94 protein-coding genes (2 of these 94 running past the window's edge) are annotated in these 115,343 nt (G+C 51.8%); 31 read left to right on the top strand and 63 right to left on the bottom strand.

Features of this window, described 5'->3' with window-relative positions; translation table 11 throughout:
* From Q1A54_RS08180 to Q1A54_RS08170, 3 genes are all read left to right on the top strand, one after another.
* Positions 1-2,376, top strand: partial view of an efflux RND transporter permease subunit gene (locus tag Q1A54_RS08180; protein ID WP_299986605.1) — the 3' portion only. 1,386 nt of this gene lie to the left of the window's left edge; 2,376 of the gene's 3,762 nt are visible here — the last part of the coding sequence; its start codon lies off the left edge, out of view; the stop codon is at positions 2,374-2,376.
* Positions 2,373-3,815, top strand: a complete 1,443-nt coding sequence (locus tag Q1A54_RS08175) for a TolC family protein (protein ID WP_299986604.1) — start codon at positions 2,373-2,375, stop codon at positions 3,813-3,815. Before Q1A54_RS08180 ends, Q1A54_RS08175 begins: the two co-directional genes overlap by 4 nt.
* Positions 3,816-3,889: 74 nt before the next feature.
* Positions 3,890-5,659, top strand: a complete 1,770-nt coding sequence (locus Q1A54_RS08170; RefSeq protein ID WP_299986603.1) for an efflux RND transporter periplasmic adaptor subunit — start codon at positions 3,890-3,892, stop codon at positions 5,657-5,659.
* Positions 5,660-5,753: 94 nt separating this feature from the next.
* Here the strand turns inward: Q1A54_RS08170 and Q1A54_RS08165 are convergent, their stop codons facing one another.
* The 18 genes from Q1A54_RS08165 to Q1A54_RS08080 all read right to left on the bottom strand — a co-directional run bounded on the left by Q1A54_RS08165 (position 5,754) and on the right by Q1A54_RS08080 (position 26,044).
* A complete protein-coding gene (locus Q1A54_RS08165) occupies positions 5,754-6,272 on the bottom strand; it encodes a GreA/GreB family elongation factor (RefSeq protein ID WP_299986602.1) in 519 nt (172 codons plus the stop codon).
* Positions 6,273-6,428: 156 nt separating this feature from the next.
* Entirely contained in the window at positions 6,429-7,349 is a 921-nt protein-coding gene (locus Q1A54_RS08160) for a lytic transglycosylase domain-containing protein (RefSeq protein WP_076422043.1), read from the bottom strand.
* A gap of 279 nt (positions 7,350-7,628) precedes the next feature.
* Positions 7,629-8,771: an alpha/beta hydrolase-fold protein gene (locus tag Q1A54_RS08155; protein WP_299986600.1), complete on the bottom strand. Its 1,143-nt coding sequence runs from the start codon at positions 8,769-8,771 to the stop codon at positions 7,629-7,631.
* A 43-nt stretch (positions 8,772-8,814) separates the two neighbouring features.
* Positions 8,815-9,765, bottom strand: coding sequence for a GNAT family N-acetyltransferase (locus Q1A54_RS08150; RefSeq protein ID WP_299986598.1), 951 nt, complete (start codon positions 9,763-9,765; stop codon positions 8,815-8,817).
* 565 nt (positions 9,766-10,330) lie between these two features.
* On the bottom strand, positions 10,331-11,785 hold the full coding sequence (locus Q1A54_RS08145) for an NADH-quinone oxidoreductase subunit N (RefSeq protein ID WP_299986596.1): 1,455 nt from the start codon (positions 11,783-11,785) through the stop codon (positions 10,331-10,333).
* Positions 11,786-11,791: 6 nt separating this feature from the next.
* Entirely contained in the window at positions 11,792-13,399 is a 1,608-nt protein-coding gene (nuoM, locus tag Q1A54_RS08140) for an NADH-quinone oxidoreductase subunit M (RefSeq protein WP_299986594.1), read from the bottom strand.
* The gene (gene nuoL, locus Q1A54_RS08135; RefSeq protein ID WP_299986592.1) at positions 13,396-15,282 is read right to left on the bottom strand and encodes an NADH-quinone oxidoreductase subunit L; all 1,887 of its coding nucleotides are present in this window, start codon (positions 15,280-15,282) and stop codon (positions 13,396-13,398) included. Before nuoL ends, nuoM begins: the two co-directional genes overlap by 4 nt.
* A 4-nt stretch (positions 15,283-15,286) precedes the next feature.
* A complete protein-coding gene (nuoK, locus tag Q1A54_RS08130) occupies positions 15,287-15,595 on the bottom strand; it encodes an NADH-quinone oxidoreductase subunit NuoK (protein ID WP_366915793.1) in 309 nt (102 codons plus the stop codon).
* A complete protein-coding gene (nuoJ, locus tag Q1A54_RS08125; protein WP_299986588.1) occupies positions 15,592-16,149 on the bottom strand; it encodes an NADH-quinone oxidoreductase subunit J in 558 nt (185 codons plus the stop codon). The genes nuoK and nuoJ overlap by 4 nt, the downstream gene beginning before the upstream one ends.
* A gap of 3 nt (positions 16,150-16,152) precedes the next feature.
* Entirely contained in the window at positions 16,153-16,668 is a 516-nt protein-coding gene (gene nuoI / locus Q1A54_RS08120; RefSeq protein ID WP_299986586.1) for an NADH-quinone oxidoreductase subunit NuoI, read from the bottom strand.
* A 296-nt stretch (positions 16,669-16,964) separates the two neighbouring features.
* Positions 16,965-17,942: an NADH-quinone oxidoreductase subunit NuoH gene (gene nuoH, locus Q1A54_RS08115; RefSeq protein ID WP_299986584.1), complete on the bottom strand. Its 978-nt coding sequence runs from the start codon at positions 17,940-17,942 to the stop codon at positions 16,965-16,967.
* Positions 17,912-20,647: an NADH-quinone oxidoreductase subunit NuoG gene (nuoG, locus tag Q1A54_RS08110; RefSeq protein WP_299986582.1), complete on the bottom strand. Its 2,736-nt coding sequence runs from the start codon at positions 20,645-20,647 to the stop codon at positions 17,912-17,914. Before nuoG ends, nuoH begins: the two co-directional genes overlap by 31 nt.
* The gene (nuoF, locus tag Q1A54_RS08105; RefSeq protein WP_299986580.1) at positions 20,629-21,930 is read right to left on the bottom strand and encodes an NADH-quinone oxidoreductase subunit NuoF; all 1,302 of its coding nucleotides are present in this window, start codon (positions 21,928-21,930) and stop codon (positions 20,629-20,631) included. Before nuoF ends, nuoG begins: the two co-directional genes overlap by 19 nt.
* A 19-nt stretch (positions 21,931-21,949) precedes the next feature.
* Positions 21,950-22,414 carry an NADH-quinone oxidoreductase subunit NuoE gene (gene nuoE, locus Q1A54_RS08100; RefSeq protein WP_299986578.1) on the bottom strand — a complete coding sequence of 155 codons (465 nt, stop codon included), beginning with the start codon at positions 22,412-22,414 and terminating at the stop codon, positions 21,950-21,952.
* A gap of 220 nt (positions 22,415-22,634) precedes the next feature.
* Positions 22,635-24,383, bottom strand: a complete 1,749-nt coding sequence (gene nuoC / locus Q1A54_RS08095) for an NADH-quinone oxidoreductase subunit C/D (protein WP_299986576.1) — start codon at positions 24,381-24,383, stop codon at positions 22,635-22,637.
* 20 nt (positions 24,384-24,403) lie between these two features.
* Positions 24,404-25,042, bottom strand: coding sequence for an NADH-quinone oxidoreductase subunit NuoB (gene nuoB, locus Q1A54_RS08090; protein WP_196117788.1), 639 nt, complete (start codon positions 25,040-25,042; stop codon positions 24,404-24,406).
* Positions 25,043-25,140: 98 nt separating this feature from the next.
* The gene (locus tag Q1A54_RS08085; RefSeq protein ID WP_196117790.1) at positions 25,141-25,575 is read right to left on the bottom strand and encodes an NADH-quinone oxidoreductase subunit A; all 435 of its coding nucleotides are present in this window, start codon (positions 25,573-25,575) and stop codon (positions 25,141-25,143) included.
* 31 nt (positions 25,576-25,606) lie between these two features.
* Positions 25,607-26,044 carry a CBS domain-containing protein gene (locus Q1A54_RS08080; protein WP_196117792.1) on the bottom strand — a complete coding sequence of 146 codons (438 nt, stop codon included), beginning with the start codon at positions 26,042-26,044 and terminating at the stop codon, positions 25,607-25,609.
* A gap of 313 nt (positions 26,045-26,357) precedes the next feature.
* On the opposite strand from Q1A54_RS08080, the gene ppsA reads away from it, so the two are divergent.
* A complete protein-coding gene (gene ppsA, locus Q1A54_RS08075) occupies positions 26,358-28,760 on the top strand; it encodes a phosphoenolpyruvate synthase (protein ID WP_299986572.1) in 2,403 nt (800 codons plus the stop codon).
* 65 nt (positions 28,761-28,825) lie between these two features.
* Here ppsA and Q1A54_RS08070 read toward each other — a convergent pair whose 3' ends face one another.
* The 3 genes from Q1A54_RS08070 to Q1A54_RS08060 form a co-directional block, all read right to left on the bottom strand.
* The gene (locus tag Q1A54_RS08070; protein WP_299986570.1) at positions 28,826-29,686 is read right to left on the bottom strand and encodes a restriction endonuclease; all 861 of its coding nucleotides are present in this window, start codon (positions 29,684-29,686) and stop codon (positions 28,826-28,828) included.
* A gap of 78 nt (positions 29,687-29,764) precedes the next feature.
* Entirely contained in the window at positions 29,765-30,619 is an 855-nt protein-coding gene (locus Q1A54_RS08065; RefSeq protein ID WP_299986568.1) for a membrane or secreted protein, read from the bottom strand.
* Positions 30,620-30,689: 70 nt separating this feature from the next.
* Positions 30,690-31,214 carry a DUF2911 domain-containing protein gene (locus Q1A54_RS08060; protein WP_196117800.1) on the bottom strand — a complete coding sequence of 175 codons (525 nt, stop codon included), beginning with the start codon at positions 31,212-31,214 and terminating at the stop codon, positions 30,690-30,692.
* A 188-nt stretch (positions 31,215-31,402) separates the two neighbouring features.
* On the opposite strand from Q1A54_RS08060, the gene Q1A54_RS08055 reads away from it, so the two are divergent.
* A complete protein-coding gene (locus Q1A54_RS08055) occupies positions 31,403-32,527 on the top strand; it encodes a hypothetical protein (RefSeq protein ID WP_299986565.1) in 1,125 nt (374 codons plus the stop codon).
* Between the two features lie 212 nt (positions 32,528-32,739).
* Here Q1A54_RS08055 and Q1A54_RS08050 read toward each other — a convergent pair whose 3' ends face one another.
* The 5 genes from Q1A54_RS08050 to Q1A54_RS08030 all read right to left on the bottom strand — a co-directional run bounded on the left by Q1A54_RS08050 (position 32,740) and on the right by Q1A54_RS08030 (position 39,099).
* On the bottom strand, positions 32,740-34,362 hold the full coding sequence (locus tag Q1A54_RS08050) for a M1 family metallopeptidase (RefSeq protein WP_299986925.1): 1,623 nt from the start codon (positions 34,360-34,362) through the stop codon (positions 32,740-32,742).
* Positions 34,363-34,462: 100 nt separating this feature from the next.
* The gene (locus Q1A54_RS08045) at positions 34,463-35,728 is read right to left on the bottom strand and encodes an FAD-dependent oxidoreductase (protein ID WP_299986563.1); all 1,266 of its coding nucleotides are present in this window, start codon (positions 35,726-35,728) and stop codon (positions 34,463-34,465) included.
* 1 nt (position 35,729) lies between these two features.
* Positions 35,730-36,731, bottom strand: coding sequence for a 4-hydroxyproline epimerase (locus Q1A54_RS08040; protein WP_299986562.1), 1,002 nt, complete (start codon positions 36,729-36,731; stop codon positions 35,730-35,732).
* Between the two features lie 3 nt (positions 36,732-36,734).
* The gene (locus Q1A54_RS08035; protein WP_299986560.1) at positions 36,735-38,189 is read right to left on the bottom strand and encodes an aldehyde dehydrogenase (NADP(+)); all 1,455 of its coding nucleotides are present in this window, start codon (positions 38,187-38,189) and stop codon (positions 36,735-36,737) included.
* Entirely contained in the window at positions 38,179-39,099 is a 921-nt protein-coding gene (locus Q1A54_RS08030; protein ID WP_299986558.1) for a dihydrodipicolinate synthase family protein, read from the bottom strand. Before Q1A54_RS08030 ends, Q1A54_RS08035 begins: the two co-directional genes overlap by 11 nt.
* 120 nt (positions 39,100-39,219) lie before the next feature.
* On the opposite strand from Q1A54_RS08030, the gene Q1A54_RS08025 reads away from it, so the two are divergent.
* Positions 39,220-40,104: an AraC family transcriptional regulator gene (locus Q1A54_RS08025; protein WP_299986556.1), complete on the top strand. Its 885-nt coding sequence runs from the start codon at positions 39,220-39,222 to the stop codon at positions 40,102-40,104.
* Positions 40,105-40,183: 79 nt separating this feature from the next.
* Here Q1A54_RS08025 and Q1A54_RS08020 read toward each other — a convergent pair whose 3' ends face one another.
* A complete protein-coding gene (locus tag Q1A54_RS08020) occupies positions 40,184-40,375 on the bottom strand; it encodes a cold-shock protein (RefSeq protein WP_007659836.1) in 192 nt (63 codons plus the stop codon).
* A 225-nt stretch (positions 40,376-40,600) separates the two neighbouring features.
* Complete coding sequence (locus tag Q1A54_RS08015; protein WP_299986554.1) at positions 40,601-41,368, bottom strand: S1/P1 nuclease; 768 nt, start codon at positions 41,366-41,368, stop codon at positions 40,601-40,603.
* A 160-nt stretch (positions 41,369-41,528) separates the two neighbouring features.
* On the opposite strand from Q1A54_RS08015, the gene Q1A54_RS08010 reads away from it, so the two are divergent.
* The 3 genes from Q1A54_RS08010 (at position 41,529) to Q1A54_RS08000 (ending at position 44,444) form a co-directional block, all read left to right on the top strand.
* Entirely contained in the window at positions 41,529-42,665 is a 1,137-nt protein-coding gene (locus Q1A54_RS08010) for a P1 family peptidase (protein ID WP_299986552.1), read from the top strand.
* The gene (locus Q1A54_RS08005) at positions 42,649-43,506 is read left to right on the top strand and encodes an aminotransferase class IV (protein WP_299986550.1); all 858 of its coding nucleotides are present in this window, start codon (positions 42,649-42,651) and stop codon (positions 43,504-43,506) included. Before Q1A54_RS08010 ends, Q1A54_RS08005 begins: the two co-directional genes overlap by 17 nt.
* A gap of 116 nt (positions 43,507-43,622) precedes the next feature.
* Entirely contained in the window at positions 43,623-44,444 is an 822-nt protein-coding gene (locus Q1A54_RS08000) for a phosphatase PAP2 family protein (RefSeq protein WP_299986548.1), read from the top strand.
* Between the two features lie 57 nt (positions 44,445-44,501).
* On the opposite strand, the gene Q1A54_RS07995 is transcribed toward Q1A54_RS08000, so the two are convergent.
* The 4 genes from Q1A54_RS07995 to Q1A54_RS07980 all read right to left on the bottom strand — a co-directional run bounded on the left by Q1A54_RS07995 (position 44,502) and on the right by Q1A54_RS07980 (position 50,417).
* Positions 44,502-45,773, bottom strand: a complete 1,272-nt coding sequence (locus Q1A54_RS07995; RefSeq protein ID WP_299986547.1) for an SdiA-regulated domain-containing protein — start codon at positions 45,771-45,773, stop codon at positions 44,502-44,504.
* A 76-nt stretch (positions 45,774-45,849) separates the two neighbouring features.
* The gene (locus Q1A54_RS07990) at positions 45,850-47,124 is read right to left on the bottom strand and encodes a HAMP domain-containing sensor histidine kinase (protein WP_299986545.1); all 1,275 of its coding nucleotides are present in this window, start codon (positions 47,122-47,124) and stop codon (positions 45,850-45,852) included.
* Entirely contained in the window at positions 47,124-47,798 is a 675-nt protein-coding gene (locus Q1A54_RS07985) for a response regulator transcription factor (protein WP_299986543.1), read from the bottom strand. Before Q1A54_RS07985 ends, Q1A54_RS07990 begins: the two co-directional genes overlap by 1 nt.
* A gap of 168 nt (positions 47,799-47,966) precedes the next feature.
* The gene (locus tag Q1A54_RS07980; RefSeq protein ID WP_299986541.1) at positions 47,967-50,417 is read right to left on the bottom strand and encodes a transglycosylase domain-containing protein; all 2,451 of its coding nucleotides are present in this window, start codon (positions 50,415-50,417) and stop codon (positions 47,967-47,969) included.
* A 468-nt stretch (positions 50,418-50,885) separates the two neighbouring features.
* On the opposite strand from Q1A54_RS07980, the gene Q1A54_RS07975 reads away from it, so the two are divergent.
* Both Q1A54_RS07975 and Q1A54_RS07970 read left to right on the top strand, forming a co-directional pair.
* The gene (locus tag Q1A54_RS07975; protein ID WP_299986539.1) at positions 50,886-52,040 is read left to right on the top strand and encodes an acyl-CoA dehydrogenase family protein; all 1,155 of its coding nucleotides are present in this window, start codon (positions 50,886-50,888) and stop codon (positions 52,038-52,040) included.
* 14 nt (positions 52,041-52,054) lie between these two features.
* Positions 52,055-53,587 carry a PAS domain-containing sensor histidine kinase gene (locus Q1A54_RS07970; protein ID WP_299986537.1) on the top strand — a complete coding sequence of 511 codons (1,533 nt, stop codon included), beginning with the start codon at positions 52,055-52,057 and terminating at the stop codon, positions 53,585-53,587.
* Here the strand turns inward: Q1A54_RS07970 and Q1A54_RS07965 are convergent.
* Positions 53,584-54,612 carry a hypothetical protein gene (locus Q1A54_RS07965; RefSeq protein WP_299986535.1) on the bottom strand — a complete coding sequence of 343 codons (1,029 nt, stop codon included), beginning with the start codon at positions 54,610-54,612 and terminating at the stop codon, positions 53,584-53,586. The genes Q1A54_RS07970 and Q1A54_RS07965 overlap by 4 nt on opposite strands.
* 285 nt (positions 54,613-54,897) lie before the next feature.
* Between Q1A54_RS07965 and Q1A54_RS07960 the strand changes: the two genes are divergently transcribed.
* Positions 54,898-56,421: a malate:quinone oxidoreductase gene (locus Q1A54_RS07960; RefSeq protein WP_299986533.1), complete on the top strand. Its 1,524-nt coding sequence runs from the start codon at positions 54,898-54,900 to the stop codon at positions 56,419-56,421.
* A 17-nt stretch (positions 56,422-56,438) separates the two neighbouring features.
* Here Q1A54_RS07960 and Q1A54_RS07955 read toward each other — a convergent pair whose 3' ends face one another.
* On the bottom strand, positions 56,439-58,673 hold the full coding sequence (locus Q1A54_RS07955; protein ID WP_299986531.1) for a molybdopterin cofactor-binding domain-containing protein: 2,235 nt from the start codon (positions 58,671-58,673) through the stop codon (positions 56,439-56,441).
* Between the two features lie 8 nt (positions 58,674-58,681).
* Positions 58,682-59,155, bottom strand: a complete 474-nt coding sequence (locus tag Q1A54_RS07950; RefSeq protein ID WP_299986529.1) for a (2Fe-2S)-binding protein — start codon at positions 59,153-59,155, stop codon at positions 58,682-58,684.
* A gap of 24 nt (positions 59,156-59,179) precedes the next feature.
* Between Q1A54_RS07950 and Q1A54_RS07945 the strand changes: the two genes are divergently transcribed.
* Positions 59,180-59,398 carry a hypothetical protein gene (locus tag Q1A54_RS07945; protein ID WP_299986527.1) on the top strand — a complete coding sequence of 73 codons (219 nt, stop codon included), beginning with the start codon at positions 59,180-59,182 and terminating at the stop codon, positions 59,396-59,398.
* Positions 59,399-59,415: 17 nt separating this feature from the next.
* On the opposite strand, the gene Q1A54_RS07940 is transcribed toward Q1A54_RS07945, so the two are convergent.
* The gene (locus tag Q1A54_RS07940) at positions 59,416-61,347 is read right to left on the bottom strand and encodes a M13 family metallopeptidase (protein WP_299986923.1); all 1,932 of its coding nucleotides are present in this window, start codon (positions 61,345-61,347) and stop codon (positions 59,416-59,418) included.
* 512 nt (positions 61,348-61,859) lie between these two features.
* Between Q1A54_RS07940 and Q1A54_RS07935 the strand changes: the two genes are divergently transcribed.
* Positions 61,860-62,357, top strand: coding sequence for a YceI family protein (locus Q1A54_RS07935; protein ID WP_299986525.1), 498 nt, complete (start codon positions 61,860-61,862; stop codon positions 62,355-62,357).
* Here Q1A54_RS07935 and Q1A54_RS07930 read toward each other — a convergent pair.
* Positions 62,332-62,799, bottom strand: coding sequence for an N-acetyltransferase (locus Q1A54_RS07930; RefSeq protein WP_299986523.1), 468 nt, complete (start codon positions 62,797-62,799; stop codon positions 62,332-62,334). The genes Q1A54_RS07935 and Q1A54_RS07930 overlap by 26 nt on opposite strands.
* A 10-nt stretch (positions 62,800-62,809) precedes the next feature.
* Entirely contained in the window at positions 62,810-64,423 is a 1,614-nt protein-coding gene (locus tag Q1A54_RS07925; protein ID WP_299986521.1) for a class I SAM-dependent methyltransferase, read from the bottom strand.
* Between the two features lie 102 nt (positions 64,424-64,525).
* Between Q1A54_RS07925 and Q1A54_RS07920 the strand changes: the two genes are divergently transcribed.
* From Q1A54_RS07920 to Q1A54_RS07910, 3 genes are all read left to right on the top strand, one after another.
* On the top strand, positions 64,526-65,098 hold the full coding sequence (locus Q1A54_RS07920) for a fasciclin domain-containing protein (RefSeq protein ID WP_196117854.1): 573 nt from the start codon (positions 64,526-64,528) through the stop codon (positions 65,096-65,098).
* A gap of 187 nt (positions 65,099-65,285) precedes the next feature.
* Positions 65,286-66,737: a pitrilysin family protein gene (locus Q1A54_RS07915; RefSeq protein WP_299986519.1), complete on the top strand. Its 1,452-nt coding sequence runs from the start codon at positions 65,286-65,288 to the stop codon at positions 66,735-66,737.
* A gap of 5 nt (positions 66,738-66,742) precedes the next feature.
* Entirely contained in the window at positions 66,743-68,143 is a 1,401-nt protein-coding gene (locus Q1A54_RS07910; protein ID WP_299986517.1) for a pitrilysin family protein, read from the top strand.
* A 213-nt stretch (positions 68,144-68,356) separates the two neighbouring features.
* Here the strand turns inward: Q1A54_RS07910 and Q1A54_RS07905 are convergent, their stop codons facing one another.
* The 10 genes from Q1A54_RS07905 to Q1A54_RS07860 all read right to left on the bottom strand — a co-directional run bounded on the left by Q1A54_RS07905 (position 68,357) and on the right by Q1A54_RS07860 (position 81,397).
* Positions 68,357-69,145, bottom strand: coding sequence for a PPC domain-containing protein (locus Q1A54_RS07905; protein WP_299986515.1), 789 nt, complete (start codon positions 69,143-69,145; stop codon positions 68,357-68,359).
* A gap of 414 nt (positions 69,146-69,559) precedes the next feature.
* The gene (locus Q1A54_RS07900) at positions 69,560-69,784 is read right to left on the bottom strand and encodes a hypothetical protein (RefSeq protein WP_299986513.1); all 225 of its coding nucleotides are present in this window, start codon (positions 69,782-69,784) and stop codon (positions 69,560-69,562) included.
* A 199-nt stretch (positions 69,785-69,983) separates the two neighbouring features.
* Positions 69,984-72,527, bottom strand: a complete 2,544-nt coding sequence (gene hrpB / locus Q1A54_RS07895; RefSeq protein WP_299986512.1) for an ATP-dependent helicase HrpB — start codon at positions 72,525-72,527, stop codon at positions 69,984-69,986.
* 35 nt (positions 72,528-72,562) lie between these two features.
* Positions 72,563-73,066, bottom strand: a complete 504-nt coding sequence (locus Q1A54_RS07890; protein ID WP_196117866.1) for an ankyrin repeat domain-containing protein — start codon at positions 73,064-73,066, stop codon at positions 72,563-72,565.
* Positions 73,067-73,112: 46 nt separating this feature from the next.
* A complete protein-coding gene (locus Q1A54_RS07885) occupies positions 73,113-73,397 on the bottom strand; it encodes an antibiotic biosynthesis monooxygenase family protein (RefSeq protein ID WP_230392138.1) in 285 nt (94 codons plus the stop codon).
* 46 nt (positions 73,398-73,443) lie between these two features.
* Positions 73,444-77,559 (bottom strand): chemotaxis protein CheB, encoded by a 4,116-nt coding sequence (locus Q1A54_RS07880; RefSeq protein WP_299986506.1) that lies wholly within the window; start codon positions 77,557-77,559, stop codon positions 73,444-73,446.
* 34 nt (positions 77,560-77,593) lie between these two features.
* Positions 77,594-79,156 (bottom strand): GAF domain-containing protein, encoded by a 1,563-nt coding sequence (locus Q1A54_RS07875; RefSeq protein ID WP_299986505.1) that lies wholly within the window; start codon positions 79,154-79,156, stop codon positions 77,594-77,596.
* Positions 79,157-79,391: 235 nt separating this feature from the next.
* Entirely contained in the window at positions 79,392-80,129 is a 738-nt protein-coding gene (locus Q1A54_RS07870; RefSeq protein WP_299986503.1) for a carboxypeptidase-like regulatory domain-containing protein, read from the bottom strand.
* The gene (locus tag Q1A54_RS07865; RefSeq protein ID WP_299986501.1) at positions 80,116-80,688 is read right to left on the bottom strand and encodes a sigma-70 family RNA polymerase sigma factor; all 573 of its coding nucleotides are present in this window, start codon (positions 80,686-80,688) and stop codon (positions 80,116-80,118) included. The genes Q1A54_RS07870 and Q1A54_RS07865 overlap by 14 nt, the downstream gene beginning before the upstream one ends.
* Before the next feature lie 115 nt (positions 80,689-80,803).
* A complete protein-coding gene (locus Q1A54_RS07860; RefSeq protein ID WP_299986499.1) occupies positions 80,804-81,397 on the bottom strand; it encodes a biopolymer transporter ExbD in 594 nt (197 codons plus the stop codon).
* Positions 81,398-81,475: 78 nt separating this feature from the next.
* Here Q1A54_RS07860 and Q1A54_RS07855 point away from each other — a divergent pair, with 78 nt between their 5' ends.
* Together Q1A54_RS07855 and Q1A54_RS07850 are read left to right on the top strand one after the other, a co-directional pair.
* Entirely contained in the window at positions 81,476-82,498 is a 1,023-nt protein-coding gene (locus Q1A54_RS07855; protein WP_299986497.1) for a zinc-binding dehydrogenase, read from the top strand.
* Positions 82,499-82,606: 108 nt separating this feature from the next.
* Positions 82,607-83,299, top strand: coding sequence for a hypothetical protein (locus tag Q1A54_RS07850; protein WP_299986495.1), 693 nt, complete (start codon positions 82,607-82,609; stop codon positions 83,297-83,299).
* Between the two features lie 2 nt (positions 83,300-83,301).
* Here the strand turns inward: Q1A54_RS07850 and Q1A54_RS07845 are convergent, their stop codons facing one another.
* On the bottom strand, positions 83,302-83,565 hold the full coding sequence (locus tag Q1A54_RS07845) for a hypothetical protein (RefSeq protein WP_299986494.1): 264 nt from the start codon (positions 83,563-83,565) through the stop codon (positions 83,302-83,304).
* 297 nt (positions 83,566-83,862) lie between these two features.
* Here Q1A54_RS07845 and arsB point away from each other — a divergent pair, with 297 nt between their 5' ends.
* Together arsB and Q1A54_RS07835 are read left to right on the top strand one after the other, a co-directional pair.
* On the top strand, positions 83,863-84,906 hold the full coding sequence (gene arsB / locus Q1A54_RS07840) for an ACR3 family arsenite efflux transporter (RefSeq protein ID WP_299986492.1): 1,044 nt from the start codon (positions 83,863-83,865) through the stop codon (positions 84,904-84,906).
* Positions 84,907-85,092: 186 nt separating this feature from the next.
* Positions 85,093-85,779, top strand: coding sequence for a hypothetical protein (locus tag Q1A54_RS07835; RefSeq protein ID WP_299986491.1), 687 nt, complete (start codon positions 85,093-85,095; stop codon positions 85,777-85,779).
* A 49-nt stretch (positions 85,780-85,828) separates the two neighbouring features.
* Here the strand turns inward: Q1A54_RS07835 and Q1A54_RS07830 are convergent, their stop codons facing one another.
* From Q1A54_RS07830 to Q1A54_RS07820, 3 genes are all read right to left on the bottom strand, one after another.
* A complete protein-coding gene (locus Q1A54_RS07830) occupies positions 85,829-86,278 on the bottom strand; it encodes a hypothetical protein (RefSeq protein WP_299986489.1) in 450 nt (149 codons plus the stop codon).
* Between the two features lie 183 nt (positions 86,279-86,461).
* Positions 86,462-88,132, bottom strand: a complete 1,671-nt coding sequence (locus Q1A54_RS07825) for a mechanosensitive ion channel family protein (protein WP_299986487.1) — start codon at positions 88,130-88,132, stop codon at positions 86,462-86,464.
* A 146-nt stretch (positions 88,133-88,278) separates the two neighbouring features.
* Complete coding sequence (locus Q1A54_RS07820; RefSeq protein ID WP_299986485.1) at positions 88,279-89,673, bottom strand: MATE family efflux transporter; 1,395 nt, start codon at positions 89,671-89,673, stop codon at positions 88,279-88,281.
* Positions 89,674-90,115: 442 nt separating this feature from the next.
* Here Q1A54_RS07820 and Q1A54_RS07815 point away from each other — a divergent pair, with 442 nt between their 5' ends.
* Positions 90,116-92,668, top strand: a complete 2,553-nt coding sequence (locus Q1A54_RS07815; RefSeq protein ID WP_299986483.1) for a PAS domain S-box protein — start codon at positions 90,116-90,118, stop codon at positions 92,666-92,668.
* Positions 92,669-92,686: 18 nt separating this feature from the next.
* Here the strand turns inward: Q1A54_RS07815 and Q1A54_RS07810 are convergent, their stop codons facing one another.
* Positions 92,687-93,832 (bottom strand): serine hydrolase domain-containing protein, encoded by a 1,146-nt coding sequence (locus Q1A54_RS07810; protein WP_299986481.1) that lies wholly within the window; start codon positions 93,830-93,832, stop codon positions 92,687-92,689.
* A gap of 152 nt (positions 93,833-93,984) precedes the next feature.
* Here Q1A54_RS07810 and Q1A54_RS07805 point away from each other — a divergent pair, with 152 nt between their 5' ends.
* The 4 genes from Q1A54_RS07805 to Q1A54_RS07790 all read left to right on the top strand — a co-directional run bounded on the left by Q1A54_RS07805 (position 93,985) and on the right by Q1A54_RS07790 (position 99,419).
* Entirely contained in the window at positions 93,985-94,956 is a 972-nt protein-coding gene (locus tag Q1A54_RS07805; RefSeq protein WP_299986479.1) for an aldo/keto reductase, read from the top strand.
* Between the two features lie 142 nt (positions 94,957-95,098).
* Positions 95,099-95,395, top strand: a complete 297-nt coding sequence (locus tag Q1A54_RS07800) for a GIY-YIG nuclease family protein (RefSeq protein ID WP_299986477.1) — start codon at positions 95,099-95,101, stop codon at positions 95,393-95,395.
* A gap of 372 nt (positions 95,396-95,767) precedes the next feature.
* On the top strand, positions 95,768-98,323 hold the full coding sequence (locus Q1A54_RS07795; protein ID WP_299986475.1) for a family 20 glycosylhydrolase: 2,556 nt from the start codon (positions 95,768-95,770) through the stop codon (positions 98,321-98,323).
* A gap of 196 nt (positions 98,324-98,519) precedes the next feature.
* Positions 98,520-99,419, top strand: a complete 900-nt coding sequence (locus Q1A54_RS07790) for a neutral zinc metallopeptidase (RefSeq protein ID WP_299986473.1) — start codon at positions 98,520-98,522, stop codon at positions 99,417-99,419.
* A gap of 101 nt (positions 99,420-99,520) precedes the next feature.
* Here the strand turns inward: Q1A54_RS07790 and Q1A54_RS07785 are convergent, their stop codons facing one another.
* From Q1A54_RS07785 to Q1A54_RS07745, 9 genes are all read right to left on the bottom strand, one after another.
* Positions 99,521-100,111, bottom strand: coding sequence for an urea carboxylase-associated family protein (locus tag Q1A54_RS07785; protein WP_299986471.1), 591 nt, complete (start codon positions 100,109-100,111; stop codon positions 99,521-99,523).
* A 28-nt stretch (positions 100,112-100,139) separates the two neighbouring features.
* Positions 100,140-100,850 carry a guanitoxin biosynthesis heme-dependent pre-guanitoxin N-hydroxylase GntA gene (gene gntA / locus Q1A54_RS07780; protein WP_299986469.1) on the bottom strand — a complete coding sequence of 237 codons (711 nt, stop codon included), beginning with the start codon at positions 100,848-100,850 and terminating at the stop codon, positions 100,140-100,142.
* A 265-nt stretch (positions 100,851-101,115) separates the two neighbouring features.
* Positions 101,116-101,760, bottom strand: coding sequence for a hypothetical protein (locus Q1A54_RS07775; protein ID WP_299986467.1), 645 nt, complete (start codon positions 101,758-101,760; stop codon positions 101,116-101,118).
* A 19-nt stretch (positions 101,761-101,779) separates the two neighbouring features.
* A complete protein-coding gene (locus Q1A54_RS07770) occupies positions 101,780-102,289 on the bottom strand; it encodes a hypothetical protein (protein ID WP_299986465.1) in 510 nt (169 codons plus the stop codon).
* Between the two features lie 54 nt (positions 102,290-102,343).
* Entirely contained in the window at positions 102,344-105,460 is a 3,117-nt protein-coding gene (locus Q1A54_RS07765) for a type I restriction endonuclease subunit R (RefSeq protein WP_299986463.1), read from the bottom strand.
* The gene (locus Q1A54_RS07760) at positions 105,441-106,700 is read right to left on the bottom strand and encodes a restriction endonuclease subunit S (RefSeq protein WP_299986461.1); all 1,260 of its coding nucleotides are present in this window, start codon (positions 106,698-106,700) and stop codon (positions 105,441-105,443) included. Before Q1A54_RS07760 ends, Q1A54_RS07765 begins: the two co-directional genes overlap by 20 nt.
* On the bottom strand, positions 106,700-107,752 hold the full coding sequence (locus Q1A54_RS07755) for an HNH endonuclease (RefSeq protein WP_299986459.1): 1,053 nt from the start codon (positions 107,750-107,752) through the stop codon (positions 106,700-106,702). Before Q1A54_RS07755 ends, Q1A54_RS07760 begins: the two co-directional genes overlap by 1 nt.
* A gap of 75 nt (positions 107,753-107,827) precedes the next feature.
* Complete coding sequence (locus tag Q1A54_RS07750) at positions 107,828-109,249, bottom strand: hypothetical protein (RefSeq protein WP_299986458.1); 1,422 nt, start codon at positions 109,247-109,249, stop codon at positions 107,828-107,830.
* A gap of 12 nt (positions 109,250-109,261) precedes the next feature.
* The gene (locus tag Q1A54_RS07745; RefSeq protein ID WP_299986456.1) at positions 109,262-110,881 is read right to left on the bottom strand and encodes a class I SAM-dependent DNA methyltransferase; all 1,620 of its coding nucleotides are present in this window, start codon (positions 110,879-110,881) and stop codon (positions 109,262-109,264) included.
* Positions 110,882-111,118: 237 nt separating this feature from the next.
* On the opposite strand from Q1A54_RS07745, the gene Q1A54_RS07740 reads away from it, so the two are divergent.
* The 3 genes from Q1A54_RS07740 (at position 111,119) to Q1A54_RS07730 (ending at position 112,701) form a co-directional block, all read left to right on the top strand.
* Complete coding sequence (locus Q1A54_RS07740) at positions 111,119-111,316, top strand: hypothetical protein (RefSeq protein WP_299986454.1); 198 nt, start codon at positions 111,119-111,121, stop codon at positions 111,314-111,316.
* Between the two features lie 114 nt (positions 111,317-111,430).
* Positions 111,431-111,946, top strand: coding sequence for a RidA family protein (locus tag Q1A54_RS07735; RefSeq protein ID WP_299986452.1), 516 nt, complete (start codon positions 111,431-111,433; stop codon positions 111,944-111,946).
* Positions 111,947-112,056: 110 nt separating this feature from the next.
* Positions 112,057-112,701: a transposase gene (locus Q1A54_RS07730; RefSeq protein WP_299986450.1), complete on the top strand. Its 645-nt coding sequence runs from the start codon at positions 112,057-112,059 to the stop codon at positions 112,699-112,701.
* Between the two features lie 293 nt (positions 112,702-112,994).
* Here Q1A54_RS07730 and Q1A54_RS07725 read toward each other — a convergent pair whose 3' ends face one another.
* Entirely contained in the window at positions 112,995-113,798 is an 804-nt protein-coding gene (locus Q1A54_RS07725) for a hypothetical protein (RefSeq protein ID WP_299986448.1), read from the bottom strand.
* Positions 113,799-113,931: 133 nt separating this feature from the next.
* Here Q1A54_RS07725 and Q1A54_RS07720 point away from each other — a divergent pair, with 133 nt between their 5' ends.
* Both Q1A54_RS07720 and Q1A54_RS07715 read left to right on the top strand, forming a co-directional pair.
* Positions 113,932-114,771 (top strand): SDR family NAD(P)-dependent oxidoreductase, encoded by an 840-nt coding sequence (locus Q1A54_RS07720; RefSeq protein WP_299986446.1) that lies wholly within the window; start codon positions 113,932-113,934, stop codon positions 114,769-114,771.
* A gap of 33 nt (positions 114,772-114,804) precedes the next feature.
* Positions 114,805-115,343, top strand: partial view of an NAD(P)H-binding protein gene (locus tag Q1A54_RS07715; protein ID WP_299986444.1) — the 5' portion only. The gene runs 130 nt beyond the window's last position; only the first 539 of its 669 coding nucleotides appear in the window; it begins with the start codon at positions 114,805-114,807; the stop codon falls past the right edge of the window.

Here is a 115,343-nt window from a genome sequence, read left to right as displayed (position 1 = left end):
ACGGAGGTGGCCACTGCGATTCTGACGGCTGTTTCCACGACCATTATTTCGTTTCTGCCGGTGTTTACGCTGGAGGCGGCGGAGGGCAAGCTGTTCGGTCCGCTGGCCTATACCAAGACCTTTGCGCTGGTGGCGTCGCTCATCTTTACGATCCTGATCATGCCCGCTTTTGCGCATACCATTTTCGGGTTGAAGTCGCGCAACGTGGCCTGGAGTAAGATCCTGAACTGGATATTGGTAGGCCTGGGTATAGTAGCTTTATTTATTGTGCCGCTGGCAGGTATCACATTATTATTGATCGCAGCCAACAACCTGCTCAATTACTACCAGCCGGAGCGCTTCGGGCGTCACCATACACTGATCATGGTAGGTATAGCGGTACTAGCCGTTTCGTGGCTGCTGGCTACGGAGTGGGTGCCGCTGGGGGTATCGGTGAGTTATTTTGTGAACTTCATTTTTATCCTGCTGATCATCGGCTTGGTGCTGGGACTCTTTTCTTTCTTCATCAGGGTATACCCGCGTGTGCTGGGCTGGTGTCTGGCGAATAAAGGTACTTTCCTGCTGATCCCGGCTTTCATTATGCTGCTGGGGCTTAACATCTGGATCGGTTTTAACGGCGTGTTTGGCTGGGTGGCGACGGGCTTCGATAAAGTGGGGGTGAACGTTCGCACATCTGCTCCCTGGAGCGGACTGGTGCATACCTTCCCGGGCATGGGCAAGGAGTTCATGCCATCCCTGGACGAAGGCGCTTTCCTGCTGATGCCGACATCCATGCCGCATACGGGTGTGGAGGCGAACAAGCGCTATGTGCAGCAACTCGACATGCTCATCACGGCTATACCTGAAGTGGAGATGGTCGTGGGTAAAGCCGGCCGTGCCGAAACGGCGCTGGATCCTGCTCCCATGTCGATGTACGAGAATGTGATCCAATACAAATCAGAATACATCACAGATGAAAACGGGTATAAAATCCGCTTTAAAGTAGATGATGACGGCAACTTTGTACGTGACGAGAAAGGCAATCTGGTGGAAGACAAGCGCGGCGAGTACTTCCGCCAGTGGCGCGACCACATTCGGACGCCGGATGATATCTGGAACGAGATTGTGGAGGTGGCCGAACTGCCGGGCGTGACTTCGGCCCCGAAACTGCAACCAATCGAAACGCGACTGGTAATGCTGCAGACAGGTATGCGCGCCCCGATGGGAGTGAAGGTATACGGACCGAATCTGCAGACTATCGAGGACTTCAGCATGCAAATGGAACGGCTCCTGAAAGAGGTGCCATCCGTAAAACCGGAAGCCGTGTACGCAGACCGCTCACTTGGTAAGCCCTATATGGAGATCGATCTGGACCGCCGCGCCATGGGCCGCTACGGTTTGAACGTGGCCGACGTGCAGGAATACATTGAAGTAGCAATGGGCGGTATGGCTTTGACTACGACCGTGGAAGGGCGCGAGCGCTACTCCATCCGGGCACGCTACGCCCGCGAATACAGAAACGATCCGGAGTCAGTCAGCCGCATCATGATCTCGACTACCAATGGGGCGCAGATTCCGTTGACCGCGATTGCCAACGTCGAGTTCCGTCCCGGGCCGATGATGATCCGCGGCGAAGACTCCTTCCTGACGGGTTATGTGCTACTCGACAAGCGGGAAGGTTTTGCTGAAGTTACGGTGGTGGAAGATGCGCAACGCTACCTACAGGAGAAAATTGCTAGTGGTGAATTGGTGGTGCCGGCGGGTGTGAGCTACAAGTTTTCCGGCAACTACGAAAACCAGATACGAGCCGAAGAAAGGTTATCGTTTATCGTGCCACTCAGCTTACTGATCATCTTCTTGATCCTGTATTTCCAGTTCAGGTCGGTGAGTACGTCGCTGTTCATTTTCACATCTATTGCAATGGCTTTTGCCGGCGGCTTTATGATGCTGTGGCTTTATAGCCAGGGCTGGTTCATGAACTTCTCTTTTGGAGATACCAACATTCGGGAGTTGTTCCAGATGCGCACCTTCAACCTGAGCGTAGCCGTGTGGGTTGGCTTTATCGCCCTGTTTGGCATCGCGACGGATGATGGTGTGGTAATGGGCACCTACCTGAAGCAGAGCTTCGAGCGCAACACACCGCAAACCAGAGCCGAAGTACACGAAGCGGTGATGGAGGCAGGTATACGCCGCGTGCGTCCTTGTCTGATGACCACTGCCACTACTTTGCTGGCGCTTTTGCCGGTGCTTACGTCTTCCGGCCGCGGCTCCGATATCATGATCCCAATGGCAATCCCTTCATTCGGGGGTATGTTCGTGGCCCTGATCACCCTGCTGATCGTGCCGGTGCTGTACAGCTGGCGTGAAGAACTTAAAATCAAAAAAGAAACCGTATGAAAAAGATACTGGCAATTATAGTGCTGTTGCTGGGGGTAATGCCCTTGGTACAGGCGCAAACGCTGGAAGAATATCTGGTAGAGGCAGGCGAAAACAGCCCCACGCTGAAAGCACGATACGCCGAGTACCAGGCGGCGCTGCAGCGTGCTCCACAGGTGGGTGCACTGCCAGACCCGGAGGCTTCCTTTAACTTTTTTCTGCGACCGATGGAGCGCTTCATGGGCAATCAGGTAGGCGATATCTCGGTGATGCAGATGTTCCCCTGGTTCGGTTCCCAAAAGGCGGCCCGCGACGAAGCGAATTACATGGCGCAGATGAAATTCGCCTCCTTCATCGAAGCGAAGATCAACCTGTATCATGAAGTGCGCACTATCTGGTACCAGCTATACCTGAACGATCAGGAATCGATCCTGATGGAGAAGGAGGTGGAGATTATGAAGACGCTGGAAAGACTGGCGCTGGCCAAGTATAAATCAGCCACGGCAGGTGGTTCTTCTGGAGCCGCCACGCCAGCCCGAGGTACGACGGGCGGTTCGACTGGCTCTTCTGGTGCTGCAGGGAGTGGTGGCTCTGGTATGGCAGGTATGGGGGGCTCCGGCGGCGCAGCTGCCGGCTCGGCCAGTGGGAGCAACATGGCGGCTGGCGGCAGTAGTATGTCCAGTATGGGTAGTTCTGGCGGGTCTTCTATGGTTGATGTCATGCTGATCAGGTTACAAGTGAAAGAACTGGAAAACCAGGTCCTGATTCACCATGAGGCACGCAGGCCTTTGCAGGTAGCTTTTAACCAGTTGTTGCGCCGCCGTCCAAGTATGACGGTCATTTCTGCAGACACGCTCCTGCCTGCTGCACTGCCGGCTACCTTGTCGCTGATCGAAGACTCGATTCGCAGCAACCACCCGATGCTTAAAATGTACGAGTGGGACGAGAAGGCCCGGGAGTCACAGCTGCGGATGGCGCAACTGATGGGCCGACCAATGATTGGGGTGGGGCTAAATTACATGATCTTTAAACCGCGCATGGATGATATGACCCAAATGAATATGGGCGGCGAGAACATGGTGATGCCGATGGTGACCCTGACGCTGCCGATCTATCGTAAAAAATACAATGCGGCTCAAAAGGAAGCAGAGTTCTCCCAGCAGGCGGCTGTGTACCAGAAGGAGGCAACGGAGCGGGAACTGTTCACGGAACTGGAAAATCTGCTATACCAGTACCAGAGTTCAGTCAGCCGGATCAACCTGCTCAAAGATCAGGTAACGCTTACTGAACAGACCATCCGGCTGCTCACCACAAACTACTCCGTGACGGGCACAGGTATAGAAGACATCATCCGCCAGCGGCAGAGTCTGCTCAGCTACCGGTTACAGCAACTGCAGGCCATAACGGATCAGAATATCGCCGTGTCAGCCATCAACCGCATGATGCAGGGGGATAATTAGGATTACTCTCAATAGTATCGGGGAAACGACAATCGTGCACAAGAAAAAAACATCAGTCATTAGCATAAAGAAACATGACATCAAGAAATAAAAGAATCGGAACCTACCTACTTGTGGCCTTGGGCGGACTGCTGCTGGGCTGGTTGCTGTTTGGCGGCCGGGGTTCAGAACAGGCACACGAACACGCCGGAGAGGTGGCGGGTGCCACCGAGTATACCTGCTCCATGCACCCACAGATCAGGCAGGACGGACCGGGTAAATGTCCGCTTTGTGGCATGGATTTGATTCCGGTGAGCAATGGCGGAAGCGGCGGCAAAACCAGCCGCTATGTGCTGGAAATGACGCCTGAAGCGATCGCCCTTTCTAACATCCAGACCACCAGGCTGGAAATGGTTGATCCGGAGAACGAACTCGTGCTTTCAGGCAGGGTGGCCCTGAACGAGCAGCAAGTGTCTTCGATCACGGCAAAGTTTCCGGGGCGCATTGAGCGACTCTATGTGAACTTTACGGGGCAGGAAGTACGCCGTGGGGAGCGGCTGGCTTCGCTCTATTCACCGGAGTTGATCACCGCCCAACGCGAACTACAGGAAGCTGCCCGCGCCAAGGACCTGATGCCTGAACTCTACGAAGCCGCCCGGGCCAAACTCAAGCTCTGGAAGTTGACTGATGCACAGATCAAGCGAATTGAGAATGCATCGGACATCATTACCAATTTCGATATTTATTCTGATGCCGCCGGCGTAGTGACGGAGCGTTTAGTAAGTGCCGGCGACTACGTGACAACAGGTTCTGCCCTTTTTGAGGTAGCGAACCTGTCCTCGGTGTGGGTGGTGCTGGATGCCTACGAAGCTGACCTGTCCTGGATCAAGCAGGGTGGTAACATCACCTTTACGGTACCGGGTATACCTGGCAAAGAATTTACGGCCAAGGTAGCCTTTATCACCCCTGTACTGGATGCCACGACCCGTGCGATTGAAGTGCGTGCCGAGGTGCAAAACCCCGGCAACCAACTGAAGCCGGGCATGTTCGCGGATGCTCGCATCAAGACATCTACAGGTGCCAAAGAGCAGTCGCTGTCGGTACCAAGCAGCGCGGTGTTGTGGACCGGTAAACGCTCAGTCGTGTACGTGAAAGTACCGGGGCAGGAGATGCCGGCTTTCGAGATGCGTGAGGTGACACTGGGGCCACGCATGGGCGAACGCTATGTAGTGGAATCCGGTTTGCAGCCAGGTGAGGAAGTGGTAACCAATGGTGTGTTTGCCGTGGATGGGGCTGCACAGCTGCGAGGCAACTACAGCATGATGTCGCCACCACCAGCGGGCGGGCCTAAAGCACCGGAAGCTTTCCAGCAACAGCTCACCCAGCTCATTGACCAATACTATACCCTGAAAAATGCCCTGGTAGCATCCGATGTGCCCGCTGCGCGTCAGGCGGCAGGTACCTTTGTCGTGACATTGGGGCAAGTGAATATGGGCGAGCTCGATGGCAAAATGCACGATCAGTGGATGGCGTTGCTACCAACACTGAAGTCAAATGCCGAGGCAATTCAGAAAAGCCGTGATCTGGAAAAACAGCGTGCTGCCTTTTCACCGCTCTCAGAACATGTGATTGAAGCAATGAAGGTATTTGGTATACAGCACGAGGTAGCTTATATCCAATCCTGCCCAATGGCTTTGGGTGACCAGGGTGCTTTCTGGCTGAGTGAGATCAAGGATATCCGTAACCCATATTTCGGGGAAGCGATGCTAGCCTGCGGAGAAACGGAAGAAACATATAGGCGAGGGCAGAGTGGAGCGGCTACTACAGACCAAACTAAGACAGCGCCACAGGGACATCAGCATTAATATCTATTGTCATTTTGAGCAAAACGAGAAAGCTGGGGACATTATATCTTCAGCTTTTTTGCTTTGCTCGAAATGACATTTGACCTTATATAAATCAACTATACTTAATCTCCACCACTTCAACTTCCTCTTCCACACGCCCCAATTTCAGATGTAGCTTCTGACCGACTTTGGCACCCGTTACCGCTTGCGCAATAGGGGCTACAAATCCTATCAGGCCTTGCGTGACATCCGCTTCGTCTACGCCCACGATGGTGAACTGCCGGATGGTGCCTGGTTTGCCACCACTAAGGGTGCGTAGCTTGACAGTGGCACCAAAGCGCACTTCGTCCGGGATTTGCTCCAGTGGGTCAATGACTCTGGCGCTGGCAATTCGTCCGTTCAGGGCGCTGAGTTTGCCGTTGAGGATAGTGAGTTGACGGGTGCGGTCCGCATCGTTTTCGCGGTTGGCTTCTACGATAGTGCGCTCCGATTCCAGCTCTTCTAGTTCAGTTCTTAGTTTCTCCAGTCCCTGCGGACGAACATAATTGGGCACGCCTGCAGGCAGGGCCGCCCGTGGTGGAATGATGGGTGCTTCGCCTGCGTCGTCTTCTTTTACAAATGCTCTGCTCATGCCCCATTATACAGCAAGGGAGTGCCGGATGTTTCCGACACTCCCTTGTTGGTCAATTAGCTATAAGAGCTGGTGCTATACCTTACTAAATCTTTTCTGACTATTGATGGGTGTAGAAGTATCTGTCTTTGTCAAAAATTCTATTGTCCGTTGACATTACATCGGCATTTGCAGCACATACTCTTTGCCAGCTGGTACGGTTAGTTTATAACCTCTGATCCAAGGGTTGTAGAGGCGCAGTGTTTTGTAATTCGTACCCTGTTCGTGCGCAAAGTCGATCAGGTCAGGTATGGTGTTCTCCACGGTCACGGCTTTGGCAGGCAGTGGATTGTAGCCATGTGTTTCCGGTACGTCAAATCCATACTTTTGCGGATTGCCCAGAATCTCTTTCAGGGCCAGAATGCGGAAGATGTAGCGGGAGGTCTCGTCGTTCAGGTAGAGATCATAGAATGAATTTACCTTCTGGTGCTTCATGGCTTTGTCCAGACCGGCCATGCCGCGGTTGTAGGAGGCGGCAGCATCGGTCCAGGTACCAAACTTGTTCTTGGCAGTCTTGAGGTAGCGACAGGCCGCCACAGTCGATTTCTGCACATGGAAGCGCTCGTCCACCTCCCCATTCACGACCATGCCATAGCCGCGAGCCGTGTCTGGCATGAGCTGCCAGAAGCCAGAGGCACCGGCATGGGAGGTTACCTGTCCGAAAAGACTCTCGGCAAGGGCCAGGTAAATGAAATCTTCGTGCATATCATTCTCCTTCAGGATCTGCCGGATTTCTGGCAGGTAGCGCTGCATACGTTTCAGGGCCAGCAGCGTGCTGGTGTGCAGGTAGGTGTTGGCCAACAGTTCGCGATCGAGACGCTCTGCTACGTCCGGCAGGTGCAGCGGCACGGGCTCCCCTGCAAACGTGATCGCGTCAGGCAGGGCAGGTGAAGTGAAAATTTGTCTGTTTGCCTCAAAGGCTCTGTCGTTGCGCTCGTTTGGCGTAGCACTCAGTTTGAGGCTGTTCTCACCGCTCAACTGTAAAATCAGTAGCGGTGCTACCAAAATCCAACCATACTTTAAAAATTGCTGTCCCATAGCGTGCTCCTTTCTTGTACCTGTATTTATAACCTGAAATCTGAAGATGAATTGTGTTTCAAGGTAAGGAAAAATGCAACAGGATGCCAGGTTATACCTGCGATTTTTGAGATTGGAAGAGGTATATTATCTGATTTATTAGGTGATAAATCTCCCTTTAAAGCCAGTTGAGAGACAATGTGGGCAAAAGAACTGCTTTCAGATAGACCTGATTTTAGAATATGTAATATATAGGTTTTACAATATTTAGCTGTCTACAGTATCAGCTTTGTCATTAGCTTACTTTCCCAATAAAAAGGTCAGGGCTGTCGGCATGCGTTTGGCCCAGGCCGCTTCGTTATGCTGTGCCTTCTTGTCCAGAACCCAGATATAGTCTTTGCCTTCTCGGTAGCCTTGCACCTGCAGGGCTGCTAACATTTCGTCTATACCTGGCTGCAGACGGGCTTCCAGGTCGATCCCACCATTGTCAATATAGAGTTTCAGCTTTTTCTTCTTGCCCTTATAGGCTTGCACGTCTTTCACGTAGTCGATGTGCATGATCTTGAAAGCGGGGGACATGCAGATGGCCTTGCTGAACACCTGCGGATATTCCCAGGCCAGCATGAACGCCATTATACCTCCTGCTGAAGAACCGCCTGTCAGGGTATGTTTGGCGCCCGATTTGGTGCGGTAGTTCTGATCAATAAGAGGCTTCACCCTGTTCACTACAAAATCCATATAGGCGCTGCCTTTTAGCCCCGGCACATACTCTTCCATGCGCTCGGATGTGTTGTAAATACCCACCATGATGACAGGCTCCATTTGCCGGTTGCGGATCAGGCTATCTGCCGTTTCGTCTATCCGCCAGTCCACGCCGAAGGAGCTCGTAGCCGGATCGAATACGTTTTGCCCATCGTGCATGTAAAGAACAGGGTAGCGTTTGTTATTTTCTTCGTAGCCCGGCGGCAACCACACAATCAGGTCGCGGGACTGCAGGCTGTCTGCTGTTAAGTTGCGGTGATACGCTACTGTGCCGGTGATGCCTCCTGAAATTGGCTTGTTGGCTTTCTCCAGCCAATAGTCAAGTTGATGCTGCACGGTGGTGTCACCTTTTAGTTCCAGACTGAAATTCGGCAGCGGAATGCCTTTCTCATCGGTAGCCTCGGTGTTCCAGGAGCCAAGGGTGAATTTGTATTGTACTGACTGCTCTTTCAGGTATACCGTCTTTTCCCATACCTGAGCCACAGTACGCTGCATGGTGATGCGGTTGGGCTGCCAGTTTCCGAGTTCAGGTGTGCTGCCACTCAGGTATACCTGCTGCGAATCTGATAGGGTAGGAGCGTACACACGGAAGGTGATGCGGGTACTGTCCGGTTGTTGCTGCCCTATGGCAGTGTGGTAAAAGCTAAGCAGTAAAAGCAAAGACAACAGAAGGGTTTTCATAGGGCTTGCAACATGTGATCTGCCGACAAAGATACAGGAAATGTCACAGGCAGCGGACGTCAAGCGTAAGCGACTCGTCTGCCTTCAGTTCCATGCTACTTACCACATAGTGACTAAAGGCATTGAGGGCACTTTTTTGCAGTGCATGGTATACAGCGTCATTGGGCTGACAGCAAATCTGCATGTAGTTGATGCCTCGCTGGTACAATTCAAGCGACACCTCTGGCAAGGTATGTATGTTGTCCTGGGTAAGATTGTAAATGGTAGTCGTTTTCAACAGAGATCCCACCAGCGGCACATATTTATTTGTTCGGATAAAACGGTTCCCGAGCCAGAGTCCTCCGCTCAAAACCGGGTTCACAGACTTTACTTTGAGTTGATACAATTTATGTGTGTGCCACAAACCCATACCGCTTTCGTTTACTTCGTAGTAATCACTTAGTTTACTGTCCTCAGTGAAAAGGGATGTATTAAATAAGGTCTCACCGATAGCGGCATTCTCGACCCGCAAGGTACGAGCTGTCGGGAAAGTCAGGTATAGAAACTCGTACAGGAAAGTGTTGCGGTAAGATTTGGAAAGCAGATGCAGCATGGTCAGGTTGCCGGCCCGCAGGGTGGTAAACTGGCGTTTTAATCCTTTCGGGTCGAAGTATCGTTTTCGCACGCAGGTAGCCAGGTCCCTCCCAATACCCATGTTACGGGCAGAGGGATCAACCAGCACATCGAAACCGAAGCCAGTCTGTTGCAGCTTTCCGTTGATGCACATGGGTGTCTGTGCGCCTATGCCGCCTGCCAGTACCTTCTCTTCCGACCCAAGTGCGACAAAAGCAGCATAGTCCTCGAACAGCTCTGCCCGGGACAAGAAATGATCTCGCATGACTTCCAGCTTGACCATAAAGCCCTGCGGCGACATGCGCTCAATTTCCAATAGCGCCTGTTCATGTTCCGGCCTATAAGGCACTATCCGGAATTTTGCTTTTTTCCTGGCAATCATATCATCATTTTAGCTGCCTTTTATCGCTTATCAGTTATGCATATGAGGTGGCAAATGGTACACATACTGACTTAGTCCGAACAAGTCTCCTGTAGATGAATTGCAGGGGCCATAAGTTAAATTTCTAATCAAACCGCCTGCAGCCAGTCTGAGTATATCGCCAGCAAGTGCATTGCAGCCTGAGGCGCTATTCTCCCGGATACGGAGCATATAAATTCCCCTGACCGGATAGATCAATGAACGAAAAGAACCACAGCACAAATAGTACAGCCTTAGCCAGCCATGATTCATGTCTTTATATAAAAGCAAACAAGCGTATAGGCACTTTTTAAATACGATATATTTTGGGAATAAGTAAATATTTATTTTGATTATTTTTAGTGTGAAATAAGGGGTTTATTTGTGTCAAGTTCCTGCTATTAATTAGAGTCAGGTAAGGGCTTTACTGAAGTTGGGAATACATTATAGGATACTAAGTTTACCCTGATTTTTACAGTGTAAAGGTGTATTTAAACCAAAAAAGCCCTTCTGTGAGAAGGGCTTCTAAAGGACAACACATTGTTGGTTAAGGAGCCGCTGTTGCAATCAACCCCTGAATTACCTGCAGTAGTCCTGATGGATACACGCCAATATACACCAGCAGTAAGGCCAGTAAGGTAAGTGTACCCACACTGGCCACATAGATAGAAGGGCGCAGCTTGCCACGTGGATCTGCCTCAGCCTCTGCTTCCGGTTGCTGGAACATGACGGCCACAATGCGTATGTAGTAGAACAAGCCGATCACACTGTTAAGCGCCAGCATGACCACGAGCAGCCATAACTGTGTATTTACCCCCGCAGCCAGAATATAAAACTTGCCGACAAAGCCCGCCGTGAGCGGTATACCTGCCAGCGAGAGCAGCATGGCTGTGAAAACTGCCGCGGTCCATGGTCTCCGCCAAAGCAGCGCACGGTAATCCTCGAGCTGCTCCGCGTCACGCTCCTTATCCGATAGCATGGCCACGACACCGAAGGCTCCGACAGTTGTAATGAAGTAGGCTACGAGATAAAAGGTCACTGCTTCCACGCCCATTTGGTTGCCCGCCAGAAATGCTACCAGCAGATAGCCGAGGTGCGCGATAGAAGAGTAGGCAAGGATTCTTTTGACGTTGCGCTGCAGCAGGGCCAGCAGGTTGCCCGCCAGCATAGAGGCAATGGCCACAATGGTAAAGATCAGCACAAGGGTCGGGTAGCGGAAGCCGTCTACTTCCATAAAGAAACGGATCAATACGCCCAGTACACCGCCTTTTGATACGGTGGCGATAAAAGCTGTTACAGGAGCAGGAGCGCCTTCATATACATCCGGAGCCCACATATGGAAAGGGACCACACTCAGCTTAAAGCCAATGCCGACGATCATCAATCCGAAGCCGGTCAGGAGCAGCAATGGCAATTCGGTGAAGCCTGAAATGGCAGTAGCTATACCTGCAAACTCCATGGTGCCCGTACTGGCGTAAACCAGTGCCATCCCGAAGAGTAGGAAAGCAGAGGAGAAGGCCGCCAGAATCAAATATTTTATACCCGCTTCGTCAGACCGCTCCCGTTTGCGCAGGTAGGCTATCAAAGCATAAAGCGACACACTCAGGATTTCCAAGCCCAGGAAAAGCGAAGCAAAATGCTTACTGATGACTAGCACACAGGCCCCTATGGTCGCCAGCAGAAGCAGGATGTAATACTCTTCCTTGCGCTCCTCCCGTTGCTCAAAATAGGCATAGGAGAGCATGCTGATGAGCAACGCCGTAAGCAGGATCATGCCAATGTAAAACACGCCGAAACCATCTACTACCAGCAACGGCTCGATGGTATAGCGCCCTACATTGCGCAGCTCAAAGAGAGAGGCAAAAGCAGCCAGAAAAGAGACTGCCGTAATCACATACATGATCTTATGATTGCGGCCCACGGCAATCACCAGCATGGCCACCAGCACCGCAACGGTGAGAATGAGCAGGGGCATGAGGTGTTGGAAATCTGTCAATGTCATGGCGTATCAATTTGATGTTTTGGAAATCTGGAGATCTGAAGATGGCTTCGCTTTTTCAGACTTTTCCAGCATAGTTGTCTTTTCAGGTATAGCCACTGTTTCATTTTCATCCACGCGTGCAATGGGTGTCTTTTTTGTGACCGGTTCGGTATAGGCCTGCAGTTGCTCCTGAATGCTGGGTCGGGCGGTATCGAGCACTGGCTGAGGGTATAGGCCCAACCAGAGAATCATCACGACCATAGGTATAGCGATGAGCATTTCACGGGCATTCATGTCGGGGAGCGGTTGCTCGAGCTTATACTCTTGGAAGAAGATCTTCTGCATGATGCGCAGCGAGTAAATCGTGGCCATTACCAGGCCAATAGTGGCGAAAACCGTCAGCCAGTTGTTGGCCTGCCAGGAGCCGACCAAGGTCAGGAACTCTGCGATAAAGTTGCCGAGTCCGGGCAAGCCGAGCGAGGCCATGACGAAGATGAGCCCAATCACGCCCATCTTGGGAGCCGTAGACCAAAATCCGCCCATTTGCCGGATGTCGCGGGTATGGAGACGCTCGTAGAGGAAGCCGGCAATGATGAAGAGTGCCCCGGTACTGAGTCCGTGCGTGATCATCTGCATGACCACGCCCTGCAGGGCCCACTCGTTAAAGGCAAACACGCCCAGTATAACAAAGCCCATGTGGCTCACGCTTGTATAGGCCACCAGTCGCTTGAGGTCGGTTTGGGAGAAAGCCAGAATCGCCCCGTAGATAATCCCAATTACACCAAGAAGCATGGCCCAGGGCGCGAACTCCACGGTAGCTGTCGGAAAGAGAGGCAGTACGAAGCGCAGCAGTCCGTAAGCACCTGTCTTGAGCAGCAGACCCGCCAGAATCACACTGCCTGCCGTAGGGGCTTCAGAGTGTGCGTCGGGGAGCCAGGAGTGGAAGGGTACGACTGGTAGCTTGACCAGGAATGCAGCCAGGAAACCGAACATCAGCAGGCGTGCCGCTTCGGGGGCCAGTGTGGTGTTCAGCAATTCAAAATAGCTGAAGGTATAGATACCTGTCTGGCTACCGTGAATGAAATAAAGTCCGAGAATGGCCAGCAGCATGAGCAAGCCCGATGCCTGCGTGAAGATAAAGAATTTGTAGGCGGCGTAGCGACGGTTTTCATGTCCCCAGATGCCGATTAGGAAGTACATCGGAATGAGCATTACTTCCCAGAAAAAGTAGAACAGGAAGAGGTCCATGGTGAGAAACACGCCCGTTATACCTGCCAGCACCCACAGCAAATTGAAATGGAAGAAAGCTACTTTAGTTTGAATCTCCCGCCACGAAATAAGAACGGCCAGCAAGCCAATAAAAAAGGTGAGCAGCAGCATGAGCAAACTTAACCCATCCAACGCCAGACTAAAGCTGATGCCCCACTGCGGAATCCATGGTTGTGCGAATTGTATCAACCAAGCCGAACCCAGCACAGGTACGGGGTTACTCAGCCACAAGTATAGCGTCATCCCGAAGACAGTAGCCACCGAGCCAAGTGCCACCCAGCGGGGCAGTGTGCGGTTTACTTTCCCGGAAATCCAGGCCAGCACCCCGCCAACCATGAGTATCACAATTAACCAGACCAGTATCATAGCAGTAGACTTATGGTTAGAATCATAATCGCCCCAACTACTATTCCCGCCACGTAATTACGCATAATGCCGGTTTGCGTAGTGGAAAAGAGCTGATGCATCCCTTGGGTTGCATTGGCGACGAAAGTGTAGAAGGAATCGATAAAGTCACTCTTATTGACCTTCGACAGGTATACATAAGGCCGCACAAACAGCGTGTCGTACAGTTTGTCGAAGCCCCAACCCGAATGCCAGAAGCGGTGTATCGCCATGGCCGTTTCAGAGCGATGTATGTTCTCGATCAGCTCCGGCTTTTTGTAGTAGAAGAGGTAGGCGATGAAAATACCCCCCAACGAAATCACTGCTGCCAGCAACTGCAACATCCATTCAAACTGGGTGAAATCCGGCACCACGTTTACTGCCGGCAGGATAGGAGCGAGGAAGTCAGAGAAGAGCACCACATGACCGAAGTTGTGCGGGAGCTCGATGAAGCCGCCGGCAAAAGACAGCACAGCCAGTATAATGAGCGGTACCGTGATGGCCATGGTTGGTTTGTGACCGACGTGCGTTCGTTCTTCGCCAAAGAAGGTGAGGAAGACCATCCGGAAGGTATAGATGGAGGTGATGAAAGCACCCAGCAGACCGGCCAGGTATAGCCAGATGTTGCCGTTTTCTCCGGCCAGCTGCAGCCACAGAATCTGGTCTTTGCTATAGAAGCCCGCTGACACCAATGGGAAGGCCGCCAGTGAGGCAGCGCCAATTAGGAAGGTATAGAACACGACGGGAAGTTTCTTGCTCAGGCCGCCCATTTTGCGCATGTCCTGTTCGTGATGCAACGCCAGAATAATAGCTCCCGCACAAAGGAAAAGCAACGCCTTGAAGAAACCGTGAATCATGAAGTGGAACACACCCGCTGACCAGGCACCAACACCCAGGGCTAAAAACATGTAGCCGACCTGACTGATGGTTGAGTAGGCCAGTACCCGTTTGATATCATACTGCGTGAGCGCCGCAAAGCCAGCTATTAGCAGCGTGACGGCGCCGATCACGGCTACGGCCATCATGGCTACCGGAGAAAGTGCGAAGATGACGTGCATGCGTGCCACCAGGTATACACCGGCGGTTACCATTGTAGCGGCGTGTATGAGCGCACTCACCGGCGTCGGACCCGCCATCGCGTCGGGTAACCACGTCTGCAGCGGCAACTGACCAGATTTGCCGACCGCACCGCCCAGCAGGAGCAGTGCGATGATCAGCGCCGTCTCGTTTCCGACACTCCATACCTGTGCCGCTTCCGTGGAAATGCTTTGGATGTGTAGTGTCCCGAAGTGTTGGAAGAGCATGAAGAGACCAATGGCCATGGCCGTGTCACCTACTCGTGTAATGATAAAGGCTTTCCGGGCGGCATAGCCGTTGGCGGGTTCCTTGTACCAAAAGCCGATGAGCAGGTAGGAGCAGAGGCCCACGCCTTCCCAGCCCAGGTATAGCAGGAGCAGATTATCTGCCATCACGAGCATGAGCATGGAGCCCACGAAGAGGTTCATGCAGGCGAAGAAGCGGGAATAATCCTTGTCTTCGGCCATGTATTCGGTGGAGTAGATGTGAATCAGAAACCCGACGAAGGTGATAACGAAAATGAAGACCATCGAGAGGGCGTCGAGGTGGAAAGCGATGGAGGGGCTGAAGCCCGCCACATCAAACCATTGCCACACTTCCTGTCGGATAAAAGCCGGTCGCGAAGTCAGGTACTCAAAGCCCAGCACCAGCGTGATGGCGGCCGAAATACCGACGCTCCCGACTCCGATGGCCGAGACCAGTGCACGGGAAATGCGGTTGCCGAACAGCACCAGCAACAGGGCGCCGGCGAAGGGCAGGGCGGGGATTAACCAAAGTAATTCTCCCATAGTTTTATCCTTTCATAAAATTAGCCGCGTCGCTGTTGAGCGTTTTCAGCTGGTGATAAATCTGCAGTATCAGGGCCAGTCCAACCGATACTTCGGCGGCGGCCATCGTGAGAATGAAGATGAACATGATTTGTCCGTCCGGCTGCGCCCAGTGACTGCCCGCCACAATAAAAGCGAGCCCGGCAGCATTCAGCATTATCTCCACCGAAATTAGCATGAAAATGATGTTGCGGCGAATCATCACGCTGATAAGGCCGAGCATGAACAGCATACCCGCCAGCAACAAACCGGTTTCCATAGGTATAGACGTCATAACGCTGCGCTCCTTTCTTTTTGCGGTTCCTTTTCCTGCAGGAAGCGATGAATGACTTTCTTCTTCTGACGGCCCAGGTGGTAGGCCCCGACTATACCTGCCATCAGCAGAATACCGGAGAGCTGCACACCCAGCACATACGGCCCATACAAAGCCAGCCCGACGGCTTTGGCGTCGACGAAACTACCGGCAACAGGAGCAGCAGGCATTTCGGCGATTACTAGCAGGTATACCAGCTCGGCGAGCAAGACGAAAGAGAGCAGGGCAGGGCCCATCCAGAGCTTGGGCTGGAGCCATGCCTTTTCCTGTTCCACATCTTCGCGGGTGAGGCTGAGCATCATAATCACGAAGATGATGAGCACCACAATGGCCCCGGCGTACACGATGACTTCGAGCGCCGCCATAAAGGGGGCGCCCATGGTTAGGAACACCACCGCGACGGCCAGAAAAGACACCACGAGGTAGAGCAGGGCATGAATCATGTTGTAGCGCGTGATGACCATGATGGTGGCCAGCACGGCGACGGTTGCGGCTATATAAAATGCGGTTTCCATAGGCTAGGGGATTAAGCTTTTGATGTCTACCGGTGGCGCTTCGTTCTCGGCTTCGCCCTTGCCTTTTCCGCCAATGGCAAGGCCCGCTACCTTGTAGTAGTTGTAGCCGTGGTACTTGCCCTGCCCGTTGATAAGCAGGTCTTTTTTCTCATACACGAGGTTCTGACGGTTGTACTCGCCCATTTCGAAATCAGGTATAAGCTGGATGGCGTAGGTCGGGCAGGCGTCTTCGCAGAAGCCGCAGAAAATGCAACGCGAAAAGTTAATGCGGAAGAACTCGGGATAGCGACGGCCTGTCTCGTCTTCGGTGGCTTGCAGCGCGATACAGTCCACGGGGCAGGCGGCGGCACAGAGGTTGCAGGCGACGCAGCGCTCCCCACCGTCCGGGTCGCGGGACAACACAATGCGGCCCCGCCAGCGTGTCGGCAGTATGGCTTTTTGCTCTGGATACTGAATGGTTTCCCGCTTGTGAAACGCATGCAGCAACGTGAGCCACATACTGCGCAATAAACTAAACATAAGTACTCCTTTCGTTTATTTTTTTTCTTAATAGCAGCGAAACTATATCCTTGAAGGTATAGTCGTTTCATTCTGTATAGCTATCCCCTTGAGGGGATTATAGGGGTGTTAATCATGCACAATTGTCATCCCACTGCCCCTCAGAAGACTTTTTTGAGCCCATACTTCCGGGAGGCTAAGCATTTAGAAACGTTCTTTCCCACTGGCTTTACACCCCTATAGTCCCCTCAAGGGGACAGTCTCGTGTTACTAGTTTCTCAACTCTCTAATTCCTAAACTCTCAAACTCCCCAACTCTTAAACTCCCTCAAACCCATCATTCATCCAAAGCAACACCCCCGCCGTCACTACCAGATTTAGCAAGGTCAGCGGCAGCAAATACTTCCAGCCATACTCCATCAATTGATCATAGCGTGGTCTCGGCATGGAAGCTCTTAACAGGATGAAGACCATCAGGAAGAAAGCCGTTTTCAGGATGAACCACACGATGGGTGGCAGGAAGTCCGGACCGAGCCAGCCACCGAAAAACAGGACCACCATCATGCAGGAGATAAGCGTGATGCCCATGTACTCGCCGATGAAGAACATGCCGAATTTCATACCCGAATACTCGGAGTGGAAACCGGCTACGAGTTCACTTTCCGCTTCCGGCACATCGAAGGGGAGGCGGTGCGTTTCGGCTATACCCGCAATGAAGAAGATGACGAATCCGACGATCTGCGGCACCACGAACCACAAGCCCCGCTGCGCTTCCACAATGGTACTCAGGTTGAAAGAGCCTGCCATCAGCACCACACCCATCAGCGAAAGGCCCATGAATACTTCGTAAGAAATCATTTGCGCCGCGCCACGCATCGCGCCCAGCAAACTGTACTTGTTGTTCGAGGCCCAGCCACCCAGGATGATACTGTAGGCACCCATCGAGGACATTGCCAGAAAGAACAGCAAACCGATGTTCAGGTCGGCCACGACTATGCCCGGCGCAAAGGGAATGACTACAAAGGACATCAGCACCGTGACCACCACAATGGCCGGGGCCAGAATGAACACAGGCTTGTCGGCAAAAGGCGGAATCCAGTCCTGTTTGAAGAACAGCTTGATGGAGTCGGCCGCCACAATCAGCAAGCCGAAGGGGCCGGCGCGGTTTGGGCCATAGCGGTCCTGCAACAGAGCCAGACCGCGTCGCTCTACCCAGATAAGCAGCGCCGCCACGTTGAGCATGACGAACAACACGCCGCCGATGATTAGTAAGTAGTTTGGGGTTGCTGTTTCCATTTGAGTTCTCGGTTAAGTATGGCCCACGCAGGCAATTCAGCATAAGGTATACCCGGCAGTCCCGCCGGCAGGCCCGCTGTGCCGCTGCGTATGTGCGGACTGATTTTCACAGGCACTTGATAGACTTGTCCTTCGATGGTAAAGCTCAGATTCTCGCTCACCTGCAGTTTCATCAAAATGGCGTCTTCTTCGTTGAGCAAGACATAAGGCTCCGGTGCCCGCTCCACAATAGGTGGGGAGTGCATGCTGAGTTCTTCGGAGCCGAAAATGTGGTGGAGCGGCAACATGTACAGGTGGCCTTCCAGCGGCTGGAATCTCTGCGGAACCGTCTGGGTATAAGGCTCCGTTTTGGCCGTATCCGGTTTGATTAAGCGCAGACCCGGGTCGCCGCCTTTCAGGTTTCCGCCTACTTCCTGTTGGTACTTATTCGTAGCCTGTGACGAGTTCCAACCCGGTGCCCAGAAGAATGGGATGATGGACGATGGCGGCTGTCCGCGATAGCCTTCCATGGTATAGGAAAGCGGCGCGTCGGGGTCTACGGGTGGTTTGGGCTCGTTCACGTTGATGTTGGCCAGCATAGCGGTGCGGCCGCTGAAGCGGTGCGGTGCCCGCGGTATTTTCTGTCCGGCAATGCGGAAGTCGGTGCCCGGCGCGACGGCTTCCAAGCCTTTCAGTTCCGGCTGTTCCTTCACCATGGCCTGCAGGATGTCGTCGTAGCCGTGCCAGTGACTGATGCGGTCATGGGCCAACAAAGTGCCCAGTTCACCGAGCCAGCGCCAGCTTTCCTGCAGATCTTCGCCAGTCGGGTATACCTGAAAGAAGCGCTGCGCACGTCCTTCGTTGTTAATGAGCGTGCCGTCCGCTTCGGCAAAAGTGCCGGCTGCCAGTAAGATGTTCGCTTCTTCGCTGGTGGCGTTGTGCAGGTGATCGAGCACGATGACGTGCTTGGCGGTCTTCAGGAAATTGGTCACCATACCTGCGTTGGCCCTTCGGTAGAGGTCGTTTTCTAGGATGATTACCGTATCGGCATAGCCGTTCAGAATCGCTTCAAACGCCGACTCCAGTCTGTGACCGCCCAGCATGGCGAGGCCCATGCTGTTGCATTCCGGCAGGGTGAGCACAATGCCCGCATCTTTTTCTTTTGCCACCAGCGCATTAGCGATGTTGGCGGTAGCCATCAATACCCGTTCGCTGCCGCAGTGCGTGCCGGAAATTACCAGTGGCTTTTTCGCGGCCATTAAGGAATCTGCAATCTGGCGCGCCAGTTGCAGTTCATCTTCGTTCAACCCTTGTACTTCCGGGAAATCAGCATGAATAAAGTTAGCTACCGCGAATCCCAGTCGCGCGATGGCATCCGGGGAGTCGTGGTTAGTATGGGAGGCGATTTCGTCGAGCTTGGTGTCGTGGATGGTGGCAATGAAAAGCGGCCCCATTTCGTCCTGCATTAATTCGCGCACCGCAGCGTCCTGCCATACCGGAATATTGGCTTTGGAGATGTGTTCGAGGGCTGGTTGCTTACGTACCGACTGCCGCACGGCCAAGGCCAACATAGGGGCGGTGTTGAGTAGGTCTTCACCAAGTATAAACACGGCGTCGGCCTGTTCCACTTCCCGCAAGGAGGGGGTGGGGGCAGCGCCTTCCTTTAGGATTTTTAATGCCAAGTCCACCAAATCGTGCTCTGTATCGGATACACCGTGGTGGAAGTTGTCGTCACCGACCAATGTCTTGAGCATGAAGTTCGATTCCAGCGAGGCCCGAGGCGAGCCGATGCCTATCACGCTGCCGGTTCGGAAAGCCGCAGCGGCAGCCTGCAGGGCGGTCAATTTATCGGTGGCTTCAGGCAGTTGCGCACGTACCAGCGGCTTACGGATTCGGCCGACATGGTTCACATGCTCGTAGCCGAAGCGGCCGCGGTCGCAGAGGAAATAGCCATTCACTTCGCCGTTATACCGGTTGGTGATGTTGCGCAAAGTACCGTAGCGCTCGCCTGCCGAAATGTTGCAACCGAGGCTGCAGTGGTGGCAAACCGAAGGGGCCATCGTAAGGTCCCATTTGCGGGTATAGTGTTGTTCCAGGGTCTTATCGGTGAACACACCCGTCGGGCAGACCTCCACTAAGTTGCCGCTGAACTCACTCTCCAGTACGCCATCTTCGTGGCGACCAAAGTAGAGGTGATTGTGGGCCGCGAACACATCGAGGTCCTTTCCGCCGGCATAGTCTTTATAGTAGCGCACACAGCGGTAGCACTGGATGCAGCGGTTCATTTCGTGGTTAATGAACGGGCCGAGATACTGGTTGATGTAGGTGCGTTTGTCGAAACGGTAAGCCCGGTAATTGTGGCCCGTCATCACGGTCATATCCTGCAGGTGGCAGGAGCCGCCTTCGTCGCACACGGCGCAGTCGTGCGGATGGTTGGTCATCAGCCAACCGATGACGTGCGCGCGAAATTCTTTGGCTTCCATATCGGCAATGGAAAGGCGCATGCCGTCGCGCACCTGTTCCATACACGACATAAAGAGCTTGCCCTTAGTGTCGTTTTCATCCTTGTATACTTTTACAGCGCACTGGCGACAAGCGCCGATGGAGCCCATGGCCGGGTGCCAGCAAAAGTAGGGGAGGTCCTTGCCGAGGGTGAGGACGGCCTCCAGCAAATTCTTGCCGGTGGGTACTTCGTAGGGTTTGTCGTCTATATAGATGGTTGCCATACTTTCGCTTTGCTCCAGGGACAGTGGTGTTCGTGAATGTGCCGTTCAAAATCCTCTCTGAAGTATTTCAGGGCGCTCTGCAGAGGTTCCATGGCGCCGGGTGCGAGTGCGCAAAACGTGTTGCCGGGGCCGAGGTATTTGGTATGGAAGTCGAGTGTGAGGAGGTGTTCGGGTTTGCCCTCGCCTTTGTCGATGGCGAGCAATATCTTCTCAACCCAAGGCAGTCCCTCGCGACAAGGCGTACAGAATCCGCAGGACTCCTGCGCAAAGAAATGTTGCAGGTTGTGCACGAAACCAACAGGGCAGGTCTGGTCGTCGAGAATGATCATGGTGCCCGTACCCATGCGGCTGCCGGCTGCCTGGATGGCGGTATAATCCATGGGCAGATCGAGGTGCTCTTCCACCAGAAAATCCGTAGAAGCACCGCCCGGCAAAAGTCCTTTAAAGAGATACCCATCCTGCATACCGCCGCCGTGCTCTTCAATCAGTTCGCGGATGGTAGTACCCAACGGCAGCTCCCAGCAACCGGGCGTTTTCACACGGCCGCTAATGCCGTAGAGCTTGGTACCTGCGTCCTGCGTCTTGCTCAAGCCCTTGAACCACTCCGCGCCGTTATTGATGATGTGCGGCAGACAGCAAAGCGTCTCCACGTTGTTCACGATGGTCGGCTTGCCAAACAAACCGCTCACCTGCGGGAAAGGCGGCTTGGCACGTGGGTTGGCCCGTTTGCCTTCCAATGCATTGAGCAAAGCCGTTTCCTCACCGCACATATACCTGCCCACGCCGGTGTGTAGGTGCATATCCAGACTAAAGCCCGAGCCCAGAATATTCTCTCCCAGATAACCCGCTTCGTAGGCTTCAGCAAGGGCCTTGATGATTTCCCGGGCCGCCACTTTGTAAGCCCAGCGCATGAAGATGTAGGAAATGCTGGCGTCGATGGCGTAGGCCGCCACAATCATTCCTTCTATCAGCTGGTGCGGATTTCCTTCCAAAAGCACGCGGTCCTTGAAGGTGCCGGGCTCCATCTCATCGGCGTTGGCCACGAGGTATTTTGGCTTGGCCGCTTCGGGGCCCATCGGTACGAAACTCCATTTCAGGCCGGTGTTAAAGCCTGCACCGCCACGTCCGCGCAGGTCAGAGTCTTTCACCAAAGTCTGCACGTCGGCAGGGGCCATCTCTTTGAGAATCTTGCGCACAGACTGGTAGCCGCCCACTTGCTCGTACTCTTTGAGCGAGAGTGGTGCGCGTCCGGGGACAATGTGTTGGGTCAGGGGCTTCTCCATAGGTATGCCCGCTTGGGTTTTAGGTATACTTTTCCAGAATCTCGTCCAGTTGTTCCACCGTTAAATCACGGTACAGGTCGTTGTCAATCATAAGGGCAGGGGCACGGTCGCAGGTGCCGAGGCAACAATTTGGCAGTATAGTAAAGCGGCCGTCTTCGGTGGTCTGGCCGTATTTGATGTTGAGTTTTTGGTAGAGTTGGTCACGTATACTTTCATAGCCCATTACCCAGCAACTGATGCTATCGCACACCAAAATCACGTGCCGTCCCACCGGTCTGCGGAAAATCAGATTGTAGAAAGTGGCCACACTATCGAGTTCCGCAGGCGACATCCCTACATAGTCCGCCACATCCTGCAGGCTCTCGTCCGACACCCAGCCATGGCTTTGTTGCACGATTTTCAGCGCTTCGATACACGCATTCTTCGGCGAAGGTACCAGACTGATTTCGTGGTCGATTTTGTGTTTTTCTTCGGCTGTGAGCATTTTGGTTGAATGGTTAAAAGGTTACATTGTCTGAATCAGGATTTACAGGAAAGATTTTCAGGATTAATCTTCTGAATAATTAATGTTGAGAATCCTGTCAATCCTTTAATCCTGTAAATCCTGATTCTGACAAATAAATTCGTGCACGATTCGGACAGGTCGCGACCTGTCCCTACAGATATATTTCAATCACTCCATCACTCCATCACTCAATCAAAAATCACCTGTCAATATCTGCCAGTACATAGTCCATCGCTCCGAGTATCGAGAGCAAGTCTGCTACAGTATATCCTCTGGTAATGTAGGGGAGCATCTGCATGTGTGGGAACGAGGGAGTGCGGATTCGAACCCGGTAAGGGGAAGTATTCCCGTCACTGGTCAAATAGTAGCCGTTGGCTCCCTTGGTCGCCTCTATGCAGCTCATCGCTTCTCCGGGTGGAATAACGGGTCCCCAGGTCACGCCTAAAAAGTGGGTAATCAGCGTCTCGATATCGTGCATGGTGTTTTGCTTGATAGGGGGCGTTGTTATGGCGTGGTCGGACTTGTACGGACCCGCCGGCATGTTCTTCACGCACTGCTCGATGATGCGCAGACTCTGACGCATTTCGGCTACCCGCACCACGGCTCTGTCGTAACAGTCGCCGTTGCTGGCAGTGGGTACTTCGAAGTCGAACAGTTCGTAGCCGGAGTAAGGGCGCATTTTGCGGAAATCCCACTCAAAGCCGCAGGCACGCAGGTTTGGTCCGGTCACGCCCCATTCTATCGCTTCTTCTTTGGTGAAGATGCCTATACCTACCGTACGGGCTTTGAAGAGGCTGTTCTTCATGACCATGTTATCGTATTCCTTGATGCGCTTTGGGAAGTAATCGAGGAATCGCTGCACCAGCTGTTCCCAGCCTTTGGGCAGATCCTGTGCTACACCGCCAATGCGGAACCAATTCGGGTGCATGCGGCCGCCACAAATGCCTTCGATGATGTCAAATATCTTTTCGCGGTCGGTGAACATGTAGAACACGGGCGAGAGCTGCCCCACGTCCTGCGCAAAGGTGCCATACCATACGAGGTGACTCGCAATCCGGAAGAGTTCGCAGAGCATCACCCGGATATACTTCACGCGCTCCGGCACTTCTATACCTGCCAATTGCTCCACTGCCTGCAGATAGGCCAGGTTGTTCATTACGCCGCCGAGGTAATCGACCCGGTCGGTATAGGGGATGTAGGTATGCCAGGACTGGCGCTCGCCCATTTTCTCTGCCCCACGGTGATGGAAGCCGATATCCGGTATAGCATCCACGATGTCCTCACCGTCAAGTTGCAGGATGATGCGCAGCACACCATGCGTGCCTGGGTGTTGCGGACCGATATTGAGGAACATGAAATCGCTGTCGTCGCTCTGGCGTTGCAGTCCCCACTCTTCAGGCTTGAACTGCAGGGCTGATTGCTCGAGGTCTATCTTGTCGTCATACAGCTGGAAAGGACCCATCTCGGTAGCTCGTGCCGGGTGCTCTTTACGGAGCGGGTGTCCGACCCAGGTGCGCGGCATCAGGATGCGGGAGAGGTGCGGGTGACCTTCGAAGCGGATGCCGAACATGTCGTATACCTCGCGCTCGTACCAATTGGCGTTTTGCCAGAGTCCGCTTATGCTGGGTGCTTTCGGAAAGTCTTCCCGGAGGCCGGCTTTTAGTCTGATAAAGGTGTTGCGCTCAAAAGAGAAGAGGTGGTAGATGAGCGTAAAGCTGTAGGGTATATGGCCGTTTTCAGGTTTGCGGGTGCGTTCGTCAATGGCCGTCAGGTCGAAGAGGAGGAGGAAGGGCTGAGGCAGGTCGTGCTTCAGGAATTTGAGCACTTCCGGCACGTGGTCCACAGGAAGCCAGAGGGTGAGGATTTCATCCCGGGTGGTCTGGACTTTGAACGTATCTTCGCCGTACCGCGACTTGAGTTGCTCCAGTATGCCGCTGTTGTTGTTCATGGGAGGAGGCTGTTTAGAGGTTATATTTCATCCGGAGACCTAAACTCATTCATTTGACTCCAGCGTTCTTTTTTCCTTTCTTTCACCTCTATTTTCTCCGGCCGGATCACGCCTTGTTCGCCAATGGTCCAGCTGAGTGGCCGGCGTTCCTGGCCTACCCGTTCTGCCAAAAGCATCAGGCCTTCCATAAAGGCGTCCGGTCGGGGAGGGCAGCCGGGGACGTATACATCCACGGGCAGGAATTTGTCAACGCCCTGGACCACGCTGTAGATATCGTACATGCCGCCGGAGTTGGCACAGGAGCCCATGGAGATGACCCATTTCGGTTCCATCATCTGCTCGTGCAGTCGCTTGATGATGGGGGCCATTTTGATGAAGACGGTGCCTGCGATGATCATCACATCAGCTTCTCTTGGGGTGCCTCGGATTACCTCGGCACCAAAACGGGCCACATCGTATTTAGGCGTCATGCTGGTGGCCATCTCCACGAAGCAGCAGCTCAACCCGAAGTGGAAAGGCCACATCGAGTTCTTGCGGCCCCAGGCGATCAGGTCCTGAAGCGTGGTGAGCATGATGCTCTGCTGCACGGTCTCTTCGTAGGAGCTTGTGCCTGTCACAGCATTGGCAGGTTCATCCGGTTTGCTTAGCCACCATTTCATATTGTAGGGTGTTAGTTACAACATTGGTCAAAAGCTCAAGATAAAGTATCAATTTAGGTATAGGTACCCCATACAAAGCTTCCGGCAAGATTACTCTATCAATTCAAACTCGGCTCCCGTAGCATACGCTTATAGGCAGCCAGTATCTTCTTGCCATCCGGACCGAAATCCAGGGCGCCGTTTCGCCACTCGTATACCAGCACCACTACCAGCATCCCAATAAAGACGAGTACGCCGAAATAGCCATACCAGCCCAGCTCAGGGAAAGCAATGGCCCAGGAAAAAATAAAGATGGTTTCCACATCGAAAATCACGAACATCATGGCCACCATGTAAAACTGAGAGGAGAATCGGATGCGGGCACCTCCGGCACTGACGATACCGCCCTCATAGGGCTCACCAACGGCACGACCATGTCCGCGCTGCCCGAGCACATACGACAAGCCCAGTATCAGCAATACCAGACTTAGCACGATGGCACCATAGACCACCAGTGGCCACAGTAATGTGGTTGTTTCGGCTGTTTCCTGCATGGTTTCTCCTAATAAATGATATCCGGGCTACCTACTCGTGGTGCCCGGTTATATAGTGTTCGAGGTCCTCGATAATGCACTTTTGTTCATCCATCATACATTTTACAATGTCACCGATCGACACCAATCCGACCAGTTCCTGATTTTCAAACACGGGCAGGTGACGTATGTATTTCTGGGTCATGAGTACCATACACTGCTCCAGTGTTGTGTCTGGAGTGACAGTGACGGGATGCTCGCTCATAATTTCCTGAACAAGCGTATCGCGGGAGGCTTTTCCTTTGAGGATGACTTTTCGGGCATAGTCGCGCTCAGTAAACATGCCGGCAAACTTACCATTGTCCATCACGATGAGTGCACCCACGTTTTGCTCCACCATGGTTTCAAGGGCACTGTAGACGGTGCTGGTAGGGGCAACAGAAATCACCTTGTTGCCTTTTTTTTGGAGAATATGTCTGACTGTTCCCATAAAACCTCCTGTATTATTGTAATATATGCTTGAATGTTAGGATGTTATACGAGTGGTTTAGAATTAAGGCAATGAATTATTTAAAAATTACTTAAAAATATTATAAATATATCTTTTTTTGTTACTAGTAGGGGTTTCCTTGAACTGATGTTATGACTTAAAGCGGCTTACCCAACACATTGTTATCTCTGGTACTTAGGATAGATTGGTTTGTATATAAGTTAAAACCAACTATTTAGCCTTCCGTTATCACTAATGTATATCGTGGCATTACCGCCTTTTGCCATCAAATCTATTCCCAAATCAGCGAGCCATGGAACCATTTATCAAGCACTTCAAAGACATTAGCTACAAAGACCTGAGCAGTGTGGGTGGCAAAAACGCCTCACTCGGAGAAATGTATAACCAACTCAATCCGGAAGGTATACGGGTGCCTGATGGCTATGCGACTACCTCAGCGGCTTATTGGCATTTTCTGGAGCAGAATGAACTGAAGCAGCGACTGACCGATATACTGGCGAAACTGGACACGAATGATTTTCATAATCTGTCGGCAGTAGGGGAGCAGGCGCGGGAGCTTATTTTAAACGCTCAATTTCCGGAGGACATTCGGGAAGCGATCGAAGAAGGCTATACCTATCTGAAGTCGGAATACGGAGAGGATATATCGTTGGCCGTGCGCAGCAGCGCTACCGCCGAAGACCTGCCTACTGCCAGTTTTGCCGGTCAATTAGAAACCTATCTCAATGTGAGGGGGATCCAGAACCTTTTCAAAGCATGCCACCACAGCTACGCTTCCCTGTTCACTGATCGAGCCATTAAATACAGGATTGACAATGGTTTTGAGCACATGCAGGTGGCACTGTCGGTAGGTATACAAACTATGGTACGGTCCGACAAAGCCTGCTCCGGCGTTATGTTCACGCTCGATCCGGATACCGGGTTTGAAAATGCCGTGGTCATTTCCGGTTCCTGGGGGCTGGGGGAGAACGTAGTGCAGGGTGCTGTGAACACCGATGAGTTTGTGGTCTTTAAACCAACGCTCGGCAAAGCCAAACAGCCGATCATTTCGCGCAAACTGGGCAGTAAAGCTAAAACCATGGTATACGCCGAAAAATCCGAAAATGAATTGCTGAGTCCAACTGATGCCATCGTAAACAAGGATACGCCAGCGGACCGACAGGAGCAGTTTGTACTTAAGGACGAAGAGGTGGTGCAGCTGGCGAAATGGGGCAAGCGCATTGAGGAACATTATGGTCAGCCCATGGACATTGAGTGGGCAAAAGATGGTCTGAACGGTGAGCTTTACATTGTACAGGCCAGACCTGAAACAGTGCAGAGTCAGCACAAGGATGAAGCCTTTTTCACGGAGTATACCTTAAAAGAGGAGGGCAAGGTGCTCTGCTCGGGTATAGGCCTGAGCAACCGCATTGTGTCAGGTACAGCCCGCGTGCTGCACACACCTGCTGAGAGTGGCAAATTGCAGGAAGGTGAAGTGCTCGTCACCCGAAAAACAGACCCGGACTGGGATCCTATCCTGAAAAAAGCGAGTGCCATTATCACAGAACAAGGAGGCCGAACCAGCCATGCTGCCATTGTAGCAAGAGAGGTAGGTGCTGTTGCTGTGCTTGGCACTGATGATGCTACCAAAACAATTCGGGATGGGCAGGAGGTAACGGTATCGACAGCGGGAGGAGAAACTGGGTATGTATATGAAGGCAAGTTGGACTGGGACGAGAAGAAGACGGACATGAGCAAACTCGGCAAGCCCGAGACCAAGGCTATGCTGATACTCGGTGATCCGGAGCAAGCCTTTAAGTATTCTTTTCTTCCAAATGATGGGGTAGGGCTAATGCGCATGGAGTTCATTATCAATAATTCCATCCAGATTCACCCAATGGCACTGAAGCATTTTGATAAAGTGGAGAGCGAAGAAGCTCGTGAGAAAATAGAGCAACTCACGCACCACTACCCAAACAAAGCGGACTATTTTGTAGACAAGCTGGCTGAAGCCACCGGCATTATCGCTGCGGCGTTTTACCCGAAAGATGTGATCGTGCGAATGAGTGATTTTAAGTCCAATGAGTATGCCAACCTGATTGGTGGACGGCAGTTTGAGCCCGACGAAGCCAACCCGATGATCGGGCTGCGGGGAGCATCCCGCTATTATCATAAGCTATACCAGGAAGGATTCGAACTGGAATGCCGCGCCATGAAAAAGGTGCGTGAAGAGATGGGGCTGACCAATGTAAAACTGATGATCCCTTTTTGCCGCACCGTTGAAGAGGGAAAGAAAGTGATCGACTTGTTGGCTGACAATGGTCTGAAAAGAGGAGAAAACGAACTGGAGGTATACGTGATGGTTGAGATACCGAGCAACGCTTTGCTGGCTGAGGAATTTGCCGAACATTTCGACGGCTTTTCCATAGGCTCCAACGACCTGACGCAACTGACACTCGGTGCCGACCGAGATTCCGGTCTGCTCAGCGATATCTTCTCTCCATTTGACCAGGCAGTGCAGCAGCTGATTGTCATGACCCTGCAGAAAGCTAAAAAGACGGGCACGAAAGTCGGTTTATGCGGGCAGGCTCCGAGTGATTATCCTAAATTTGCGGCCTTTTTAGTGGAGCACGGCATCGACAGCATTTCCTTTAACCCGGACGCATTTTTCAAGGGACTGGAGAATATGCTGGAGGCAGAGAAGCAGAAGCGTTAGAAGCTTACTCTTTGTCGTTCTATACCTGTGGACACTACAGATAAAGTGTTGCTAAGTGCCAGGTTTTACTTTCTATACATGCCGTTGCAGAGATTCTCTACTTCCTTGAGCACACGTTTGGCTCGATCGTCTCGCAGTCCTATACTTTGCAGCAGTTCTTCCTCGTGCAGCAGTTCACTGCAGAGCACGATCTTCTGGTCGAGCAGGCGCTGTTTTTCAGAATTGGTAAGGGTCGTGAGGCAGGTGAGGGGGTAGAGATGAAATGAATCCACCAAATCTTTCAGGCTACCTTTGGCAGGATAGTCCCAACCAATCAGGCGCATTTGCATGCAGCTGGCGAAGCGGATAGCGTCTTCTGTGAAACGGGTGTTCGTCATCACCCAGACCTCATGAAAGCGGATCTCGTACTCGTGTTCCGATGGCCATACCTTCTCCACGTCCTTGAAGCGGGACTGGATATACATCGGAACCTTCACGTCCGATTTGTTGCGGTGCATGTTGTGGTACTTGCACTCGATCATGGCTCGTTTTCCGTCCTTTAACGCAATCACATCTATTTCGTGTCGCACGCAGTGGCCGTCTACAAATACCCCAATCTCGGTAGTATAGCCCTGTGCCCGCAGTATCTCCGCTACGAACTTCTCGAAAGGAAAACCTGAGGGACCCAATTGCATAATACCCTGTTTCAGGCTGTAGCGTGCGGCTGCAGTGTTGGAAAGACGCCTGAGGATCCCGAAGGCTTTGCGGTAGATCTTACGGGTTGAAATACCGGAGGTAAGTTCTGGGGCCAATTGGCGAAGAACTTCATCTGCCTGACGCTCGTCGGCACCGGATTTGCGAAGCGAGTGCCGGAGTTTGCCGACCGAGAAAAGTACTTTTTCGCCTGACGCTTTTGTCACGACCAGTTGCTCCAGGGTATCTTCCATAGTATGCTTAGATATCTGGCAGTCAAGTTCAGGAAAGCATGGCAGATATACAATACATACTTGCCATACCTGACCGGATTAATCTTTGGAGATGCGGGACCAGACCTCGTTGATTGGGTTGCCGGTACTGCTTTGGCCGGAGTGGTGCCAGTTACCGTCTTTCACCTCAAAGTTAAAGGAGAGTGACATGCCTACACGGCTGCTGTCGCGTGAAAAGAACTCGATGTTTTCGGTATACTTCCCATTTTCGGCAGTGTATGTGCCGCCACCTGTACCGGAGAACTGGCCTGTTTCGGAGTTGAAGGCGATCCACTGGAAGCGGGTGCCGGAGAGTACTTTCAGTGTTTTGCGCGGACCGGGGCGCATGGTTTGCATTTCTCCATCCCGTTCCCGGCCTGTGATGCGCCAGGTACCTGCCAGTGGAGAATTACTATTGCTTTCATTGATGCGGTTCCAGGTGTCGGTTAACCCATCTTTGCTCATCGTCCACTGGTCGTTCTCGAGTTTGTAGTCCGCTGAAGCTGTGGTGCCTACTTGGGTGGAGTCGAGGGTATTAAACTCTTGCCGGATGCTAAACTTACCGTTTGAAACAGTGTAAGTGCCGCCGGTCGTGCCCAGGAATTGTTTGTTCTGTTGGTTGAATCGCGCGATTGTAAAGAAGCCATCCTGCACGAGCATCACTACCTCATTGCCCTGTCCGTCGGTTGTTCGCCAGGCACCTTCCAGCTGTGTGGCTTGCTGCGCATCATTTTGAGAAGCACTAGTGGTTTGCGTTGTTCCACCTTCACTAGCCGTAGCAGTGGCTGTTGAACTGGATGTAGCGGTAGCGGTGGCTGACTGATCAGATGGCGCAGTAGTGGAAGTGCCGGCGCAGCCGAGTAGGAGCATAATAGCCCATCCGGCTATTGACGTGTTTTTCAGTAGTTTTATCATGGTCGTATCGGTATGTGTTTGACATAAAAAAAGCCGCAGATACAAGGTATAGGCGGCTTTTCTATTTTAGTTACTTTATCTTGACTGGCAGCTCCAGCTTCTCCCAACGCATCAAAATGCCGTTGCGGACAACATGGTAGGAGAGGCGCTCGTGCATGGCCATTGTGTTGCGTGGCTTCACATTCACCCGCAGCGCATCCTGCCTTTCATCGTACTCCGTACCCCACTGACCTGTGGCTTTGTTGAAGATCACGGTCCACTGGTTTTCGCCAGGTATGGTATAGAGACTGTATTTGCCCTTCGCCAGGTGACGACCCTCCACCAGTACATCCCTGCTAAACTCGATCGTGGTAGCCTCGTTGGCACCGGCACGCCATACCTTGCCGTAAGGTACCAGCTCACCCCATACCTTGCGGTTCTTCACGGCAGGGCTGCTGTAATCGATGGTCACCAGGGCGTCGCCTATTTTACCGGAAGCTGTCGCGGGTGGACTAGGCCGGTTATTTCTGTTGCCGTTTTGCGCCATTACCAGCATCGGACCTAACAAAAGGACCCAAACCAGCATGTGTTTTACAAAATGGAAGCTAATCTTCATAGATACTGAAACGAAATTATGATACTTAAATGCTTGGCTAAGATAGTTAAAAATATAGACTGCATTGCAAAAAAATGGTTTAATGCTTGTGGTTGAAATATTATGATAAGCAGCATGGTGCCTACTGAACGAAACCGGGTTAAGCTGCTGTTTTAGCTATACCTTAACAAATTCAGTACTAACGATTCATGAAATACTTTCTTAACACCAGGGGCAGCGTTTTCTTAACGGCCTGTTTGCTGCTCGCCTGTTTTTACCTGGGTGTAGCAAGTATAGCTGCGTCACCTGCGGCTGTCAATACAGAGCCAATCGTGCTGCGCACTGAAAAGCTGCCTTTTACGCCGCGTGAGTTTTACATCGCCAATGTGATCGACGAGCGCACTGACAAAAAAGCCGTTGCCTACCTGCTACCATTGACCGGCGCGGGCAAGGCGCAACCTGTCGATCTGCAGGGTGGGGGCTACATTGCTTTGCGTGAGTTCATCAACAAAGGTATACCCGCCAATAAATCGCTGCGACCCGTAGTGATCCGTTTGAAAGAAATGCAGGTTAAAGAAGCGCAATCGTCAGCTGGTCGTGTGGCCGGTACCATATCGGTGGTCATGGCTTTCGAAATGGAGCAGGAAGGAGAGACCGTGCAACTGCTGCAGTACAAAGGCGGTGGACGCTACGAGCGCCCAGTGGGCCGAAACGAAGTAACGGAACCTGCGCTGCGGCAGTCTATTAAGGAGGCTTTGCGTTACCTCAACACCTGGATGGACCTGGAGGCAAACACCAACCCGAAACTTGCCAAAGGTATAAAAGTGACATTTACAGACTATACCGCTCCTGCTGATCAGGACACGGTGTTTTATAACCCAAGCAGACCGCTGAACTGGAATGACTTTAAAGCAGATGTGAACCGCACCAGCCGTTACGCTGCCACAGTGTTTCCGAGCTTTGCCTATGAAGGTGAGACTGAAGTAAAAGACGGCATCATCCATCTCAACCTCAACATGAAGGTATACGTACTGAAGAGCTCATCCTGGGTAAAGGATAACGCCCGAAACTCTTACGGCCTAAACCACGAGCAAAGGCATTTTGATATTGTGAAGCTGGTGTCGGAGCGCTTCAAGCAAAAGATAAAACCGGAAAACTTATCGCTGGCCGACTACAACAGCAACATTCAGTACCTCTTCATAGAGTTCTACCGCGAGATGAACCAGCTGCAAGATCAGTATGATTCTGAAACCCGCCACGGCCTCGACACAGCAGCCCAGGAACGCTGGAACCAACGCTTGGAGCAGGAGCTCAAAGCAATGGGAGTGAAGTGAGTTTAGTAGTTTGAAAGTTTAAGAGTGAGGATTAGTAGGGGACCGGATTTAACAAATATTTATACTTTTTAGATTTCGCGCCAGATAAGTCAGAGCAATATATAGCTATAGCCGTTAAGTAGAAATTACTGTCCTAAAAGAGAAGGGCTGCCAGAATTTTCTGGCAGCCCTTCTCTTTTAAATTTGACAATCTTCTTAAACTTCCAAACTTCTTAAACTCCCTTCCCTTCCTGCACATAGAAGTTTGGGTCGATGGTCAGTTTGGTGCCGGTTTTCACTTTCTTGATTTCTTTCCAGTCTGTGGTTGGCTCTAGCCAGGTTTCTTCTCCGTTCAGGTATACCTTTACCGGCATGTCGAAACCTTCTACTGCATTGGCCCAGCGGTAAGTTAGTTTTTTCTTTTCCAATCGATACTCCAGCGTCGGTATACGGGTGTCGCGCAGGTACTGGTCGAAGAAGCGGCTCAGGTCACGTCCTGCGTGTTTGCTCATGTAATTCTCAATCTGCTCAGTGGTTACGGTCTGGTGATAGAAATCCTTGTTAAGACCGCGCAGGATGTCGCGCCATTTCTCGTCGTCGTTTACCACCTGGCGCAAGGTATGCAGCATGTTGGCCCCTTTCGGATACATGTCGCCGGAGCCGCTCTTGTTCACGTTGTAGTGGCCAATAATTGGGCGGTCGTTGCGGATGTTCTGGCGAATACCTATCACGTATTCGCTGCCGGCCTGCTTGCCATAGTGGTATTCTACGAACAGCGGTTCAGAATAAGTCGTGAAGCTCTCGTGTATCCACATGTCCGCTACATCTTTGTAAGTGATGTTGTTGGCGAACCACTCGTGGCCTGTTTCATGGATGATGATGTAGTCGAATTTCAGCCCCCAACCTGATCCACTGAGGTCGCGACCGCGGTAGCCATTTGCATAGCCATTGCCGTAGGTCACAGAACTCTGATGCTCCATGCCCAGGTAGGGCGCCTCCACGAGTTTGTAGCTATCCTCGTAAAAAGGGTAGGGGCCGAACCAGTGCTCAAAGGCGTCCAGCGTACGGCGCACATCCTTAAACTGCACTTTGGCCTTCTCCAGGTTGTCCCGAAGTACCCAGTAATCGCAGTCCAGCACGCCTTTCTCGCCCTGGTACTTCTCCCCGAAATGCACATAGTCGCCTATATTGATGTTCACGCCGTAGTTATTGATCGGGTTGGTCACCGCCCAATGGAAAGTGCGGGTGCCATCCGGATTTTCATCCACGCCACGCAAGCGACCGTTTGAGACGTCCGTCAGGTTTTTGGGAACTGTCACACTCATCAGCATACTGTCCGGCTCGTCGTACATGTGGTCTTTGCAGGGCCACCACAGACTGGCGCCGGCCCCTTGGTTCGAGCTTGCCACAAAGGGATTGCCCCGATCATCGCGTTTCCAGGTGATGCCACCGCTCCAGGGTGGATTTTTGCTCACCTGCGGCTTGCCACCATAGTATACCTCTACCTCTTGCTGTGCTCCTTCCTTTTGCGCCTCCACCAACTGCACAAAGTAAGCGTTACCTTCCTGCCGCACATTCAGCTGCTGCCCATTTTGCAGTACCTTTTCCATACGCATCGGTGGCTGCAGGTCGATCTGCATGATCTGGTATGGCTCCAGCACCTTATAGCGGATGGTGTTTTTACCGTGGATGCTGCTGTCAGCCGGATTCACGCTGATGTCGAGGTGGTAGTGGGTAAGATCCCACCAGACACGCTCGGGTGTGATGGTGCCGCGCAGCGTATCTTGCCGGGTGAAGGTAAGCGTCTGCTGGGTCTGTGCCTGTGCTGGTTCTATACCCAGTGTTAGCAGAGCCATCGCAGCCGGCAGCGTGACTTTAAGGGGCAGGGTGAGATTTTTCATAGTGTTCACTTTTTAACTGATCATTAAAGATAGCTAATTTTTGCAATTCTGGGCACTATTTCAACAGCTGGTAACTGGCCTGATGGTAACGGTCCGGTGAAAAAGCATCGCTCAGCACGCTCTCCTTCCGGTGCATCAACTGCTCAGCCAGTACCTTGCCAGTTGCCGGCGCCAAACTGACGCCCATCATGCTGTGTCCGGTGCCAAAGAGCACATTATTCCAGCGCTGGGTATAGCCAATGTAAGGCAAACCATCTGGCGAACAGGGGCGAAGTCCGCTCCAAATGTCCTCTTTCTTGGGCAGTGGGCATTTGAAATTGGTATAGTAACGTGCTATGGAAGCGTGTATTCCCTGTACCCGTTTCATGTTGATGTGCCTGTTGGCCGGTGTGATTTCCATCGTGCCGCCGAACCGGACTTTATCTCCGTAAGGCGTCACCGCGACACGCTCTTCGGTCAGGATGGTTGGCCGCAGAATGGCTGGATTGTTATTTACTACAAAGCTATACCCTTTGCCACCCAGCATTGGCAGGTTAAGCTGCAACTTGCGGGCCACTTCACCCGACCATGATCCGGCACATACGATGAGGTGATCTGTAGCAACATCGCCTTTGTCAGTTACCACTGCTGTGACGCGTCTTCCGGCAGTGGCGAAATCGAGCACCTCCAGGTTAGACACCATGGATACTCCTTTGTCAAGGAGGAGTCTGTGCAAACAAGCCGAGAGCGCTGCAGGATTCAGGTGAGCATCGCCTGGAAAGAACACGGCCCCCAGCACATCCAGCTCAAGATTTGGCTCCAGCACCTTCACTTCCTGCGGCGTCAACACCTCTGCCTCCAGGCCATGCTGACGGGCCAATAAGGCAAATTCCTTTTCTTCATGTGCACCTTCTGCTGTTTTGTAGAGCATCAGCAGACCGTCCTGTTTTAGTTCGATCTCCGGATGTGCTGCAGCAAACTCCAGGTATAGCTGTTTACTCAGCAGACTCAGGTTTTTGAGATAGGGGATGCTGTTGGCTACATGCTGCGGCGTAGCGGCTCTGTAAAAGTGCATACACCACTGCAGCAGCCTGCGGTCCAGGCGCGGGTGGATGTAGAATGGGCTAGTGGAGGAGAGCATCCAGCGGAGTCCTTTGCTGATGATGCCCGGTGAGGCCAGTGGAATAATGTGACTCGGCACCAGCATTCCGGCATTGCCGATGCTGCAGTTGTCGCGCAGGTCTCCTTTGTCGATGATGGTGACACTGAAACCCTCCTCGGTCAGATACCAGGCGGTGAACATTCCGATGATGCCGCCGCCAACGATGACTACTTTGCTCATATCAGATTACCTGAAAACCGTGTACATAAGGATCGTCGTCATCCAGGAAGATCGTGTTCAGGCCGGTGACCATGGCCCAGCCCTCTATACCTGGTAGAATGGCCGGCTTGCCGGCTACGGTCGTTTCCCCCTCTATGGTGCCTTTAAAGATGGAGCCGATGTAACTTTCATGAATGAAATTCTGTCCAGGCTTCAGTAGGCCTTTTGCGTACCACTGGGCCATGCGTGCTGAAGTACCCGTGCCGCAGGGAGAGCGGTCAATGGCCTTGTCACCGTAAAACACCGCATTGCGGGCCGTGGAAGTAGCAGCAAGGGGCTTACCTGCCCAAAGGATATGGGATAGGCCGCGGATGGTGTCGTTTTCAGGGTGCACAAAGGTATAGCGCTCGTTCATGCGCCTGCGTATTTCTCTGCTCCAGGAGATCAGTTTGTCGGCTGTATAGTGCTGTATACCTGCGAAGTTTTCCTGCGGGTCGATGATGCCGTAGAAATTGCCTCCGTAGGCCACGTCCAGGGTGAGCTCGCCCAGCTCCGGACATTCCACCGTCAGGTTCTCTGCTTCCAGGTATGAGGCCACGTTTGTGAGCTTTACCGTCTTCACCTTTTTGCCTTCCTGGGTATAACTGACCTTTACCAGTCCGGCAGGTGTCTCAAGCCGCAGTTGTCCGGGTGTTTTGGGTGTAATCAGACCTTCCTCCAGGGCAATGGTGACGATGCCTATGGTGCCGTGTCCGCACATGGGCAAACAGCCGCTGGTTTCAATGTAAAGTACGCCAATGTCATTTTCCGGGTCGTGCGGAGGGTAGAGGATGCTCCCCGACATCATGTCGTGGCCGCGGGGCTCGAACATCAGCCCCTTGCGAATCCAATCGTAGTCACGCAGAAAGTGCTGGCGCTTTTCACTCATATTGCTGCCCTGCAGGATGGGACCACCGCCTGCCACCAGCCGAACCGGATTACCGCAGGTATGAGCGTCGATGCAAAAGAAGGTTTTACGTGCCATGACCTAGATGCTGTCCTGTGTGAGCTGCCCGTTTACTGTGCGCCATAGCTTGTGCGGATTTTCATCCTTCAGCTCTTCTGGAAGCAGTTCTTGCGGTGCCGATTGAAAGGTAACCGGTCGTGCGAAACGTTTGATAGCGTAGGTGCCAACAGAGGTGGAGCGGCTGTCTGTAGTAGCCGGAAAAGGTCCGCCGTGCGTCATGGCATGCGAAACTTCCACACCTGTCGGAACACCTGCGAAAAGCAGACGGCCGCATTTCTCACGCAATGTATCTACTAGGTTTTCCGCTTTCGTCAGTTCCTCTTCTGTTCCCCAGAGCGTGCACGTGAGCTGCCCTTGTAATTTGCCGGCCACCTGCATCAGTTCTTTTTCATCCTGGTAGGTTACCACCATGGCATACGGACCAAAGATCTCTTCCTGCAGAGAGGGGTTCTGCAGCCACTGCTGTGCCGTTGTTTTGGCCAGGGCAGCACCGCCTGTTTGTAGGTCTTCGGCAGGTGCTAGGATCATCTCTACGCCTTCGTGCGTGTGCAGGCCCTTTAGGTGCTGGTAGTAATTGCTGCAGATGGTCTCGTGTAGCATTTTTTCGGCCGGAGCGTCCCGCAGTTTTTCTGCGAAGGTCTCCAGGAAGGTATGGGTTGTTTCCGAAGCAGGGTAGAAGATAAGACCCGGACAGGTGCAGAACTGCCCCACGCCGAGCAGTACAGACTGCGCTGCCTGTGCTGCCAGCTGCTCACCATTTCCAGCGGCTTTTTCCGGAAGCACGAAGATCGGGTTCACGCTACCCATTTCGGCAAAAACAGGTATAGGTACCTCACGCTGACAGGCCAGGTCAAAGATGGCTTTGCCTCCTTTAAAAGAGCCCGTGAAAGCAACGGCCTTCGCCTGTGGGTGCTGTACCAACTGCTGCCCCACATCTGTTCCGCCACTCACATGCTGGAAGATACCTTCAGGCAGTTCACAACGCTGCAAGGCTTTTTGAATAGCGCCATATACCAGTTGCGATGTTTTAGGATGCGCGGGATGCTCTTTATAAATGACCGGACAACCGGCTGCGAGGGCAGAGGCTGTGTCGCCGCCAGCCGTGGAGAAAGCCAGCGGAAAATTGCTCGCCCCGAACACTACCACCGGCCCCAGCGGAATAAGCATGCGCCGCAGGTCCGGACGAGGTAAAGGCATGCGGTCAGGTATAGCCGTGTCGATGGTGGCTTCCAGCCAGGAGCCTTCTTCTAGCAGTGAGGCGAATAGCCGCAGCTGGCCTACTGTGCGGCCACGTTCTCCGGTTAGCCTTGCCAGCGGCAGGTTTGATTCCTGGTGCGCCGTCTCCAGCAGCTCATCACCTAGTTGTTCGATTTCTTCGGCAATGGTGCGCAGCAGCTCTGCTTTAGCGGCGGCAGGCAGCTTTTTATACCTGCCGAAAGCCATGTCGGCTTTCGTGAAAATAGCATCAAAGGACATGGTTGATCACTTTAAAGTTAGGCAATGTCGGACGGGTGCGTATACCTGCCTCAATGATAGCCGATACGCGCTGTCGCTCCTCGCCGATCAGCGGGAGTCGCGGGGCACGTACGTGTTCGGTACCCAGGCCAACCTGCTGCTCGGCTAGTTTGATATACTGTACCAGTTTCGGATGAATGTCCAGCTCCAGCAGTGGCAGAAACCAGCGGTAGATGTCGCGGGCCTCCTGTATTCGTCCAGCCTGCACCAGTCGGTAAATGGCTACCGTCTCGCTAGGAAAAGCGCAGACCAAACCGGCTACCCAGCCGTGGGCGCCCATCAGCAGACTCTCCAAAGCGAGCGTATCCACGCCGCAGAGGATTTTGATCCGGTCGCCGTAGCGGCTAGTCATGCGGGTGACGTTCGAGATATCTCGGGTCGATTCTTTCACCGCCTGTATATTTTCATGCTGCAGCAGTTCGTCAAACATCTCCAACGTGACCAGTGTCTTGTAGTCAGTTGGGTTGTTGTAGATCATAATTGGGAGCGAAGTGCTGTCGGCCACGGCCCTGAAGTAGGCGATTACTTCCCGGGCATCGGCTGCATAGCGCATGGGTGGGAGCAGCATCAGGCCTTTCGCGCCGATTTCTTCTGCCTCACGTGCACGTTGTATGGCTTCTTTTGTAGCGCCTTCTGCTATGTTGAGGATGACCGGCACGTTACCTGCCACATGCGCAATGGTGCGTGCCGTTAGTTCCTGTTTTTCAGGTATAGTGAGCACGCTCGCCTCACCCAGAGTGCCACCCAGGATGATGCCGTCTACACCTGCCTCCAACTGTGCATCCACGTTGTGCAGGAATGTATCATAGTCAATTGTCCCGTCCGCGTCAAACTTGGTGGTGAGGGCCGGATATACGCCATTCCAGTTCATAAGCTTTTTTTATCAAAAGTAGCTCAAGCAAAGGGGCTTATCTTCCACAGGATTAGTAAATACTGGTACTATATTGATGAAATACTAGTGAATATTCACTGAAATGATTAATATGGTATTATGAAGAAGGTGATCCCTTTTAAGATTCCAAAGTCAAGCAAAGAATTTGTGCGCTTTCAGGAGGACAGGCTACCTTACTTTTACGACAAATTGCACCAGCATCCTGAAATTCAGTTGAGCTGCATCCTGCAAGGGGAGGGAAAACTCATCGTGGGAGATTATCTGGGGCGCTTTAAGCCGGGCGATATCTTTCTGCTGGGTCGTGACGTGCCGCATGTTTTCCGCAGCGACAAGGTATACTACGAAGCAGACAGTAAGCTGGAATGCCACGACCTGATCGTGTTCTTCGACACCGAGGCTTTGGGACGGGCTTTCTGGGAGGCAGAGGAGTTGCAGGAAGTCAGAAACTTTCTCGACAAATTGAAAGGCTGCTATCAGGTGCAGGGTATAAACGAGCCGACATTCAGGCGGCAGGTAGAAGTGCTGAAAGAGAAATCGGGTCTTGACAAGATGCTGGCTGGTTTAGCTTTGCTGCGGGTGCTCCTGCAGGATGCCCGACTGGAGCGACTGAACCTGGATGACCGGGTGCAGGACCTCTCGGAGCGGGAGGGGAGACGTATGGACCAGGTGCTGCATTTTCTGATGGAGCAAAGCCACCGGGCGATAGCGTTGGAAGAAGCGGCTGCCGTAGCCAATCTGAGCAGGGAGGCCTTCTGCCGGTTTTTCAAAGAGAGGACCCGCAAAACGTTCACAGCTTTCCTGAACGAGATCCGGATCGGTAATGCCTGTCAAATGCTCAAGAAGGAAGATGCTACCATTGCGAGCGTAGCTTTTGGCGCGGGCTTCTCCAATCTCTCGCACTTCAACCGGGTATTCAAGAACGTGATGGGCTGCTCGCCTAAGGTATACCGTCAGTCAGGCCGGGAAAAATTGAAACACGATTAAAAGCAAACTATAATTAACGACAAAGGGCCCCGCATGCTGCGGAGCCCTTTGTTTGATTTACGCTTTATATATAACCAGACTATGCCAGTTTCACATTTACCGCGTTTAGTCCTTTTTTACCTTCTTTTACTTCGAATGTTACTTCGTCGTTTTCTCTGATCTCGTCGATCAAACCTGTTACGTGTACGAAGTACTCTTCGTTTGTTTCACTGTCTTTGATAAAACCGAAACCTTTGGTTTCATTAAAGAATTTTACTTTTCCGTTACTCATGATGTTTTGTTGTTAATACATGTTAGACACTGCAGAACGGTAAATCGTTCACACTAGGTTACAACTTTTTGCAAAAATTTTAAAATTATGCCTCCCTGTAGTCCCAGGGCCTATTATTTTTTTCAAGCGTGCTTTCCTCAAACTTAGTCTTTCCGAAGCAGACATAAAAAAAATGCGGCAGCCAGTAGGGCTGCCGCATTTCGTCAGGTATACGCTATCTGTTGCTTAACCGTAGATCTGGTTGAGCAAACCTGCCAGACGAACACCGGCCTGCAGAATGCGCTGCTCTACTGTGCTGAAGTTATCGTAGCTGTAGCGGTAGCTCAAGCGGCCATCTTCCGGTATGTTGTATACCTGCTCTCTGAGCTGAACAGATTCATAAGCCCAGTCGCGTATGCCAGTAGACTGCCAGCTTTTCACCTGATCTTTTGAAGGAGTACCCACAAAGCGGGCCAGCTCGGTAAAGCTCAGGTTTTTGCCGTCGATCATGTCGCTGTCCCAAACGCGGTGCAGGTTAGATGGCTGACCGAACCACTGCAGTTTTACCGCATTGCCGCCCATATCGCCTTCTTTGCCTACGTGTAGCGGCTGGTGCAGGTCACCTACCAGGTGCACTAGGTACTTGAGGTACTCCTCTTCCTGCTGCGCTGTCAGGTTTCCGGCTTTCAGCACGGTTACCAGCTCCTCGATCTTCATGATGATGTCACCATTCGGGTTCTTCTCGGTCTGCTCGTACTTCATGCCACCCGGTACGGTTACCCAGTGCCAATCGTGGGTATGGTTGTAAGCTGCGTCAGACTTAATATCGTCCATCCACACCGACACTTCCGCCAGTGAGTTATCGGCCAGAACTTTGGTAATCTTCTTCTTCGCTTTTTTGCTCAGGTGCTGCTCTGCTATCAGACCCACGGCACGGTGTCCGTTCTGCCCCCAGGCCATAGCCTGTGACACAAAGAGGGGGATAAATAGCAGAATACAAACTATTTTTTTCATCGATAAAATTATTGGATTTTAGATGCTGCAAAACAAAGGCTTTTTTGCGTAATTGTGTAGATCAAAGCCTATTTCTTTTAAAGAATAGCTTTTCAGGCATTAAAGTTCAGTGGCATGCGGCGGCTGTTACAGCGCTCTTTTCCAGATACAGATCTCCGGTATGAAAATACTCTTTACAGGCTTACTCATGATGGCAGTGATACTAAATGCAGGCGCACAGGATCGCAAGCGTGCCCGCGACTTGGGCATCCGGATCGGGGTGCTCCAAAACGGTATGCACAACGCCATTACGGATGTGGCTGGTCTACGGGTAGGGCACACCACCCTGGTGCAGGGGGAAGAAGTTCGAACTGGTGTAACGGCTATTGTACCGCATGGCGGCAACCTGTTTCAACGCAAAGTACCGGCGGCGGTCTATGTGGGCAATGGCTTTGGCAAACTGGCCGGCAGCACGCAGGTACAGGAACTCGGCAATCTGGAGTCGCCGATCATCCTGACCAATACCCTGGGAGTTGGCACAGCCATGAACGCAGTGGTAGGCTATACCTTGCAACTGCCCGGAAACGAAACCGTGCAGTCGGTGAATGCGCTGGTTGGTGAAACGAACGACGGCTACCTGAATGACATTCGCGGACGCCATGTGCAAGAGGAGCATGTGTTACAGGCGATCAAAGAGGCGGCTGACGGACCTGTGGCCGAAGGCAATGTAGGGGCGGGAACCGGTACGGTTTGCTTCGGGTATAAAGGTGGCATAGGCACGGCATCCCGCAAATTGCCTGCTAGCCTCGGTGGCTATACCGTGGGTGTATTGGTGCAGAGTAATTTTGGCGGTGTGCTGCAGATAAACGGTGCGCCTGTGGGAGAGGAGCTGGGAAGGTTTTCGTTTAGCAAACAGGTGCTGGAAAGTGCCGACGGCTCCTGTATGATCGTGGTGGCAACAGATGCGCCCGTGGATGCCCGCAATCTGGAGCGAATCGCAAAGCGGGCCATGATGGGTCTTGCTAAAACAGGGGGTATTGCCTCCAATGGCAGCGGCGATTATGTAATCGCGTTCTCCACCAACGAAGGTTTGCGTATACCTTACCAGTCAGATGAAAAAACACAGACCTTTACGCTGCTCCGTAATGATGAAATGTCCCCGCTGTTCATGGCTACTATCGAGGCGACCGAAGAGGCGATTATCAACTCCCTTTTCAAAGCAGAAACCATGAAAGGCCGTCAAGGCCATACCATAGAAGCACTTCCAGTTCAACCAGTCATTCAAATACTCAAGAAACACAATGCCATCAAACGATAAGCTTTTCGCCTATAACCTGGGTCAGATCGTGCCGCTGAAAGAGGCTACGTTACACATCAGTGACCTCTCCGTGCAGCGCGGTTACGGCGTGTTCGACTTTGTGAAAGTGCAGCAGGGCTGTCCGCTGTTCCTCGACGCTTACCTGGACCGTTTTTACCAGTCAGCAGAACTGATGCACCTGGCCGTACCACTTTCCCGGGAAGAGATAAAAGTGGTGATTGCCAAGCTGACAGAGCTGAACAAGCTGCCAGTGGCAGGTATGAAAATGATTCTGACCGGCGGCTACTCCGAGGATGGCTTTACACCAATGAGTCCCAATTTGCTTATCACGCAGCTTCCGCTCACACTGCCATCGGCCGATAAAGTGGCGAAAGGTATACCGATCATGACGCACGACTACGTGCGCGAAGTGCCGGAGGTGAAAACAATCAATTACTCCATGGGCATACGCCTGCTACACGAGCAGAAGGCCAGTGGGGCAGAAGAGGTGCTGTATGCTAAAAACGGAATCGTGTCGGAGTTCCCGCGCTGTAACTTCTTTATCGTCACACATGATGGCACCGTCGTAACACCTGCCAGCAACATCTTAAAAGGAATCACCCGCAAAAATGTGCTCTCACTAGCCGGACGCAGGTATAAGACCGAAGTACGTGACATCCGCTTAGAGGAAGTGCTGCAGGCCAGGGAAGCTTTCCTGACGAGCACCACAAAGCGTATCCTGCCCATTGTACGGATTGATGACGTCATGATCGGGTCAGGCAAACCGGGAGAATTCAGTATGCAGCTGTTGCAAGACTTGATTAGCTTGGAGGAAGAACAGGTGGCAGCCGCAAAAGGCTAGGTAACTGCTATTACGCTATTTTTAGAACCGTTTTCTGGCAAACAGGAAGCGGTTTTTTTATAAATACAGAATTTCTTCAAAATCAGCTCGTACATAGTAACAAAAAGGGTTGTGCTATGAAGAAATACATTTACTGCTTACTCCTGCACTGGCTTGTACTCCCAGCATGGGCAAATCAGCCAGCAGATTTATACCTTCACATTCCAGACACTGCTGTAGTCAGCGAGCTGGCCGATACAACAGAAACAGCTCAGGTAACAGAAAGAAGTAAACTAAGCGTGCTGGCCAGAAAAATGGCCGTTCCCACTTTGCTAATCACGCTGGGAATCACCCACATGGACGATGAAGGCCTGTTTGAAGGCAGCCATGGTTTGCGCAGGGTTGTGCGCAGCAATTACCAGGATTTTAGTACTCAGATCGACAATTACACCTATCATGTTCCGGTCGCCATGGCTGTTGGGCTCAACCTTGCCGGTGTGCGGGGAGAGCACCATTTTACAGAACAGGCTATTTTGCTGGGAATGACGCACCTGCTTACCCGCACCCTGACCAACAACCTGAAAACCTTGACAGCTATCGATCGCCCTGACAATTCTTCTGACGATGCTTTTCCCTCTGCCCATACCAGCAGGGCTTTTGCCTACGCCACTTTTTTCCATAAAGAGTACGGCAGCCGAAGTGTGTGGTACAGCGTAGCCGGCTATTCCTTCGCTACCGCCACGGGAGCGCTACGCATTCTTAATGACAAACACTGGCTCTCGGACGTGCTGGTGGGAGCAGGTATAGGTATATTGTCTGCGGAAGTGGTGTATATGGTATACCCTTATATTCAGCGGAAAATTGCCCAGAGCCACCACAAAAAAAATCAGCAGCTGGGCATTATGCCGTTTCACAGCGGCGGAGCGACCGGCATTGCACTGATTTACCGGATTCCCTGATTCTGAACAAAAGCAAAAGCCCGGAGCAGGAGCACCAGGCTTTCACTTTTAGGGAAATCAAAGACTGTTGTTATATCGGTGGATCACCCCTTTCCCTTTTTTACTGCCTTCGCTGGCTATGTACAGCGCGCCGTCCTGACCAAAGGTCAGGCCCTCTGCCTGTCTGAGCATCTTTTTATCCAGGTCAACTGTTTTGGAAATCTGACCTTCTCTGTTAAGCACATACAGCCTGTCGTTCACGGCATCCAGCATGTAAAATTCGCCGCTTGTCGGGTGCAGTTCCAGTGAGGAGGGTTGCAACACGTCATAGCCTGATTTCTGTTTTTTGCCTTTTTTAGGTGTCTGCACCTGATCCAGGGAAATGCTGGTGACAGGCTCAGGCAGGAATTTCTTAGAGTCCAGTGAAAAAGCATAGATACCTTTCTGCGCTTTCAGCTTCGGATCGTAACCCTTGGGAGCCAGCAGCAGCTGGTTGTGCTTCTGGTCATAGGCGAGCCCTTCGATGTTGATAGTAGCCGGGAAGGAGGCTTTGTATACCTGCACGGCCGGCTTAGTGTTTCTGAACCTGACCACTTCAAACAGGGTGCCGTCACTCCGCACGATGTAGGCGTTCTCACCGGCCACTGCTATACCTTCATAGTCGCCGGGACCAGCAAATGGAATCTCCTGACTGATCGCTTTCTGCTCCAGGTTATAAATAAAGATTGTCCCTACTTCATCCTGCACACAGGCCATACTACCATCCGGGAGCATGCCGATGCCAGACACTTCGCGCAGCACCGGCGGTAAGTCCCAGCGCAGCTCCGGCATACCCAGGTCATCTGTCGTCATTCCGCTGCTGCTTATAGGTAGGAGTGATGCCGACTGCTTCCTGATCGGAGTAGCGGCATTAGTAGACCTATCCAGCAGTTCGCCCTTATCATTGAAGCGCAGCCAAATGTCCCGGGTTCCTTTTTCCAGTTCGATCACAAAGCTTGTCAGACTGCCTTCCTGCACCCGGTGTACCTCGTCTATTTTATAGCTCTTAAACTCCTGCTGCAACTGGGCTGCTATTCTTTTCGGGAGGTATTGTTCTTCAATCTCTTCGGTGTAACTGAGCAAAGTGCCGTCTTCCCCAAATAGTGCCTTCCGCTCCCGGCCGCTGATCTTGAACTCAGCCTCGTACAGACTATCCACTCTGTCCCAGTCCACTCGTTTGATGGTAGGGTAGCTTTCCACAAATTTGACCTTAACGGCATCCGGTACGTTTCGGTCAGACCAGGTCTGATCGCAGCTACTCAAGGTGGTGCCTGTTATGAGCGCCATCGCCCATAAATGTATATGTTTCATAGTATGGTTCTTAATTCTTCTTGTATCTGTTAGAGTATACTGCGGGAATTTGAAGCAATTCTGAAGAATGGGGACATCAGGCGATTTTTTTCTGAAAATTTAGCTTGAGCACGTGCAGGCCCTCTTCATAGGTATAGGAAGGTTGTAATTGATAGAGTTCGCTGATCTTGCTGACAAGGGCCAGTCCAATACCTAGTGATCCGGAAAACTTGCCGCCGCTTCTGAAGCGCTCAAACAAGCTCACCGGCTCCTCTTGCAGGGCTTCGCCTGAGTTTTTTATACAAAGCTCGTCTGCCTGCAGGTTTATCCGGATGATGCCGCCCGTACTGTTATGCCGGATGGCATTGAGCAGCAGGTTGGATATCAGTATCTCGCAAAGGCCAGTGTTCATCTCCACAAAAACAGGTTGCATTGCTTCGATCTCCACCTGGATGCCGTGCATCTGCATCATTTCCTGCAACTGATCGAGTTGCTCTTGCAGCAACTCATGCAAAGGGATGACTTCGTTTTCTGAAAACTCCCTGTTCTCAATGCGGGTCAGCAGAATAAGCGAACGGTTGAGCCGTGACAGGCGGTTGATGGAGGCGTGCATCTCGTCCAGCATGGCTGCCTGCTGCATGGTCAGGTTATCGGACTGCATGAAAAGCTCCAGTTTGTTGCTCACAATCGCCAGGGGCGTCTGTATTTCGTGAGAGGCGTTTTCAGTGAACTCTTTCAGGTTGAGGTAGTCATTGTGGATCTTGCCGGTCATGGCCTGCAGTACTTCATTCAGCTCCTGAAACTCCTGGGTGTTGGATGGCTTCAGTACAAGCGGTTTTCGCCGTGTCAGGCTGTAGCGCTTGGCTCGTTCCAGTGTATCATAGAAGTTGCGCCAGTTGTATTTGTTAATGAAGTAGTTTACCCCGGCCAGCCCGACGAGCAACAGCACAAATATCCAGGCCATAGCCAGCATGGTGCTCTCAAACAGGTCCTCGAAGTCCATAAGCGACTTGAGGATGGTGTACTCAAAGGGTTTGCCGTCCTGGTAAGTCGTGAATGTGAGTTTGCGGAAGGGCACATATTCTTCATCGTACGTGCTGAAGATCAGCGTATCCGACAGCGCTTCGAGGGCTCCGGCGTTTGCACTGGTTTCCCTGACAATGATGGCCTCTGATATACCTGAGGTCACGCTGGGCAGTTCGTTGTGCCGCCTAATGTATTCGATGATGTTCTCTTTGTCTGTAAAGAGCTGATCATCCACTTCGTCGTAAATCTCTGTCTGCAGGATCTTGTAAAAGCTCGTGCCCCCCAGCAGGAACACGATGACCGAAACCAGGAGGTAGTAGAGACTCGTCTTGGTGAGAATTCGCATCAGAAGCTGAATTTATAGCCCATGCCATACACGGTTGTGATGGGGTCCTCGCCACCTGCCTCCACCAGCTTGCGTCGCAGATTTTTGATGTGCGTGTACACAAAGTCAAGCGAGTCGAGCGTTTCGATGTGGTCGCCCCACAGGTGCTCGGCGATGGAGTCTTTGGTGAGCACCCTGTTTTTGTTTGTGACAAAGTAAAGTAGCAGGTCATACTCTTTTTTTGTCAGGGTGAGTTTGCGTCCCTGCACCAGTGCCTCAGCCGAATCCGGGTGTACCTCCAGATTTCCGATCTGGATCACTTTCTGCCCGTTGAAATTCCGGCGTCTGATCACGGAACGCAGCCTGGCGTTGAGTTCTGACAGATGGAATGGTTTAGTGAGGTAGTCGTCAGCCCCGAGCTCAAGCCCTGTGATTTTATCGTCGAGCGCATTCTTTGCCGATATGATGATGATGCCCGTGTCGGGGCTGTTTTTCTTGAGCAGCCTCACCAGGTCAAGCCCACTGCCACCCGGCAGGGTCAGGTCAACCAGCACACAGGTATAGTGCTGATCTGCCAGCATGCGGGCCCCGTCGCGGTAGTTGAGTGCAGCGTCGCAGGTATAGCCGCCCTGCTGCAGGTAGGACACCATGGAAGCATTCAGGGCTTGCTCGTCTTCAATTATCAGCAGTTTCATCCAATCGTCTTATTTCCCGAAGTATACGGAAAGAACCCGAAGTATAGGAAATGAATCTGTAGACAATCTGTATTTGATCAGCCTAAGCAGACATTATCCAAATACTGTTGGCTTAAGGTATAATGAAACGATACAAAATACAGCTCGGGTCATAGTGCTATACCTGACTTAAAACCAGCGGATGCGCTTTTCTTTTTTCTCTTGCTGCTTTCGCTTTCTTTCTTCTCTTTTTCGTTCGCGATTGCTCTTCGCCTGGTTTTTCCAGTCTTCGTAGGTTTTCACAACCCGGTCAGCTATCCGGTCAAATATATTCTCTGGTTCAGGTGGTGCGTCGCGGTAAGAAGCGCAGCTCAGCATACCCTGCAGGTGAGAGGGCAGCGGTGCAAAACGACCTGTGCGCAGACTGGCGAACTCTTTGTCCTGGGCTACCCGTCGCATGTATTCGCCCCACACTGGCATGGCCGTGCGTGATCCCTGGCCTTCGCTGATCGTTCTGAACCTGACCTTCGGACTTTCTGCCCCAACCCAAACACCGGTTACCAACTCTGGTGTGATACCGATAAACCAGCCATCTGCGTGCTCCTGTGAGGTACCGGTTTTGCCGGCAATATCCATGCGCAGGCCATACTCAGTACGCAGGCGGGCAGCGCTGCCTTCTTCCACCACACCCTGCAGCAGGTGCAGCATGATGGCCGCATTGTCACGCGACAACACCCGCTGAGTTCCGCTCCCGCTGCGATGCTGGTGGATCACCCGGCCCTGCGGATCTTCAATGCGCTCTATATAAACAGGCGCTGTTTTATACCCGCCGTTCGCAAAAGCCGAATAAGCGCTCACCATTTCCAGCAGCGAAAGATCCGCCGTGCCCAGTGCCAGTGAAGGCACCCGTGGCAGGTCCTGCTGTATACCCATGCGCTTGGCCAATGCGACGGTACGGTCAACGCCCGTCTCCAGGATCAGATGCGCAGAGATTGTGTTCACAGACTGTGCCAGTGCACCCCGCATGGTATACTCGCCGCCGTACTGCCCGTTGGAGTTTCGTGGCGACCAGTCATCATATTCGGGGTAAGTCGTCAGTTCATTCGGAAAATAATTGCAGGGATCTATGCCTTTCTCAAGTGCGGCTGCATACACAAATGGCTTGAAAGTGGAGCCGACCTGGCGGCGGGAGCGCACGTGGTCATATTTAAAAGCGTGGTGGTTGATGCCGCCCACCCAGGCACGCACATAGCCGGTAGCGGGCTCCATCGACAGCAGTCCTGTGTTCAGAAAGCGCTGGTAGTAAGCGAGGGAGTCCATCGGGGTCATGGACTTGTTGCTGTTGCCTTTCCAGCTGAAGACCTGCATGTTTACCGGCTGCCGGAAATTCTCCAGCACTTCTTCATCGGAGGCTCCGTTTGCCTTTAGTTTCTTAAAGCGATCAGAGCGCTGCATGGCCAGCTGCATCACCGAGGCATCCGAACCCCAGGGGGTTCGGCCTTTCCAGTGTGTATCAAATTGCTGCTGCAGTTGTGCCATTTTCTTGCGTACAGCCTGTTCGGCATGCCGCTGCATACGGGAGTCGATCGTGGTGTAGATTTTCAGCCCGTCTGTATACAGGTTGTAGGGTTGTCCGTTCTGCTTGCGCTGTGCTGCAGCCCATTGCACGAGTTCCTGTCGCAACTGTTCACGGAAGTAAGGGGCCATGCCGTCGTTGTGCGTGACATAGCGGTAGTTCAGTTTGAGTGGCAGTTGTTTCAGCGAGTCAGCCTGCTGGGGTGTGAGGTAGTCATACCGGGCCATTTGGTTGAGTACCACATTCCGGCGCTTCAGCGAGCGTTCCGGGTACAGCCGCGGGTTGTAGCTGGTCGTGGCTTTCAGCATACCAATGAGCACGGCTGCCTGCTCGGTCCTGAGAGAGTCGGCAGTTGTGTTGAAGAACCGGCGGGAAGCCCGCTCAATGCCGTAGAGGTTTCCGCCCATCGGCACGGTGTTCAGGTATAGCTCGAGCAGTTCCTGTTTCGAGTAAATGCTCTCCAGCTTGCGGGCAATGATGATCTCGCGCATCTTGTTGACGGGCATATCCCAAAGGCGGTAACCTTTTCGCGGAAAGAGATTCTTGGCCAGTTGCTGGCTGAGGGTACTACCTCCACCAGAGCTTTCCTGGCCCATCATCAGCGTTTTCACAAACACACGCGCCAGGCTTCGGGTGTCTACGCCACCGTGCTCATAAAAGCGCACGTCCTCTGTCGCTATCAGGGCATTGATGGCTACAGGTGCAATATCGTCGTAGCGGATGTTGGTGCGGTCCTGGATGTAGTAGCGCCCGAGCAACACCCTGTCAGCTGAGTATACCTCAGAGGCGGTGTTGTTCTGGATTGCCTTCAACTGGGCGCGTGAAGGAACGGCACCACCTACTATACCTGTAAATACCGCCAGGTAAAAGATGGTAAATGCAAGCAGCAGAAAGAGCGCTCCTTTCAGGGCAAAGCGCAAAATAGAACGCAGCTCTGACAGGCGGGGCTTCAAAGGGTTAAACTGACGTATCGCCTGCCATTTCTGCTGCCAGTAAGCAGCTGTTAACTTTGGCTTCTGACTTTGGAAGAACAGTCGGAACTGCGTGCCCAGAAATGTGAGCACGGGCACTAAAATGCCGTATGTGATTAATTTTATTAACTTTACGAGCAAACGCTTCATATAAGGTAAGTTTTGCGCAACTGTTGTGGCAGTTGCCGCCAGGAAGCAGGCAATAACCACGCCATACCTTCCCTGGTTTTTTCAGAGGCCTTACGGGTAAAAACACTTTCAGGACACCTGAATTTGTTACTGGGCCACGGCTGACAACGCAATTAACCTGCATTTTATTCAATTTGTCCCTAACGTGCAACGACTCCTGTGTTCAGTACCATATATCCTTAAACCTGTACCTGTAAAAGGCAGTATGTGATTTCGGAAGCACGATTCTGCCCGTCATTTTTTTTATCTGAGGCAGCAAACACCTGGATGTGTAAATTAGTTATAGCCTGATATTATAGGTAGTTTTGTACAAGCGGCTTTATGCAATAGAAGCAATTTATACCTACAGCCGTTCACCCAATGCCCTATCACATGAACTTAGATCAGATCTTGCAGCTGGTAAACCAGACGACACAAACCGTCATTCAAGATGAGGCTCCCCGTGTAGACCAGGAGGCACAGTGGCCCGAAGAAAGCATCAGGGCCCTGCAGCGCAATGGTTTGGCCGGATTGGTTGTGCCCCGCGAAGAAGGCGGTATGGGGCAGGGGCTCTACGCACTGGCACGTGCCTGCGAATCCATTGGCACTGTGTCGGCCTCTACGGCGCTTTGCTATGGGATGCACTGCGTTGGGACGGCGGTGATTGCGGCGAAGGCAACTAACCAGCAGCGGAAAGAGTTTTTGCAGCCGATCGCGGCCGGTGAGCACCTGACCACACTGGCCTTGAGTGAGCCCGGCACCGGGTCTCACTTTTATTTCCCGCAGACGCAGCTCCTGCTACAAGCTGATGATGAGTACCTGATTCGCGGCAGCAAAACCTTCGTGACAAACGGAGGCAAAGCGGACTCCTATGTGGTGTCTACAATGGGTATAGAACCTGATGCCACTTTGCATGAGTTTTCCTGCGTGGTGGTTGAAAAGGACCGGAGTGGCCTGGAGTGGGGCGCTGAATGGAAAGGGCTGGGCATGCGTGGCAATTCTTCCCGCAGTCTGACGCTGAATGATGTGCGGGTGCCGTTACAAAACCTGCTGGGGGAGCGGGGTGATCAGCTCTGGTACGTATTTCAGGTGGTGGCTCCTTTTTTCCTGACAGCCATGTCGGGCACTTACCTGGGTATAGCACAGGCAGCCTTTGACAATGTGCGTCAGCACCTGATGGACCGGACGCATCGCCACAGTGGCATGTCCCTGTCACAGCTGGCCCTGCTGCAGCACCGTGTAGGTATGCTGTGGGCCAAGATCGAACGCACCCGCCGCCTGATCTATCATGCCACCGAACTGGCCGACCAGGGTGACCCTGCGGCTGTACTGCCTATATTATCAGCCAAAGCAGAGGTAGCACACTGCGCCGTAGATGTGGTGAACGAAGCCATGACACTAGCCGGTGGCATAGCCTACCGCGACAACTCCCGCCTCGATGTGCTGCTGCGCGATGCACGGGCCGCCCACGTAATGGCACCGACCACCGACCTACTTTATACCTGGCTCGGAAGGGCGCTGCTCGATCAACCTATTCTGGATGGCTAAACCTGGCGGCTAAGATGAAATGTGTCTATTACATAGGACTGCACGAAGATACCCTGCACCTCTTTCAGGAAGAGCTGGAGGAAATCACCTTGCAGGCAGTCAGGGAAGAAGATATACTGCGAGACAGTGCCAGCCTGGCGTCCTGTGACACGCTGCTGGTAGGTGAGCAGGTCCTGAACCCGGTCCGTATCGCACAGGAGTCATACTCCAGAGACAAGGCCATTTCTATCCTGCTGATCAATGATAAAGCAAACCACCAGAAAGTAAAGAACGCCCTTCAGTTTGCGCCCTTTGTGGGACCGACCATACAAGCCGTTACAAATGAACTCGGTACCGGCTTAGTTCCGATCGTGGAGGATGCTGTGCAACGTACCGAACAGCGTCGCAGTTATGTGCGCATTCGATCCGCCAGCTCTTCCATTACGGCCTTTACGCCTAACTACATGGAGAAAGTCCGGGTTAACTACATGGCCCGTGTACTGGATGAGGCACCGATCGGAGCAGCGCTACTGGCAAAGGATGGCACGGTGCTCAACGTGAATAATTACATTGTGCGCCTGCTGGGCCGCACCGACCGGGAAATACTAGGCATTGCCTTTGCCGACCATTTTCCTATAAATGAACGGACCGCTCTGCAGGATTTTATTTCCGACGGTTACCATAGCAAGCAGAAGCGCATTTTTGAGCTGGTAAAAGGTGATACCCACAAGTTCTTGGAGATATCGATTGGTGATATTGATGCCGAAAGCTCCTCTCCTTACAAGATCGTGATCGTTAATGATGTGACAGAGGCCACACAGGCCCGGCAACGCACCTTGGCGCATGTGGATGAACTGCAGAAGCTCAACGAAGAACTCCGGGTAGTGAACGAAGACCTGGACACCTTTGTATACACAGCCTCGCATGATCTCAAATCACCTATCCTGAACATAGAAGGCCTGGTTAACCTTTTGGAGGAAAGCCTTAGTCAGCAACTGGGAGAGGTGCCCGAACTGGAACACATCCGGCGCTCGGTAGAGCGCTTCAAGGCCACGATCGAGGACCTCACAGAAGTAGCCCGCATTCAGCGCAGCTTTGGACAGGAGGCGAGCGAGCTTAGGGTAGCCGACATGGTAGCCGATGTACAACAGCTGCTAAAGCCCGAAATAGACAAAACCGGTGCCGTGATTGAAGTAGACATCCAGCAGGCTCCCCACATTTTATTTTCCCGCAAAAACTTTAAAAGCATACTGCTCAACCTGATGAGCAATGCAATCAAGTACTACGCTCCGCAACGTCAACTTCACATTAAGGTCCGGACTGCTATAGAGCAGGACCGCTTTCTGCTGAGCGTGCAGGACAATGGCCTGGGCATCCCTGCTGGCAGACAGGACAGAGTTTTCCAGTTATTCAAACGGATGCATATGCACGTGCAGGGTAGCGGCATTGGCCTCTACATAGTGAAGCGTATTGTAAGCAACAGCGGTGGCACGGTAACTGTAACAAGTAAGGAAGGGGAGGGCACCACGTTTACAGTTTCATTGCCTGTGCAAATCAAGCGCCTTTAGTCCACCCTCAGCCATTCCAGGGCATCCTCCTCCGCCAGGAAGTAGTGAGCCTGATGGTTCAGGGCAGCCTGCTTTAGCTTCTTGCCTATATTTTCGCTGCTCATTTGCTGCAGGGCATCCGCAGAGGTTATCACCGCCAGTTTTCGCAGGTTCAGTTTAGGGAGCATTTGCTGTGCCGTTGAAATCAGCCAGCCCTGATCTTCGAGCGTGAGCACCCCCAGCCGCTGGTTATTGAGCAGCAGTCGCTCTAAGCGGTGCTCCATCAAGGCGCGGGCTGCCTTGAGCATGCCATACCGGTACTGTCTGCTCTGCGGCGTTTTTTTCCAGCGGATGTTCATGATGCTTTTCGCCTTGTCCAGCATGATCGATACAAAGTCTGTTTCAATGCTGATCAAATCCGGAAGCGGCTCGGGCACGCTGGTCGGGTTACCGCTCTGAGCAGGAGCAACCGCTACAGTGGCCTGGCCTCTGGCCTTCAGTCCCGAGCGTATCATTTTCAAATTGAAGTGAAGTGGAATCCGGATGAAGTCTTCACCCGAAACTGCCTGGTAGTCATCGCCCATCAACCAGCGCAAAGCCACTTCCCGGTCTTCAAACATCCTGGCTTCATAGGGCATTTCTCCCAGTTTCAGTATCGCTTCGCGCACCAGATTACTTTGCTCCTGTGTCGGCACTAAACGGGCTACCTGCCTGATTGAGGTATACTGTAGCGCATCGGTCATGAATTTTTGAGCCCACTGCCGGTCTTCGTTAGACACGTGGTATTGCACCGGTATCTCGACTAATATAAGTTCTGCCTTCAGGATGGCAACTGCACGGGCTAACAGGCGAACAGATTGCCTTAGTTCAGCTGAGGTCGTGATACGTTCCCATTTGCAGCACAGCAGTTTGAACTTCGGACAAAAGCGTACAGAGAGAATATCGGCTTGCTGCTGGTCAGCAGTTGGGTAGAGTGATCTGGAACCAGCATACTGAGGTATTGGGAAATTCAAGAAGGAGATACTCATATTTAACATTTGTTTCATAAGACAGCTGTGCTGTCAGTAGGTTTTGGTAGCGTAATGGTTGTGTGGGATGATTTACCAACCGCAATATAAGTATTTGAGTTCAAGGTGCTTATAAAATATTGTAAACTGCTCGTCCGAAGAAAGAAGCACCAGCCATTCACCATCAGATTCTTGCCGTTCACCCGCTGGAATTCTACTTTGGCCAGTAGTCCGGAACTTGAAAAAATTAGAATGATTTTCGGATAGCATACCAAAAACAGGTAACTACGTAGTATAGCTACTGAACAACAAGCTTGAATTTTTATGAAAACTGGACAAGGACTGCCTGATGTTTCGGAGGCGGATGTAGTACTGATAGGAGCGGGGATTATGAGCGCCACGCTGGGTATGATGCTAAAAGAGCTGCAGCCTGATCTGCGGATCACGGTGCTCGAAAGGCTGGATGAAGCGGCCGCTGAAAGCTCGGACGCCTGGAACAATGCCGGTACCGGCCATGCCGCCTTCTGTGAACTGAATTATACCCCTGAAAAAGCGGATGGTACAACCGATACTTCCAAAGCTGTCAGTATCGCCGAGTCCTTTGAAATATCACGGCAGTTCTGGGCATACCTGATTCAGGAAGACCACATAAAGATACCCGAAAACTTTATCCGGAGTATTCCCCACATGAGTTTTGTGTGGGGCGATGCCAATGTGGAGTTCCTTCGTAAGCGTCATGCTGCCCTTACCAAATGCCACCTGTTTGAGGGGATGGAGTATACAGAGGACTGCGAACAGCTGAAGTCCTGGATTCCGCTGGTAATGGAGGGACGTGACCTGCTGGAGAAAGTAGCGGCTACGCGTATGGACCTCGGCACTGACGTTAATTTCGGCGCGCTCACCCGCTGCATGTTTGAGCAGTTGTGCAAAATGGAGGGTGTGCAACTACACTTCGGCTATGACGTGCGCAGGCTGAAGCAGCGGCCAGACAACCGCTGGAGCGTGCGTGTGAGGCATCGTGAGACACGGGTGAAGCATAAGGTAAGAGCAAACTTTGTCTTTATCGGGGCTGGTGGTGGAGCCCTGCCACTGCTGCTTAAGTCAGGTATACCAGAGGGCAAGGGTTTTGGCGGTTTTCCGGTGAGCGGCCAGTGGCTCAAGTGCACCAATCCGGACGTGGTCGAGCAGCACCATGCCAAAGTGTACGGAAAGGCCTCCGTCGGCTCTCCGCCTATGTCGGTACCCCACCTCGATACCCGTTTTATCAATGGTAAGCGGGAACTGCTTTTTGGCCCTTATGCCGGCTTTACAACCAAGTTCCTGAAGAATGGCTCTTTCTTTGATCTGCCACTCTCACTCAAAGTAAACAACCTGCACCCGATGCTGTCAGCAGGCGTGAAGAACATGCCGCTGACGCAGTACCTGATCAACCAGGTGCGGCAGTCACCCGACGAGCGGGTAGAAGCCTTACGACAGTATTACCCCGAGGCCCGCGGTGAAGACTGGAAACTGGAAGTAGCCGGACAGCGGGTACAGGTCATCAAGAAAGGTCCGAAAGGGGGCGGTGTGCTGGAGTTTGGCACCGAAATAGTCGCTGGTGCGGATGGTTCGCTGGCAGCCCTGTTGGGGGCATCTCCGGGTGCCTCTACGGCTGTTTCCATTATGATCAGCCTGCTCGACCGCTGCTTTCCGGAGAAAATGCAGAGCGAAGCATGGCAGAAGAAGTTGAAAGAGATGATCCCCTCTTATGGCGAGTCCTTGGCCCAGGATGCTGAACTGCTGCGTAAAGTACGCAGTTGGACCAGTGAGGTGCTAGGTCTGCAGAATACAGTTAAAAACGAAGTATAGATAGAAGTCAGATATCGTTATGACTTATTGTTTAGGATCTTATCCGGGGTGATGGGCAGGTCGCGCATGCGTTTGCCTGTCGCGCGGTAGATGGCGTTGGCGATGGCAGCAGCGGTCGGTCCCTGTGCTGTTTCTCCGGCTCCTAGCGGAGGAAGCTCCGGCCGGTCCAGCACCAGTACTTCCACTTCTGGCACCTGCCTGAACCGCAGGATGGGGTAGGTGTCCCAGTTACGGCTCGTTACGCGGCTGTTGTCGTAGGTGACCTGCTCCAGCAGTGTCCAGCTGGCAGATTGTATCATGCCACCCTCTGTCTGGTTTTTAAGTCCGTCGGGGTTGATGGTCTGCCCGGCATCAATAGCACCTACCAGTCGGATCAGCTGTAGTTCCTGCGCCTTCCTGTCATAGGCTACTTCTGCCGCTACCGCAAAGTAGGCCGCCTCGTTCTTGTATTGCGCAAAGGCTATACCTAATCCATGATCGGTTTTAGAGCGCATATCCCAGCCAATTCCTTTTGCAGCAGCTTCGAGTACCGCTTGTCCACGTTCGTCACGGAGGTGCTTCATTCTAAATGTAAGCGGGTCCTGCTTGGCCAGCACAGCCATTTCGTCCATGAATGACTCCAGCGCAAAGATGTTGGCGTAGGCACCCAGTGCACGAAGTGCCGAGGTACGTAGCGGACCAGTAAAAGGGTGGGATACAATCCGCACATCCGGGAAATCATACAGCGGGCTCGCATTGCGGTGGTTGCCGCCTGAGTAGCCTCCGCTTGGCTTCTCAAAAGGGTCTTCCAGGTATTGGGCTGCCAGTAGGTGGCCGGCTTCACCGCCCGGACGGGTGCTGTGGGAGTCTGACCAGATCTGGGTATCCCAACCGACAATTTTCCCCTGCTTGTCCAGGCCGGCCCGTAACTGCAGGACCATGGCAGAACCATAAGGCTCCCAACTGTGCTCATCCTCGCGCATCCACTGTACCCTTACTGGGTAGCCGGACAGACTGCGAGCCAGCAAGGCGGCATCGGCTGCCACGTCGTCAGCGCCGTTATGCCCATAGCAACCTGCACCGGGCACCCCGATCACGTCTATTTGCTCTTTGTCAAGCTGCAGCATGTCTGCGATGGAGTTTCGGAGCGGGTACACGCCCTGGCTGTGTGTCCAGATAGTGAGTCGATTTTCTTCCCACAGGGCCAGGGCGCAGGAAGGACCCATGGAGGCATGCATGTGATAGGGTCGGGTATAAGTGGCTTCGTGCTGGAGGGCGGCTGTTTGGAGGGTGTCTTGTATGCTGTCACTTTCTTCCACGGCCTGCCCTTCGCGCACCTTTTGCATGGCCTGGAACAGCTCTTCCTGTGGAGGCAATGCAGGTCCAGACTCCCACGTGGCTTCAGCCTTCAATGCCTCCAAAGCCTGTATTGCCTGATACTCTTTTGAGGCAATAACGGCAGCAAAACTGCCATTCCGCACCACTCTCAGCACGCCCGGCATTTTTGAGACCCGCTGTTCAGGTATAGCCTGCAGGGTAGCGCCATAGCCAGGCGGGCGAAGAACGCGGGCGTGCACCATCCCCGGTAAGCGCATATTGTGTACAAACACTTCCCCGCCGGTGGCCATTTGAATGATTTCCTGCCTGGGTAAAGGCTGACCGACCAGTTGATAATCGGCAGGGTTTTTTAGGGGGGCGTTGCCACTAATCTTGCCGCTGATCTTTTTGCCGCTGAGCAGTTCCCAGTAGCTGATGCTTTGCTGGCTGTTGCCTTTTGCCTGTACTACTCCATCCCTTACTACCAGTTGGTCAGCCTTCACATTAAGCTTTTCTTCCGCTAATTGTAGCAGGCGCATACGGGCTTCTGCTGCTGCCTGTCTGATGGCCCGGCCACTGCTTTCAATCGAGCGACTGCCCGCTGTGTAGCGTTCGTCAGGCGTCTGCCTGGTATCCGCTGTGATGATGCTCACCCTATCCATGCGCACGTCCAGCTCTTCTGCCGCCATTTGCATCAGGGCGGTGCGTATACCTTGCCCGAGCTCCTGTTTGCCGGTGATGACGGTCACGGTGCCGTTTTCCCGCAGCCTGATCCAGGAGTCAATGTCGTCCGCACCTGCCCGTCCGGGCTGTTCCTCAACTTTAGTCTGGTCGCCATCCTTGTTGTCGGGGCTGCACATGACCATCGGGAAAAGGCTGAATCCGATCAGCAACTGACCGGATTGTTTCAGGAAGGAGCGTCGGTTAACAGGGGGGAGTTGGAAGGAGTCTTTCATGGGGAGGCTTATCCTTTGTTGCTGGTTCCGGCTGCGCGTTGCACTGTCTTCAGTATGCGGGAGTAGGTGCCACACCGGCAAAGCACCTTATTCATTCCTTCTTTTATATCATCCGGCCCTGGCGATGTCTGCCGGTCGAGCAGGGCTTTGGCGGTGACCACCATACCGTTCAGGCAGTAGCCACACTGGGCAGCCTGCTCTTCCTGAAAAGCCAGCTGCAGTGGATGGGGTTTTTCGGCAGTGCCTATGCCTTCGATTGTTGTGATCTTCGCATTTCCGACAGCAGATACAGGCATTACACAAGAAGTTCGCGCCTCCCCGTTTACGAGCACCATACAGGAGCCGCATTGGGCAATGCCGCAGCCGTATTTAGGCCCGTTAAGCTGCAGGTCATCCCGAAGGATATACAGGAGAGGGGTGTCCTTGTCAGCCGTGACAGAAACCTGACGACCATTAATGTTCAATCTGAATTGCTGCGACATGGCGGTGTACTTGCGGTTGGAAGCTTGCTGCTTGCTATAAGCTTATCCTTTTGGGTTACGCTCGGGTATCACTTTGGTTACCAGCTCTGTCCGCCTCTGATAGGTATAGGTATAGGTATAGGTATAGGTATAGGTATAGGTATAGGTATAGGTATAGGTATAGGTATAGGTAGGCGACTCAGAGTAATAAACTACTTAAAACAGCAAAGCCCTCCCGACAGCATTGTCGGGAGGGCTTTGTAAAATAAGCTTAGCGCTGATTACCAGATTCTGATTCTGTTCTCTGGCGCAATGTATAGCTTATCACCTGGCTTCACATTGAAGGCCTTGTACCAGGCATCCATGTTCACTGGTGCACCGATAGTACGGTATTTGCCCGGTGAGTGCGTGTCTGTAAGGATAAGCTGTGCTTCTGTTTCAGGAAGGATGTTGGTTCTCCATACCTGTGCCCACGAAAGGAAGAAGCGCTGATCCGGTGTAAAGCCATCGATCTTCTTGTTCGACTTGCCCTGCTTGGTCATTTTGAAGGCTTCGTAAGCAGCGCTCAGGCCGCCCAGGTCACCAATGTTCTCACCAAGAGTTAGCTTGCCATTCACATGGATCGTGTCCTGTACGGTGTAGTCGTTGAACTGCTTCACCAACTGGTCAGCCTTCTCCTGGAAACGGGCACGGTCAGTGTCCGTCCACCAGTTGCGCAGGTTACCGTCTTTGTCGTATTGGCTACCGGAATCATCGAAACCGTGGGAGATCTCGTGACCGATCACAGCACCGATACCACCGTAGTTTACAGCATCATCCGCGTTTGGATCGAAGAACGGGAACTGCAGAATACCTGCCGGGAACACGATCTCGTTCATCACCGGGCTGTAGTAAGCGTTTACAGTCGGAGGTGTCATACCCCACTTGGTTCTGTCTACTGGCTTGCCCAACTGGCTGATCATGTCATTGTAACCCCACTGGCCGGCGTTACGCACGTTCTGGAAGAAGGCGTTGCGGTTCACTTCCAGACCTTCGTACGTTTTCCATTTCTCTGGGTAACCAACTTTCGGACGGAAGGTATAGAGTTTGGCCAGGGCTTTTTCTTTTGTCTCAGGTGACATCCAGTCCAGACCTTTGATGCGGATCTCGTAGGCTTTGATCAGGTTAGCGATCATTTCATCCATACGAGCCTTTGCTTCAGGCTTAAAGTGTTTCTGTACGTACAGCTGTCCAAGTAGCTCACCTATAGTGCCATCTGTCAGTTGAGACATGCGCTGCCAGCGTGGCGTCTGTACCTTCTGCCCAGACAATGTCTGGGTGAATGCGAAGTTGGCATCTACAAAGTCAGAGCTCAGGTATGGCGCTGCAGACTTCAATACGTTGAACTGCAGGTAAGTCTGCCAGTCAGCAACCGGAGTAGACGTAAGCATGGTGTTCAGCTCTGTGAAGAACTTCGGATTGTTCACCAGGATCGTGTCTTCACCCGTCACTTTCAGCTTAGTCATTAGCTGCTTCCAGTCCATGTTTGGCGTGGTCTTGCTGAAGTCGGCTACGGCAAATTTGTTATAAGTCTTGTGCGGGTCGCGCATCTCAACACGGGCCATCTGCGCCTCAGCCATTTTCTTCTCGATGTTGAAGATGGTCTCAGCATTTTTCTGCGCAGTCGCCTGGTCTGTGCCGGTCAGCGTGAAGAGTTTTGTGATGTAGGTTTTGTAGGCATCCTGAATACGGGTGCTGCGGGCATCATTCTTCAGGTAGTAATCGCGGTCAGGCAGGGTCGTGCCGCCCTGGCTAAGCTGTGGAATCATTACCTCTACGTTCTTGCGGTCCTGGCCCACGTAGAAGCCAAACATAGGAGCTGCGGCACCTGTGCTACGCAGGTAAGCTACCTCGTTCAGTACAGCGTTGATGTCCTGCAAACCTTTGATGCGGTCCAGGTCAGCTTTGATCGGAGTATAGCCCAGCTTGTCGATGGCAGCGCTGTCCATGGCGGCGGCATAGAAGTCACCTACGCGCTTCTCTACTGAACCGGCAGGGGCATTGGTTTTGGCAGCAGATTCGTTCAGAATCGTGCGAACGGCAATGATGTTGAAATCGCGGAGCTGGTTAAAGCTTCCCCAGCGGGTTTCCTTGGCCGGAACCGGGTTGTTACGCAGCCATACGCCATTGGCGTAGGTATAGAAGTCGTCACCAGGCTTCACTTTCGTGTCCATGTTCGACTTGTCGATGAACTTGGCCTGACCGGCAGGGTTACCACCATTCTGTGCGGAAACCTCTACTGCGCAAAAAGTTGCTGCTCCGAAAAGCAACAGTCTCAGGCGGTTTTTCCAGACAGACGACTCTTTCACAGTCTGTGACAGATTAGCAGTATCTTTTGTGTTTTTCATGTTAGATTGATTGTTTTAAAATGCTCAAACAGATGCCCTTTGGACAGGCCTCGTTTGAATGCCCTAAAATAAGGCTAATTAGCGAAATAATGCTGTTTATTTTTTCTTGCCGCTGTGAGCTTACTACCCTTTGGGCGATTCAGGTACCATAACATAGAAATACTGTTTATAGTTTGCTGGCCGGCCATTGCACCTTTAAAATGCTTTGCATGGTAGCATGTCTTTGAAGTGCTCGATCAACTTTGGTCGGGGCCTGATAGTATATTAAAGGTATGTAGCTAACTGCCTTGCATACCCTGTTATTTAGCCTTGCTATACTCATAATGGCTTTCCAGCCTGTGTCTGAAGCCTTACAGCAAAAATCACGCTTAGCTTTGCCGGAAAGCAGGATTACCTATACCTTAAAGCATGCTTTGCATACGGTGAACGGGGAAAGTGCACAGGTTAACAGCCAATTGTTAATGGTTGATGGCAAAGGCATTCAGCAGGTTGAAGTATCGGTGCCAGTGCGCTCTTTTGATAGCGGCAACCGTGCCCGGGACCGTGATATGCTGGAGGTTACTGAAGCAGACAAATACCCAACAGTTTCCTTCGTCAGTTCAAACATCAGTGAGCACAACGGCAACCTGACCGTAACAGGGGAGCTTACTTTTCATGGTATAACCCGGGAGATTCAGTTCGTGGCACAACAGCAAAGGCAGCAGCAACGGCTGCTTGTGACCGGTGGATTTGAGATCAGCTTGGAAGAGTTCAGGATTAAACGACCCTCCATATTAATGATGAAGGTAAAGGACAACCTGCAGGTGGATTTTAACATGCTATATCCGGTTGAGTAGAAATTCGCCTGCTCATCAAGAGTCGCGGACTGTTGTCCAGGTAATAGTCTGCCTCTTCCTGCTCCTCGGCAAAGCCTAGCCGGGTATAGATGCTGATGCCGGCTGCATTGTCAGGATGTACGGTCAGGTATAGGATGGAAGCACCCTGTTTTTCCATCGAGGCCATAGTAGCCGCCATCAGCTTCTCACCAATGCGCTTGCCCCGGTGCGCAGGAAGCACGCCGAGAGAGAGCAGCCAGCCTTTCCTGTTTCCTTTGTCAAGATGTGCCAGCATGTAGCCCACCACTTCTCCTCCGGTTTCAGCCACCAGCAGGTATTCTCCCGTGATATCATAGAACTGTCGCAGCACAAAAAGCGGGTAGCTGTCAGCTCCGAACAACAACTGGTCGATGGCTTTCACTGCCTTTAGATCAGCGAGTTCTGCTTTGCGGATAGTGAGCATTGGAGTAAGCTTAGTCTTGAATGCCCTTCAGCAAATTGATGCTGATCGTAGCCAGGTCAGAGTCCGGGAAGCGACGGAAGGCACCTTTGTCTGGATGCAAACCAGCTTCTCCTGCCACTTTATGAAATACTTCCACCTCTACGATGTATTGATCTGAGAATCCATGGGTTGCATCATAGGCAGTGGCGGCCGTTTTGCCCAGGTTGGCAGCTGCCAGGGCAGGGGGTATGGTGTGCAGTTCCATAGTCAATAGGCCGAACTTATCCACATAAGGCGTCCACTTTTTGAGGTGCTCCAGCAGGTTGTCCTCCACCTCATTGTTGCTTATCCGCTTGCCTCTGAAAGCAAAGGCTCCGGTAGACTGACTCAGGCGGTTCGGATCGCGTTGCGCCGGACGCTCCCAGATCCTGTTATGATCCAGGAAGGTGCGCACGTTAAGGAGCTCGCGCAGGTCAATGTTGTAGTTCTCGCGCAGGTCATCTGCCAGCAGGTCCGGACGACCGATGTCACCCCAGATCACTTTAGCCCAGATATCCGCCTTGATCAGGTTGGCCCGCGTTACTTTGAGAGCAGCCTGGTTATAGTCAGCTCCCACCAGAAAGAGGGGGTGTTGGTCCAGTACTTTACCGCGTTCGGTCTGTCGTTCGATCACATCAAACATGTGCTGCAGAAAGGCGCCGTTACCGCAACCCATGTCCAGTATGCCTTTCGGCTGCTCATGGATAGGCCGGTTGAAAAGCTCGATGATGATCTCGTCGATCACGTTGAAGTAGGTAGCATGCGCGCCGCCGCTGCCCCATACATTCATTTCGCGGTCCACATGCAGTTCAGGTGCTCCCTCCGGTTTGTCCCAGAGCACGTTGGGGTTGCCGAAGATCAGGTCGTCGAGATGGCGGAAGGTAGGAATGTACGATACAGTCACACCATACGCGCTGCCCCGTTTGGCAAAAAACACGCCCTCTTCCGTGTATTCGTACTGGTCGCGCACTTTGCGGAACCAGCCCAGGTGAGCGAACAGATCCAGTATCTTGCGGAAGTCTTCATGATTTTCATGAAATTCCTCCGGGCTGAAGCGGCTTTCCATAAAGTATTTGTGAAACATCCCATTCATACCCAATAACACAATGGTAGGCCCCATCAACAGTCCTTCAATGTGCTTCAGTACCTGTACCTGCACACTTCGCTCTTCTTCGTTGGCAGGTTCTGTCAGTCCGTAGCCCGCCTTATACCTATCTGCTACTTTTGCCCAGAATTGGTAAGGCTCTTTCTCAAACTTGCGGGCGTGATACTGGCCAGAGAGCTGCATCAGCTCCACCACATCTTTATACAGGTGTACCAATGGGAAAGCCATTCGGCCTCTTTCGGTCACACGGTAAGAGATCCGGTCAGCGGCATTGTCGAGGTCCTGTGACAGCCAGCCCTGTGAGCATAGCACTCGCAGCGCCACATTCAGGTAGCCGTCGTTCGCTTTAAACTTAGTCACCAGCTCCTCCAGAGTTGCTTCCTGCTCTTGCAGCAGATAATCTAACACACTGTGTTTGTGTAAGGTATAGGCCGTAGGGGCTGTTACAATACCATCCAGGTGACGGAAGATGGTTTCCCGAAGTTCGCTTTTACTTCTCATATCAAATAGTAACGAATATCATCTTTTTAACTAATCGCAGTCATCCTTCAAGGATAGAAATTTACGGAATATTACACCATCAAACTAAACCACTCAAATAAAATGAAAAGTTTACATGTAACCTTGATAGCAATTGCTTTTGGTCTGGTGACCTCTTGCAACTCTGCCAACGAGCAAGACACGGCGGTGGCGGCCACTGAAACTAATACAGATCATGCAGCGATGGATCATGGAGCTGGCCAATCCGCTGTAGCCGATGACCAGTCGCAGCAGAACGTAGTGCAGGTAGCGGCCGGGTCAAAAGACCACACCACCCTGGTAGCTGCCGTAAAAGCCGCCGGGCTCGTGGATGCCCTGACCAATGCCGGTCCTTTCACTGTGTTTGCCCCGACAAACGCTGCTTTCGATAAACTACCTGCCGGCACAGTAGACGGCCTTATGAAACCAGAGAGCCGCAAGGACCTGCGCAACATTCTGCAATACCATGTATACGTAGGCGTGATCCCTGCTGAGCGTTTTGACAACGACATGAGCCTGGGTCAGGTGAACGGAGGTCGTGTAAACCTTGGCCTGGAAGGTGATCAGCCTACCGTAAACGGTGTGAAGATTCTAGCCTCTATACCTACATCCAACGGCATTATTCACGTAATAGACCAGGTATTGTTGCCGCAGTAAAGAGGCCCTAGCCATAACTTATTGGTTAGCAGGCCTGAGTACCTTGTCTAGGTACTCAGGCCTTTTTTTATATAGACAAACCTGTATTTTAAAATTTAACATATTTTTTAGCATATATTTTAGTTTGTTTTCGTAATAAGTTCTGGATTAAGGATTAACATATCTTCAACCTTAAAAGCAGTGCATTATGAACCACACACCTTTGCAAAACTATGTTAAATGGGGTGCTCTGGCACTGGTACTCAGCCTGAGTGCCTGCGGTCAGCGGACAACCACCCAAACCCCCGAAGCAGCTACAACCACAGCTGAGAACGTCAACACAGTTACGGAGAATACCTCTCCAGCTTCAGCCTACCAGATTCCGGTTGACTACTATACCCTGGACAATGGCCTGAAAGTGGTGCTGTCACAGGACAAGACGGCACCCCTAGCCACTATTGCGGTCTACTATAATATTGGTTTCCGGATCGAGCCTAAGGACCGCACAGGTTTTGCCCACCTGTTCGAGCACATGATGTTCCAGGGCTCCGAAAACCTGGGCAAGATGGAGTTTATTCAGCTGGTGCAGAAAAACGGCGGCATCCTGAACGGCTCTACCCGTTTTGACTTCACCAACTATTTTGAGATCGTGCCGGCCCATAAGTTGGAAACCATGCTTTGGGCGGAAGCTGACCGTATGAAAGGGCTCAACATCACCCAGGAAAACCTGACCAACCAGCAGGGTGTGGTGAAGAACGAAGTGAAGGTGAACGTGTTGAACCAGCCCTATGGTGGTTTTCCGTGGCTTGACATGCCACAGTACGCCAATAAGAACTGGTACAATGCACACAACTTCTACGGCGACCTCGAGGATCTGGACGCTGCCAGTCTGGAGGACGTGCAGTCTTTTTTTGATACGTATTACTCGCCAAACAATGCGGTACTGGTTGTTGTAGGCGACTTCGAAACGAGCGAAGCCAAGCGCTGGATACAGCAGTACTTCGCCGGTATACCTTCCGGGGATGTTCCTTCGCTGCCTGACCTGAGTGAGCCGCGCCAGGAAAAAGAGCAGCGCTTCACCAAAGACGATAAGCTGGCTAACCGTCCGGCTTTGGCCTTCGCCTACCACATGCCTGAGCGCAACTCTCCTGAGTATTATGCGATGGGCCTGCTTGACCAGATCCTGCTGCAGGGCAATGACAGCCGCCTGTACCAGGCACTGGTGCAGGAGCGGGGCTATGCCAGTTCTGTGGATGGCGGCATCAACGCTTTCCTGGGCAACATGTTCAACTACAATGGCCCGATGCTCTGGATGGGCAGCCTGATCCATGACCAGAACGTAAATGCTGACGAAATCGTGAAAGTGGTCGATGCAGAGATACAGAAGTTGCAGCAGGAAGGTATAGACCAGGAGCTGATTGACCTGGCGATCGTGAAAATGCGTTCCTCCCTCTATGATCAGGTAAGTGCTTCCTCCGGTTTTGGAAAAGCAGACCTGCTGGCCACTTTCGCCCTTTTCGACGATGACCCGTCCCGCATCAACCGCTTGGAATCTGAGTTCAAAAAGGTGACACCTGAGCTCCTTCGCAAAACGATAGAGGAGTACCTGCGCCCAACCAATCGTACTGTTTTAGTTGTTAACCCACTTGCAAAAAGCTAAGCGCCATGTATAGAAAGATATTCACCATAACACTGAGCGCCATCCTGACCCTGTCGGCAGGTATGGCCATGGCTCAGAAACAAACGCCGCCGGAAGGGGGCCAGCCGCGTGATTTTAAACTGCCCGCCAAACAGGAATTCGAACTGGATAATGGGCTGTCTGCCGTGATGGTCCCTTACGGCGACGTGCCTAAGGTAGTCGTGAGCATGGTGGTCCAGGTCGGGAACGTGCATGAAACGGAGAAGCAGAACGGCTTGGCCGACATCGTGGGAAACCTGATGCAGGAAGGCACCGCGACACGAAACGCACGGCAGCTGGCTGAAGAAGTAGCCCGCCTGGGCGGCTCAGTATACGTAAGCGTCGGGCCGAATGAAACCTGGATTTCCGGTTCTGCTCTGTCAGAATTTGGCCCGCAACTAGTCGATATCATGGCTGACCTGCTCAAAAATCCGGCATTTCCGGAAGCTGAAATGGCCCGTATAAAAAATGACTTCAAGCGCCAGAATAACCTGTTGCGTCAGCAGCCGGGTGCTACTGCCCAATCCAAATTCAGAGGGGCGCTCTACCCGAACCATCCTTATGGACGTGATTTCCCGACGGATGAAATGATTGATGGGTTCACGAGAGAGCAGGTACAGCAGTTTTACGAGCAGCAGTTTGGAGCCGACCGCACTACCGTATACGTTGCCGGCAAGTTTGACCAGGGGGCCATGAAAGAGGCTGTTACCAATCAGCTGAGCGATTGGCGAAAAGGAGCTGCACCACAAATCACGGTTGCCAAGCCAGTTACGAAGAGCGATATGATCGTCATAGACAGACCGGGGGCTCCACAGTCCACCATTGTGTTTGGTTTGCCGGTTGTGGATCCTTCGCACCCTGATTACATGGCCTTGCGTGTTACCAATTCGCTGTTAGGTGGCTCGTTTGGCTCGCGTATTACCCGTAACATCCGCGAAGACAAAGGCTATACCTACTCACCCTCCAGCTCACTGTCTGCCCGCTACCGGGTAGGAGACTGGGCCCAGGTGGCGGATGTAACCACGGAGCACACAGGCAATTCGCTGCGTGAAATTCTATACGAAATCAACCGACTTGCTACAGAGGCGCCTGCGCCGGAAGAGTTGGAGGGCATCAAAAACTATGAAGCTGGTTTGTTTGTGTTGCGCAATTCCTCTCCATGGGGCATTGTGTCGCAGCTTAATTTCCTGAAGCTCCACGACTTGCCGGATTCATTCCTGGAGAACCAGGTGCAGAACATCCATGCCATTACCCCACAGCAGGTACAGCAGACGGCCCAAAAGTACATGCGGCCTAAAAACATGACCCTGGTGGTAGTCGGCGATAAAAAAGCAATTGATCCGCAGTTGAAGAAATTCCAGGCGGAGCTGAAGAAGAACCCGCTTTAGGCAGCTAGTGCTTATAACTGAAAAAGGGAGCCCTGAACAGTCAGGGCTCCCTTTTTATTTCTTGGGGTAGGTATAAAACAAGAACAGACCCCTTTATCAGGAGTCTGTTCTCTATTGAAAAGATTAGTCTGTAACAATTAACTTTTCAACTTTTAGCCATTCTTTTATACGGCAGCAGTTGCAGGGAGGTTACAGAGTATTTGAAAATATTTTTTATTTGGTGATGACTGCCTTCAGGTTAGCTCCCCAATAAGCATGGTAACCATACACGGTGAGGTACCATTCTCCGGATGAAGGATTGTTAAAAATACATACTTCATCGTCATAATTCGGGTTTACACTGGCACAGTCTGCTGTCCAGCTGTAGCCATTAGAGCGGTTGATAACAGGGGCCTGTCCGCGGCGTACAAATAGGTCCGACAAAGGGCGGCCTCCAGTTTCAAGTCCACTTAGTACTACTTCCAGCTTTTTGGTGCCAGAAGGCACAGTGATCTTATAAGTTTTTGTGCTGTTAAGGGCACCTTCAATATTTTTAACATCTAGCAAGGTGATATTGCCGCCTGTCGGTGTACCCGTACTCGGTGTGCCTGTACTTGGGGTGCTACCTCCTGTGGATGGCCTGGTATTGGTTCTGGCCCAGTTTCTAAGTGCCAATGGGCCATGGTAAACATAAATGCTGTTGCCGTCATAGCTAAAACCATGCTCTTCTGCCTCGCCTTGGCTGGTATACGTGATAGCACTCCAGTCTTCGCTGGACTTTCGGTACTTTACACCGACCATAAAAGGATTGCCAACCCGTAAAGTCGTTTTACCAAGTTGTGTTGTTTTGCCAACTTTCAGGATGTAGGCATTATCACCGATCGCTTCAATCACCATGCCGTCAGGTGATTCAAAAATGCCTTCAAAATCAAGTGCTTCTTCAAAGGCGTCATTAATTAGTTCGCAACTATTCAGGCCAAAGCCGATCAGCAATAGCAACAGCAATTGTACATGTTTCTTCATGGGTATAAGGTGTGTAGAGGTTATTGGTTTGGCAAAGGCAGGAAACGCCCCAAAGTGTTATTTGAGATAAAAGTGATGTTTAATGATGTATAAGAAAATGCAAATATAGCACTGTAAAGTACCTGTGTCAGTACCCAAAGTTGGGTATTTTAAGTTCAATGGAAGAGTAAATTACTGCAGGTTGTGCTTAGAGGGGCACACTGATTTGTCATTTAGATAATTGGGAAGCGCTCAACCGGCAGGATGAAGGGATACTAATCAGAATGGGCAAAAAAAAGAACAGCACCTTCGTAAAGGTGCTGTTCTCTATTTGAAAAGATTAGTCTGTAACAATTAACTTTTCAACTTTTAGCCGTTCTTTTATACGGCGTCAATTGTAGCCGGGTTACGTTTAACCAAAAAATAATTTATTTTTTATCTGTTATCCGGATTATTCTCACGGTCTATATCCACCGTTCTGGTATTAGTTGTGGTATCGCGTTCAACTACAGTTTCAGTTACTTCATATTCGGTAGCGACAGAATCTTTATGTACAACAGTACCATCACTTTCTGTAGCCCCGGTTCCACTGTTATCACAGGCCACTAAGCCCATCATACCAAACATTAAACCGAAACCTGCATATAATATCTTTTTCATGGTCTTATTTTTTTAAATCTGATTATGATACAATATCTGCTTTTAAGTAAGGCAGAATTGATTTTCATAAATTTGTACGTTGTCTGTGTTCTAAAAGGTTGTGAATCAGTTTGTTTTAATTTTTATATTCTTGATAATGTTATATTTTAAACATGCTGGTGTATGTTCAGCCTGTAATTAGGCTGCCATTAAGTGCTGCTCAACTACCTCTCCGTTTGGTGCTTCGGGTAGGTATAGCCGTCAGTGGATCCTCAGGCCAATGGTGCTTGGGATAGCGTCCACGGAGGTCTTTTCGCACCTCAAAGTAGCCTGCGTTCCAGAAGCTGCGCAGGTCCCGGGTTACCTGCACCGGTCTTGATGCAGGAGAGAGCAAGTGCATGAGCAGCGGGACCTTGCCAGCGGCAATGCGTGGGGTGTCGAGCAGGCCAAATACCTCCTGCAGGCGGACTGCCAGCACCGGTGTAGTGGGATCTGTATAGTCAAGTGCTATACGGGAACCGCTGGGTACCGGGAGATGCGTAGGTGCCAGTTGATCGAGCTCCTGCTGCTGCTCCCAGCTAAGCATAGCTAGCAGGATTCCATTAAAGTCCAGCCGGTTGACCTGCTCCATGCTGCGCAAGCCGGCCAGGTGCGGTAGCAGCCAATCTTCCATCGTCGCTTCCAGGGCAGTGTCTGATACATCAGGCCATTTGTCAGGTGCCAGCTGCTGCAGAAAAGTGATGCGCTGGCGGGTGCGAAGCGCTTCCTCTGACCAGGGCAACCGTGCTACGCCTTTATCCTGCAGTGCCTGTAGCAGTGCCTGGGCAATCTGCTCCGGGTCAGGTTGCGTGAGTTGTTTTTCTTCCAGCACCAAAGCGCCGAGCTTTACAATCCGTCGTGCTACTACACGGTTAGTCGCATTGTCCCAGCGCACTTCTTCGGTTTGCATAAGCTGCGTTTCAAAATGCTGAAGGACTTCTTCTTTGCTGAGCGGTGCTGCCAACAGGATGCGCGGATGCTGCCCGGCATCGAGGTGGGCGATGCCATAGTAATCTGCTTCAGAGAATAACTCAGTGGGAAGCGAAGCGCGCTGGCCTGTGATAAGCCGTACCTTGCCAGTGCTTTCACGTTGTGCCAGCCTGTCTGGATAGGCCAGTGCTGTGAGTATGCCTGAGGCGTGGGCTTCGATCGTTCCTTTGGAAGCACGGAGACGCTGTCTCAAATGCTGCGCCTGTTCCTGCACGCGCCTGATGGCATTTTCATCACGCTGGTAGCCAGGCATAGGCGGGCGCTTACCGGTTAGTAGTTCGAGCCGCAAGGGCAGATCAGGCTGGGGTGTGCTATGGGGATGTTGTGACCGGATGATGTCACGCTCCGCGAGCAAGGCAGCCAGGGTGCAGGCCGTTTCGGTCAGACCCATTTCATGTCCCCTGATCACCAGGTGTCCCAGACGGGGTGTCAGACCCATGGAAGCAATGGCCTTGCCATGTGCTGTGGCATGACCTGCTGCATCCAGTGCTTCCAGGCGCAGGAGTAAGTCACGTGCCAGGGACAGGGCTGCTGCAGGCGGCGCGTCCAGCCACTGCAGCGCAGCAGCATCCTTTATACCCCACAGGGCTAATTCCAGTGCCAGACCCGCCAGGTCAGCTTCGCATATTTCCGGATCCTGCCGTTCGGGCAGTTGCAGCTGATCAGCCGTAGACCAGAGCCGGTAGCAGACTCCCGGTCCCAATCGTCCGGCACGGCCGCGGCGCTGGTCAGCAGCTGCTTTTGATACCGGCGTGGTAACCAGCGTGGTCAGACCGGTTCGGGGCATAAAACGTGGCACACGGGCATATCCGCCGTCCACCACGATCTTCACACCCTCGATGGTCAAACTGGTTTCGGCAATGCTGGTAGCGAGTACTATTTTTCGATTGCCGGAAGGGGAGGGCTGGATGGCTGCCATCTGCCGGCTTAGCGCCAGGTCGCCGTGCAAAAGGTGCAGCTCTGTATCTGCTGGTATTCTGTTTTCGAGCTGCTCGGCCACCCGACGCATTTCGCCCATACCTGGCAGGAACACCAGGATATCGCCGGAAGGCTCTTCCCGTAACGCTTTCATGATCGCCCTTGGAACCAGCTGTTGCAAACGCTCCGCGGGACGGGTGCCGGCAGTGGCCACTTCGGCAGGCGTGAGGTAGTGCGTTTCGATAGGGTAGAGGCGGCCATCACTCCGAATAACCGGCGCCTGCAGCCACTTGCCTATACCTGTCGCATCGAGGGTGGCGCTCATGATCACGATGCGCAGATCGGGTCGGAGGACTGCCTGTGCATCCAGCGCCAGGGCCAGACCCAGGTCGGCCTGCAGGCTGCGTTCATGAAATTCATCAAACAGGATAGCGGCTACACCTTCCAGGGCGGGATCTTCCTGCAGCATGCGCGTCAGGATGCCTTCTGTCACTACTTCTACACGCGTACGTGCTGACACAACATGCTCCATGCGTACCCAGTAGCCTACCGTCTGGCCCAGCGGCTCCTGCATCAGGTCGGCCATGCGTTGCGCTGCCGCACGGGTAGCCAGGCGCCGTGGTTCCAGTACCAGTATTTTGCCTCCCTGTAGCCAGTCAGCCTGCAGTAAGGCAAGCGGCACCAGGGTCGTTTTGCCTGCTCCCGGGGGAGCTTCCAATACAGCTCGGTTAGTTTGAGAGAGCGCTTGTAGCAGGCTGGGGAGCGCTTCTTTTACAGGCAGCTCCGGCAATTCAGGTATGGAAAGGGCGTACGACATGTCGCCGCAATTTCAGAAAAATAAGCCAGAAATAATCAGGTGGTGCTTTCTGTGGAGGTTTCGAATAGCTTGAGGGCTTCTTCATTGCCCACCTGTGCAGCCATCTGTTGTGCTGTCAGGCCACGTGCATCACGAAGTTCGCGGTTCGCACCCTGATCAAGCATGAACTTGACCATGTTGTTGCGGCCGTACATGGTGGCAAACATCAGGGCAGTGCCGCCGCTACCGTTCTGCACATCAAGGTCGGCGCCATACTCCAGCAGCAGCTCAGCTATACCTTCGTAGCCATTGAAGCACTGCCCCATCAGGGCAGTATTTCCAGCCTGGTCCTGGGCGTTTACATCTGCTCCCGCTTCCAGGAGCATACGGGCTGCTTCCGGTTGGTTGTTATAGGTGGCTATGATCAACGGTGTGAATCCGCGAGGGCCCGGTTCGTTCACGTCAACCCCTTCATCAATGAGTTGTTTCAGGAGGGTGAGGTCGCCGCGGCGTGCAGCATCAAACAGCACATCAACAGGTCTTGTAGAGTGGAAGGTCATAGGTATAAGGGTTTGGTTCTGGCCTTACCTACGATAAAAATTTTTTTTAGTCACTCACCAGGTCAAAAAAACGCACTTTCAGGCTACCCGGTACCAGCTTCAAGCCCTTCGGTATACCCTGGTGCGACTCCTTCATGTGCTCTTTGTACCATTCCTTGTAGCTGATCTCGTCGGTCCAGGTGGTCATCACCCAGAACTCATTTTCGTTCTCCTGTGGTGTAAACACCTTCATGCCCAGAAAACCCTTCTCGTGATCCACCATGTGCGGTCGGTTCACGAATGCTTCCTTCACATCGGCTGCCATATCGTTGGCGACCTCAAACTGGCTCATGGCTATATACATAATCTGTTTTTAATTTTTAGGGCGTATTCTTCTGTTACTGCGGAAATGTCAGTGTGAACGTTGTCCCTTTGTCTGTTTCACTTTTCACCTGCACCTGTCCGCCAAAATTATCCATGATCCGCTTTACAATGTAAAGGCCCATGCCAGTGCCGTCTACGTGGGAGTGGAATCGCTTGAAGAGCGTAAACATTTTGTTCTGGCTGTCCTTGCTGATACCAAGTCCGTTGTCCTCGATGCTCAACACAAGCTTTTTGCCTTTGCGGCTGCTTTTGATCCTGACATGCGGCCTGCGCTCAGGAGAGCTATACTTGAGTGCGTTGCTAAGTAGGTTGTATAGGATGCTGTGCAGGTTCTTTTTGGAGAAACTGATATCGGGTGCCTCAGAGAAGTCAGTTTCAATGATAGCCTGCTTTCGCTCTGCCTCTTCTCTCAGCCCGTCAAAGATCGTATTATACACGGTTTCAATCTCCAGGGCTTCTGACTCACCGTCCACATCCCGCTGCACTTTGGCGATATCGGTCAGGTCGCGGATCACATTCTTGAAGCGCCTGATGGAGTCTTTGATCATGGCAAACAGAGGGTCTGTGGGCTCGCCGGGGAGTGGCTCCGCTTCCTTTATCTGCTCTTCCAGGACGAGCATCAGGCCCTCTATATTCGCAATCGGTGACTTCAGGTCATGAGAGGCCGTGTACACAAAGGTGTCCAGATCGTCGATCACACGCATCAGGTGGTCGTTCGTGTGCTGCAACTTCTCCTGTGCCTGTTTCAGGTCCGAAAGGTCAATGAATGAGCCGATCATCCGGTAAGGCATGTTGTACTCGTTGTACAGAATGTAGGCCCTGTTCGAAACGTAGGTATAATTTCCTTCCTTGTGCTGGATACGGTACTCCGCATTCCACTGCCTCTTGCCATTGTTGATGGCATCGTTGACACTGCGCTCCACTTCCAGGCGGTCGTCAGGATGCAGTTTGGAGAACCAACCTTCCATGCCGTCAGACATTTCCTGTTCGTCGAAGCCCAGCATTTTATACAAACCGTCACTCCACCAGATCTCGTTAGAGGCCAGGTTCCAGTCCCATACCACGTCGTTGGTGGCCATGGATACCAGGCGGAAGCGCTCTTCGCTGTTGGCCAGCTCATGGGTGCGTTCCTCTACCAGGCGCTCGAGTTTGTTGTTGAGCACTGTCAGGTTTTCTTCTGCTCTTTTAAGCTCTTCGTATGCTGCCAGCGTCTGCTCTTCACTGTTCTTTTTGTCTGTGATATCAGCCATGGTCAGTGCAATGCCATTCCCCATTTTCACGGCGGCTATCTCGAACCAGGCTTTTTGCTCGTTCAGGCTCAGCAGCTGCTCTATGTGCAGCGGCTTGGCCGTTTCCACCACATGGCAGAGTTTTCTGAACAGGCCGGTATCGCGCAGGCCGGATATGGTGGCTGTCACACTTGTGTGCAGCAGGTCTGCGCTCGATTCGCCCAGCATTTCTTCTGCTTTTTTGTTGAGCAGGGTCCAGGTGAAGTCTGTGATCTGGTTCTTGTTGTCGCGGATGGTCTCCATGGCCATGATGCTGTTGATCGAGCTGTCGAGCACCCCCTGCACCACACTGCTCAGGGTCTTGAGGGTAGTCACATCCACAAAGCTGACCACAACGCCGTCTTTGTTCCCATCACGCTTCAGGTAGGGGAGTATTCGCATCAGGAAATAACGGCCATTCTCCGTCTCCACTTCCTGTTCAATCTCCCGTGAGGTATTGTTCACATCCCGGATATCGTCGAAGAGTCGGGCATACTTCAGGTTGTGTGACAGGTGATAAACCGGCCTTCCAATGTCGCCCCCGATGATGTTGACGATCTGTTCCACCGATGGGGTATACTTGCGGATTTCCAGGTTATGGTCCACGAAGATCTGCCCCACATTGGAGCTTCGGAAATAATTGTCCAGGTCCTCATTCAGTTCCTGCAGCTCTTTAATCTTCAGCTGATGTTCTGAATTGACGGTGTGCAACTCTTCGTTGAGTGACTGCATTTCCTCGTTGGAGCTCTGCAGCTCCTCATTGCTCGACATCAGCTCCTCGTTGCTCGACTGCAGCTCCTCATTGGTGGTACTCAGATCCTGCACGGTCATCTGCAAGCTTTCGCGGGTTTCGCGCAGTTCCGTTTCCAGGGTAGTGAGTTGCTGGTAGTAGTCTGCGTCCGATATATGCGGAGAATCCGTTAACTTAGGTTGCGGACTTACTTCGCCCATTTCCTGCAACAGCACGAGTATGAGTGGCGGCTGGCCTTTCTCGAGCGTCACGGGGCGCACGGAAGTATGGATCAGACGCTCTTTCTTGCCGAACTTCACAGCCACCTGCCGGCCTACCACACTCTTTTTAGTTTTGATCGCTTTGCGTATGCTGACGCTGAGCACAACTGCCAGCTCTTCCGGCACCATCTTGATCAGGTTGAAATGCAGGCGCTTATCCGGAAACTTAAGAAAGCGGTTGATGTCACCAATGCCGTGCAGCAGCTGGTAGTTTGCGTCAACATAAAGGGCGGTAACTTTAAAGTCTTCTGCCAGGGCATCCATAAATGCCTCATTATAGCGGTTAAGCTGTGTCGTCTTAAACTGGCTGGCCTGGCTTTGCTGCATGCTGGAAGTATGGTATTCGGTGACGCCGTAGCTGCGCTGCAGGCTGCTGCGGTCTTTTACTTTTCGGAAAATTTTCCATTTGCGGTCTTCTTCCTCAAAGTACTCCTGCATGTCTCCGATGTGCTCGCTCGGCCCCAATAGCAGGTAGCCGCCCATGTTGAGGGCGTATGGAAACAGGGAAAGTACTTTATGCTGCAGGCTGGGGTTGAGGTAGATGAGCATGTTGCGGCAGGTGATCAGGTCGATCTTGCTGAAGGGAGGGTCCTTCTGCAGGTCGTGCTGTGCAAAGATCACCATCTTGCGGATCTCATCACTTACAGTGTATTTATTGCCCTTCAACTGAAAGAAACGCTGCAGACGCTCTTCTGACACGTGCTTCTGGATGGCGCTGGCAGGGTATGTGCCTTTGGACGCTTTTTGCAGGGCCTGCTGGTCTATATCGGTGGCAAAGAGCTTTACATCGGGTTGGCGGCCCAGTTTATGAAAGGCCTCGTGAAAGAGGATGGCCAGCGAATAGGCCTCTTCGCCTGTGCTGCAGGCCGCAATCCATACTTTGGTGAGTTCGCCTTCCTCTTTCGACGCCAGTATTTTCGGGATCACCTTTTCCTCCAGGAGCTGAAAGGCATCCGGATCGCGGAAAAAGCTGGTGACATTGATGAAAAAATCCTGGCAAAGGACTTTGATTTCGGCCGGGTTGGCGTGCAGGTAATTGAGGTACTCCTGCAGTGTTTTAAGCTTCAGGGTCTGTATCCGCTTTTGAATGCGCCGGTTTAGCGTGGGTTTCTTATAGTGGCTGAAGTTGACCTGCGTATGGGTGCATACCAGGTCCAGTATTTCGTTGAGTATTTCTTCCTCTCTGCCCGGATCATCCTGCTGCTTTCCGCTCTGGATAATATTCCGGACCAGGGGGGTGCGGCGGGTATATTCCATGATCTCGTGCGGAATCTGATCGGGTGGTAATACGAAGTCCACACTTCCTGTATCAATGGCGCTGCGGGGCATGCCATCGAACTTGGCGCTCTCGGGATCCTGCACTACCACCAGACCGCCGGCCTGCTTGATGGCCCGAACCCCCTTGCTGCCGTCCGTCCCGGTACCGGACAGCACAACGCCAATCGCGTACGGACCCCGGTCGATGGCCAGTGATTCAAAAAATGCATCCACGGCAAAGTTGGGCTCCCGGTTGCGGGGCTTTTCAGTCAGGCGCAGGCGCCCGTTCTGCAGACTCAGCTGCTTGCCACTGGGCAGTACGTAAACGCAGTTCGGGCGTGTAAACGCATGATCTTCCGCTTCCTGCACCTGCATGCTGGTATGCTTGGACAGCAGCTCCGCCATCAGACTTTTATGGTCTGGCGACAGGTGCTGTATGATGACGAATGAGAAGCTGGAATTGCCAGGGAAATGGTCGAAGACCTTGTGAATAGCCTCAAGTCCTCCCGCTGATGCACCGATTCCTACCAGGTAATGATCGGCAGGCTTTGGGCTTATTTTCTGCTCCTGCTTATTGTTTGCTTGCTGCAACATGCTGTCTTAGCCGAAATAATGGTAATAGATTCTCTTAGTACTTCTCTCGGATGATCTTGCTAAGTACAGCACTACGCAGTGCCTCTGCAGCCTCCAGTTCTTCCTGTTGCCAGGGGAGGGAAGTGAGCTGCACCGTCTGCTGGTAAAGCGCAAACGAGTTACGGGGGTGGTAGCTTTTGCCGTCCGGTTCCATCCGGATGGCCTGATCAGGATTACCGCTCCAGTTGACAGTTTGCAGTACCTCTCCCCGAAAGCAGAGAATATACTCGCCCTGGTTAGGATTAATGGCCAAAGCCAGCAATCCGCTTGCCGTGTCCTTATAATCTTTGCTATTGGGATAGACCTGGGGGAGCGAATTGGTTACGTATGTTTTATCGGAGCTGTTGCGTCGCAACCAGGAAGCCAGCTCTTTTATTTTCTGCACAGGAGGGGTTTGCCCCATGGTGTGTACATTGCCTTCATACAGTATAGCTGCGCCATCAAGTGATAACAGCTCCAGCAGGTTTGGCTGACCCTGTAGCAGGGCATCTGTAAAAAAGTCACTCTTAAAGAGCTGCTCCAGCATACCGGCATACTGTCCGCGCATGTGTGACTGTACGGACGCGCGCTGCTCTTTCTCATAGGCACCCAGGCGTACTGCCGCTATGGTCGACAACAGCTCCATGGCCGTGCGCTCCTGGTAGCTTGGGTATTTCGGGGTTTTGTGATGGCAGGAGATCAGGCCCCACAGTTTGCCCTCCATAATAAGCGGTACTGACATGGAGGCCGAAATGCCCATATTGCCCATATACTCCAGGTGCACGCCCGCCACACTGCGCAGGTTGCAGCTTGTCAGATCCGTAAAGCGTCTGGTAATATGGTTAAGGATAGGATGGAGGCGAACAGGTGTATAGGCGCGGGCAGGTATAAGCCGGTAGGGGTTACGGAAGTAGAGGTCACGTGCCTGCTTGGGCACATCGGAAGCCGGAAACCGGAGCCCCAGCAAATCACTCATGTCTTCTGTTTTGGCCTGCCCGATCACGGTGCCATTCCACATGTGGTCGAAGCGGTAGACCAGTACCCGGTCAAAGCCCGTAAAGTGCTTAAACTCGTCTGCCACAGCCTGCGCGATCGCTTCGGTCGTATCAGCCTGCTTGATACGCGATGTGATGTATTTGATTTGCTGGAAAAAGGCCAGAAAAGATTTGTCTTCTTCACTTTGCGCCGGCTCCATCTCCAGCAGAATCTGTTCTGCTTCCGGATGGGCGGTGACGGTGAAAACTTTGCTTTGTCCTGCTGTATTGAAAGTGAGGGACGAAGGTATGTCGACCTGCTCATGTTGAGAGGCCTGCTCACGTGTCAGTTTCAGTTGCAGGTCTTCGAGCTCTTTTTCCTGTACAAAGTCTGCCAGCGGCTTTTCAAGGATCGCATCGGGTGCAATTCCAAGCAGTTCTGTGCAGTTTTCGCTTACTTGCCTGATCCGGAGGGTCTTGTCCAGAACAAGCAGCAGTCCGTGTGGTTGTATCAGGTTGATCTGGTGAAGCGGAATGCTGCCGCAGAAGTCAGAATCATAATTTTTTTCACTGCCGGGTTGCAGCACAGGTGCTTTATTTTCCATAGTATGCGAGGACTCTGCCAGGGGTAAAAAAGGGATACAGTACAATAAAAAAAGGTGAGCTGTATGTTTTTGGCAAAGTATATCAGGCTGTAATTTAAGTGTTTTTACCCTAAAAGCATGAAATGAAATACTTTATTGGTGTGCAACAGGTGACCTTTCAGATTGTTTTGATGAGAATCGGTGCTCGTAAATCATCCTAACCGTTTCAGTATAAATACTGGTGCGGCCATAAAGGCTATTTTTTCTTTTCCAGAAGCAGGCGCACTGCTTTGTCCGGGCTTTTGACGCTGAAGGTCTGGGTAGCATAGCCTGCACTACTCACGAGCAAGGTATAGCTGCCGGCATCCAGCGGAAGCCTGAAAAACCCTTGTTCGTCGCTGCTGGTCTGCCAGGGGCTGCCCTGCACCTGCACGGTTGCCTGCCCTATACCCTGGCCTCCTGTATCCAGTACCTGCCCTTGGAGACTGTACTCCGCCTGCGCTCTGCTACTCTCCAGGTGGCTGCTGGCAGGAGGTGCCGGAATGTCCAGCACAAGCGCAGCGTCTATTGTGCGGGCCAGCAATTCCTCCGGACTAGGCGGCAGGATTTCGGCTGCCTGCATGGCTGCTTTCTCCTGAGCGGCTGTGCGGGTGTAATGGTAGAATAGGATAAGGCCAAGTGAACAGAACATCATCAGCAGACCCAGGGCTACACGCCAGTCCGCGAGGCCGTGCAGGGCACGCGGGCGGTGCTTGCGTCGCAAGCGGGTGCGGACCCGCTGCCAGATGCGGTAGCGGGACTGGCGGGTACGGTCCCGGTCTGAAAGCGACATGCCTGTCAGTATGTCTTCGCACATCTCACAATCGAGCAGGTGCTTCTCCAGTTCATAGTTGGTAGCCGGCGGCAGCGTGCCTTCCTGGTATTGCCGCAGCAGCTCAGTGGAGGGGTGTTCCTCCAGTCCCCTTTCGCTTGTTTGTATTTTATCGTTGCGCATGGTTTTTCTCAATGTAAATTCTAAGGTTACGGCGGCCGTTCTGTATGTAACTTTTTACCTGCTTGAGGTCACAGCCCGTGATTTCCTCTATCTCGCGATAGCTCTTCTGTTGCAGGTAAAACAACTCGATGCAGGTGCGCTGCTCAGCAGGCAAGTGTACCAGCCCGTGTTCGAGCGCCTGCCAGTCCAGCTCTGCCTGTGTGGCTTCGTCTTGAGGCAGGGTGTGTTGCTCGCGTGGCAGGGCCTGGCTTACTCTATCTTTCAGTCGGCCTGTTCGCAGCAGTTGAAGGCAGTGGTTTTTGGTGAGCGAGTGCAGCCACGATTTGAAGTTACTTACCTCATGCCGTTTCAGTGCCACAATCAGTTGCTCGAACACCTGCATCGTGGCGTCTTTGCTTTCTTCTTCATCCTCCAGGTAACGCAGGCAGATCAGGTATACCATCTCGGTGTGCCGCTCAAAAAGTTTCCCGATCACGTCCAGGTCACCGGAACGGCGATACTGCCGCACCAGCTCCAGGTCATCAGTGGAACGCGATATTGAGAAGAACTTTAAAAACATAAGCGATGCTGTGTTAAAGTATATTCAATAAAATAAATATAGTTGAATGTACCATGCTTCCATTGAAATGAATTTATAAAATCCCTGCTGCCCAATGGAGCAGCAGGGATTTTGCTTATCGGGAGGCCAGCAATGCCTTGTCTTCTTCCTGAAGCTCTACCAAGGCATATTTGCGGGTGTCGGTTATTTTGAGCTCGTCCAGCACATCCACCATATTTTTAAAGCGGGAGCTTTCCGTTGCTTTCACCAGCACCACCATGTTGGGGTTACTTTTTACCTGCTCGGCCAGCAGCACCTGCCGGATTCCGGTAGCTGAAAAGTCTGTCTGCTTTACCTCTGGCTCATCACCCGGGAAGCCAAAGAAATAGTATACCTTGTCTGCTTCATCGAGCACAATGTTCAGTGCGTTTTTGCCAGGTATAGGTGTGTTGGGGCCAGTTGCGACAGGCATGTTGATCTCCATGGTCTGGAGCCTGGCAAATGAGGTCGTGAGCATAAAGAATGTCAGCAGCAGAAAGGCCAGGTCCACCATGGGAGTCATATCCAGGTGAAAGCCATTGTTGCGTGCACGTTTTCTGTTGCCTTTTGCCGGGTTTTGTTTTTCCTGTACCTGTGCCATGATCTTGTCCTTTCCGTTTGTGGTTGTGGATGCGGGCAGGCCTTCTGCCGCATTTGTATAGTAGATGAACCGAGGCCCCGGATTCCACACGGAGACTCAATTTATTTCACAAAAAAATTCACAGCAGCTGCCTTCTGACGTAAGCAGTGGTAAACATAAATCAGCGCTATGATCGATCGACAGGTATACCGCATGTCGCGGGCTGGCTCCATCCGCAACCTCGAGCTACGCCATGAGTCGCTTGAGTCGCCTGCCCACGATGAGGTATGCGTGCAGGTGCGTGCTATTGGACTCAATTTTGCCGATGTCTTTGCCATGCAGGGCCTTTACAGTGCCACCCCCAGCGGTTCGTTTATACCTGGGCTGGAGTTTGCGGGCGAAATTGTAGCTGTGGGCGAGGAGGCGGGCGACTGGCAGATCGGGGACAGGGTCATGGGCGCCACAAAATTTGGTGGCTACGTCTCGCACATCAACAGCCACCACCGCTATGTGCTGCCCTTGCCCGAAAGCTGGAGTTTTGAGGAGGGAGCCGGTTTTCTGGTACAGGGACTTACGGCCTATTATGCCCTTACCGAACTTGGCAACCTGAAGCCGGGTATGAACGTGCTGATTCATAGTGCAGCGGGCGGGGTAGGTATACTGGCTAACCGCATCTGTCAGAAAATTGGCGCCTATACCATTGGTACGGTGGGGCAGCCAGGCAAAGTGGAGTTTTTGCGCAAGCACGAGCACTACGGGGATGTGATCCTGCGCGACAGGGAATTCTATGACAAGCTGATGCACAGTCTCAATGGTCGCCCCCTGCACCTGATCATGGAATGCATCGGCGGACATATACTGGAGTTAGGCTGGAAGGCGCTGGCACCGATGGGGCGCATGGTGGTGTATGGCAACGCCTCGTTCAGCAGTCATGGCAGCAAGCCTAACTATCCGCGCCTGATCTGGAAGTACCTGCGCCGTCCTAAAATAGATCCCCTCAAGCTGCCAACCGAAAATAAATCCCTTATGGGTTTTAACCTGATCTACCTCTACGAGCAGACGGATATGATGCATGAATTACTGCAGGGGCTGCAGCAACTCCGGCTTGCGCCCCAGCACGTGGGTCATGTGTATGCCTTCGACGAAATGCACGAGGCCATCCGGCTGTTTCAGCAGGGCAGGTCAGTAGGCAAAGTAGTCGTGGCGGTGTGAGGGTGAAAATACCCACTTTTGGGTATTGGGTGACTGGAAATTAATGTGTTACCTTTGAAGCATACCTGTCAGAAAGAGTGAATCTTTAACCATCAAAGGGCCTCCTGTATGAATATCCCTGAAGCCATCAAAATGACACTTCGCTTTCAGCAGGTGCCCATGACCGCGCATCAAATCGCCTATTTTATTTGCTTCAACCATTTACTGCAGTCTGCTTCCAGCCTGGAGGCCATGGTGCATGCCGTAGAGGAGGCCGTGTTTCAGAACCCTGCTTATTTTTACGTAACGGATGACCTGGTGCACATGAGCAAGTGGCAGGAGCCGGAACAGCAGGTAGTGGAGCATGTCTTTGGTACCGTGCAGCAGGCGATTCACCTTTTGAACGAGCTAAGTCATACCTCTGAAAGCGGCAGTAACATTGTACTGGCGCTCCTGCTGTATAAGCGCCTGTCAGACATCAGACGCAGCCAGCAATTGGGTGCACCCATCGTACCGGATCTCTGGAAATTTGACCGCGTAGCCGCTGATACCATCCTGCCGGAGCTTTCAGCTAGGGTATACGAGGTAATGGACTACATCGAGCGCACCGACGACCGGCTGGACAACGCCTTCCTTTTTGGAAAAGAAGAGCTCAATCACATGAACGAGCCAGGGCAGCTGAAGAAACTGCAGGAAGTCATGCGACTGCTGGCGACATTACAGCTCGACGAAGAGCATGTTCCCACACCTCTTTTCCAGGCCATTTTCAGCCACTTGTTCTGGCGCAATATCAAACACACCTCCAAAGAACTGCTCGGATAAGCCTATTGTTCTATGTTGCTGCGTGATCTGTACAGTTTGCGGGCTGCGACCTTTCTGCGCTTGTAATAGCTGCTGATCTGGCTCAGTCTGCCTGTATGCAATTGTTCCGCTCGCTTCGGTGGGTGCGGGATATGGCAAACAGGGCAGACAGGCTCCTCGAGTTGTCCCTGCAATTCTTCTATGGCGTCTTCTACCTGGCGCAAATAGGCTACAATGGCCAGTGTGCCCAAGAGGCCAACCAGCGTAAGGATGGTACTGATGATCATGGTAATCGAAACTTTGGCTAAAAGTTGAAATTAGAAGCAATCAAAGTGCTGGATAACGCAGTCAGATTTGATTATGAATGCGCTATATCCGAAAATTTGATTTCTTTAATTAAGGCGATTCATTCAAGAAATTAAAGCCTCCTGCTATATAATCTTAAACTTCCATAAAGAATCATCGATAGATGCCATAAGCATACCGCTTTTGGTGAAGGCAACTACAAGCTATTCTGGTTTTGGTTCTAAATGAATTTATCGTAATATTGCGATGTGAATAACAGATACTAAATCGGCTGTACCATGGCGCAAGCAACAAAACAACCCAAAAAGCAGATTGCCTTTTTTGAGAAATACCTTACCATCTGGGTGATACTCTGTATCGTAGGAGGGACGTTGATCGGCTACCTGGCCGGTGACCAGATGGAGGTGCTTAGTCGCATTGAGGTATACCAGGTGAACATTCCGATTGCCATCCTGATCTGGCTGATGATCTACCCGATGATGCTGCAGATCGATTTTACGAGCCTCAAGCGCATCGGGCGCAAACCAACAGGCATTGTGCTCACTGTAGTCATGAACTGGCTGATCAAACCTTTTACCATGGCCTTCTTTGCCTGGCTTTTCTTTTCCAACCTATACTCCGCCTTCATTACTCCTGAGTTGGCCGGGGAGTACATTGCAGGGGCCATCATTCTGGGTGCTGCACCCTGCACGGCCATGGTGTTTGTGTGGTCCTACCTGAGCGATGGCGACCCGAACTATACCCTGATGCAGGTATCGGTCAACGACCTGATCATCCTGGTAGCTTTCGTGCCGATCGTGGGGCTGCTGCTGGGCATCACCAACGTTACAGTGCCTTACGACACATTGTTTCTGAGTATCATCATTTATGTAGTTGTGCCGTTGGTCGCAGGTTTTCTAACGAGCCGCGCCCTGATCAAATCGAAAGGGGAAGCCTGGTTTACGCGGGAGTTTCTGCCCCGCCTCAAGCCCATGAGTGTGCTCGCACTGTTGCTCACGCTGATCCTGCTTTTTGCTTTTCAGGGAGTCAACCTCCTTAGCAATCCGCTCATCATTGTTTTCATCGCCATCCCGCTGATCCTGCAGACCTATTTCGTGTTTTTCCTGACCTGGTACAGCGGCCGCAAACTAAAGCTGGGCCATGCCGTGTGCGCACCGGCAGCCATGATCGGAGCCAGCAATTTTTTTGAATTAGCCGTAGCGGTAGCCATCGCCCTCTTCGGACTGGATAGTCCGGCTGCGCTTGTGTGCGTGGTAGGGGTGCTGGTAGAGGTGCCGGTGATGCTCTCGTTGGTTGCTTTTGCGAACAAGAACAAGTACTAGCAGTCCTGTCTACCAAGTTTCGTGCACCGATTGAGAAGCTTTGTGGGGAGGGGTGTTATAAGGTTTGGTTCACAGGCAGAATTGAAAGCGCGAATCCCCAAAAAAATTGTATTGGAAATCTTCCATTCAGCGTGCAATAAGTTGTGTTAGATGCTATATATTAGCACCTTCACTCAAGCACTATTTATGAAACAACTTTACACCCTGCTTCTTGCCGGGCTATCATTGACGAGCTGTGTCAGCACAAGCAAATATGCCCAGTTTGTAGAACAAAAGCCAAAAACTGAGAACCCGGAACAAGTGCAGCAAAGCGACTGGCTGATCGTACAGGCTCCTCCCGCTGCCCAGAAAAGCAATTATTTAAAACTGGAAAATTCATTTATACCTGCCATAGTCTACTGGGGCTGGAATTCCACTATATCCTGCGAGCTGGACCCAGGCAGCACAGCTGTTCATGTACAAAGGGGTATGCACCAGGCAGCCCAAAAACTTAACCTGCAGCAAGTCCTTGGAAATCGTCAGCTGGTGGTGGAGCTACAACAGCTACCTGGACAGTTCCTGTACGAGAACAAGGGCAGTACGGTGTTTCTGCTTTTCATGCACATGACCAGCGCACAGGAAGTGATCACACCTCGTCCGACTAATCTGATCGTGCGTTATTATCTGAAGGAGCATGGAGAAGTGATTGCCTCTGGTGAGAGCATAGTGCCAAACGAGGAGCAGCCCATACGCAATCTATGGAAATCAACTAAAAAGTTTACCTGGATGCACCTGGACCTGCTGGAGTCTGAATCAGAGCGGATGGGCATAGCAGCACTCACCTCCATTGCAAAAGAGCTGGAAGCCTTCCCGTATCAGACTGCAGCGGAATAGGCACACAAGCGGTGTCTGAATAGGGAGCAGTAGTTTGCCTGCCCGGGGCTTAAACCCGGCTATTGGAGTCGTGATGCTGGAGCAGCCATTCTGTTGCACTTTCTGCATCCAGAAATATCTCCACCCGAGTATTGGCTTCTACTATCTTTTGCTCATCTTCGATCTTGTCCTTGATACGTTGCATGTCCAGCATCGACAAGCCCTCTTCTGTCATGACGCGGGCAAAGCGGGCGACGTAGGGATTTATTTTTGGAATCATGGTGCTCACCAGCCAGTTCTGGTCTGCGAGTTCCATGTAATAAAGCTTTCGCGCATCACTGAGCCAGTATCGGCACTCCAGATCACAGATATAGTCAGAAGCCAGTGTAAGCGAGCGCCTGAACTCTTCGCTGGAGGGATGCCGTAGCCAGCGGGTGAAGAGGAGGTTCAGCTTGCGATCGACCTCAATGCTTAGGGACTCGTCCTGGTGTAATTTCTCTGTTTGTAAACTGTTGATCATAGGCAGAGCTGTTAGTTATGCTACGCGTTCAGGAGCCTGTGGTTCCTATTGATTACTAAGTATATGCTGCATGGTAAGAGGATGCAATATTTGCTATAAGGTAAGTTAGTGCAATATTTAGAATTAATGCCAGAGCTCACAGCTAAATCTGGTTTATCTGTATTATTTGTTCCGCTGACAGTGTTATAATGGCTTCTCCTTCGCATCTCCCATACCTGTGCCATCCTGACTTACCAGCAGTTGCTGCACAGGCAGAGCGAAGCCTTTGCCTTTGGTATTCACGGCATCCATCATACTCAGAAGCAAGCCTTCCTTGATCTCAAGCTGCTCATTGAAATCGCTGGTCAGGACGTAGGAGAAGACCTCGACCTTGAGTGCATCTGAGGTGATCTCGGTGAGACGGACGCGGGCGCTGGCCTTGTCTATTTTGGGATGGGCCGTGAGTGTTTCCCGGAGGGCTCGTAACACGGCCTGTATCTGGGCCGGCGTGGTATCGTAACGCAGGCGCAGCACCGGGGCAAAGAGGAAGCGGTCGCGGTGGGCGAAGTTCTCAATCTTCTGTGAAGAAAAGTCTCCGTTCGGAATAGTCACGACGGTGCGTTCCGTCGTGCGCAGGCGGGTGGAGCGCATGCCGATCTGCTCTACCGTGCCTGTCGTGTCACCTACTTTGCAGAAGTCGCCTACACGGATGGGCTGGTCAGCGATCAGGGTCACGCTCCCGACAAAGTTCTCTACCGTTTTCTGAGCACCCAATGCCAGGGCGATACCACCTATACCGAGTGCTGCCAGACCAGTGGTCACGTCAAATCCCAGCGTGTCGAGGATGAAGATAATGCCGAACACCAGCAGCGCGATCTTGGCACCGCGGCGCAGGAACAGCACGATCGAAATCCCGGACATGTTGTTCTTCTGCACAAGCCGCCGTTGGCTGAAATTGGTGATCGCGTCGACCAGTCGCCAGAGCAGCAGGATCACAGCCACCAGCCCCACGATGATGGTAAACTCACTGAAGCGCTGCCGCACCACAAACGAAATACCCAGCCGCTGGCTCAACACCACCAGGATCAGGGCAGCCAGGTATAGCCTGACCGGTAAAGAGAAGGCCCGGATGAAACCGTAGGTGGGCTCATCCTTCGTTTTGCGCCAGACATAGTTGATGACAAAAGTGAGCGAGGCCGTAATGCCCCAGGCAATCAGGTAGGCTATGACCGCAATCAGGAGCATGGCCAGCCAGTGTCCGGCAGGTACCCCGCCCCATCTGGTTTCAGTGAGGTATTCGGGCAACACACTTTCCACAACAGCAGTTTTAGGCGCTTCGATCTGCAGGGGTACTTTGCTGATGGTCTCGGAGGCGACCAGCCAGATGGGGCCGCCAGCCGGTCCCTGTGTTTTTTCGAGGAGCAGGTCGAAGGTTTCATTAGCTACCTCGGCAGTGCCGACTCTTTCCTTGTCGGGTGGCAGGTTGTCTTCCAGATCGCCTTCGGGTGTGTCACTGATCCAGGAGCGGGGGAGGGTTTTGCTGCGCTGGTCCAGCAGGCGTTGCAGGGCCTGTGCTGTGGCAGCGCCATCCTTGATCGTGCCTTCAGGTGTGTTGAGGTTCAGGTAGAGTGCAGCTTTGGAATAGTCCTCATCTGCCACCGCCCGGATAAAGCCCACCACAGTACCCCGCGGCGTGCGTCTTCCCAGCGAATCTTCCGGCCACTCAGGTACTACCGCCTCCACCGTATCCTGTGCAGTTTCCTGTGCATGCGAGGTGGCAGGTATGGCAAGTGTCAGGCTCAGGACAAGCCATAGCGCGAAAGGGTGCCGCAAGAGTAGGTGAGATAGCGCGTAACTGTAAATTGCAGAAAACATGGTTGTTAACGTATGTGGCTCCTGAAGGTAGTCTTATGGGACACGTCTTTGCGACTAACTTCTGTTACTCCCTGCAATAACGGCTAAGCTTTTCAGGAGTTGTATGAAGTGCAATTTGTGTCTGGCTTGATGGTGCCAGGTATGCGCTATACCTGCACTTTCTTCCAGGTGCCACGGCGGAAGAGCCACCAGCTCACCAGGGCATGGAACGAATGGCAAAAAGCAATGGCGAAGAAAACACCGGTTGCACCAAATCCCAAGGTGATGGCCAGGAGGTAGGCGAGCGGAATCTCCAGCAGCCAGAGCACCACCACGTTGATGATGGAGGGGGTGCGGGTATCGCCGGCACCGTTGAAGGCCTGTACCATCACCATACCCAAGCCAAAAAAGACATAGCCTAGCGTGATGATGCGGAGTGCTTCTGAGGCCACACTAACCACTTCTTCGTCATGCGCAAAGATGCCCGCGATGGACTCCCCGAAGAGCAGAAAGAATACGGTGACAGCTGCCATGAAAATGACATTGTACCGGGCTGTGAGCCAGACAGACAGCTCAGCCCGCATAGCTTTCTGCGCCCCCAGGTTCTGGCCGACCAGGGTGGCTGCCGCCGAGGACAGGCCCCAGGCAGGCAGCAGTGCAAACATGATGATGCGGAAGGCAACGGTATAGCCGGCCAGGGTATTGCTCCCGAACTCAGCAATGATGCGGGTCAGGAAGATCCAGCTGGCGGAGTCGATCAGGTACTGGCCCATACCGCCCGAGGACACTTTGAGGATGCGCCAGATCATGGCCAGGCTGATGACCAGGTTCCGGCGACCGAGCCTGAGCAGGTGCCGCCCATTGAGCAGGTGGTAGAACTGGTAGACCACCCCCACACTACGTCCGATGGTCGTGGCCCAGGCAGCCCCCTCCAGCCCCCAGCCCTCAAAGCTGCCGATGCCGAAGATCAGGAGCGGGTCCAGCACGATGTTAATGCCGTTCGCGATCCAGAGGGAGCGCATAGCCAGGTGTGGCAGACCGGCTCCGCGAAAGACACCATTAATCAGAAAAAGCAGGATGATCGCCAGGTTACCGGCAAAAACGATCTGGGCATAGCGCAGGCCGTACTCGATAACGTCAGCCTCGGCACCCAGCAGGGCCAGCAGGTCGGCTGCATACCAGGTAGCCAGAAATCCCATGGCCAGCGCCAGCACCGTGCCTGTCACGAGCAGCTGAAAGGTTACGTTGGCGGCTTCCTGGTAGTTCTTCTCACCGATGCGCCGGGACACCATTGCTGTGGCAGCAATGCTCACCCCCATACCAATCGAGTAGATGATCATCAGCACCGTTTCGCTTAGCCCTACCGTAGCCAGGGCTTTGGATCCCAGTCTGCCCACAAAGAAGATGTCGACCACCGCAAAAAGCGACTCCATCACCATTTCCAGGATCATGGGCACGGCCAGCAGCACGATACTCGTCCGGATACCCAGCGTGGTATAGTCATGCTCCGTGCCTTTTATGGCAGACCAGACAAGTCGCAAAAAGTCTTTGGTGTTTTGCATGGAGGTAGGAGCAGGTATGGGACGCTCCGCAAGTTACGTAGGAAGGTACCATGCAAGTTTAGCCCTACGTCATTTTTCTACCCGCTTTTGCTTTCAGTCTGCTTATGTACTTCAATGAGTTTAATGCTGTGCTGCTGATGGGAAAGGCAGCGCAGCATAAGACAAGCCATGGTCACAAGTCTGCTAAGCTTTGGGAAGCATGTTGCCAACAATGAATGCAAGTTCTTTTTTTATTGGAAATTTAGTGCAATTAATGGCGTAAAACCGAACTAATCCACCAGGCTAAGTTGCTAAATTAGTTGTATTTATATATATTGTTTTAACTTTAATCCAATAAAAATTGGTGCAATTGCATATGGCTGAATTTTAGAAAGATAAGGCTCCATGCTATTGTTTACTTCCCACTGGCAGCTGCTAGCTGTTGCTTTATCTATAGAATGTTATGAACGAAGCCGACTTTAATGAAAAACTTGTCAGGTACTCGCATGATTTACTTTGTGTCATTGATTCAAGTGGTGTTTTTATCAAAGTAAGTGAAGCCTGCAAACGAATTCTGGGCTACGATCAGCATGAGATAGAGGGAAAGTCTTTTACCTCCTTAGTACACTCCGAGGATCTGGAAGTCACCGTTCAGGCATCCAGTCAACTCAAACTCAATTCCAACATTCTCCATTTTGAAAACCGATACCTGCATCAGGATGGCCACGCAGTTCCTCTGCTCTGGACAGCTACGCTTTCTGAGGAAGATGGTCTCATTTACTGCACTGCCACCGATATCTCAGTGGAGTACAATCTTCGCCGGAAAGTGGAGGAAAAGGAAACCTTCTACAGAACGCTCATAGAACACGGTTCTGACATGCTGGCCCTCCTCGATGAGGAAGGAAATTTCCTGTTTGCCAATAATGCCTTCAAACGCATACTGGGCTACGAAGTGGGGGACCTCCTGTGCGGCAATTCCTGTAGCTACATTCACCCCGATGATCTGCCTGCTGTACGAAGATCCTGGAAGCTGGCGGCTAACCTCGAGTTGCTGCGCATGCAGGACTTCCGGGTACGTGACGGCACGGGTAACTGGCGCTGGGTGGAGGCCATCGTCAGTAACCAGGTCAGCAACAGTGCCATGGGGGGCTTTGTAGTCAGCTCCCGCGATATTACCGAGCGTAAACACGGCAGACTGCGACTGGAAGAAAGTGAGCAGCGTTACAAAGCCCTGTTTGAAAATAATCCGGACATCGTGCTATTCGAGAACAGACACGGTGTCGTGACTGAGGTGAATCGGGCATTTCGTGAAGCATTTGGCGCAGCGGCCGACTCGGTGGTCGGCAGGTCGCTCACGGAGCTGCTCCCTCCGGATATGGCCGCCGTCAATGCGCGGTCGCTGCAGGAGGCACTGCTGGGCAGCACCCTGCGCTACGACCTGGAGCTGAAGGCCAGGGGAGCGCAGACCATCGTCCTGGATACGGTGAAGTTTCCGGTGCCGGCAGGTGACCAGGTGATCGGAGCCCAGACCATCGCCAAAGACATCACCCCGATAGTCCGCTCTTTTGAAACCATCGAGCGGCAAGCCAAAAAACTGAATACCATTTTCGAAAGCATCACGGATGCCTTTTTCACCCTGGACAAGGAGTGGCACTTAACATCTGTGAACAGCGAGTTTGAGCGGATTATCGGCATCACAGAGCAGGAAATTTTGAGAACGAAACTACAGGAGTATTCTGAGTTTGACACCGAAGGACACTTTTACAGGCAGTACCGGCATGCCATGGAAACCGGTGAGAGTGTGCATTTCGAAGCTTACTCAGAGCGACCAGGGAAGTGGCTGGAGGTAAAGGCATTCCCTTCAGATGAAGGCCTGGCCATTTACTTCTCTGACGTTACTGACAAAGTACTGGCCTTAAAGGAAGTAGAAAAGCTGTCGCTGGTAGCCAGCCATACGGACAACGGCGTCGTGATCACAGATGCCACCGGACGGACTGAGTGGGTGAATGAAGGCTTTACCCGCATCACAGGCTATACCCTGGATGAAATGCAGGGTAAGAAGCCGGGAGAGATACTGCAAGGTCCCGACACCGATCCGGATGCCGTGCAGGAAATCAGGAAGGGACTCCAGGAAGCGTCACACTTCAGCGCCAGACTCATCAACTACCGGAAGTCGGGAGACAGGTTCTGGGTTTCGATGGATATCACTCCAATCCAGGATGATGCCGGTACCGTCACGCGGTTTATCGCCGTACAGCGGGACATCACACTACAAAAAGAAGCGGAGGCGAACCTGCTGCAACTTTCACAGCACCTTTACCAGCAGAACAAGGACCTGCAGGAGTTTACCTACATTGTATCTCACAATCTGAGGGCACCGGTCGCAAATGCGCTCGGGCTGGTGCACTTGCTTCATGCAACTGACACATCTTCTGGCAATTTTGCTGCGATCAGGACGCACCTGCAAACCAGCATAGAACAGATCGACACAGTGCTGCGTGATGTCAACACCGTGCTTTCGGTAAGAGAGCGGGACGATGTACTGGAGTTGGACCAGGTCAACCTGGTCTGGCTATTTAGGCAGGTACAGGAAAAATATGAAGAGATTCTGCAGCAAATAGGCGCTGAAGTCGTGCTGGAGGTGGACCCGGCTATCAAGGTGCGGGCAGTCAGGACTTATTTGTTCAGCATATACTACGGATTGCTTTCCAATGCCATCAAGTTCCGCTCATTAGACCGGAACTTACAAATCACGCTGTCAGCTGATAAAACCCCTACCGGCGAGCTGGAGCTTACATTTGCTGATAACGGCCAGGGCTTTGACACCCGCAAAGCAGCAGACAAAGTGTTTAAGCTTTATGAACGTTTCCACAAGAATATCAAGGGTCGCGGAGTTGGTCTGTTCCTGCTCAAAGCGCATACAGAGGCTATGGGCTGGAAGGTAACTGTGGAAAGCCAAGTGCAGGTGGGCACTACTTTCCGGTTCATCATTCCGGCTGAAGCACTGCTTTCATAAGGCTGCTTTAAAAGCCCGTTACTTAATGAAATTATTGTACAGGCTATTGAGTACTTCAGCCAGCGCCAGGTTATACTCATTCACTTCAGGGGCGCTGGTTCCGTTGGTGATCACCACAAAGCCAAATTGCTCTTTTGGCTGAAAGAACATGGCGCTGTAGAGTCCGTAGGCATTGCCGGTGTGGCCCACCATGGCCTGGCCTGGTATCAGCTTGCTTTCTGTTTTCAGCGCCAGCCCGTAGCCATTGTCGGCAATCTTCGCCTGCATTTGTCTGGCACTCTTCTTAGAGATGATGCGGGTACCCTTGTAACTGCCCTGGTTCATGTGCATAGTCATATACCTGGCCAGGTCGGGAGCCGACATTTTCATGCCACCGGTAGGTGAGAAGATGGGGGTGGTATAGCCCATTCTGTATTTGTTTATTTCCTCCCGACGTGGGGCATAGGCCGACGGAGACGGAGAAAAGCTATTGGAGTCAGGCTTGTATTCATAAAGCGTCACGAAGCGGCTGGCGTCAAGGGAGTCTACCTGATAGCCGCCGTACAGCCCAAGTGGGTTCAGAATGTGCCGTTTCACGTACTGGTCAAATCGCTCGCCGGACAGTTTTTCCAGTATGGTACCGGCCATGTTGAAACCCAGGTTGCAGTACTCATAGCGCGTACCAGGCTCATAGTCGTTGTAGCAGGCAGCCCAGTTCGGGTTTTTGGCAGGGTCTATGGTGTCGAGGGTAAAGTAACCCTCGCTATCGTTTATGCTGGAGGTATGCGATAACATCATCCGCATGGTAATGACCTTCTCCGGGTACTTCGGATTTCGCACCTTAAAACCGACCAGCTTACTCACATCATCATCCAGCGAGAGCTTTCCCGCTTCTACCAATTGCATCAGAGCCGTGACGGTAAAGGACTTGGAGATGGAAGCGATCCTGAAAATGTCATTGTTCGTGAGTGGTGTCTGGCTTTCAATATCCTTCAGGCCGAAGGATTTGGTGTAGATGATCTCCCCCTTTTTTACGACGGCAACCGACAACCCTACCATGTCATGCTGCTGCATGATAGCCTGTATGTCCGATTCGGTTTTTCCTTCCTGTGCCTGGCCGGACAGGGTGAAGGCAACAACAGCAAGGGTTGTGAGCGTGGCTTTCTTCCAAAGGTTTTTCAGCATAGTCTTCATGGTATGTGTCTTTTAAGAAGTCTAAGATAAGCATCTATCCCGGAATATAGTATTTGTCTGTTAGATTCAGGAAGAAAGGGGGACAACTCTTGTATATTTACAGCAGTATGAAGGCAGAATTGAGAACTTAGAAATAGCAAGGTATGGAGTACAGAAGATTTGGCCGCACAGGCTGGCAAGTGAGTGAAATAGGATACGGCATGTGGGGTATGGCCGGCTGGACCGGTTCGGATGATCAGCAGTCAGACCGCTCGCTGGACCTGGCCGTGGAAGGCGGCTGCAACTTTTTTGATACAGCCTGGGGCTACGGCAAAGGCAAAAGCGAAGAGATCCTGGGTCGTCTGCTCAAACGCAATTCCGATAAGCGGCTGTACGTGGCGACCAAGATTCCGCCTAAGAACATGAAGTGGCCGTCGAAAGCATCCTATAAACTGGAAGACTGTTTCCCTGCCGACCACATCATTTCCTATACCGAAAAAAGCCTGCAGAACCTGGGGGTGGAGACGATCGACCTGCAGCAGTTTCATGTATGGGAAGACAGCTGGGCGGACAACGAAGAATGGCAGCGGGCCGTGGAGAAGCTGAAGGCAGACGGCAAAATTCAGCACATGGGCGTGAGCGTAAACCGCTGGGAGCCGGACAATGTGCTTCAGACCCTGCGCACCGGCCATATCAGCAGCGTGCAGGTCATCTACAACATTTTCGATCAGGCGCCCGAAGACGAACTCTTCCCGCTTTGCCGCGAACTGGATATCGCCACTATCGCCCGCGTGCCCTTCGACGAAGGTACCCTCACCGGCACTTTCACAACGGAGACCACTTTTCCCGCAGACGACTGGCGCAGCAGCTACTTTGTGCCCGAAAACCTGAAAGCCAGTGTAGACCATGCCGACCGTCTGAAGCCGCTTATACCTGCCGGTATGACCATGGCGGAGATGGCGCTGCGCTTTATCCTGAGCAACCCGGACGTGAGCACCACTATACCCGGTATGCGCAAAGCCCACCACGTGCAGGCCAACCTGCAGGCCAGCGACGGCAAAGGCTTGCCGGACAATTTGCTGGAGCAGCTCCAATCACACCGCTGGGACCGCAAGCCTACGGAGTGGTCGCAGTAGGGGTGAAGGGACAAATTTGACTTGTGTTTTTTGTCATCCTGTAAGGATCTTGGTTAGAGGGGCGATAGGCCTATGCTACGATCTACCAAGATCCTTACAGGATGACAAAAAAAGCAGAATGCAACCGACACCGTAGTATACAATGAAAAACCATAACTACTTTGTCTATATCACTACTAACCCTGGTAAGACTGTGTTATATGTGGGGGTGACAAATGACTTGGTGTATCGGCTTGAGCAGCATAAGGAAAATAGAGGTAAACCTGAATCGTTTGCAGGTCGCTACTTCTGTTACAAGCTTCTCTACTATGAACGCTATACCTATGTACAGCATGCCATAGACAGAGAAAAGGAGCTAAAAAGCTGGAGTCGTGAAAAGAAAATGGAGTTAATCAAAAGTGAGAATCCATACCTGCGATTTCTAAAAGCAGATCCTTGAATAGCAGCCTTATGCCTTAATTACCAAGATCCTTACAGGATGACAAAAAGAAGGTATAAAACAGCCTTAACAGCATATTAGCGTCGTTGCATTCTAGTAATATTTGCCTTTAACACGCTGTCATTCTGTTAAGAAACTTGGTTAGAGGGGCGATAAGCCTATGCTATCCGCTACTAGGATCCTTACAGGATGACAAAGAAGTGTAGAAGAAAGCTACACTGTATTAAAGTAGCCCGACGGCATAGATAGGCAACAGCGCACGATCAGTGTCTTCACATTAATCTTAACCTCTTACACCTGCCATAGGCTGATGTTCTACTCATTTTGTACTATATTTCAGCTTAGATCGACACGCCTGATTTTTTAGTGAATATGAAAAAGTACCTGGCAGCAGTTATATGCGCCTTCTTTGCCCTTTTGTATGTGCCTTCCTTTGCGCAGGAAATTAAAAGCCAATTTGACCCGAAGAAGCTTCAGCTAAGCTATGAAGTAACAGACGGAAAGTACCAGGACAAGCCACAGACGCTGGCCGTCCTCACCCTCACCAATACCGGAAATCTCCCTTTGCCGGCAAGCGGCTGGACCATGTATTTCCACTCTTTTCCTGCCCTCAAACCTAAAGAAGAAAACGCGCCTGTCAAGGTAGAGCATGTGAATGGCGACCTGTGCTACCTGATACCGACGGCAGCTTTTAAAGAGCTGGCGCCGGGGGCTTCGCAGCGTATCGAACTGGTTTCTGGCGGACAGGTCGTGAACGACTCCAGGACACCACATGGCTTTTACCTGGTTTGGGATCAGGACAAGTCGAAGGGCTTTGCTACGGCTCCAATCAGCGTCAAAAAGCCCGACCAGTCTTGGGTAAACTGGCTGCAGGCGAAAGATGTCTATGCGCAGAACAAGGTGATCACCGACATTCCGGAAGAAAAGCTGACCAAGGTATTTTCGACACCGGCTGTCTACCACGAAACTGGTCAGCCTTTTATTATGACTACTACAGTGCCTATCGTAACAGATGCTGCTTTCTTGCAGGAGGCTGACTTGCTGGCAGACCACTTCGGGACTGTCTTCGGCAAGAAGCCGGTGATCAGTATGCTGGGTACAGGCAAAGCAATCCGGTTGCAGCAGAAGAAAGGGCTGGGACCGGAAGCCTACGAACTGCGGGTAAGTCCGCAGGAAGTGGTGATCTCCGCGACTACACCGGCTGGTGCTTTCTACGGAATCCAATCGCTGAAGACGCTGATCCCGGCGGCGGCACTGGCTAAAAATCAGCATGCTGTTTCACTGCCTGGCGTGCGTGTGTCGGATGCACCGCGATTCGGGCACCGGGCCTTTATGATGGATGTGTCCCGCAACTTTCAGTCAAAAGAACAGGTGCTGAAAGTGCTCGACCTGATGGCGCTCTACAAGCTGAATGTGCTGCACTTTCACCTGAACGACGACGAAGGCTGGCGCCTGGAAATTCCCGGTTTGCCGGAACTGACCGAAGTGGGCGGCAGACGCGGCCATACCCTGGACGAAAAGAATCATCTGCAGCCATCGCTGGGCTCGGGTCCGGATGCAAATAAAACCAGCGGCAGCGGGCACTATACCAAAGCCGACTTTATCCAGATTCTGAAGTATGCCACTGCCCGCCACATCAAAGTAATCCCTGAAATAGAAACACCGGGCCATGCCCGCGCCGCGATTAAGTCGATGGACTCCCGCTATGCCCGCCTGATGCAGGACGGGAAACCGGAGGAAGCAAAACGCTACCTGCTCCGCGACCTGGAAGACCAGTCGGTGTACCGCTCGGTGCAGAACTGGAACGACAACGTGATCAATGTGGCGCTACCTTCTACCTATGCCTTCCTTGAAAAAGTGGTGGACGAGATCCTGGCCATGTACCAGGAAGCCGGCGCTCCGATCCAGACCATCCACATGGGTGGCGACGAAGTGCCTAACGGCGTGTGGGAAAAGTCTCCTGCCGTTAAGGCTTTCATGGCGGCCAATCCAGGTGTGAAAGGCAAATATGATCTGTGGGACTACTACTTCGGCAAAGTAAACGACATGCTGAATGCCCGTAAGCTATACCTGTCGGGTTGGGAAGAAATCGGTTTGACAAGGGTGCAGCAGAACGGAAAGAATGTGTATGTGCCCAACCAGGATTTCAAGAGTAAGAACTTTCATGTGGATGTCTGGAACAACCTGTGGGGCGCTGAGGACCTGGCCTATCGCATGGCGAATGCTGGCTACAAAGTCGTGCTCACCAATGCCTCCAACCTATACCTGGACCTGACTTACCAGAAAGCCTACGAAGAGCCCGGCTTGTATTGGGCCGGCTACCTCGATCTGGACAAGCCCTTCTATTTCATCCCCTTTGACTACATGAAGAACCAGAAGGTGGATACCAATAATGATCCGATCAACCCTGCGGTAGTCTTTAAAGGAAAAGAACGACTGACTGCCTTTGGCCGAACGAATATTGTGGGTCTGCAGGCACCGCTTTGGTCGGAGATGATCAAAACCCCGGAACGACTGGAGTATATGCTGCTGCCGAAACTACTGGGTCTGGCCGAGAGAGCCTGGGCACCTGATCCCGCCTGGGCCACCGAGCCGAATGCTGCCAAAGCCGAAGCCGCCTACAACCAGGCATGGTCAGCTTTTGTGAATGTGCTGGGCAAGCGGGAGCTTCCGCGTTTGAGCCATTACGCCGGCGGCTTCCAGTACCGTATACCTACAGCCGGTGCGGTGGTCGAAAACGGCAAAGTACTGGCTAATGTGCAGCTGCCTGGCTTCACCATCCGCTATACCACCGACGGCTCAGAGCCAAGCGAAAAGAGCCCGGTATACAACGGCCCGATCAGCGAAAAAGGGGAAATCAAACTCAAAGTATTTTCACCTTCCGGACGATCCGGCCGCGTAGTGACAGTGGTGAACAAGGCAAGCTGATCGTATAGTCGGTTTCGCTAAGAGAGAAGATCACGTACAAGGTCTGTCAGGTATACCTGGCAGACCTTTTTTTGTGGGCCTACATCCAAGAGCAGCTGCCCTCCGTTTAACTGTTTTCATATAGGTATACATTTTCAGTGTAAAGGCTGAAAATGAGCTTCACCTGGAATTATTCACTTTATGAAAAACAGATACTATGAAATGGCAAGGCAGAAGAAAAAGCACCAATGTAGAAGACCGTAGAGGTCAGTCAGGAGGTGGCTTTGGGGGTGGCCGGGGCATCAGTCCGATGCTGCTGATCCCTTTGTTCCGGCTCCTGTTTTCGAAAGCGGGACTGGTGATTGTAGCAGTCGTAGCGCTGATCCTTTTTCTGACAGGCACTAACCCGCTCACGCTCCTGCAGCAGTTTGTGGGAGGCGAACCACAGTATGCCCAGACAAGCGACTACCAGCCAGGCCCGGAAGAGCAGGAGCTGGCCGAACAAACAAAAGTTGTGTTGGCAGATACCGAAGATGTCTGGAACAACATTGTGCAAGGGTATAGAGAGCCTACGCTGGTGCTGTTTTCGGGGCAGGTAAACTCAGCCTGTGGTACAGCTTCCTCTGCTTCAGGGCCGTTTTACTGCCCCGGCGATGAAAAACTGTACATCGACTTAAGTTTTTTCAGTGAAATGGAGCGCAAACTGGGTGCTGGCGGTGACTTTGCGCAGGCCTATGTAGTGGGCCATGAAGTAGGGCACCATGTCCAGAAACTCACGGGTGTGATGGACAAAGTGAATGCCATGCGGGGTCAACTTTCCCATACCGAATTTAACCAACTTATGGTCCGGGTAGAGCTGCAGGCCGATTTCTATGCCGGGGTGTGGGCGCACCATACCCAACGCTCCACAGGCTTTCTGGAGCCCGGTGACCTGGAAGAAGCCCTGAACGCAGCCAGCGCCATCGGCGATGACCGCCTTCAGAAGCAGGCCACCGGCCGGGTGGTACCCGACTCCTTCACGCACGGCACTTCCGCTCAAAGAGTCCGCTGGTTCAGGAAAGGCTTCGAGACAGGGGATGTGCGGCAAGGCGATACTTTCAATGCGGCAGAGTTGTAGCAGGATACTAAGAATCCAGTAGCAAAACAGAAAAGCCTCTCCGGCAAGGGAGAGGCTTTTCTGTTGATCGTTTAAGCAGGTGCTATACCTGTTCTGACGCATTAGTTCTGCGCCTTGATGATCTCGTACTGGATGGGTTTGAAACTGTAGTTGTTGGACTGCTCAGCGGAACAGGCCGTCAGAGCGACGATCAAATCCATTTTGGCTTCCAGCAATACATAGTCACCCGCCTTGCTCGTAGGAGGGGCGACTGTCAACTTACCGTCTGCTGCAAACTGCACATTCATAAAAATATTGAATGCCGTTGGCACATCATCGGGCTCCAAGCCAAACTGAGCCAGGTTGGTGTAGAGGTTCTCGAAACAACTGGGGTGGTACTCCGGGTTTTGGTACATGATCTGAAACGTTTCAGGACTGCAAGGGGCCAGCAGGAAATCATTGCGGCCGTTCGTGTCTTCGAGTATTTCCATCATCTTGCGGCTTCGGTTGCTCCACAGGTGGTGTCCCTTTGTGATCAGAATGGTTTCCTCAAAGTCCAGTGTTTTCCCGGATGACAGTTTCTCGCGCTTGTCTTCAGCGTTGAAGAGCACCATGTCGCTCACCTGCTCCCCCTGCGGGTCGATCACTTTCAGTTTGTCTCCTTTGTTCAGTTTAAAGGCAGCGCCAGTTTGTTTGGCAATCGTTTCTATCATGTTGTTCGTCTTTTGTTAGGTCACGTCCTTATAATTTACCCGCCAGGAAAGGGCACTTCCAGCTGTCATCCACCTGGCGGCCACTGTACTGCGGTGCTTCCAGTCCTTCGCCAAAGTCATTCAGCATCGGGTTGATACTTCCGTCGTAGGCAGCATCCCGGTCGCGGATCACCTTTTTCATGTTTTCATACACGCCTTTGTCGCGTAATTGCTCAAACTGCCGGTGCAGGTTAAAAGCCAGGGCGGTGTAGCCCAGTGTCCTGGCTTTGCGACTGGCGTTGGGGTGCAGGCCCACCACAAAGAAAGCGGTGCCGTTGTAGCTGAAGCTGAAATTCGTATCCGTTGGGTTGCTGCTCACCTCAGGGTCCCAGGGAGCGGGACTGTCGTCGCTGTCGTGCAGGCGCTGCAGCTGTGCCCATAAGTTGTTTTCAAATGCAAGCTCGTCAGCAGGTTCCTCTTCCCTGAAAAAGGCGACCATGGTCATGTACTCGCTTTCGGTTGCCAGGGTCTCGGTTATGTACTGTTTCAGGTCATGGCCTAACTGCCTGGTGGTTTCGTCTGTGGCCATCCGATCATACACCCCGATGCGGAGCTGTTTTGAGTTCAGGGCGGCCTTGGCACCTACGCAAGGATATTCCGTTTCGCCTACTTTATCAGAAATGCTACTGTATATGTCTTGGAGTGGTGCGCTATCTGTGGTTTCCAGGTCTTCTGGTGTATAATATGTTTTGGTAAGCATGTGTATCAAATAAAAGTGATAAAAAGAGACAACTCCATTTGCAGGAGTATAAGCCTCTAATCCAAACAGCTGTAGTGGCTGGAGGTTTGGGAAAAGCCTGATTATAAGGTAATAAAGCCGTTTCCAGCCCGTATGAGCACCCGCAGCTTCCATTCTGAGCGTAAGCTACGTTGGCATCATCCCGACAGGTATGATAGGTGTTTATACTCCGATGGGCTTAAAAGGGTGCTATTTTGGAGGCTTAAATTTGGGGGAGGGGATGAGTTTAGTGCTTCAGATAACAGATGCTATACCTGCTGCAGATCGTAAAGTCGCCTGTCTCAAAGCCAGCGGCCAGGGCAGCTGCCTGCACCTGTTGGCTATACCTGTCCGGGCAACTGACATGCAGATTTCCGTCGTCACATAGATTTACAGCAACAGGGATTTCACCAGCGGCAGCGACCAGAAAAATAACGGGCACATCCCACTTCCTCGCATGAAAGAAGAGGGGCAGATCACTTGTGTCGAGCAGGAAATTGTAGTCTTCGCTTTGCCTGCCAACCATTCGCCTGAACAGGTTCTTTTTCCTGAAATTTTCGAAGGGAAACTCATTCAGATCCGAGCGCAGGAAGTCCATCAGGTATAGCTGCGCCACACCGAGTGAGTTGAAGAACTGTAGCGGCCGTAACGGCATTTGCGTCACGTAGTCCGGCCGATCAGCAGCATCGTAAGCCATCACCAGATCCGACATGATGGGCGTGTCATCCGGCTGCAAAGCTTCCCGGTGATCATAGTACTGGCGGAGCACCTTCGCTTCTTCCGGTATAGTCGCATCAAACATAGCGGCATAGCTGCGCTGATAAGAGGCGATCAGGTTGTCGGCAAAAGGAGAGAAGCGGAAGATGGTGGTGCGGCGGATGGCTTGGATCATGGGGCAGGTATACCTGAACTCAGGGCTTAAGCTGAATGGAGTTAAAGAATGTGTCTTTATCCTCTTCACTGGCGGCATTGCCTTCTTCAAGGTACCAGCAGTCGAACAGGTAAAGAGTACGGTCCAGCACGAACATGCGCTTGAAGCAGGTCATGGGTTTGCCGGTTTCGGGATGTGGGGCGGTATAGGTGATTTCCTTGGCGGGGGAGTCGCCAAATGTATAATTCCTCTCGTTCAGCAGTGTGCCCTTTGCCGTATTCAAAGTTCCCTGCACGGCTCCCATCAACACTCCTTGTATGTCGCCTTTGGTTAGCTTCTCCTGGTGTGGCATCTGGCTGGCCATGGCCATGAAATAAGTTCTAGTGTTGCTGGTCGCCCATATCTGCTGCCGGGCATCTTCATGTGTCTGTGGTTCGAGCGGGAAAGAAACGGACAAAACCGGGCTTACTTTCTTTTCTACCCAGTCGGTTTTGAGGAATGTGAAGGAAGAAGCAAGGTATAGGGTGAGGAGGAGTATGGTTGTTTTCATTTATGAAAGGCTTTAGTGTATAGCAGGTAAGATAGTAGCAATTTCTATAATTCCCTACGCCACACTCATCCCAAACTCCTTATACCTGGCTTCGGCCTGCTCCATGATCTCGTCAAGTATTTCCTGCAGTTCAGTTTTTACCTTAAAGCGCAGCACCTTTTTCACGGCTAGTTGTAACTGGGCTTTGGTGTCGTCTTTCTTGTACCAGTCGGGTTGCTGGGAGCTTTTCTTTACTTCGGCCAGGATCTTTTGCACCAGTTCTTTGATCACATCGAAGTCTTGCACCGCATTGGGGTGATTGGCCAGGATCTCATAAAAGGCTTCCTCTTCGTCGGTGAGGCCGAGCTGGTTGCGGCGCTGGTCTTCTTCCTGCATCTGGCGGGCTACTTCGCGAAGTTTTTCCATGGCTACCAGGCTGTCGAAAAAGTGATTGTGGTAGTCGGCGATGATGCGCTCTACTTCGTCTTTCAGTTTGCGGTATTTCACCAGGTTTCTGGACGAGCGCACTTTTATCTCGTCGTTCATGATCTGACGTAGCAGCTCCAGTTTCAATTCGTTGCCGGTCTTTTGTTCTTTGGCCGTGGCCAGGAAATCGTCGTTGATGATGGAGATGTCGAAGCGTTCTATACCTGCCATCTGAAACACGTCTACCACGTCTTCGCTTTCGATGGAGCGGTGAATAAGGTCTTTAACCTGCGTTGCTGCTTTGCGGATGTTGCGGTCGGGGTTCTTCGCCTTGCGTAAGGCTGCGCCTACATGCTGCAGGTATACGATGTCGGCTGCCAGTTCATTTATACCTGTGTGGCTCTTGATGATAGGGGCGAGGTGGCTGAGTTTCTTTTCGTTCAGCAAGAAAACTTTGCTTAGCTCATCTTCGGTTACGAGGTGGTTCACGGCATGCTGTACCAGCTTGAACTTTTCGGTCTTAGGTATAGCCGAGAAGTAAGGTATAGCCGCGTGCACCGAAGCAAAACCCAAACTGTCCCCTTGAGGGGACCATAGGGGTGTCGAAGGCTGCTGATCTACCGCAAGCTTTCCTGCAACGGCAACAGGTCCACCTGGTAACATCTCCCGCAATTGCGAAATCGTTTCCTTCGCCAGCTCAAAAGCCTCCTCTATATCCAGCGCTACCTGTCCTTCACCACCAGCTGAGGTATACTTCTTCGTCGCATCACGCAGTCGGTCGCCAATGCCGATGTAGTCCACGATCAGGCCGCTGGGCTTGTCGCGGAATACGGTGGCGACGCGGTTGACGGCTTGTATCAGGTTGTGGCCACTCATCACTTTGTCGACATATAAGGTATGCATGGCGGGGTTGTCGAAGCCGGTGAGCCACATATCACGCACGATCACGAGTTTAAGCGGATCGTCCGGGTCTTTGAAGCGGGCTTTTACACCTTCCATCTCTTCTTTGGAGCGCACGTGCGGATGCCAGGCCGGCGGGTCTTTGGCAATGTTGGTGGTCATGATCACGGCTACTTCGGGACAGCCTTCCAGAGCAGTTAAGGCATCGTAGAGCTTCACGCAGTTGCGGCGGCTCATGCACACGATCATGGCTTTGCCTTTTAAGTTGGAAGAGCGGGAGGTATAGTGCTGCAGGATATCTTTGGCGATGGCTTCCACTCGTCCGGCAGATCCGGCAGCGTCTTCCATTGCCGCCCACAATATGCGGTTCTTTTCGTTCTCTTCCAGACCGCCGGTTATCTCTTCGGCTTCTTCTTCGAGTTGCTCGTTGCCGAGGTGCAGTTTGGCCAGGCGCGGCTCGTAGTAGATCGGCACTACGGCTTTGTCTTCGGTGGCCTGGCGGATGTCGTAGGTATGGATGATGTCGCCGAAAACGGCTACGGTGTCGGCGTCTTTGCTGTCGACGGGCGTGCCGGTGAAGCCGATGAAGGAGGCCTGCGGCAGGGCACGGCGCAGGTTGTTGGCAAAGCCCTGCACCAGGCCGTACTGCGTGCGGTGGCATTCGTCGGCGATCACGATGATGTTGTCGCGGGTGCTCAGTACGGGGTGCTCCAGCTCGCGGCCGTTGGCATTGTCTTTTAGGTTGAACTTCTGCACGGTGCTGAACACCACGCCGCCGCTATCGCCGCTGAGCAGGCTACGCAGCTCGTCGGTGGTGTTGGCTATACTTACATCGCCTACCAGGTCCTTGGCGGCCACGAAATCGTCGAAGAGCTGGCGATTAAGGTCGAAGCGGTCTACCTGCACCACAATGGTCGGGTTCTTCAGTTCCTTTAACTGACGCAGGATGCCGGTGTAAATGGCCATGGTAATGCTTTTGCCGGAGCGGGTAGTGTGCCATACCACGCCAATGCGGCCGTCGCCATAGGGCTTCACCGACTTGAGCGTTTCCTGCAGGGCGTACTGTATGCCGAAGAACTGGTGGTACTTGGCGCCTTTCTTGATCAGCTGGCCCTTGTCGGGCTCGTGGAAGATGTAGTGGCGCACGTATTGCAACAGGCGCTCGGGTACGAGCAGACCTTTGATAAGTGTTTCCAGCGCGAAGCCGTTGCCGACTACCTCGCGGCCGTCTATACTTTTCCAGGCAGCGAACCACTCCAGGCCGCTGCTGTACATGCCGTGCAGGGTGGTCTGGCCGTCGCTAACTATCGTGAGAGCATTATACTCAAAGAGCTGCGGAATCTGGTAGGTATAGTGCTGCACCTGGTTGTAGGCGGCTTCTACGGTGGCGTCCTGGTTGAATAGGTTTTTGAATTCGAAGAGCACCAGCGGCAGGCCGTTCACGAAAATGATCAGATCGGGGATGCGCTTGCTTTTGCCGATGATGGTGAACTGGTTGACCACCCGGAATTCGTTCTGCGAAATGTCGTCGTAGTCGATAGGGTAGAAGTGGCCGAAGAGCTGTTTGCCGCTGTCGTCTTTCCAGGTTTTGCTGATGCCTTTGCTGAGCTTGAGGTGGAAGGCGTGGTTGCGCTGGTGAAGGTCTGCGCCAGAGTTGTAGAGAAACTCCTGCTTCAGCTCGGCCAGCACCTTGGGCGGAACCTGCGGGTAGCGGCGCAGTAGAAATTGCTCGAACACGTCTTCGAGTACGGCTTTGCTCAGGTCGCGCTTTATCTCGGAGCCGTGTTGGTAGGTATAGGGCTCCTGCTCGCGCAGCCATTCAATGGCCGCTTGCTCAATGGCTTCTTCAGCTAAGTACTGGCTCATGCTGTTCTGAAAGTTTGCTTTGCATTACATCAATTTCTCCAGACATGAGTTTGGGAAGGAGGGTGTCGCGGAGTTGGGTAAGCGTGATAATTTCTAACTGATTTGCATGTTCCTTTTCGTAAAGCTCTTTTACTTGCTCTTCAAACTTTAACAAAGCTTCCGAGTCAGGTATAATGCATTTATATTCAAGTATTCTAGAAGGTGAAGTATGTTTTACTGTACTTCCACTTGCGCTTCCTAAAACAGTAGCTCTGTATGAATCAGAGCGCATAAGCCAATACAAGTAGAACTTCAAAGGCAAGTCTGATTTATAGATTACCTTTCCAATTCTTTGATTATGTAGAAGAAGCTTATTAGGAATAGTTGGTACAAGTGCAGAGTAACCTAGCGTGTCACCATCCTTACTTAAATCAGTCATTGTGACTACTAAATCATCCTTGGCTAAAATGTAGTCTTCAGGTATAGAACCTTTATAGAATTTATACTTTTTGGTATTGAAGCCTCCACCAATTCTGAAGTTACCGGGTGTAACAAGTATATTTTCTGTAGGATCATCGCTAAAGAACTCTCCTTTGAAAGCATAGCCATGCTTGATATCGATTACATCTTCAAGTGTACCTTGTTGCCATCCCTCGGGCAGATTCTTTTCATCAATACCATCCACGAAATACTGCCGGAAGAGCGTTTGCGCCATTTGCTCCAGCGTTTGGTTCATGCGGCGGTTCAGCTCTATTTTGTCATCACAACATCTAGCAATATCAGCTACTTTTCTTTGGATACTTAAAGGAGGTAAATTGATTTCTAATTCTCTAAGTATATTGATGTCAAACTTTCCAGCGCCTATACCAGTTGCCTCTAGTTTGGTGTTTAATAAGGCTTTGTTGCCTTTGATCCAATATAGCAAATACCATGGATCAAGTTTAGCCTTATCAACTTCAATAGCTTTAACATCCTGATTAAAAGCAACAGGCTTAGATACAATTCCAACAGGAATATCATTAAACAATCCACTACCTCTGACCAAAAGTAAAATTGAATTTTCGTTTGCTAGTCTGGAGCCCTTCTCTAACCCTGCTTGAGTTATGAATACATCGGAAGTTGAGATAGCATAGGAGGTTAAGTTCTTAGCGCTAATCCAAGGTATAGTACCGCCCCAATACTTTTTATCAAGCTTAGGAGGCGTACCACCAGATTTCCAAGTTGTTAATTCGCCAAGTTTATATGTTTTCAATTTAGCCATTAGGAGAAATTCATTTTTGAACCAATAGGCGCAATATAAATAGATACTATCTCATCATCTTCTAAAGATGTGTCTGAATAAGTACCAGTTTTAGAGTCAAAAGCTCTAAGGTTTTTTAAGGTATTAGGATCGCAATAAAATGATATTATGGCTTCTTCTGTCGTTTTTTTTGACGATGAAAAGTTCTTTAGGTAGCGGCTAAAAGTAGCACCACTTTCAGGTCTAACCAAAAGAAGTGGCGGGCAAGTAGGAATTTCATAAGTATTACCATCATACATGCCAATATTAATATCTTCTTCGAAAAGAGGGATCGGAAACTGAAAAATAGAACTCTGGAAGTATAGCGCGAAAATGTGCGAGATTATTTTCTCAGTTTTATCTTTCTTTTTAAACAAGAAGCACACAGGAGTGTCAACTTTATGTTCTAGTGGTAATTCATAAACGATTACGTTTGCGAAAGCTGCGAGCCTATCGTCATTATCTGCTAATGCTTGATAAGCTCTTTTGTAATCATCTACATATTTGGCAGGTATAATGGATAGAGCAGTTTTGAGTAGTGCCTTATAGACATTGAATGGAACATAAGGCTGCTTTGAAAACTGGATTTCTGACTTACCTGTTTCAGTATTGATTTTAATGCCAAGTATACTCGGATCATTGAAATCAATTTTCACTCCATCATTTATACCATGTAGCTCTGTACTTCGTGCAACCAGTAAATCGCCGGGAGACTTAAAGGTCGGAATCTTCTTGTTTTTGCTGTTAACTCCATGTATTGTTCTTATTATACCAAGAAAGTAGGCTAGATCATTTTCATATTTTCCAAAAGCTGAATTACAAGGATCGCATTCGAAGTCTGAAACCATGTACTTATTACCTAATAAATGAGGTATAATATGTGGCTCATTCTTAAAAGTTGTTTCTGGGAGACCTCGACCGCAAAACCTACAAATTCTCTCGTGTTTTGGTTTTAAACCCTTAACCTTTTCTGTTGGACATACAATCAAACTTTCAGGCTCATATTTATCTAAGAACGCTGTAAGTTCATCCATAAGCTCAGCAAAAGTTGTAACTGGTATGTTCACATTCTGAATTGTTTGTTGTTAGTAAAGGCTTTTCAGAAGTGTTTAATCTTCTGGATACTCTGAATCGCTACCCGAAAACATTTGGGTATCTTTAAAAAATGGTAGCTTCTGATGTAACTCTATAATATGTTCTCTTTCTCCTTCTTCCCAATTATTTGTATCATATGTTAGCACATCGAATGAGTTTATTTTATCTATTCCTCCACTTTCTGAAGCGATTCCTACAATCATTTTGCGATTGCCCAAATACTTTAATTTAACAATTTTGCTTATTGACTCAAGAAAGCTTTTGCGCATATTTCGATAAGTAGCATAGTCAGGAGACACAGATAAGTCAAGGAGAAAGAACACATAGCAGATGTTGCGATTTGTATCTGATAGAAGAACTCTTGTGAAATATGGAGCAGATATTTGTTTTGACTTGACAGCTAAACCAAATAGTGAGTCTGCCAAAATTCTTCTACCTAACCTAGACTCTTGAGCTAACAATCTAAGTTGTAACTCATTTGTTTTAAATGAAGGATCTGTTGAGAAATACATAGTATTTCTAGTGAAATGACCTGTCACAAATTCTATTAATCTATCCCAGGCATAGCTCTTCTCGTCTTCTTCTTGTTGTCTTATATATTGTCTACTGTTGGAAAATTCATTCCACAGTCCTTCTCGTACTTGAAAAGTATCAATACCTTTAGGTAAAACAAATTCATGTTTTTCTTCTTCATCGATATCTTTTAAATAATAAGCTAGAAGATCCTCCTCTCCAGCTGCTACTACTCTAATACCACGATGAAGAACTAACTTTTCCTTTCTTTCAAGGTACTGTATGAAATCTGTAATGGTGTCTAGGTTCTTTAGTAAAACTTCAAGAGTAACATCATCCAATACATGAACATATCCTCTAGTTTGATCAATCATACCTATGACACAGGATTGAACTTCAAGCCCATTTTGCTCCTCAGTATGTGCTTTGCCAATAATTGAAGTATCAATTCTTAGACTGCCAGAGCCTTTGTGAACTCGCTTACATTCATCTGAAATATTATGAGCTACAACTATTCTATGAACCTTAATTCTGTCTGCTGGTGGCACTTCGAAAGGCAATCTATGCTGACATTTATTATCTACAAAAAGTCTATCAGGATGCGTTTTTATCCAACGTTCCGCTCCCCATACTTGCTCAGCACTTTTCAAAATGGCCTTTTTATACCACCTTTTCCAATTTAATAAAGGGTCACCGTAGTCAATAAATTGACAGTCCTTATCAGAGAAGATAATCACGTGATCACCAAATATCACAATGGAGTCCGTTACTTCTTTTCCGTCACTAGAACTATCATTCCCGCTCTTACCTTGATCTCTGAAAATAGAGGGATAACTCCATAATGAAAGAAAAGACTTTTCGCATAAATTAGCCAAATACCTTTCCGATGTAGTAAAACCCTTTCCTTTATTAAGTTTGCTCATTATTAAGAAATATCATCTAATACCAAACCCAATCCCTTCCAGATTCTCCCGAATCCGCTTCTTCAGCAGGGCACTTTCTTCAAACTGAGCGGCCAGTTCGGTGGTCAGCAGTTTCATTTTCTCTTCAAACGGAACCCCGTCATCTTCCTCGGCTTCGGAGCCCACGTAGCGGCCAGGCGAGAGCACATAGTTGTTGGCGGCCACTTCGGCTAAGGTAGCGGCCTTGCAGAAGCCTTCGGTGTCGGAGTAGCTGCCACCGATGTTGCGCCAGGTATGGTAGGTGTCGGCAATGCGGGCCACGTCGGCGTCTTCGAAAACGCGCAGGCGGCGGCTGGCCATGGTGCCTAGTTTGCGGGCATCGATAAACAAGATCTCGTTTTTGCGCTCGCGGTGCTCGCCGTCGCGTCCGTCGCGGTTCTTGCTCAAAATAAAGATACAAGCCGGTATACCGGTTGTCAGGAACAGTTTGTCGGGCATCTGCACAATGCAGTCTACCATGCCTTGCTGTATCATGTGCTCGCGCACGTTCTTTTCGCCGGCGCTTCCGGTGGTCATGGCGCCGTTGGCCATCACCACGCCTGCTGTGCCACGCTCCGAGAGGTGGTGCCACAGCGTTTGGAACCACATGTAGTTGGCGTTGCCGGGCGTGGTAAAAGTATCTTTAGAACCGAAGAGGCGCGGGTCGTTATCGGGCAGCAGTTCGGGGTGCCAGTTGCTGATGTTGAACGGCGGGTTCATGAGGGCGTAGTCGGCCTTCAGGTCGGGGAAGCGGTCCTGCAGCAGCGAGTCGCCCAGCTTCACGTCGAAGGAGAGGTTGCGCAGCAGCAGGTTCATTTTGCAGAGGCGCAGCGTGCCTTCGTAGCGCTCCTGCCCGTAAATGGAAATGTCGTTTTTGTCGCCGCCGTGCGCCTGCAAAAACTTGAGGCTCTGCACGAACATACCACCCGATCCGCAGGCCAGGTCCATGATGCGACCCTTAAGCGGCTCCAGCATTTCCACGAGCAAACGCACTACCGAGCCTGGGGTAAAAAATTGCCCCGCACCGGAGCCTTCGGCCATGGCAAACTTGCCGATGTAGTATTCATATACGCGGCCATAGATGTCGGACTCGGGGTTGTTGATCTCGGAGAATTTCTCTTTGGAGAACAGGTTGATGAGCCCGGCCACCTGCGTAGGGGAGAGCTGGCTCTTCACGAAGATCGGCTCCAGCACGCCTTTGTAGTCGGGGTTGCGCTTGCTCAGGATCTCGTCGATCAGCACAAAGGCCTGGTCCACCTTCACCTTGATGTCGTCCTGTTCCGCGTTCTCCCGCAGGTAGGTCCAGGTAGCTTCAAGGGGCAGGCGGTATACGTTCTTAACCTGATACTCCAGTTCGTCTTCCAGCACTTCGGTCTGCTCGTGCTGTTCTATATTATAATAGTCGCTTTGCGGGTCGAAGAATGAAAGCTGCAGCTCCTGCTTGCGTATCTCAAAGCGCTCGGAAAGGTGCTTCAGAAACAGTAGCGAGAGCACGTAGTCTTTGTACTGGTTCTCAGCTACCGCGCCACGCAGTTCGTTGGCGGCATTCCAGAGTTCGTTTTCAAAATCTATATCCGCTTTTGCTTTAGCGGCAGGGGTATTATTCTTGGCCATGTAAGGGTGTACTCGGTGTTAAAACAAAGGCTCAAGATAGGGAAAAGCGTAGAATGTTAGGAGGAAAAATATAGATTATTTAAAATATTTAAGCCGCTTATTCCTATCTTTTCCGACAGGATAGCTATAATGCGCTTTTAATCTTCTGTTTGACTTAAGGAAGGTACTTAGCTAGTTGAATTGTATAGGGATTATACTTAGTCTTCACTTTCATTTTATAACCTTAAACCACACGATATGCGCAAGCAAACACACAGCTTCCCAGCCTTAATCTCTTTCTTCATTCCGGGCTTGGGCCAGCTCATCAAAGGCCATGTGCTGAAGGGCATCTTCATCTGGATCTTCGGCGGGATACTGACTTTCTTTTTCTGGTGGACCTTCATTATCCCGTTCATTCTGTGGGCCTGGAACGTATACGATGCCTATAATTCGTGATTTATAATGATTGCAGAACACCTTCAGATTTCTCCTTTCGTCGAAATGACAGAATAAAGGTGACAATGCTGATGATCCAATATTGATTCTGAGATGATAACCTATCCTACAGGTATGAAAACACTCCTGCTGATGCTGATGTGCTTCACCTCGTTCGTGGCTTTTGCGCAGTCACCCGAAGAAAAGTTAGCGCAACTGAATATCCAGTTGCCGGAAGTGCCGCCCGCCGGAGGCAGTTTTGTAGACGCCGTAAAAGTTGGAAATCTGATTTACCTGTCGGGCAAAGGTCCCCGTAACAGCAATGGGGAGTACATCAAGGGCAAGCTGGGCCAGGACCTGACCGTGGAGCAGGGCTATGAAGCGGCAAGGTTGGTTGCCCTGCTGCAACTGGCGGTACTGAAAAGAGAATTGGGTGACTTGAAGCGGGTAAAGCGTATCGTGAAAGTGAACGGGTATGTGAATTCGGCTGCAACCTTTTACGACCAACCGAAAGTGATCAACGGCTATTCCGATGTGATGATCGCAGTTTTTGGAGACATGGGCAAACATGCGCGGACTGCGATTGGTACCAATGCGCTTCCGTTTAATATGGCAGTAGAAGTAGAGATGATCGTGGAAGTAGAAGAATAGCTGTCCGTATCATACCCGCGTATAACTTGTAAATCACAGTTACCGATCACGTTGCGTGCGGACAGGTCGCGACCTGTCCCTACGAGTGGGAATGACCGTATACCTGTTCTATGGCTTTACCGGATCGGAAACGGAACAGGATGATGGGGTATAATTACAGCAAAGAAGGGCTGTATTTTGTTACTTCCTGTGTGCATGAGCAGGCCTGTGTTTTTGGGGTTGTTATGGATGGGGAAATGCAACTGAATGCATATGGCCGTATTGCTGAAAAACAATGGCATTGGCTGTCAGAACAGTATCCGTATACCTATGTACACGCCTTCGTGGTAATGCCGAATCATGTGCATGCCATTATCGAAATAGAACAGGCGTTCGTAGGGACAGGTCGCGACCTGTCCGCACATACCGCGAAACTGTCCCCACATTCCACAAGTCCTTCCGCACATTTCCCCGGCGACTCATATACCACGAACCAATCTGCACAAGAACGTTTATCCATGCACGATCTGGACAGGTCTGGGAACGATTCGAACAGGTCGCGACCTGTCCCTACGAGGGTAAAATCAATATCGGAATTGATGGGTGCTTACAAGACGACGACATCCAAAATGATACGGCTGGCTGGTCTTCAGGACTTTGCCTGGCAGCGTTCTTTTCATGATCATATTATCCGGCACGAAAAGGCTTATCAGCAGATTGAACAATACATTCACAACAATCCCGCCCTCTGGGACAACGATGTGTTTTACCAGTAACCTAACCCATCAACCTCGTAGGGACAGGTCGCGACCTGTCCGCACGCATTGTGACCGGCTAATCGCTCAACCTAAGTAGTTTTATAGTCCCCTCAGTTGCAATGGCTTACATATTGTACTGAGAAACCTTCTGTAAACTAGTTGGTTATCCTTATAAATCCAAGGGGTTTCGACTCCATATTTTCCACCTAAAGACCATCATTATGACTCCTAAAACTGCTCTCGCTTTGTTATTGGCAGGCTCGCTCGCCTACTTGCTTGTCGAGTTGGTCGCTGATTAAGGTAGCCCTTCGCTATACCTGCTGCCGCACCGCTTTTCCATACCTGAAAAACACGAGCACAACCACCAGGGCCACTACTGCCAGGCTGATCCAGGCGGTTGTGATGATCTGCGGGCTCTCCGCTGCACTTAGTTCGCGGTGTTTGAGGATGATGCCGTAGAGCGCCCATATACCGACCAGGCCCACAAAGGGATTGGTTCGGCTGAAGACCACAAACACGACGATCAGGGTCGCTGCTACGATCATGATCATCGCCCAAATTCCTTCGCTCACCCCAAAGCCATCCCACCCTAAACCCACCAAAGCGGAGCTGATGTTGGCGACCGTCGCGATGATGATCCAGCCAAAGTATAGGCTCAGCGGTACCTGCGTAAACCAGCGGGAAGCTGCCGAACGGCTTGTGTCAAATATGTTCAGTCGTATGTGAATGGCCAACAGCGTGACCAGTTGGATCAGAATCAGTCCCACCGAGAGCAACAGCCGCTCGTTTACCCAGGCAATGGTCCAGGCACCGGTGGCCAGGTTGTTGAGCATGAAGTAGTAGCTGAGCCGCTTCAGGTCCACGTTGGCCTCGTGCAGGGCAGGCTCCTTAAAAGCTTTGACGATGTGGTAAATGCAAAAGGCGGAGAGGGCCAGGTAGATGACGCCCCAGATCGAAAAGGTGATCCCCGCCGGGGTGAAAAGCGCAGGATATTTCGCCGACACCTCGCCAATGGTCTGGCTATTGAAAAGCTCCAACTGCGTGAGTTGCGAGGGCACCAGGTGCAGCAGAAAAAACACGGTGTTTAGGATGGCAAGTGTCTTGACGTTTTTCATGGGGTGAAATGCCTTTTTATTCTTTTTCTCTCTCTACGCATGTAGTCCTCTTTCAGCCAAAAAGCCTCTTTTTTCGTTATGCTTAGCTGATAGCTATTTCTATACCTGGATAGGTATATTGCAAAACGAAACTATGACACAAGACCTCAACGGCAAGACCATCATCATCACAGGCGGAAGCTCCGGCATTGGCGCAGCTGCAGCCCGGATCCTGCGCCAAAGGGGAGCGCAGGTGGTGATCACAGGGCGCTCCGACGAAACCAAAAGATTGGCAGAAGAGATCGGGTGCGACTATTACCTGGTGGACTTTACCCGCTTTGCAGAAGTGCGTGCGTTTGCGCAAAAGCTGCTGGAGCAGTATCCCCGCATCGATGTGCTGGTCAATAACGTGGGCGGGATCATAGCCGACAGACGGGTGACGACCGATGGCCATGAAATGACGCTGCAGGTAAATCACCTGTCCGGCTTCCTGCTGACGCATCTTCTACAAGAGCGACTTGAAGCATCCAAGGCGATCGTGATCAATACCTCCAGTGCGGCCAATCTGATGGGTCGTATCAACTTCGATGACCTCGAAAGCGAAAAGAACTACAAAAGCTTCCGGGCCTACGGCGCAGCCAAGCTGATGAACATACTGCATGCTGCCGAGATCAGCAGACGTTTCAAAGGCGTGTGGGCCGCTTCTTTTCACCCGGGTGTAGTGGAGACTGGTTTTGCACGGGAAGGAGGGAGCACGGTCAAGTGGCTGTATGAGTCTACTGTCAAGCGCTTTTTCATGATCACTCCCGAACAGGGAGCCGATACACTGATCTGGTTCATCAGCACGACGCCGGGCAAAGACTGGCAAGATGGACAGTACTATTGCAAACGCCGACCCGGCCGCAAGAATCCGCAGGTAGCCGCAGGTATAGCCAGTAAATTATGGGAGGTATCGGAGCAACTGACCGGCGCAAATAAGCCCGAACAGGTATAGCATTTTACACGAACAGAAAAAACGAACCAAGATATGAAAACAGCACTCGTAATAGGCGCCACCGGTCTGGTGGGAAAACAACTGGTACAGCAGTTATTGGCAGATGAGCGATTTAACAATGTGATCGTATTCGGTCGCCGCTCCTTAGGTATAGCCAACAATAAACTGCAAGAGCACCTGATCGATTTTGACAAGCCCGAAGAATGGCAGCAACTGGTGAAGGGCGATGTTTTTTTCTCGACGCTGGGCACCACGCTTAAGCAGGCTGGCGGACAGAACGAGCAGTACAAAGTGGACTACCACTACCAGTACAAATTCGCCGAAGCCGCTGCTCAAAACGGAGTGCTCGCCTATGTGCTGGTTTCTTCCTCCGGTGCCGATCCGGGTTCCTTGATCTTCTACTCCCGCATGAAAGGAGCCCTGGAGGAAGCCGTGAAAAAGCTCGACTTCAAAAGCATCAACATCATCCAGCCCGGTCTGCTGCACGGCGACCGCCAGGAGAGCCGTACCGGCGAAGAGATAGGCTATAAAGTGATGCACTTCCTCGACAAACTAGGTATAGCCGGCAAGTA

Source organism: uncultured Pontibacter sp. (genome assembly GCF_947502515.1).
Classification (GTDB): Bacteria; Bacteroidota; Bacteroidia; order Cytophagales; family Hymenobacteraceae; genus Pontibacter.
Note: the sequence above shows the minus strand (reverse complement) of the source record. Positions and strands in the feature narration are given on the sequence as shown.

What these genes read in the sequence shown, in the direction of transcription:
- Q1A54_RS08175 (WP_299986604.1), top strand. Translation starts at nt 2,373, where the DNA reads ATGAAAAAGATACTGGCAATTATAGTGCTGTTGCTGGGGGTAATGCCC.
- Q1A54_RS08170 (WP_299986603.1), top strand. Translation starts at nt 3,890, where the DNA reads ATGACATCAAGAAATAAAAGAATCGGAACCTACCTACTTGTGGCCTTG.
- Q1A54_RS08165 (WP_299986602.1), bottom strand. Translation starts at nt 6,272, where the DNA reads ATGAGCAGAGCATTTGTAAAAGAAGACGACGCAGGCGAAGCACCCATC.
- Q1A54_RS08160 (WP_076422043.1), bottom strand. Translation starts at nt 7,349, where the DNA reads ATGGGACAGCAATTTTTAAAGTATGGTTGGATTTTGGTAGCACCGCTA.
- Q1A54_RS08155 (WP_299986600.1), bottom strand. Translation starts at nt 8,771, where the DNA reads ATGAAAACCCTTCTGTTGTCTTTGCTTTTACTGCTTAGCTTTTACCAC.
- Q1A54_RS08150 (WP_299986598.1), bottom strand. Translation starts at nt 9,765, where the DNA reads ATGATTGCCAGGAAAAAAGCAAAATTCCGGATAGTGCCTTATAGGCCG.
- Q1A54_RS08145 (WP_299986596.1), bottom strand. Translation starts at nt 11,785, where the DNA reads ATGACATTGACAGATTTCCAACACCTCATGCCCCTGCTCATTCTCACC.
- nuoM (WP_299986594.1), bottom strand. Translation starts at nt 13,399, where the DNA reads ATGATACTGGTCTGGTTAATTGTGATACTCATGGTTGGCGGGGTGCTG.
- nuoL (WP_299986592.1), bottom strand. Translation starts at nt 15,282, where the DNA reads ATGGGAGAATTACTTTGGTTAATCCCCGCCCTGCCCTTCGCCGGCGCC.
- nuoK (WP_366915793.1), bottom strand. Translation starts at nt 15,595, where the DNA reads ATGACGTCTATACCTATGGAAACCGGTTTGTTGCTGGCGGGTATGCTG.
- nuoJ (WP_299986588.1), bottom strand. Translation starts at nt 16,149, where the DNA reads ATGGAAACCGCATTTTATATAGCCGCAACCGTCGCCGTGCTGGCCACC.
- nuoI (WP_299986586.1), bottom strand. Translation starts at nt 16,668, where the DNA reads ATGTTTAGTTTATTGCGCAGTATGTGGCTCACGTTGCTGCATGCGTTT.
- nuoH (WP_299986584.1), bottom strand. Translation starts at nt 17,942, where the DNA reads ATGGAAACAGCAACCCCAAACTACTTACTAATCATCGGCGGCGTGTTG.
- nuoG (WP_299986582.1), bottom strand. Translation starts at nt 20,647, where the DNA reads ATGGCAACCATCTATATAGACGACAAACCCTACGAAGTACCCACCGGC.
- nuoF (WP_299986580.1), bottom strand. Translation starts at nt 21,930, where the DNA reads ATGGAGAAGCCCCTGACCCAACACATTGTCCCCGGACGCGCACCACTC.
- nuoE (WP_299986578.1), bottom strand. Translation starts at nt 22,414, where the DNA reads ATGCTCACAGCCGAAGAAAAACACAAAATCGACCACGAAATCAGTCTG.
- nuoC (WP_299986576.1), bottom strand. Translation starts at nt 24,383, where the DNA reads ATGAACAACAACAGCGGCATACTGGAGCAACTCAAGTCGCGGTACGGC.
- nuoB (WP_196117788.1), bottom strand. Translation starts at nt 25,042, where the DNA reads ATGAAATGGTGGCTAAGCAAACCGGATGAACCTGCCAATGCTGTGACA.
- Q1A54_RS08085 (WP_196117790.1), bottom strand. Translation starts at nt 25,575, where the DNA reads ATGCAGGAAACAGCCGAAACAACCACATTACTGTGGCCACTGGTGGTC.
- Q1A54_RS08080 (WP_196117792.1), bottom strand. Translation starts at nt 26,044, where the DNA reads ATGGGAACAGTCAGACATATTCTCCAAAAAAAAGGCAACAAGGTGATT.
- ppsA (WP_299986572.1), top strand. Translation starts at nt 26,358, where the DNA reads ATGGAACCATTTATCAAGCACTTCAAAGACATTAGCTACAAAGACCTG.
- Q1A54_RS08070 (WP_299986570.1), bottom strand. Translation starts at nt 29,686, where the DNA reads ATGGAAGATACCCTGGAGCAACTGGTCGTGACAAAAGCGTCAGGCGAA.
- Q1A54_RS08065 (WP_299986568.1), bottom strand. Translation starts at nt 30,619, where the DNA reads ATGATAAAACTACTGAAAAACACGTCAATAGCCGGATGGGCTATTATG.
- Q1A54_RS08060 (WP_196117800.1), bottom strand. Translation starts at nt 31,214, where the DNA reads ATGAAGATTAGCTTCCATTTTGTAAAACACATGCTGGTTTGGGTCCTT.
- Q1A54_RS08055 (WP_299986565.1), top strand. Translation starts at nt 31,403, where the DNA reads ATGAAATACTTTCTTAACACCAGGGGCAGCGTTTTCTTAACGGCCTGT.
- Q1A54_RS08050 (WP_299986925.1), bottom strand. Translation starts at nt 34,362, where the DNA reads ATGGCTCTGCTAACACTGGGTATAGAACCAGCACAGGCACAGACCCAG.
- Q1A54_RS08045 (WP_299986563.1), bottom strand. Translation starts at nt 35,728, where the DNA reads ATGAGCAAAGTAGTCATCGTTGGCGGCGGCATCATCGGAATGTTCACC.
- Q1A54_RS08040 (WP_299986562.1), bottom strand. Translation starts at nt 36,731, where the DNA reads ATGGCACGTAAAACCTTCTTTTGCATCGACGCTCATACCTGCGGTAAT.
- Q1A54_RS08035 (WP_299986560.1), bottom strand. Translation starts at nt 38,189, where the DNA reads ATGTCCTTTGATGCTATTTTCACGAAAGCCGACATGGCTTTCGGCAGG.
- Q1A54_RS08030 (WP_299986558.1), bottom strand. Translation starts at nt 39,099, where the DNA reads ATGAACTGGAATGGCGTATATCCGGCCCTCACCACCAAGTTTGACGCG.
- Q1A54_RS08025 (WP_299986556.1), top strand. Translation starts at nt 39,220, where the DNA reads ATGAAGAAGGTGATCCCTTTTAAGATTCCAAAGTCAAGCAAAGAATTT.
- Q1A54_RS08020 (WP_007659836.1), bottom strand. Translation starts at nt 40,375, where the DNA reads ATGAGTAACGGAAAAGTAAAATTCTTTAATGAAACCAAAGGTTTCGGT.
- Q1A54_RS08015 (WP_299986554.1), bottom strand. Translation starts at nt 41,368, where the DNA reads ATGAAAAAAATAGTTTGTATTCTGCTATTTATCCCCCTCTTTGTGTCA.
- Q1A54_RS08010 (WP_299986552.1), top strand. Translation starts at nt 41,529, where the DNA reads ATGAAAATACTCTTTACAGGCTTACTCATGATGGCAGTGATACTAAAT.
- Q1A54_RS08005 (WP_299986550.1), top strand. Translation starts at nt 42,649, where the DNA reads ATGCCATCAAACGATAAGCTTTTCGCCTATAACCTGGGTCAGATCGTG.
- Q1A54_RS08000 (WP_299986548.1), top strand. Translation starts at nt 43,623, where the DNA reads ATGAAGAAATACATTTACTGCTTACTCCTGCACTGGCTTGTACTCCCA.
- Q1A54_RS07995 (WP_299986547.1), bottom strand. Translation starts at nt 45,773, where the DNA reads ATGAAACATATACATTTATGGGCGATGGCGCTCATAACAGGCACCACC.
- Q1A54_RS07990 (WP_299986545.1), bottom strand. Translation starts at nt 47,124, where the DNA reads ATGCGAATTCTCACCAAGACGAGTCTCTACTACCTCCTGGTTTCGGTC.
- Q1A54_RS07985 (WP_299986543.1), bottom strand. Translation starts at nt 47,798, where the DNA reads ATGAAACTGCTGATAATTGAAGACGAGCAAGCCCTGAATGCTTCCATG.
- Q1A54_RS07975 (WP_299986539.1), top strand. Translation starts at nt 50,886, where the DNA reads ATGAACTTAGATCAGATCTTGCAGCTGGTAAACCAGACGACACAAACC.
- Q1A54_RS07970 (WP_299986537.1), top strand. Translation starts at nt 52,055, where the DNA reads ATGAAATGTGTCTATTACATAGGACTGCACGAAGATACCCTGCACCTC.
- Q1A54_RS07965 (WP_299986535.1), bottom strand. Translation starts at nt 54,612, where the DNA reads ATGAAACAAATGTTAAATATGAGTATCTCCTTCTTGAATTTCCCAATA.
- Q1A54_RS07960 (WP_299986533.1), top strand. Translation starts at nt 54,898, where the DNA reads ATGAAAACTGGACAAGGACTGCCTGATGTTTCGGAGGCGGATGTAGTA.
- Q1A54_RS07955 (WP_299986531.1), bottom strand. Translation starts at nt 58,673, where the DNA reads ATGAAAGACTCCTTCCAACTCCCCCCTGTTAACCGACGCTCCTTCCTG.
- Q1A54_RS07950 (WP_299986529.1), bottom strand. Translation starts at nt 59,155, where the DNA reads ATGTCGCAGCAATTCAGATTGAACATTAATGGTCGTCAGGTTTCTGTC.
- Q1A54_RS07940 (WP_299986923.1), bottom strand. Translation starts at nt 61,347, where the DNA reads ATGGACACGAAAGTGAAGCCTGGTGACGACTTCTATACCTACGCCAAT.
- Q1A54_RS07930 (WP_299986523.1), bottom strand. Translation starts at nt 62,799, where the DNA reads ATGCTCACTATCCGCAAAGCAGAACTCGCTGATCTAAAGGCAGTGAAA.
- Q1A54_RS07925 (WP_299986521.1), bottom strand. Translation starts at nt 64,423, where the DNA reads ATGAGAAGTAAAAGCGAACTTCGGGAAACCATCTTCCGTCACCTGGAT.
- Q1A54_RS07920 (WP_196117854.1), top strand. Translation starts at nt 64,526, where the DNA reads ATGAAAAGTTTACATGTAACCTTGATAGCAATTGCTTTTGGTCTGGTG.
- Q1A54_RS07915 (WP_299986519.1), top strand. Translation starts at nt 65,286, where the DNA reads ATGAACCACACACCTTTGCAAAACTATGTTAAATGGGGTGCTCTGGCA.
- Q1A54_RS07910 (WP_299986517.1), top strand. Translation starts at nt 66,743, where the DNA reads ATGTATAGAAAGATATTCACCATAACACTGAGCGCCATCCTGACCCTG.
- Q1A54_RS07905 (WP_299986515.1), bottom strand. Translation starts at nt 69,145, where the DNA reads ATGAAGAAACATGTACAATTGCTGTTGCTATTGCTGATCGGCTTTGGC.
- Q1A54_RS07900 (WP_299986513.1), bottom strand. Translation starts at nt 69,784, where the DNA reads ATGAAAAAGATATTATATGCAGGTTTCGGTTTAATGTTTGGTATGATG.
- hrpB (WP_299986512.1), bottom strand. Translation starts at nt 72,527, where the DNA reads ATGTCGTACGCCCTTTCCATACCTGAATTGCCGGAGCTGCCTGTAAAA.
- Q1A54_RS07890 (WP_196117866.1), bottom strand. Translation starts at nt 73,066, where the DNA reads ATGACCTTCCACTCTACAAGACCTGTTGATGTGCTGTTTGATGCTGCA.
- Q1A54_RS07885 (WP_230392138.1), bottom strand. Translation starts at nt 73,397, where the DNA reads ATGAGCCAGTTTGAGGTCGCCAACGATATGGCAGCCGATGTGAAGGAA.
- Q1A54_RS07880 (WP_299986506.1), bottom strand. Translation starts at nt 77,559, where the DNA reads ATGTTGCAGCAAGCAAACAATAAGCAGGAGCAGAAAATAAGCCCAAAG.
- Q1A54_RS07875 (WP_299986505.1), bottom strand. Translation starts at nt 79,156, where the DNA reads ATGGAAAATAAAGCACCTGTGCTGCAACCCGGCAGTGAAAAAAATTAT.
- Q1A54_RS07870 (WP_299986503.1), bottom strand. Translation starts at nt 80,129, where the DNA reads ATGCGCAACGATAAAATACAAACAAGCGAAAGGGGACTGGAGGAACAC.
- Q1A54_RS07865 (WP_299986501.1), bottom strand. Translation starts at nt 80,688, where the DNA reads ATGTTTTTAAAGTTCTTCTCAATATCGCGTTCCACTGATGACCTGGAG.
- Q1A54_RS07855 (WP_299986497.1), top strand. Translation starts at nt 81,476, where the DNA reads ATGATCGATCGACAGGTATACCGCATGTCGCGGGCTGGCTCCATCCGC.
- Q1A54_RS07850 (WP_299986495.1), top strand. Translation starts at nt 82,607, where the DNA reads ATGAATATCCCTGAAGCCATCAAAATGACACTTCGCTTTCAGCAGGTG.
- Q1A54_RS07845 (WP_299986494.1), bottom strand. Translation starts at nt 83,565, where the DNA reads ATGATCATCAGTACCATCCTTACGCTGGTTGGCCTCTTGGGCACACTG.
- arsB (WP_299986492.1), top strand. Translation starts at nt 83,863, where the DNA reads ATGGCGCAAGCAACAAAACAACCCAAAAAGCAGATTGCCTTTTTTGAG.
- Q1A54_RS07835 (WP_299986491.1), top strand. Translation starts at nt 85,093, where the DNA reads ATGAAACAACTTTACACCCTGCTTCTTGCCGGGCTATCATTGACGAGC.
- Q1A54_RS07830 (WP_299986489.1), bottom strand. Translation starts at nt 86,278, where the DNA reads ATGATCAACAGTTTACAAACAGAGAAATTACACCAGGACGAGTCCCTA.
- Q1A54_RS07825 (WP_299986487.1), bottom strand. Translation starts at nt 88,132, where the DNA reads ATGTTTTCTGCAATTTACAGTTACGCGCTATCTCACCTACTCTTGCGG.
- Q1A54_RS07820 (WP_299986485.1), bottom strand. Translation starts at nt 89,673, where the DNA reads ATGCAAAACACCAAAGACTTTTTGCGACTTGTCTGGTCTGCCATAAAA.
- Q1A54_RS07815 (WP_299986483.1), top strand. Translation starts at nt 90,116, where the DNA reads ATGAACGAAGCCGACTTTAATGAAAAACTTGTCAGGTACTCGCATGAT.
- Q1A54_RS07810 (WP_299986481.1), bottom strand. Translation starts at nt 93,832, where the DNA reads ATGCTGAAAAACCTTTGGAAGAAAGCCACGCTCACAACCCTTGCTGTT.
- Q1A54_RS07805 (WP_299986479.1), top strand. Translation starts at nt 93,985, where the DNA reads ATGGAGTACAGAAGATTTGGCCGCACAGGCTGGCAAGTGAGTGAAATA.
- Q1A54_RS07800 (WP_299986477.1), top strand. Translation starts at nt 95,099, where the DNA reads ATGAAAAACCATAACTACTTTGTCTATATCACTACTAACCCTGGTAAG.
- Q1A54_RS07795 (WP_299986475.1), top strand. Translation starts at nt 95,768, where the DNA reads ATGAAAAAGTACCTGGCAGCAGTTATATGCGCCTTCTTTGCCCTTTTG.
- Q1A54_RS07790 (WP_299986473.1), top strand. Translation starts at nt 98,520, where the DNA reads ATGAAATGGCAAGGCAGAAGAAAAAGCACCAATGTAGAAGACCGTAGA.
- Q1A54_RS07785 (WP_299986471.1), bottom strand. Translation starts at nt 100,111, where the DNA reads ATGATAGAAACGATTGCCAAACAAACTGGCGCTGCCTTTAAACTGAAC.
- gntA (WP_299986469.1), bottom strand. Translation starts at nt 100,850, where the DNA reads ATGCTTACCAAAACATATTATACACCAGAAGACCTGGAAACCACAGAT.
- Q1A54_RS07775 (WP_299986467.1), bottom strand. Translation starts at nt 101,760, where the DNA reads ATGATCCAAGCCATCCGCCGCACCACCATCTTCCGCTTCTCTCCTTTT.
- Q1A54_RS07770 (WP_299986465.1), bottom strand. Translation starts at nt 102,289, where the DNA reads ATGAAAACAACCATACTCCTCCTCACCCTATACCTTGCTTCTTCCTTC.
- Q1A54_RS07765 (WP_299986463.1), bottom strand. Translation starts at nt 105,460, where the DNA reads ATGAGCCAGTACTTAGCTGAAGAAGCCATTGAGCAAGCGGCCATTGAA.
- Q1A54_RS07760 (WP_299986461.1), bottom strand. Translation starts at nt 106,700, where the DNA reads ATGGCTAAATTGAAAACATATAAACTTGGCGAATTAACAACTTGGAAA.
- Q1A54_RS07755 (WP_299986459.1), bottom strand. Translation starts at nt 107,752, where the DNA reads ATGGATGAACTTACAGCGTTCTTAGATAAATATGAGCCTGAAAGTTTG.
- Q1A54_RS07750 (WP_299986458.1), bottom strand. Translation starts at nt 109,249, where the DNA reads ATGAGCAAACTTAATAAAGGAAAGGGTTTTACTACATCGGAAAGGTAT.
- Q1A54_RS07745 (WP_299986456.1), bottom strand. Translation starts at nt 110,881, where the DNA reads ATGGCCAAGAATAATACCCCTGCCGCTAAAGCAAAAGCGGATATAGAT.
- Q1A54_RS07740 (WP_299986454.1), top strand. Translation starts at nt 111,119, where the DNA reads ATGCGCAAGCAAACACACAGCTTCCCAGCCTTAATCTCTTTCTTCATT.
- Q1A54_RS07735 (WP_299986452.1), top strand. Translation starts at nt 111,431, where the DNA reads ATGAAAACACTCCTGCTGATGCTGATGTGCTTCACCTCGTTCGTGGCT.
- Q1A54_RS07730 (WP_299986450.1), top strand. Translation starts at nt 112,057, where the DNA reads ATGGCTTTACCGGATCGGAAACGGAACAGGATGATGGGGTATAATTAC.
- Q1A54_RS07725 (WP_299986448.1), bottom strand. Translation starts at nt 113,798, where the DNA reads ATGAAAAACGTCAAGACACTTGCCATCCTAAACACCGTGTTTTTTCTG.
- Q1A54_RS07720 (WP_299986446.1), top strand. Translation starts at nt 113,932, where the DNA reads ATGACACAAGACCTCAACGGCAAGACCATCATCATCACAGGCGGAAGC.